83 protein-coding genes, 2 pseudogenes and 2 riboswitches are annotated in these 95132 nt (G+C 63.0%); of the genes and pseudogenes, 37 read left to right on the forward strand and 48 right to left on the reverse strand.

Annotated features, from left to right (window positions below; genetic code table 11):
• The first annotated feature begins 263 nt into the window (after positions 1–263).
• Positions 264–728, forward strand: a complete 465-nt coding sequence (gene bfr / locus Q8O69_RS12175; RefSeq protein ID WP_305592458.1) for a bacterioferritin — start codon at positions 264–266, stop codon at positions 726–728.
• 57 nt (positions 729–785) lie between these two features.
• Here bfr and uvrA read toward each other — a convergent pair whose 3' ends face one another.
• The gene (gene uvrA, locus Q8O69_RS12180) at positions 786–3620 is read right to left on the reverse strand and encodes an excinuclease ABC subunit UvrA (protein ID WP_305592460.1); all 2835 of its coding nucleotides are present in this window, start codon (positions 3618–3620) and stop codon (positions 786–788) included.
• A 135-nt stretch (positions 3621–3755) separates the two neighbouring features.
• On the opposite strand from uvrA, the gene Q8O69_RS12185 reads away from it, so the two are divergent.
• The 4 genes from Q8O69_RS12185 to Q8O69_RS12200 are packed head-to-tail and all read left to right on the forward strand — an operon-like array spanning position 3756 to position 7491.
• Positions 3756–5144, forward strand: a complete 1389-nt coding sequence (locus tag Q8O69_RS12185) for an MFS transporter (RefSeq protein ID WP_305592462.1) — start codon at positions 3756–3758, stop codon at positions 5142–5144.
• Positions 5145–5161: 17 nt separating this feature from the next.
• Positions 5162–5656, forward strand: coding sequence for a single-stranded DNA-binding protein (locus Q8O69_RS12190; RefSeq protein WP_275962031.1), 495 nt, complete (start codon positions 5162–5164; stop codon positions 5654–5656).
• 22 nt (positions 5657–5678) lie between these two features.
• The gene (locus Q8O69_RS12195; protein WP_305592464.1) at positions 5679–6563 is read left to right on the forward strand and encodes a sugar nucleotide-binding protein; all 885 of its coding nucleotides are present in this window, start codon (positions 5679–5681) and stop codon (positions 6561–6563) included.
• The gene (locus Q8O69_RS12200) at positions 6556–7491 is read left to right on the forward strand and encodes an NAD-dependent epimerase/dehydratase family protein (protein WP_305592466.1); all 936 of its coding nucleotides are present in this window, start codon (positions 6556–6558) and stop codon (positions 7489–7491) included. Before Q8O69_RS12195 ends, Q8O69_RS12200 begins: the two co-directional genes overlap by 8 nt.
• Before the next feature lie 58 nt (positions 7492–7549).
• Here Q8O69_RS12200 and Q8O69_RS12205 read toward each other — a convergent pair whose 3' ends face one another.
• Entirely contained in the window at positions 7550–8236 is a 687-nt protein-coding gene (locus Q8O69_RS12205) for an OmpW family protein (RefSeq protein WP_305592468.1), read from the reverse strand.
• A 266-nt stretch (positions 8237–8502) separates the two neighbouring features.
• Between Q8O69_RS12205 and Q8O69_RS12210 the strand changes: the two genes are divergently transcribed.
• Genes Q8O69_RS12210 through Q8O69_RS12235 form a run of 6 tightly spaced genes read left to right on the forward strand, consistent with a single transcriptional unit; the run spans position 8503 to position 13360 of the window.
• Positions 8503–9273, forward strand: a complete 771-nt coding sequence (locus Q8O69_RS12210) for a DUF3450 domain-containing protein (RefSeq protein WP_305592470.1) — start codon at positions 8503–8505, stop codon at positions 9271–9273.
• Positions 9270–10616: a MotA/TolQ/ExbB proton channel family protein gene (locus tag Q8O69_RS12215; protein ID WP_305592472.1), complete on the forward strand. Its 1347-nt coding sequence runs from the start codon at positions 9270–9272 to the stop codon at positions 10614–10616. The genes Q8O69_RS12210 and Q8O69_RS12215 overlap by 4 nt, the downstream gene beginning before the upstream one ends.
• Positions 10609–11157, forward strand: a complete 549-nt coding sequence (locus Q8O69_RS12220) for a MotA/TolQ/ExbB proton channel family protein (RefSeq protein WP_257777825.1) — start codon at positions 10609–10611, stop codon at positions 11155–11157. Before Q8O69_RS12215 ends, Q8O69_RS12220 begins: the two co-directional genes overlap by 8 nt.
• A gap of 10 nt (positions 11158–11167) precedes the next feature.
• A complete protein-coding gene (locus Q8O69_RS12225) occupies positions 11168–11578 on the forward strand; it encodes a biopolymer transporter ExbD (RefSeq protein ID WP_275962026.1) in 411 nt (136 codons plus the stop codon).
• Positions 11578–12261: an energy transducer TonB gene (locus Q8O69_RS12230; protein ID WP_305592474.1), complete on the forward strand. Its 684-nt coding sequence runs from the start codon at positions 11578–11580 to the stop codon at positions 12259–12261. The genes Q8O69_RS12225 and Q8O69_RS12230 overlap by 1 nt, the downstream gene beginning before the upstream one ends.
• 1 nt (position 12262) lies before the next feature.
• Complete coding sequence (locus Q8O69_RS12235; protein ID WP_305592476.1) at positions 12263–13360, forward strand: tetratricopeptide repeat protein; 1098 nt, start codon at positions 12263–12265, stop codon at positions 13358–13360.
• An 80-nt stretch (positions 13361–13440) separates the two neighbouring features.
• Here the strand turns inward: Q8O69_RS12235 and Q8O69_RS12240 are convergent, their stop codons facing one another.
• The 4 genes from Q8O69_RS12240 to Q8O69_RS12255 form a co-directional block, all read right to left on the reverse strand.
• The gene (locus Q8O69_RS12240) at positions 13441–13962 is read right to left on the reverse strand and encodes a DUF3299 domain-containing protein (RefSeq protein ID WP_275962023.1); all 522 of its coding nucleotides are present in this window, start codon (positions 13960–13962) and stop codon (positions 13441–13443) included.
• Positions 13963–13971: 9 nt separating this feature from the next.
• Entirely contained in the window at positions 13972–15237 is a 1266-nt protein-coding gene (locus Q8O69_RS12245) for an ABC transporter permease (protein WP_305592478.1), read from the reverse strand.
• 2 nt (positions 15238–15239) lie between these two features.
• Complete coding sequence (locus tag Q8O69_RS12250) at positions 15240–15950, reverse strand: ABC transporter ATP-binding protein (RefSeq protein WP_305592480.1); 711 nt, start codon at positions 15948–15950, stop codon at positions 15240–15242.
• Between the two features lie 120 nt (positions 15951–16070).
• The gene (locus tag Q8O69_RS12255; RefSeq protein ID WP_305592482.1) at positions 16071–16646 is read right to left on the reverse strand and encodes a DUF2796 domain-containing protein; all 576 of its coding nucleotides are present in this window, start codon (positions 16644–16646) and stop codon (positions 16071–16073) included.
• 126 nt (positions 16647–16772) lie between these two features.
• Between Q8O69_RS12255 and Q8O69_RS12260 the strand changes: the two genes are divergently transcribed.
• Positions 16773–17111: a hypothetical protein gene (locus Q8O69_RS12260; RefSeq protein WP_305592483.1), complete on the forward strand. Its 339-nt coding sequence runs from the start codon at positions 16773–16775 to the stop codon at positions 17109–17111.
• Between the two features lie 128 nt (positions 17112–17239).
• On the opposite strand, the gene trxA is transcribed toward Q8O69_RS12260, so the two are convergent.
• The 3 genes from trxA to Q8O69_RS12275 form a co-directional block, all read right to left on the reverse strand.
• Positions 17240–18112 carry a thioredoxin gene (gene trxA / locus Q8O69_RS12265; protein ID WP_305592485.1) on the reverse strand — a complete coding sequence of 291 codons (873 nt, stop codon included), beginning with the start codon at positions 18110–18112 and terminating at the stop codon, positions 17240–17242.
• Between the two features lie 71 nt (positions 18113–18183).
• Entirely contained in the window at positions 18184–18840 is a 657-nt protein-coding gene (locus Q8O69_RS12270; RefSeq protein ID WP_305592487.1) for a methyltransferase, read from the reverse strand.
• Positions 18837–19292, reverse strand: coding sequence for a YbaY family lipoprotein (locus Q8O69_RS12275; RefSeq protein WP_305592489.1), 456 nt, complete (start codon positions 19290–19292; stop codon positions 18837–18839). The genes Q8O69_RS12270 and Q8O69_RS12275 overlap by 4 nt, the downstream gene beginning before the upstream one ends.
• A 116-nt stretch (positions 19293–19408) precedes the next feature.
• On the opposite strand from Q8O69_RS12275, the gene nrdR reads away from it, so the two are divergent.
• The 13 genes from nrdR to Q8O69_RS12340 all read left to right on the forward strand — a co-directional run bounded on the left by nrdR (position 19409) and on the right by Q8O69_RS12340 (position 29057).
• The gene (gene nrdR / locus Q8O69_RS12280; protein WP_275962057.1) at positions 19409–19873 is read left to right on the forward strand and encodes a transcriptional regulator NrdR; all 465 of its coding nucleotides are present in this window, start codon (positions 19409–19411) and stop codon (positions 19871–19873) included.
• 2 nt (positions 19874–19875) lie between these two features.
• On the forward strand, positions 19876–20991 hold the full coding sequence (gene ribD, locus Q8O69_RS12285) for a bifunctional diaminohydroxyphosphoribosylaminopyrimidine deaminase/5-amino-6-(5-phosphoribosylamino)uracil reductase RibD (RefSeq protein ID WP_305592490.1): 1116 nt from the start codon (positions 19876–19878) through the stop codon (positions 20989–20991).
• 82 nt (positions 20992–21073) lie between these two features.
• A riboswitch (FMN riboswitch) is annotated at positions 21074–21232 on the forward strand.
• Between the two features lie 176 nt (positions 21233–21408).
• Positions 21409–22071: a riboflavin synthase gene (locus Q8O69_RS12290; RefSeq protein ID WP_305592492.1), complete on the forward strand. Its 663-nt coding sequence runs from the start codon at positions 21409–21411 to the stop codon at positions 22069–22071.
• Positions 22072–22083: 12 nt separating this feature from the next.
• A complete protein-coding gene (gene ribBA / locus Q8O69_RS12295; protein WP_305592494.1) occupies positions 22084–23178 on the forward strand; it encodes a bifunctional 3,4-dihydroxy-2-butanone-4-phosphate synthase/GTP cyclohydrolase II in 1095 nt (364 codons plus the stop codon).
• A 51-nt stretch (positions 23179–23229) separates the two neighbouring features.
• Complete coding sequence (gene ribE, locus Q8O69_RS12300) at positions 23230–23706, forward strand: 6,7-dimethyl-8-ribityllumazine synthase (RefSeq protein WP_069519205.1); 477 nt, start codon at positions 23230–23232, stop codon at positions 23704–23706.
• Positions 23703–24194, forward strand: coding sequence for a transcription antitermination factor NusB (gene nusB / locus Q8O69_RS12305; protein WP_305592497.1), 492 nt, complete (start codon positions 23703–23705; stop codon positions 24192–24194). The genes ribE and nusB overlap by 4 nt, the downstream gene beginning before the upstream one ends.
• Positions 24195–24201: 7 nt before the next feature.
• Positions 24202–25170: a thiamine-phosphate kinase gene (thiL, locus tag Q8O69_RS12310; protein ID WP_305592499.1), complete on the forward strand. Its 969-nt coding sequence runs from the start codon at positions 24202–24204 to the stop codon at positions 25168–25170.
• The gene (locus tag Q8O69_RS12315; RefSeq protein WP_305592501.1) at positions 25163–25693 is read left to right on the forward strand and encodes a phosphatidylglycerophosphatase A; all 531 of its coding nucleotides are present in this window, start codon (positions 25163–25165) and stop codon (positions 25691–25693) included. Before thiL ends, Q8O69_RS12315 begins: the two co-directional genes overlap by 8 nt.
• 17 nt (positions 25694–25710) lie before the next feature.
• Entirely contained in the window at positions 25711–26439 is a 729-nt protein-coding gene (locus Q8O69_RS12320) for an ABC transporter substrate-binding protein (RefSeq protein ID WP_305592502.1), read from the forward strand.
• Positions 26440–26456: 17 nt separating this feature from the next.
• Positions 26457–27104: a TIGR02281 family clan AA aspartic protease gene (locus Q8O69_RS12325; protein WP_275962009.1), complete on the forward strand. Its 648-nt coding sequence runs from the start codon at positions 26457–26459 to the stop codon at positions 27102–27104.
• Between the two features lie 122 nt (positions 27105–27226).
• The gene (ribA, locus tag Q8O69_RS12330; RefSeq protein WP_305592504.1) at positions 27227–27847 is read left to right on the forward strand and encodes a GTP cyclohydrolase II; all 621 of its coding nucleotides are present in this window, start codon (positions 27227–27229) and stop codon (positions 27845–27847) included.
• Positions 27844–28260 carry an MFS transporter gene (locus tag Q8O69_RS12335; RefSeq protein ID WP_305592508.1) on the forward strand — a complete coding sequence of 139 codons (417 nt, stop codon included), beginning with the start codon at positions 27844–27846 and terminating at the stop codon, positions 28258–28260. The genes ribA and Q8O69_RS12335 overlap by 4 nt, the downstream gene beginning before the upstream one ends.
• Positions 28260–29057, forward strand: a complete 798-nt coding sequence (locus tag Q8O69_RS12340) for a cobalamin-binding protein (RefSeq protein WP_305592510.1) — start codon at positions 28260–28262, stop codon at positions 29055–29057. Before Q8O69_RS12335 ends, Q8O69_RS12340 begins: the two co-directional genes overlap by 1 nt.
• 64 nt (positions 29058–29121) lie before the next feature.
• Here the strand turns inward: Q8O69_RS12340 and Q8O69_RS12345 are convergent, their stop codons facing one another.
• From Q8O69_RS12345 to Q8O69_RS12380, 8 genes are all read right to left on the reverse strand, one after another.
• Entirely contained in the window at positions 29122–30993 is a 1872-nt protein-coding gene (locus tag Q8O69_RS12345; RefSeq protein WP_305592511.1) for a TonB-dependent receptor domain-containing protein, read from the reverse strand.
• A gap of 99 nt (positions 30994–31092) precedes the next feature.
• Positions 31093–31307: riboswitch (cobalamin riboswitch) on the reverse strand.
• Positions 31308–31373: 66 nt separating this feature from the next.
• A complete protein-coding gene (gene dxs, locus Q8O69_RS12350) occupies positions 31374–33269 on the reverse strand; it encodes a 1-deoxy-D-xylulose-5-phosphate synthase (protein WP_305592513.1) in 1896 nt (631 codons plus the stop codon).
• 94 nt (positions 33270–33363) lie between these two features.
• On the reverse strand, positions 33364–36651 hold the full coding sequence (locus Q8O69_RS12355; RefSeq protein ID WP_305592515.1) for a carboxyl transferase domain-containing protein: 3288 nt from the start codon (positions 36649–36651) through the stop codon (positions 33364–33366).
• Between the two features lie 293 nt (positions 36652–36944).
• On the reverse strand, positions 36945–37832 hold the full coding sequence (ispA, locus tag Q8O69_RS12360) for a (2E,6E)-farnesyl diphosphate synthase (RefSeq protein WP_305592517.1): 888 nt from the start codon (positions 37830–37832) through the stop codon (positions 36945–36947).
• Positions 37829–38074, reverse strand: a complete 246-nt coding sequence (locus tag Q8O69_RS12365) for an exodeoxyribonuclease VII small subunit (RefSeq protein WP_160016186.1) — start codon at positions 38072–38074, stop codon at positions 37829–37831. The genes ispA and Q8O69_RS12365 overlap by 4 nt, the downstream gene beginning before the upstream one ends.
• A gap of 168 nt (positions 38075–38242) precedes the next feature.
• Positions 38243–38698, reverse strand: a complete 456-nt coding sequence (locus tag Q8O69_RS12370; protein ID WP_305592519.1) for a DUF2214 family protein — start codon at positions 38696–38698, stop codon at positions 38243–38245.
• 166 nt (positions 38699–38864) lie between these two features.
• Positions 38865–39896: a sensor domain-containing diguanylate cyclase gene (locus tag Q8O69_RS12375; RefSeq protein ID WP_305592521.1), complete on the reverse strand. Its 1032-nt coding sequence runs from the start codon at positions 39894–39896 to the stop codon at positions 38865–38867.
• A complete protein-coding gene (locus tag Q8O69_RS12380) occupies positions 39883–41253 on the reverse strand; it encodes an MATE family efflux transporter (protein ID WP_305592599.1) in 1371 nt (456 codons plus the stop codon). Before Q8O69_RS12380 ends, Q8O69_RS12375 begins: the two co-directional genes overlap by 14 nt.
• A gap of 330 nt (positions 41254–41583) precedes the next feature.
• On the opposite strand from Q8O69_RS12380, the gene Q8O69_RS12385 reads away from it, so the two are divergent.
• Positions 41584–46506 (forward strand): alpha-2-macroglobulin, encoded by a 4923-nt coding sequence (locus tag Q8O69_RS12385; protein WP_305592523.1) that lies wholly within the window; start codon positions 41584–41586, stop codon positions 46504–46506.
• 51 nt (positions 46507–46557) lie between these two features.
• Here Q8O69_RS12385 and Q8O69_RS12390 read toward each other — a convergent pair whose 3' ends face one another.
• Together Q8O69_RS12390 and Q8O69_RS12395 are read right to left on the reverse strand one after the other, a co-directional pair.
• On the reverse strand, positions 46558–46851 hold the full coding sequence (locus Q8O69_RS12390; RefSeq protein ID WP_305592525.1) for a hypothetical protein: 294 nt from the start codon (positions 46849–46851) through the stop codon (positions 46558–46560).
• Between the two features lie 154 nt (positions 46852–47005).
• Positions 47006–48493 (reverse strand): M4 family metallopeptidase, encoded by a 1488-nt coding sequence (locus tag Q8O69_RS12395; RefSeq protein ID WP_305592526.1) that lies wholly within the window; start codon positions 48491–48493, stop codon positions 47006–47008.
• A gap of 395 nt (positions 48494–48888) precedes the next feature.
• On the opposite strand from Q8O69_RS12395, the gene pbpC reads away from it, so the two are divergent.
• Positions 48889–51216 (forward strand): peptidoglycan glycosyltransferase PbpC, encoded by a 2328-nt coding sequence (gene pbpC / locus Q8O69_RS12400; protein WP_371136125.1) that lies wholly within the window; start codon positions 48889–48891, stop codon positions 51214–51216.
• 31 nt (positions 51217–51247) lie between these two features.
• Here the strand turns inward: pbpC and Q8O69_RS22205 are convergent, their stop codons facing one another.
• Together Q8O69_RS22205 and Q8O69_RS22210 are read right to left on the reverse strand one after the other, a co-directional pair.
• Positions 51248–52132 (reverse strand): methyl-accepting chemotaxis protein, encoded by an 885-nt coding sequence (locus Q8O69_RS22205; protein WP_371136126.1) that lies wholly within the window; start codon positions 52130–52132, stop codon positions 51248–51250.
• A pseudogene (locus Q8O69_RS22210) lies at positions 52106–53212 on the reverse strand (methyl-accepting chemotaxis protein); the annotation flags it as partial. The pseudogene Q8O69_RS22210 and the gene Q8O69_RS22205, both read right to left, overlap by 27 nt.
• Positions 53213–53613: 401 nt before the next feature.
• Here Q8O69_RS22210 and Q8O69_RS12410 point away from each other — a divergent pair.
• From Q8O69_RS12410 to Q8O69_RS22220, 3 genes and pseudogenes are all read left to right on the forward strand, one after another.
• Complete coding sequence (locus tag Q8O69_RS12410) at positions 53614–54528, forward strand: substrate-binding domain-containing protein (RefSeq protein ID WP_305592601.1); 915 nt, start codon at positions 53614–53616, stop codon at positions 54526–54528.
• 177 nt (positions 54529–54705) lie between these two features.
• A pseudogene (locus Q8O69_RS22215) lies at positions 54706–55722 on the forward strand (cache domain-containing protein); the annotation flags it as partial.
• 141 nt (positions 55723–55863) lie between these two features.
• Positions 55864–56592 carry a methyl-accepting chemotaxis protein gene (locus Q8O69_RS22220; RefSeq protein WP_371136128.1) on the forward strand — a complete coding sequence of 243 codons (729 nt, stop codon included), beginning with the start codon at positions 55864–55866 and terminating at the stop codon, positions 56590–56592.
• A gap of 154 nt (positions 56593–56746) precedes the next feature.
• Here Q8O69_RS22220 and Q8O69_RS12420 read toward each other — a convergent pair whose 3' ends face one another.
• Positions 56747–57868 carry a GGDEF domain-containing protein gene (locus tag Q8O69_RS12420; RefSeq protein ID WP_305592534.1) on the reverse strand — a complete coding sequence of 374 codons (1122 nt, stop codon included), beginning with the start codon at positions 57866–57868 and terminating at the stop codon, positions 56747–56749.
• Between the two features lie 161 nt (positions 57869–58029).
• On the opposite strand from Q8O69_RS12420, the gene Q8O69_RS12425 reads away from it, so the two are divergent.
• From Q8O69_RS12425 to Q8O69_RS12435, 3 genes are all read left to right on the forward strand, one after another.
• Entirely contained in the window at positions 58030–58968 is a 939-nt protein-coding gene (locus tag Q8O69_RS12425) for a tripartite tricarboxylate transporter substrate binding protein (protein ID WP_305592536.1), read from the forward strand.
• A gap of 164 nt (positions 58969–59132) precedes the next feature.
• On the forward strand, positions 59133–60077 hold the full coding sequence (locus Q8O69_RS12430; protein ID WP_305592538.1) for a tripartite tricarboxylate transporter substrate binding protein: 945 nt from the start codon (positions 59133–59135) through the stop codon (positions 60075–60077).
• Positions 60078–60128: 51 nt separating this feature from the next.
• On the forward strand, positions 60129–62861 hold the full coding sequence (locus Q8O69_RS12435; protein ID WP_305592539.1) for an EAL domain-containing protein: 2733 nt from the start codon (positions 60129–60131) through the stop codon (positions 62859–62861).
• Between the two features lie 32 nt (positions 62862–62893).
• Here the strand turns inward: Q8O69_RS12435 and Q8O69_RS12440 are convergent, their stop codons facing one another.
• From Q8O69_RS12440 to Q8O69_RS12455, 4 genes are all read right to left on the reverse strand, one after another.
• The gene (locus tag Q8O69_RS12440; RefSeq protein ID WP_305592541.1) at positions 62894–63745 is read right to left on the reverse strand and encodes a universal stress protein; all 852 of its coding nucleotides are present in this window, start codon (positions 63743–63745) and stop codon (positions 62894–62896) included.
• A gap of 14 nt (positions 63746–63759) precedes the next feature.
• Entirely contained in the window at positions 63760–65247 is a 1488-nt protein-coding gene (locus Q8O69_RS12445; protein WP_305592543.1) for a SulP family inorganic anion transporter, read from the reverse strand.
• A gap of 301 nt (positions 65248–65548) precedes the next feature.
• Positions 65549–65998, reverse strand: a complete 450-nt coding sequence (locus Q8O69_RS12450; RefSeq protein ID WP_305592545.1) for a DMT family transporter — start codon at positions 65996–65998, stop codon at positions 65549–65551.
• 161 nt (positions 65999–66159) lie between these two features.
• Positions 66160–67032 (reverse strand): MBL fold metallo-hydrolase, encoded by an 873-nt coding sequence (locus Q8O69_RS12455; RefSeq protein WP_305592547.1) that lies wholly within the window; start codon positions 67030–67032, stop codon positions 66160–66162.
• Between the two features lie 99 nt (positions 67033–67131).
• Here Q8O69_RS12455 and Q8O69_RS12460 point away from each other — a divergent pair, with 99 nt between their 5' ends.
• Positions 67132–68031: a LysR family transcriptional regulator gene (locus Q8O69_RS12460; protein ID WP_305592549.1), complete on the forward strand. Its 900-nt coding sequence runs from the start codon at positions 67132–67134 to the stop codon at positions 68029–68031.
• 7 nt (positions 68032–68038) lie between these two features.
• Here Q8O69_RS12460 and Q8O69_RS12465 read toward each other — a convergent pair whose 3' ends face one another.
• The 6 genes from Q8O69_RS12465 to Q8O69_RS12490 form a co-directional block, all read right to left on the reverse strand.
• On the reverse strand, positions 68039–68527 hold the full coding sequence (locus Q8O69_RS12465; protein ID WP_305592551.1) for a GNAT family N-acetyltransferase: 489 nt from the start codon (positions 68525–68527) through the stop codon (positions 68039–68041).
• 16 nt (positions 68528–68543) lie between these two features.
• Positions 68544–69107 carry a DUF4136 domain-containing protein gene (locus Q8O69_RS12470; RefSeq protein WP_305592553.1) on the reverse strand — a complete coding sequence of 188 codons (564 nt, stop codon included), beginning with the start codon at positions 69105–69107 and terminating at the stop codon, positions 68544–68546.
• Between the two features lie 24 nt (positions 69108–69131).
• Positions 69132–69725 carry a DUF4136 domain-containing protein gene (locus Q8O69_RS12475; protein WP_305592555.1) on the reverse strand — a complete coding sequence of 198 codons (594 nt, stop codon included), beginning with the start codon at positions 69723–69725 and terminating at the stop codon, positions 69132–69134.
• A 29-nt stretch (positions 69726–69754) separates the two neighbouring features.
• Complete coding sequence (locus Q8O69_RS12480) at positions 69755–70504, reverse strand: methyltransferase (RefSeq protein ID WP_305592557.1); 750 nt, start codon at positions 70502–70504, stop codon at positions 69755–69757.
• On the reverse strand, positions 70501–70815 hold the full coding sequence (locus tag Q8O69_RS12485) for a nucleotide pyrophosphohydrolase (protein WP_305592559.1): 315 nt from the start codon (positions 70813–70815) through the stop codon (positions 70501–70503). The genes Q8O69_RS12480 and Q8O69_RS12485 overlap by 4 nt, the downstream gene beginning before the upstream one ends.
• Positions 70816–70920: 105 nt before the next feature.
• On the reverse strand, positions 70921–71775 hold the full coding sequence (locus tag Q8O69_RS12490) for a MaoC/PaaZ C-terminal domain-containing protein (protein ID WP_305592561.1): 855 nt from the start codon (positions 71773–71775) through the stop codon (positions 70921–70923).
• 181 nt (positions 71776–71956) lie between these two features.
• On the opposite strand from Q8O69_RS12490, the gene Q8O69_RS12495 reads away from it, so the two are divergent.
• Positions 71957–72949, forward strand: coding sequence for an AraC family transcriptional regulator (locus Q8O69_RS12495; protein WP_305592562.1), 993 nt, complete (start codon positions 71957–71959; stop codon positions 72947–72949).
• Between the two features lie 6 nt (positions 72950–72955).
• Here the strand turns inward: Q8O69_RS12495 and Q8O69_RS12500 are convergent, their stop codons facing one another.
• From Q8O69_RS12500 to Q8O69_RS12545, 10 genes are all read right to left on the reverse strand, one after another.
• Positions 72956–73726 (reverse strand): sulfite exporter TauE/SafE family protein, encoded by a 771-nt coding sequence (locus Q8O69_RS12500; RefSeq protein ID WP_305592564.1) that lies wholly within the window; start codon positions 73724–73726, stop codon positions 72956–72958.
• Positions 73727–73839: 113 nt separating this feature from the next.
• On the reverse strand, positions 73840–74862 hold the full coding sequence (locus Q8O69_RS12505; protein ID WP_305592566.1) for a PleD family two-component system response regulator: 1023 nt from the start codon (positions 74860–74862) through the stop codon (positions 73840–73842).
• A gap of 57 nt (positions 74863–74919) precedes the next feature.
• On the reverse strand, positions 74920–75924 hold the full coding sequence (locus Q8O69_RS12510; RefSeq protein ID WP_305592567.1) for a chemotaxis response regulator protein-glutamate methylesterase: 1005 nt from the start codon (positions 75922–75924) through the stop codon (positions 74920–74922).
• Positions 75921–78173 carry a hybrid sensor histidine kinase/response regulator gene (locus Q8O69_RS12515; protein WP_305592569.1) on the reverse strand — a complete coding sequence of 751 codons (2253 nt, stop codon included), beginning with the start codon at positions 78171–78173 and terminating at the stop codon, positions 75921–75923. The genes Q8O69_RS12510 and Q8O69_RS12515 overlap by 4 nt, the downstream gene beginning before the upstream one ends.
• Positions 78170–78838, reverse strand: a complete 669-nt coding sequence (locus Q8O69_RS12520) for a chemotaxis protein CheW (protein ID WP_305592571.1) — start codon at positions 78836–78838, stop codon at positions 78170–78172. The genes Q8O69_RS12515 and Q8O69_RS12520 overlap by 4 nt, the downstream gene beginning before the upstream one ends.
• Positions 78838–80085, reverse strand: a complete 1248-nt coding sequence (locus Q8O69_RS12525) for a CheR family methyltransferase (RefSeq protein ID WP_305592573.1) — start codon at positions 80083–80085, stop codon at positions 78838–78840. Before Q8O69_RS12525 ends, Q8O69_RS12520 begins: the two co-directional genes overlap by 1 nt.
• Positions 80082–80597: a chemotaxis protein CheW gene (locus tag Q8O69_RS12530; RefSeq protein WP_305592575.1), complete on the reverse strand. Its 516-nt coding sequence runs from the start codon at positions 80595–80597 to the stop codon at positions 80082–80084. The genes Q8O69_RS12525 and Q8O69_RS12530 overlap by 4 nt, the downstream gene beginning before the upstream one ends.
• A gap of 3 nt (positions 80598–80600) precedes the next feature.
• Positions 80601–82229 carry a methyl-accepting chemotaxis protein gene (locus Q8O69_RS12535; protein ID WP_305592577.1) on the reverse strand — a complete coding sequence of 543 codons (1629 nt, stop codon included), beginning with the start codon at positions 82227–82229 and terminating at the stop codon, positions 80601–80603.
• A 290-nt stretch (positions 82230–82519) separates the two neighbouring features.
• A complete protein-coding gene (gene ppa / locus Q8O69_RS12540; RefSeq protein ID WP_305592579.1) occupies positions 82520–83047 on the reverse strand; it encodes an inorganic diphosphatase in 528 nt (175 codons plus the stop codon).
• 78 nt (positions 83048–83125) lie between these two features.
• On the reverse strand, positions 83126–83965 hold the full coding sequence (locus Q8O69_RS12545; RefSeq protein ID WP_305592581.1) for a zinc-dependent peptidase: 840 nt from the start codon (positions 83963–83965) through the stop codon (positions 83126–83128).
• A 111-nt stretch (positions 83966–84076) separates the two neighbouring features.
• On the opposite strand from Q8O69_RS12545, the gene Q8O69_RS12550 reads away from it, so the two are divergent.
• Positions 84077–85675, forward strand: coding sequence for a protein kinase (locus tag Q8O69_RS12550; RefSeq protein ID WP_305592583.1), 1599 nt, complete (start codon positions 84077–84079; stop codon positions 85673–85675).
• Positions 85676–85731: 56 nt separating this feature from the next.
• On the opposite strand, the gene Q8O69_RS12555 is transcribed toward Q8O69_RS12550, so the two are convergent.
• The 5 genes from Q8O69_RS12555 to Q8O69_RS12575 all read right to left on the reverse strand — a co-directional run bounded on the left by Q8O69_RS12555 (position 85732) and on the right by Q8O69_RS12575 (position 91771).
• Positions 85732–86199, reverse strand: a complete 468-nt coding sequence (locus Q8O69_RS12555; protein WP_305592585.1) for a GNAT family N-acetyltransferase — start codon at positions 86197–86199, stop codon at positions 85732–85734.
• A 138-nt stretch (positions 86200–86337) separates the two neighbouring features.
• Positions 86338–87150 (reverse strand): ethanolamine ammonia-lyase subunit EutC, encoded by an 813-nt coding sequence (gene eutC, locus Q8O69_RS12560; RefSeq protein WP_305592587.1) that lies wholly within the window; start codon positions 87148–87150, stop codon positions 86338–86340.
• A 14-nt stretch (positions 87151–87164) separates the two neighbouring features.
• Entirely contained in the window at positions 87165–88559 is a 1395-nt protein-coding gene (locus tag Q8O69_RS12565; protein ID WP_305592589.1) for an ethanolamine ammonia-lyase subunit EutB, read from the reverse strand.
• A gap of 61 nt (positions 88560–88620) precedes the next feature.
• Entirely contained in the window at positions 88621–90069 is a 1449-nt protein-coding gene (gene eat, locus Q8O69_RS12570) for an ethanolamine permease (RefSeq protein WP_305592591.1), read from the reverse strand.
• 181 nt (positions 90070–90250) lie between these two features.
• Complete coding sequence (locus Q8O69_RS12575; RefSeq protein WP_305592593.1) at positions 90251–91771, reverse strand: aldehyde dehydrogenase family protein; 1521 nt, start codon at positions 91769–91771, stop codon at positions 90251–90253.
• Between the two features lie 445 nt (positions 91772–92216).
• On the opposite strand from Q8O69_RS12575, the gene Q8O69_RS12580 reads away from it, so the two are divergent.
• The gene (locus Q8O69_RS12580; RefSeq protein ID WP_305592595.1) at positions 92217–94112 is read left to right on the forward strand and encodes a sigma-54-dependent Fis family transcriptional regulator; all 1896 of its coding nucleotides are present in this window, start codon (positions 92217–92219) and stop codon (positions 94110–94112) included.
• Between the two features lie 77 nt (positions 94113–94189).
• Here the strand turns inward: Q8O69_RS12580 and Q8O69_RS12585 are convergent.
• Positions 94190–95132 (reverse strand): aldehyde dehydrogenase family protein (locus Q8O69_RS12585; protein ID WP_305592597.1); only part of this gene is annotated, 943 nt, incomplete at its 5' end.

A 95132-nucleotide genomic window follows, 5' to 3' on the forward strand; every position in this document is an offset into this window, starting at 1 on the left:
GTGCAGATTTCTGTTTGCCGCTGAGTTGGCTCACTTGAGCCAGCCAGCGCTGAAAGGCTTGAGTATCCATGACGGACAGACCTCACGAGCGGATGCCTGCCTTAAAGCTTAGTCCTTGCAACACGCTATTGGGACATAGCCTTTTTTATGGCTACGATCTAGCGTGCTTTGCTCTCACACTATCGGCGTATGCATCGCGCTTGACCCATAGGCCGCTTGCGGCCAGCATTGATCCTTGTTTGTCGCATGTTAAGGAAATACCCATGAAAGGCCATATAGAAGTCATCGATTACCTGAAGGTGCTGCTCAAGGGCGAGCTGGTGGCCCGTGATCAGTACTTCGTGCATTCGCGACTGTATGAGGATTGGGGTTTCAGCAAGCTGTTCGAGCGAATCAACCATGAAATGGAAGAGGAGACTCAGCATGCTGATGCCATCCTCAAGCGCATTCTGTTTCTTGAGGGCTCGCCGGATATGGTTCCTGACAGCTTCCGCTTCGGCCAGAGCGTGCCAGAGATGCTCAAGCTTGACCTCGCATTGGAATATCAGGTGCGCGCGGCGCTGAGCAAAGGCATCGCCCTGTGCGAGCAACATCAGGATTACCAGACTCGCGATATCCTGCTGGTACAACTCAAGGACACCGAGGAAGATCACGCGTACTGGCTGGAAGTTCAGCTTGGTTTGATTGGCCGCATAGGCCTGGAAAATTACCTGCAGACGCAGATGTAAGTATTCCGCAGCCAAGAAAAAGCCCCGCATGTACGGGGCTTTTTCTTGTGCGCGGTCTTAGTCGCGATCACGTTCCAGCAGCGGTTTGAGGAAGTAGCCGGTGTGCGATTGCGGCATCTCGGCGACTTCTTCGGGCGTGCCGACGGCGATGATCTGGCCACCCTTGGAGCCACCTTCCGGGCCGAGATCCACCAGCCAGTCGGCGGTCTTGATCACGTCCAGGTTGTGCTCAATCACCACCACGGTGTTGCCGTGGTCGCGCAGGCGGTGCAGCACGTCGAGCAACTGCTGGATATCGGCGAAGTGCAGGCCGGTGGTCGGCTCATCGAGGATATACAGGGTCTTGCCGGTGTCGCGCTTGCTCAGCTCGCGGGAGAGCTTCACCCGTTGCGCCTCGCCGCCGGACAGCGTCGTCGCGCTCTGCCCCAGCTTGATATAGGATAGGCCGACATCCATCAGCGTCTGTAGCTTGCGCGCCAGGGCTGGTACGGCATCGAAGAACCCCCGCGCTTCCTCGATGGTCATGTCGAGCACTTCGGTGATGCTCTTGCCCTTGTATTTCACTTCCAGGGTTTCGCGGTTGTAGCGCTTGCTCTTGCACACGTCGCAAGGCACGTAGATGTCCGGCAGAAAGTGCATTTCCACCTTGATCAGGCCGTCGCCCTGGCAGGCTTCACAACGCCCACCCTTGACGTTGAAGCTGAAGCGCCCTGGCCCGTAACCGCGTGAGCGCGACTCCGGCACGCCGGCGAACAGCTCGCGGATCGGGGTAAACAGCCCGGTGTAGGTCGCGGGGTTGGAGCGTGGTGTACGGCCAATCGGGCTCTGGTCGATATCCACCACCTTGTCCAGGTGCTGCAGGCCATCGATGCTGTCGTGGGCGGCGGCCTCCAGGGTGGTGGCGCCATTCAGCGCGGTGGCGCTGAGCGGGAACAGGGTGTTGTTGATCAGCGTCGACTTGCCCGAGCCGGACACGCCGGTGACGCAGGTGAGCAGGCCAATCGGAATCTCCAGGTCGACATTGCGCAGGTTGTTGCCGCGCGCGCCCTTGATCTTCAGCGAGAGCTTCTTGTCGCGTGGCGTGCGCTTGGCCGGTACTTTGATCTTCACGCGCCCGGAGAGGTATTTGCCGGTCAGCGAGTCCGGGTGGGCCATAACTTCGGCAGCCGTGCCCTGAGCCACGATCTGCCCGCCGTGCACGCCGGCGCCTGGGCCGATATCGACCACGTAGTCGGCCATGCGGATGGCGTCTTCGTCGTGCTCGACCACGATCACCGTGTTACCGATATCACGCAGGTGGCGCAGGGTGCCGAGCAGGCGCTCGTTGTCGCGTTGATGCAGGCCGATGCTCGGTTCGTCGAGGATATACATGACGCCGACCAGGCCTGCGCCGATCTGGCTGGCCAGACGAATACGCTGCGCCTCACCGCCGGACAGAGTGTCGGCGCTGCGGTCGAGGGTCAGGTAGTCGAGGCCGACGTTGACCAGAAACTGCAGGCGCTCGCGGATTTCCTTGAGGATCTTCTCGGCGATTTCGCCACGGCGGCCGGGTAGCGCCAGGCTGCCGAAATACTCGGTGGCGTCACCAATCGGCATACCGCTGACTGCTGGCAGGGTTTTCTCGCCAACCCATACGTGCCGAGCCTCACGGCGCAGGCGGGTACCACGGCAATCCTGGCAGGCCTGGGTGCTGAGGAACTTGGCCAGCTCCTCGCGCACGCTGGTGGATTCGGTCTCGCGGTAGCGCCGCTCCAGGTTCGGCACGATGCCTTCGAAAGGGTGCGAGCGCTTGACGATGTCGCCACGGTCGTTGAGGTACTTGAAGTCGACGTTCTGCGTGCCGCTGCCGAACAGGATGCACTTATGGTGTTCGGCGCTGAGCTCATCGAATGGCACTTCCAGGCTGAAGCCGTAATGCGCGGCGAGTGAGCCGAGCATCTGGAAGTAATAGACGTTGCGCCGGTCCCAGCCGCGAATCGCGCCCTCGGCCAGGGTCAGCTCGCCATTGACCAGGCGCTTGGTGTCGAAGAACTGCTTCACACCGAGACCGTCGCAGGTCGGGCAGGCGCCGGCCGGGTTGTTGAAGGAGAACAACTTGGGCTCCAGCTCGCTGATCGAGTGGCCGCACACCGGACAGGCGAAGCGTGCGGAGAAGATGATCTCTTCACCTTCCTCTCCCTCCATTGGCGCGATCAGGGCCAGGCCGTCGGCCAGCTTCAGTGCGGTCTCGAACGACTCGGCCAGGCGCTGCTGCAGATCGCCGCGTGCCTTGAAACGATCCACCACGGCATCGATGCTGTGCTTCTTCTGCTTGTCGAGCTTGGGCAGTTCGTCCAGTTCGTAAATCTTGCCGTTGACCCGTACGCGGACAAAACCCTGGGCGCGCAGCTCGTCAAAGATCGCCAGATGCTCGCCCTTGCGTTCACGAATCACCGGGGCCAGCAGCATCAACTTGCTGCCTTCGGGCAGGGCCAGTACCTGGTCGACCATCTGGCTGACGGTCTGTGCTTCCAGTGGCAGGTCGTGGTCCGGGCAGCGTGGAATACCGGCGCGGGCGTAGAGCAGGCGCAGGTAGTCGTAGATCTCGGTGATGGTGCCGACGGTGGAGCGCGGGTTGTGCGAGGTCGATTTCTGCTCGATGGAGATCGCCGGCGACAGGCCTTCGATGGTGTCGACATCGGGCTTTTCCATCATCGACAGAAACTGCCGGGCATAGGCCGACAGCGACTCGACATAGCGGCGCTGGCCCTCGGCGTAAAGGGTGTCGAAGGCCAGTGACGACTTGCCGGAGCCGGACAGGCCGGTGATCACGATCAGCTTGTCGCGTGGCAGGGTCAGGTCGATGTTTTTCAGGTTATGGGTGCGAGCACCCCGAATCAGAATCTTGTCCACAAACAACGGCCTCGCATGGCGGGCGGAAAACCACCGAGTATACGGGCCCGAAGGCGGGCGCGGCAAAGCGTCACTGCTGTGCCGCGCTCATTCAGTGCTGCTAGAATCGCCGCCTATTTCGACAGGGCATTTTCCATGCATGATCCGCACAGCGAGCGCATGAGCGGCAGTGAAACCCGCGCGGCCGGTGGCCTGGCGTTGGTGTTCGCGTTCCGCATGCTCGGTATGTTTATGGTGCTGCCGGTACTGGCGACCTATGGCATGGAGTTGCAGGGCAGTACACCGGCGCTGATCGGCCTGGCCATTGGTGCCTACGGGCTGACTCAGGCGTTTCTGCAGATTCCTTTCGGCATGCTCAGTGATCGCATCGGTCGGCGGCCGGTGATCTATGTCGGTCTGCTGATCTTTGCTGCAGGCAGCCTGCTGGCGGCCAATGCCGACTCGATTTATGGGGTGATTGCCGGGCGCATTCTGCAGGGCGCCGGGGCGATTTCCGCCGCAGTGATGGCGCTGCTCTCCGACCTGACCCGCGAGCAGCATCGGACCAAGGCTATGGCGATGATCGGCATGAGCATCGGCCTGTCGTTTGCCGTGGCGATGGTGGTCGGTCCGTTGCTGACCCGTGCCTTTGGCCTGTCTGGTCTGTTTCTCGCCACGGCGGCTATGGCGCTGCTCGGTATCGTGATCGTCGCCGGGCTGGTGCCGGGTTCCGCCGGGCCGTTGCAGCACCGCGAGTCCGGGGTGAACAAGCAGGCGCTGCTGCCGACGCTCAAGCACGCGGATCTACTGCGTCTGGATTTCGGCATTCTGGTGTTGCACGCGATTCTGATGGCCAGCTTTATTGCCTTGCCGTTGGCGCTGGTGGAGCAGGGCGGTCTGGCCAAGGAAGAGCACTGGTGGGTCTACCTCACTGCGCTGCTGGTAGGCTTCTTCGGCATGGTGCCGTTTATCATCTACGGTGAGAAGAAACGCCGGATGAAGCATGTGCTGCTCGGCGCTGTGACGGTGCTGCTGCTGTGTGAGCTGTTTTTCTGGTGGTTCGGCACCAGCCTGCGCGCGTTGGTGCTGGGCACTGTAGTGTTCTTTACCGCATTCAACCTGCTGGAAGCCTCGCTGCCTTCGCTGATCAGCAAGGTCGCCCCGCCAGGCGGCAAAGGCACGGCGATGGGCGTGTATTCGACCAGCCAGTTCCTCGGCGCGGCCCTCGGTGGCATTCTTGGCGGCTGGCTGTATCAGCACTACAGCCTGTCGGGAGTGTTTGCCGGCTGCGCGGTGCTGGCTCTTTTTTGGCTGGCCTTTGCTGTTACTATGCGCGAACCGCCGTATGTCACCAGCCTGCGTCTGCCGCTTTCAGCTGCGGCTTTGCAAGAGGCGGGGCTGGCCGAGCGTTTACAGGCTGTGCCCGGAGTGGCGGATGCCGTAGTGGTGCGCGACGAAGCGGCCATCTATATCAAAGTGGATACCCAACAATTGGACCGCACGTCCCTTGAGCGCCTCATAGAGCCGGCGCCGGTGGCGTGCTGAAAGCCTAGGAGAACGTTATGGCCCGTGGGGTTAACAAAGTCATTCTGGTCGGTACCTGCGGACAGGACCCGGAAACCCGCTACCTGCCGAGCGGCAACGCGGTCACCAACCTGAGCCTGGCGACCAGCGAGCAGTGGACCGACAAACAGACCGGTCAGAAGGTCGAGAAAACCGAGTGGCACCGTGTGTCGCTGTTCGGCAAGGTCGCCGAGATCGCCGGCGAATACCTGCGCAAAGGTTCGCAGGTGTATATCGAGGGCAAGTTGCAGACCCGCGAGTGGGAAAAAGATGGCGTTAAGCGCTACACCACCGAGATCATCGTCGACATGCAGGGCACCATGCAGCTGCTTGGCGGCCGTCCGGACAATGCCGGTGGCGGTGATTCCGCGCCACGTCAGCAGCGCCCTGCGCCGCAGCGCGAGCCACAGCAGTCGGCACCACGCCCGGCGCCGCAACAAGCGCCTCAGCCAGCGGCGGATTTCGACAGTTTTGATGACGATATCCCGTTCTGATCAGCTGAGTTAGCGCTCGATCATGCGTATGCGGCTGATGCTGCTGGGTGGCGGTAATGCGCTGGGGCAGGCCTTGATCCGCCTTGGCGCCGAGGAAGACATTGGCTTTCTCGCACCGAAACCACCTGAGTCGGGCTGGGACCCTGCCAGTCTGACCCAATTGCTCGATGACACCCGTCCCGATGCCCTGATCAACCTTGCTTACTACTTCGACTGGTTCCAGGCCGAAGCGGTAAGCGAGGCGCATTTTGCTGCCCAGGAGCGTTCCGTCGAGCGTCTGGCAGAGCTCTGTCAGCATCATGAAATTCGTCTGCTGCAGCCCTCCAGCTACCGCGTCTTCGATGGCTCGCGGGCGACTGCCTACAGCGAGAAGGAAGAGCCGGTGCCGTTGGGTGTGCGCGGTCAGGCACTGTGGCGCTTCGAACAGCGCGTGCGTTCTATCTGTCCACGGCATGTACTGCTGCGCTTCGGCTGGCTGCTGGATGACAGCGCCAATGGCTTGCTCGGGCGTTTTCTCACCCGAGCCGCGCATGATGAGCCGCTGCTGCTGGCCGATGACCGGCGCGGCAATCCGACCCCGGTCGACGATGCCGCGCGGGTGATTCTCGCCGTGCTCAAGCAGCTGGATTGCCAGACACCGCTGTGGGGCACCTATCACTATGGTGGCCATGAGGCGACCACTTCGCTGGCGCTGGGGCAGGCGGTGCTGAGCGAAGCACGCAATTTCCGCAGCAACCTGGTCGATGAGGTGAGCCCGCAGGCGCACAGCGCGCGTCCGGATGCCGCTGAAGAACCGCAGCATGCGGTGCTGTCCTGCAAGAAAATCCTTCACACTTTTGGCATCAAGCCGCGTGCCTGGCGCTCGGGGTTGCCGAGCCTACTGGATAGTTATTACCGCCATGTCTGATTCGCGCCCTGTTCTGGTTACCGGCGGTGCCGGTTTTATCGGCTCGCACCTGGTCGATGCGCTGTTGGCGCAGGGCCATAGCGTACGGGTGCTGGACAACCTGTCGATGGGCAAGCTGACCAACTTGCCGCTGGATAATCCGCGGTTGCAGTTTATTCAGGGTGATGTGGCCGACTCCGCCGTGGTGATGCAGGCGGTGGCCGGTTGCGCGGCGGTGGCGCACCTGGCCGCAGTAGCCTCGGTGCAGGCTTCGGTGGATGATCCGGTGGCGACTCACCAAAGCAATTTCGTCGGCACCTTGAATGTCTGTGAGGCGATGCGTCTGCATGGCGTCAAGCGTGTGCTGTTCGCCTCCAGTGCGGCGGTGTATGGCAACAATGGCGAAGGCCAGGCGATTGATGAAGACACGACCAAAGCACCGCTGACGCCCTATGCGGCGGACAAGTTGGCCAGCGAGCATTACCTGGATTTCTATCGCCGTCAGCACGGCCTAGAACCGGCGATCTTCCGCTTCTTCAATATCTTCGGGCCGCGCCAGGACCCATCCTCGCCGTACTCCGGGGTGATCAGCATCTTTACCCAGCGCATCCAACAGGGTCTGCCGATCAGTGTGTTCGGCGATGGCGAGCAGACCCGCGATTTCTTCTATATCGAGGATCTAGTCGTGCTGCTGTCTCAGGCGCTGACTGCGCCGCAGGTAGTGGATGGCGCGGTGAATGTGGGGTGGAGCCAGGCGGTCAGCCTGAATCAATTGCTCGCGCAGATTGGTGAGCTGTGTGGCGGCCTGCCTGCGGTCAATTACCAGGCTGCGCGTGCCGGCGATATTCGTCATTCGCGGGCGGACAATCAGCGCTTGCAGGCGCATTATCAGCTGCCGGCGGCGACGCCGATGCGCGAAGGCTTGCGGCGCTTGCTGGCGCAGTCTTGAATTTTCTCTAGACGACAAAAAACCGGCCATTTAGGCCGGTTTTTTTATTGCTGCGTTCTTAGAACTTGTAACCCATGCCAACCATATAAACGAACGGGTCTACGTCCACATCGACTTTGACCTTGTCGCCGAGAATGTGGGTGGTGCCGGTGGTTTCGATGTCGATATAGCGCACCTGAGCGTTGAGCATGATGTTGTCAGTCAGCATGTAGTCCATGCCGACCTGCGCAGCCAGGCCCCAGGAATCTTTCATGTCCAGACCGCTGAAGCCTTTACCTTCGGCTTCGCTGCTCAGTTTGGTGTCGAAGAACCAGGTGTAGTTGATGCCGGCGCCAACATAGGGCTGGAAGGCCGAGCTGGCATCCAGCGGATAATACACCACGCTCAGGGTCGGCGGCAGGTGCTTGAGCTCACCCAGTTTGCCGTTCAGGCCAGCAAAGCCGCCAGGCATGCCTTTGACGCCGACGTTATGGCTGAACGGGGTGGCTGCCAGCAGTTCGATGCCGATGTTGTTGGTCAGCATATACGCGAAGTTCAAGCCCAACTGGGTGTCACTGTCCAGGGTTGCCTTGGTGCCGGCCACGTCGGTGCCGAGGGCGCCAACCCAGATGTCGCTGCTGCTTTCCTGCGGGTCAACGGTGATTGCGCCGGCGCGCACGATGATGTCGCCAGCCTGGTGCGCGTGCGCCAGGGGGGCGGCAATAGCCAGGGCCAGCAGTGAGGCGGTAAACAGTGAAGTACGCATGATGTGCTCCCATAAAGCATCGGTTCGTATTGGCTGGGTACGATGTTAGGGGCGCGGAAAAAGCGGCTGTTGATCCAGCTCAATAAAAGTAGCTGGCTATCTAATTTATGCATGGTTGTGTTTGCGAGTATGCTGCAAGCAATATGTTATATTATTTCCTTTTGTGCGTGTCTAAGTGAATAAGTGTCGCTGCTGGTTGCTCGAAAGGCTGGATGCAGTTGATAATATTTCTCTTTATTGCGCCCCCTCAGTTCAAGGAATATTCCATGATCCCTCTGCCGAAGCGCCTGCTGGCAGTCGCTCTGGTTCTGGCCAGTGCGCCGCTCGCGGCGACCCCTCTGGATGCCGCGCTGGATGAAAGTCAGCAACTGGCCGCCGATGCCAAGGCCTCGCAGGCGCGCATCGAGCAACTCGATGACGCCAGCCGGGAGATGCTCACCGAGTATCGCAATGCCTTGCAGCAGGCCGAGGCCTTGCAAGGTTATAACGCCCAACTGCGCGAGCTGGTGGCGGCGCAGCGCAAGGAGCTGACCGGCTATCAGCAGCAGCTCGATGGCATCGAACGCACCCAGGAGGCGGTAACGCCACAGATGCGCCGCATGGTCGAGGTGCTGGGTGAATTTATCGCTGCAGACTTGCCGTTCCTGCCGGATGAGCGCAGTGATCGCCTGGCTCAGCTGCAGGACTTGCTGCCGCGTGCAGATGTCAGCCTGGCTGAGAAATACCGGCGCATTCTTGAGGCCTACCAGGTAGAGAGCGACTACGGCCGCACCCTGGAAGCCTGGCGCGGTGAGCTGCCGAGTGAAGGTACTTCGCGCAGTGTTGAGTTCCTCCGGCTTGGCCGGGTGATGCTGTATTTCCAAACCCTCGATGGCCATGAAAGCGGCTGGTGGAATCCGCAAACCCGCAGCTGGCAGCTGCTCGACGGCAGCGCTCGCCGGCCGTTGCGCCAAGCCATTGCGATTGCCCGTCAGGAGCAGGCCCCGGCCGTGCTTGACCTGCCCGTGAAGACCCTGGCGCTGGAGGCCAAGCCATGAATCGTCGTGTTCTCGCTTTTACCCTGGCCCTGTTGCCTGCCCTGGCTGGTGCTGCCGAGCCCCTGAGCCCGGATCAACTGCTGCAGCGTATTCGCAGCGAACGCGCGGCTGAAGTCAGCGCCATGCAAAGCCGCGAACAGGCCTTTATTGCCGAACGTGGCGAGCGTGCTCAGCTGCTGGCTAGCGCGCGCAGCGCCCTGGCCACACAGAAGGCTGAAGCCGAACAACTGAAAGCCGAATTCGACCGTCAGGAAAGCCTGCTGGCCGAACAGGAAAAACTCCTTAGCCAGCGCGCCGGTCACCTCGGTGAGTTGTTTGGCGTGGTCCGCCAGAGTGCCGGTGATGTCGCCGGTCAGTGGCAGGACAGCCTGCTCAACGCCCAGTACCCCGAGCGCCTGGCGCGCCTCAAGGCCCTGGCCGAAAGCCGCACGCTGCCCTCGGCCGCCGACCTTGATGGCTACTGGATGCTGCTGCTCGAAGACCTGACCGCCAGCGGCCGGGTTGAGCAACTGCAAGTGCCGGTGGTGGCTGCCGACGGCACGCGTAATGCGCAGGATGTGCTGCGGGTCGGCGCGTTCTCCGCCTACGGCGCCGATGCCTTCCTGCGTTATGACGCCGATGCCGGCGAGCTGCTGGCGCCGCCGCGTCAGCCGTCCGGTTTGGGCAAGGTTGCGGATTATCTCGGCAGCAGCGACGTAGTCGCCAGTCTGCCGGTTGATCCAAGCCGCGGCACTTTGCTGGCGCAGTTGCAGCGCGAACCCAGCTTGTGGGATCGCGTACAGCAAGGCGGGCTGGTCGGCTGGGTGATCCTCCTGCTCGGTGCCTTCGGTCTGCTGCTGGCCGCCTGGCGCATGGTCTACCTGACCCGCGTAGGCCGTGGCGTCAGTGCGCAGATGCATAACCTCAGTGCCCCGCGTGCCGACAACCCGTTGGGGCGGATCATTGGTGTGCTCGGGCCGAAACCGCAGCTGGCGGATCTGGAAACCCTGGAGCTGAAGCTCGACGAGGCGATCCTGCAGGAAACCCCACCGCTGGAAAAAGGCCAGGGCCTGCTCAAGCTGCTCAGCGCTGTGGCACCGCTGCTCGGCCTGCTCGGCACCGTAACCGGCATGATCGTCACCTTCCAGGCGATTACCCAAGGCGGTGGCGGCGATTCGCGGCTGATGGCCGACGGTATCTCGCAAGCGCTGGTGACCACGGTGTTGGGCCTGGTGGTGGCGATTCCGCTGCTGTTCCTGCACACCTTGCTGGCCAGCCGCAGCAAGGGCCTGATTCAGCTGCTGGAGCAGCAGAGCGCCGGGCTGATTGCCCTGCACCTGTCCGGGGCGCCGCGCCGTGACTGATTGGCTGGCGCTATGGTTGCGCCTGGTTGATAGCGGCCATGCCTTGCTCGACTTCATGAGCGCCGGTGGCGTGGTGATGTGGGCGTTGGCCGGGCTGTGCGTGGTGTTCTGGACCCTGGTGTTCGAGCGCTTCTGGTACATGCGCCGGGTGTTCCCGGAGTGGGTGGCCGAGCGCCGTCAGGCCTGGCAGCAGGTGCTGAGCGACGACACCGGTAACTGGCAGCGTGCAGTGCGCAGTGCCTGGTTGGCCCAGGCGCAACAGCACCTGCTCGGCCCGCTGCGTCTGAGCAAGACCCTGGTGGCGATGTATCCGCTGCTGGGCTTGCTTGGCACGGTCAGCGGCATGGTCGCGGTGTTCGACGTCCTGGCTATCAACGGCACCGGTAACCCGCGCGGCATGGCGGCCGGGGTCTGGCAGGCAACTCTGCCGACCATGGCCGGCATGGTATTGGCAATTAGTGGATTGTTCAGCCTGGCGCGCCTCGAACGCGATGCACGCCGGGCCCTAGAGCGGCTGGCTGACCAGCTGCGTCACGACTGAGACTCGACACATGAGAATGCGCCGTCACCACCAGCAAGACGAAGACACCGGCATCGACCTGACGCCGATGCTCGACGTGGTCTTTATCATGCTGATCTTCTTTATCGTCACCAGCTCCTTTATCAAGGAAGCCGGCGTCGAAGTGCAGCGGCCCCAGGCGGAAACCGCCAGCCCGCAGGACAAAGGCAATATCCTTATCGCCATCACCGCCGACGGGCAGGTGTGGATGGATAAGAAAGTCGTCGATGTACGCAGCGTGCGCGCCCACGTCGAGCGCATGCGCGTCGACCAGCCGGACGGTGCCGTGGTGGTGCAGGCCGATCAGGACGCCCGCACCGGCCTGGTGGTACAGGTGATGGATCAGGCGCGCATGGCTGGTGTGCAGGACGTTGCCCTGGCCGCTACGGCGGGAGCGCGCTGATGCGTTTGCCACTGTCCTTTGTCGCGGCCTGCGCGATGGCGCTGGCGCTGTTCGGCCTGATGCTCTACATGGTCGCGCCGCCCAGCAGCAAGCCAAGTGAGGAGCCGCTGACGGTGGCCAATTTCGTCCGTCTCGACGGCGATTCCAACGACACCGCGACGCGCACCCGCCAGCAGGCACCGCAGCCGCCGCAAGCACAAACGCCGCAAACCCCGACACCGCCAACGCCGATGGCGGCTACGCCGAGCGCCAACCTGCCGGCCCTGGATCTGCCGGTGCCGAGCCTGAGCACGGGGATTGCCGTGAACAGCGCGCCGACACCAAGCCTGACGGGTCTGGCGGCGGGTGCCTCGGCGCCTAGCGCACCAGCCCCGAGCGATGCCGGTGGTCAGCCGGGCGGTCCGGAAAGTGAAGTGATGCCGCTCAACGATGTCAGCCCGGATTACCCGCGCTACGCCTTGCAGCGCGGCATCGAAGGCCACGTGAAACTGGCGTTCACTATCAACCGCGCAGGTGCCGTAGAAAACGTGCGGGTTATCGAAGCCAGCCCGCAGAACGTGTTTGAACGCGAAGCGCGCCGCGCCGCCGTGCGCTGGCGATTTGCGCCGCGCACCGAAGGCGGTCTGGCGGTGGCCCGTGAAGCGGTGAAAACCCTGTACTTCCGTCTGGAAGGAGCTCGCTGATATGTATCGTCTACTGTTGCTGATCGCGCTGTGTGGCGCTGGTGCCGCGCAGGCGGCTGGGCAGAGTGTTGATCCGGGCGTGTTTCGCGCGCTGGATACGGCGCAGACCGCACAGAAGAAGGGCGACTACGCGGCCGCGCGCCGCGCTCTGGATGCTGCCAAGGGCACGCCGGGTAGCCTGGAAGAGGCATTGCTGTGGCGCAGCCGCGGTTATCTGGCCTGGGCCGAAGGGCAGAATGCCCAGGCTATCGAGCTGCTGGAAAAGGTACTGAAAAGCGGCAAGCTGGACGCCGAGCTGCAGGCCGCTGAAGAGCTGAACCTGGCCCGCCTGAACCTGGTCGAGCGCCGCTACGCCCAGGTGGTGACTCTGCTGGCCTCGGGGCAAGCCAACGCCAATGAAGAGGTGCTGCAGATGCTGGTGCAGGCCTATCAGGGTCTTGGTCAACCGGCCAAGGCGCTGCCGTTGGCCGAGCGTTATGTGCAGGCTAATCCGCAGGCCGCCGATAGCTGGTTGCAGTTTCTCGTCGCAATGAATGCCGACCTGAAGAAATACGCTGCCGCCGAACGCTGGCAGCGCCAGTTGCTTGCGCGCCAGCCGAACAATGCCCAGGGTTGGCGTCAGCTGGCGGCATTGCAGCAGTTGAGCGGCAGCCATGACAAGTCGTTGGCGACCTTGCGCGCGGCGTATCAGAAGGGCCTGCGCTTCAGCGAAAGCGAGTTGGATAACCTGGTGCTATTGGCGGGTGCCGCCGATCAACCCTGGCAAGGGGCCAAGCTGCTTGCCGGGATGCTCGACCAGGGCCTGTTGCCACGCACCAGTGCCCGTGAAGAGCGGCTGGGGCTGCTCTGGTGGCAGGCGCGTGAGCGCAGCAAGTCGGCGCAGATTTTCCGCGAACTGGCGCAGCGCTCGGGCAGTGCCAAACACTGGCTGCACCTGGCCCAGCTGGAGCTGGAGCAGGCGCGTTGGCAAGCCGGGCTCGACGCCCTGGCCAAGGCCGAACGGGCTGGTGCCGAGCGCAGCAAAGTGCGCGCCTGGCGCCAGTGGGCGGAGAGTGAGCTGAGTTATCAGCGTGACAAGCGGATCGCCAGCGCCGGCTAATCGACTGTCGGCTGGTTACGTCCAATAAAAAAGCCAGACCTTAGGTCTGGCTTTTTTCTGCCTGGTTGCTGCGCTGTGTCTTAGCTATCCGGCAGCTCATAGGCGTAAATCTTTTCCGCCTCCATCTGATAACCGGCTTCGGCCAGTTCGCTGCTGGTCTGCTCGACTTTGAGCGGGCCCTCGATCCAGAACGGCTGATACAGCGCATCGAGCAGCACACCCAGCTCGCTGGTAACGTGGACGATCTGATTCGACGGCGGTGGCGGCACATGGATGCACGCGCCGAAGTACGGCACCAATAGAAACTCGGTCACCCGGCCTTCATCGGTAACATCCAGTGGCACGATATAGCCCGGCAGTTTTACCGATTGGCCATCCAGTGCCTGCACCACCGGCGCTGCGGGCGATTGCTGCATGGCCGCTGGCCCGGATTCGGCGAGGGCGTCGGCCAGTTGCGAGAGGTCGTGGATCGGCGCCGGTTCAACAACCTGTGGTGGTGCGTCGGCCGGGACCATTTCCGACCAGGTCAGCTCGCGCACCTCGGCAGCCGCCAGCGGCAGGGCCAGGGTGAACAGCAGGGTGGCGAGCAGAGAGCGGTGCATGCAAAAGCCTCATAAGCGAATCGATAAGCCATCGGCCAGGGATTGGCGGTACGCGCGCCAGGCCGGTACACAGCCCATCATCAGGGCGGCGCTCAGGATAGCGCCGAGCAGCGTCCACTCATAGCGGCTTGGCAGATTCAGTGGCAGGTACAGGCCGTAATTCGCCTGCACATAACCCTGCGCGCCGGCGATGCCCAGGTACAGCAACAGCAAACCGAGCAGCACACCGGCCAGGGCCAGGGCAAAGGCTTCGACGATCAGCAGGCTGGCGATATGCCAGGGCCGCGCGCCGACCGAGCGCAGAATCGCCATCTCGCGGCGGCGCTCGTTAAGGCTGGTGAGAATCGCCGTGAGCATGCCGATCAGTCCCGTCAGCACGACGAACAGCGAGACCACGAACAGCGCCTTCTCGGCGGTGCCCATCAGGCTCCACAGCTCCTGCAGCGCGACGCCAGGAAGGATTGCCAGCAACGGCTCACCGCGAAATTCGTTGATCTCCCGTTGCAGGCTAAAGGTGGCGATCTTGCTATTCAGGCCCAGCATAAAGGCGGTGATCTGCTTGGGTTGCAGGTCCATGGCCCGCGCCTGCTCGGCACTGACTTTGGCCGCGCCGCGTGCCGGCATGCCGTTCTGCCAGTCGACGTGCAGGGCTTCCATGCCGGCCAGGGAGATATGCAGGGTGCGGTCCACCGGTGTGCCGGTGCGTTTGAGTATGCCGACCACCTTGAAGGGCTTGTCGTCATGCTTGACCAGGCTGATGGTGGCCACGCCATGGGCCAGCACCAGTTCCTGATCGAGCTGGTAGTTGAGCGCCTGCGCCACTTCCGCGCCGAGTACCACTTCAAACGGATCATCGGCAAAGGCGCGGCCACTGCTTAGCTGCAGTTGTTGAGTGCGGGCATAACGATAGTGTTCGAAGTACGCCGGACTGGTGCCCATCACCCGATAGCCACGGTGCGAATCGCCCAACGAGATCGGGATGGCCCATTTGACCTGACGGTGGTTGGCAAACTGCTCGAAGCTTTCCCAGCGAATATTGTTGGTCGCATTACCGATGCGGAATACCGAGTACAGCAGCAGGTTCACGCTGCCCGAGCGCGCGCCGACAATCAGGTCGGTGCCGCTGATGGTGTTGGCAAAGCTGGCGCGGGCTTCGGTACGCACCCGCTCGACCGCGAGCAGCAGGCACACGGACAGCGCGATGGCGAATACCGTCAGCCAGGCGGTAAAGCGGCGATTGCCCAGGCTGGCCAGGGCGAGACGCAATAGGTACATCGTTAAATCTCCGCCAAGCGGGTGGCTTTGTTCAGCTCGGCCAGCGACAAGCTGCGGTCGAACAGTCGCGCCAGGCTCTGGTCGTGGCTGACAAACAGTAGGCTGGAGCCGGCCTCACGGCATTCGGCGAACAGCAGTTCGAGAAAGGCTTCGCGGGCGTCGGCATCCAGGGCCGAGGTGGGTTCGTCGGCGATCACCAGCTCCGGCTGGCCGATCAGCGCACGGGCAGCCGCCACGCGTTGTTGCTGGCCAATCGATAGATCTCCAGCGCGGCGTTGCAGCAGTTCCGGCTGGTGCAAACCCAGGTGGGCGAGCAGGGCGCTGGTGGCCTTGGCCACGCTGCCATGGCGTTGTACTGCGCGGCTGGCGCGCAGTTTAGAGAAATGGCAGGGCAGTTCGACGTTCTCGCGCACCGAGAGAAACGGCAGCAGGTTGAACTGCTGGAAGATATAGCCGGTGTGATCGACCCGGAAGCGGTCGCGGGCGCTGGCGGACAGCGTGCTCAGGTCCTGGTCGAGCAGCTGGATACTGCCGCGGTTGGGCTTCTGCACGCCGCCGAGCAGGCCCAGCAAGGTGGTCTTGCCGCTGCCGCTGGGGCCTTTGAGAAACAGGCTTTCGCCGCGTTGCAGGGTGAAGGCGTCGATATCCAGCAACTCGGGCTGGCCGGGCCAGGCAAAGCCGAGGTTGGACAGTTGGATCAGGGCTGAACTCATGGGGGAACTCGTTTGGCGCGTAGGGTGGATCGGGGCGCGTAGCTGACGCTCTTTTCATCCACCGTAAAATTGCAATGGTGGATGGGTGAAGCGTCATCCACCCTACGTTAAATCGGCAAATCAGAAGCTCAGGGTTGGCTGCGCGGGCGTCAGCTCCAGGCCCTGCTGGCCATTCGGGCCGATCAGTTGTACCTGAATTTTCTCGGTGGCGGGGAAGCGCTTGAACAGTTCGCCGAGGTTAAGTTGTTTCAATTCTTCAGGCTTTTGGCAGTCGAGGCTGTAGTGCGCGTGGATATCGCTGTGCTCGCTGTCATGGTCGTGGTGTTCTTCGTGCTTATGCTCAGCAAACAGCGGGCTTTCCAGCTCCTGTTTACTGATCGTGCAGTCGCCCGCGCTCAGGCCGAACAGCGCCTGCGGTTGTTCCAGCTGGCTGCGCGCAGCCGCAACCTTGGCTTTGTCGGCGTCGCTCTTAGCGGCATGCTCGAAGCCCACCAGGTTCATCGCTGGGCTTTCCAGCTGCAACTCCAGCGCTTTGCCCTCGAGCACCACATTGAGTTGCGCCGAGCCGTGCTCATGGGCATCCAGGCTGCCGTGCTCGGCGTGATCATGCGCGTGGTCGTGTTCATGGCTGTGTGCGGCAACGCCAGTGGCAAGGGGCAGCAGGGTAAACGGCAGGGCAAGTAGCAGGCGGCGCATGGCGATCTCCGGTCAGAAATAATCTAGCGTTACGTTATAACAACTTTCTGGTGGGCATGGCCAGCCTTGCTTGGCGACCCGCTGCGGACGTGGGAGCATGGCGGCTGATCAGTTGAGGGCAGAAAAATGGTGCGAATTCGTGGGCAGATCGGCGCCTGGCCGGTGGACCTGACGGTTGAGCTGGATGCGCAGGATTGGGCGCAGCTGGCCCAGCACGTGACCCTTGAAGTACCCGCTGCGCCGGCAGCAGCTGCCGCGCCTGTGGCCAACGATGCCCTGTGGCAGACCACCTTGGAGTTGCTGCGTCAGGCTGGGCAGATCGAGGGGCCGCAGTTGCTTGGGCAACTGGCCGGGCTGGCGGGCGGGGAGGCTGCGGGCAAGCGCCTGCTGGTGCGCCTGCGCCATTGCGCACAGGTGCGCATGGAAACGGGTGCGGATGCGCCTATCTATCACTGGATTGGTTAAGTAGGTGTCGACGCAGCACAGGGGCGGGTGATCGATCACCTGACCTGTCGCGGCTAAAGCCCCTCCCACAGGACTTGCTGTTCTCGTGGGAGGGGCTTTAGCCGCGAGGGCCGACAGGCCATTTCTGTCTAGTAAATCGCCTGGTACAGCTTGCGCCGGTAGGCGGTGACCAGTGGGTGGTCATTGCCCAGCAGGTCGAAAACTTGCAACAGGGTTTTGTGCGGCAGGCCGTCGGCGTAGCTGCGGTTGCGGATAAACAGCTTGAGCAGGGCGTCCAGCGCCGGCTCGTAGTGCTGGCGCGCCAGTTGTTGGATCGCTAGCTGGTAGCTCGCTTCATCGTCTTCGGCGTTCTGCGCCAGGCGGGTTTTTAGGCTGGCGGCATCTGGCAGTTCGGCTGCCTGGCGTAGAAAGGTCAGCTGCGCGCGGGCCCCGGCCAGGGCCTGTTTATGTTCATCGCCTTTTACCGCGCCCAGCACTGCCTCGGCTTCGCCCAGCTCGCCACGCTCAGCCAGGCAACGCGCGTAGAGAATCAGCGCGGCAGCATGTTCGTTGTTTTCCGTCAGCAGCACCTTGAGCACTGCTTCGGCCTCACTGAAGCGGCCTTCGCTGAATAGCGCCTGCGCCGCTTCCATCGGGTCGGCGGCGGCTGGTGCCGGTTCGGCTACATGCGGCTTGAGCATCTCGCGAATCGCCGACTCGGGCTGTGCGCCGGCAAAACCGTCCACTGGCTGGCCATCCTTGAACAACACCACGGTGGGCAGGCTGCGGATGCCGAAGCGCGCGACGATGTCCTGCTCGATATCGCAGTTGACCTTGGCCAGCAGCAGCTCGCCGTTGTATTCCTCGGTGATCTTCGCCAGCAGCGGCATCAGTGCCTTGCACGGCGCGCACCACTCGGCCCAGAAGTCCACCAGCACCGGCTTCTGGAAGGAATTCTCGATTACCAGCTGTTCGAAGCTGGCGCTGCCTGCGATATCAACGATGTAAGGGGAGTTGCTCATGGTCGCTCTCGGTGGTGCGAAAAATGGGATGGACTATAAATGCGGTCGCGGTACGGCGGATACAAGGGGCTTTAGCCGCGTTCGGCGTGGTACAGGCTGACATGACGGAACTCGGCCGGCTCGACCAGATCCGGCCAGGTGCAGGCTTCGAGGATGCCCAGGCGCTGATATAGCGGGTGTTGGAAATCGCGCACTCGCGAGTCGGCCACCAGCGCTTCACGACCACGGCTGAGGAACTGGTCGAGCAGCGGTAAGTTGGCGCGGTCGTAGAGCACGTCGGCGACGATGATCAGGTCGAAGCGGTCGGCCTCGGCGAAAAAGTCTGTTGAATAACTCAGCTGCACATCATTCAGTGCGGCATTGGCCTGACAGGAAGCAATCGCCAGCGGGTCGAGGTCGCAGGCCACCACTTCCAGCGCGCCGGCTTTGGCCGCAGCAATCGCCGCCACGCCTGAGCCCGCGCCGAAATCCAGCACGCGCTTGCCACGCACCCACTCGGGATGCTCGGCCAACCAGCGTGCCAGGACCAGGCCACTGGCCCAGCAGAAGCACCAATAGGGCGGTTCTTCGAGGATTAGGCGGGTTTCTTCCGGGCTGAAACAGCGATCCATATTGGCTGGGTCGATCAGCCACAGCTTGATCGCGGTGCCGGGCAGCGTCTGCGCGCTGAGCTGGGCATCGCCCAGTAGTTCACTGAGCGCAGCCTGCAGGGCGGCAGGCGCTGTCATGGCGCAGGCACCAGGCGCAATTCACCGAGGGCCTGAGTCTCGCCACGGGCGATAGGTTGCGCGGGCAAGCGCAGAATCAGCCGGCCAGCCTGGTTGGCGCGGCCATGCAGCTCGATGCGGCTGTGCTTGTTAAAGGTGTCCGGGTTGAACGGCAGGCGAAATGCCAGCGGGTTGCCGGTGCCGCGCAGCTGGATATTGCCCAGCAGCGCCTGTGGCCGGCCGCGTTGATCGACCGCCAGCAGGGCCAGCTCGACATCCGCTTCATTGGGCACATTCAACAAGCTGCCGCTCAGCTCGCGCTGATAGGCCGGCAAAGGCGCAGCTTCTGCCGGGGCCTGTGTCGGCGCAGGTGTTGTGGGTTTGGCGGGCGCTGGGTTGTCGCTGGCGCAGGCCGTCAGTAGGGCAATCAGGCTCACTAGAATCAGCGGTTGCAATGGCTTAGGGGCTTTCATCGTGGGCATCAACTCCGCTGGTTTGCATGGGCGCCTGTATACCGCAAACCCCTCGGCTTGTCTTGCCTGCGGGATGCGCTACCATGGCTACCTTCGTTCTAAAGCCGACCTTATTTATGCACTGTCCCTTCTGCGCTGCCAATGACACCAAAGTGATCGACTCGCGCCTGGTTGCCGAGGGTGAGCAGGTGCGTCGTCGGCGTGAATGCCTGGCCTGTGAGGAACGTTTCACTACCTTCGAGACCGCCGAGTTGGTGATGCCGCGCCTGATCAAGCAGGACGGCAGCCGCCAGCCCTTCGATGAAGACAAGCTGCGCGCCGGCATGCAGCGTGCGCTGGAGAAGCGCCCGGTAAGCATCGAGCGCCTGGAAGCGGCCATCGCCCATATCAAGCACAAGCTGCGCGCCACCGGCGAGCGCGAGATCAAGTCATTGGTGCTCGGTGAACTGGTAATGGGCGAGCTGCAGAAGCTCGATGAAGTGGCCTATATCCGCTTTGCCTCGGTGTACAAACGCTTTCAAGACCTCAACGAGTTCCGTGAGGAAATCGACCGCCTGTCCCGCGAACCTGCCAAAGGTTGACGATGAATTCAGATCACGCCTTTATGGCTCGCGCGCTGGAGCTGGCCCGTAAAGGCCTGTACTCCACCCACCCCAATCCGCGCGTTGGCTGCGTGATCGTCCGTGATGGACGCATCGTCGGCGAAGGCTGGCATGCCCGCGCAGGCGAGCCCCATGCCGAAGTGCACGCGCTGCGTCAGGCCGGCGAAAAGGCCCGCGGCGCGACGGCTTACGTCACCCTGGAGCCCTGCAGCCACCACGGGCGCACGCCGCCGTGCGCCGATGCGCTGATCAATGCCGGTATTAGCCGCGTCGTAGCCGCCATGCAGGACCCCAATCCGCAGGTCGGTGGTGATGGCCTGCTGCGTCTGATGCACGCGGGTATCGCGGTGCAGAGCGGCGTGCTTGAGGCCGAAGCGCGGGCGCTGAATGCCGGCTTTATCAAGCGAATGGAGCAAGGCCTGCCGTTTGTACGGGTCAAGCTGGCGATGAGCTTGGATGGCCGTACCGCCATGGCCAGTGGCGAAAGTCAGTGGATTACCGGGCCGGCGGCGCGCGCCGCGGTGCAGCGCCTGCGTGCGCGCTCCAGTGTGGTGTTGACCGGTGCCGACACAGTGCTGGCCGATGATGCACGGCTGACCGTACGCGCCGACGAACTCGGTCTGGGCGCGGAGTTGAGTGCCCTGGCGCAGACTCGGCCGCCGCTGCGGGTGCTGGTGGATGGGCGTCTGCGCGTGCCGCTCAGCGTACCGTTCTTCCAGGCCGGTGCCGCCATGGTCGCGACCTGCGCGGCGGCTTCGGCGCGTGATCGCTATCTGGACGATGGACATGAACTATTGGCCGTGCCCGGTAGCAACGGGCATGTTGACCTGCGTCGGCTGCTGGTCGAACTGGCCAGCCGTGGCGCCAATGAGGTGCTGGTGGAAGCTGGGCCGCGCCTGGCTGGAGCGTTTGCCCGTCTGGGCCTGGTGGATGAGTACCAGCTGTTTGTGGCGCCCAAGCTGCTGGGTTCCAGTGCACGGCCGCTGCTCGACCTGCCGTTGGCGCGGATGGCCGATGCGCCAGCGCTGAAAATTGTCGAGATGCGCGCAGTCGGCGATGACTGGCGGATTATCGCGGTGCCACAGCCCGCGGCTTGATGGGCGCTTATTCAGGCTGTCGCTTGGCCATGCAGGGCGGCAGCAATTGTGGTAAAACGCGTCTCGGCTGCGCAAGTGGCCGTAACGTTCTCAGGGCGGGGTGTAATTCCCCACCGGCGGTAATGGCTGCAAGGCCTAGCCCGCGAGCGCTTGCCAGGTGGTGTAAACCGCTGGGCAAGGTCAGCAGACCCGGTGTGATTCCGGGGCCGACGGTTAGAGTCCGGATAAAGAGAGAGCGGGATTGCCTCAACAAGGCGCGTTCAGGCGTGCCTCGAAATCCCTATCGATCCTATCAATCAAACATGCCCTGTTTTTTATAAAACAGGAGTTGGTCTAGATGTCTGATTTTTATTCCGTGTTCCAGGCTTCTGGCGTTGTTCGCCAGTGCTTTGCCGTGGGCGCGTCGCAGGGGGTGGCATGTTTACCGGAATAGTCGAAGCCATAGGCAGTATTCGTGCGCTGACGCCCAAGGGCGGTGACGTGCGGGTGTATGTGGAGACCGGCAAGCTGGACCTCGCCGACGTCAAACTCGGCGACAGCATTGCGGTCAACGGCGTATGCCTGACGGCCGTGGAGCTGCCGGGCGATGGTTTCTGGGCCGATGTCAGCCGCGAAACCCTGGCGCATACCGCCTTTATCAGCTTGAAAGCCGGCAGTAAGGTCAACCTGGAAAAGGCCCTGACGCCGACCAGCCGCCTCGGTGGCCACTTGGTCAGCGGTCATGTCGATGGCGTCGGTGAAGTCATCGCTCGCGCCGATAACGCCCGCGCCGTGCAGTTCACCATTCGCGCACCGCGCGAGCTGGCCAAGTACATCGCGCATAAAGGTTCGATCACCGTCGATGGCACCAGCCTGACCGTCAATGCGGTCAACGGCGCCGAATTCGAACTGACTATCGTGCCGCATACCCTGGCCGAGACCATCATGGTCGACTATCGCCCCGGCAGTCAGGTCAACCTCGAAGTGGACCTGCTGGCCCGTTACCTGGAGCGTCTGTTGCTCGGTGACAAGGCCGCCGAGCCGAAAGCCTCGGGCATGACCGCAAGTTTTCTCGCCGAACACGGCTACCTGAACAAATAAGGAATCGCCAGCATGGCTCTTAACAGTATCGAAGAACTGGTCGAAGACATCCGCGCCGGCAAGATGGTCATCCTGATGGATGACGAGGACCGCGAGAACGAAGGCGATCTGATCATCGCCTCCGAGTGTGTCACCGCCGAACATATCAATTTTATGGCGCGCTTCGCCCGTGGCCTGATCTGCATGCCGATGACCCGCGAGCGCTGCGAAACCCTCAAGCTGCCGCTGATGGCGCCGCGCAACGGTTCCGGTTTTGGCACCAAGTTCACCGTGTCCATCGAGGCCGCTGAAGGTGTTACCACCGGTATCTCTGCCGCCGACCGCGCGCGTACCGTGCAGGCGGCTGCTGCGAAAAACGCCAAAGCCGACGATATCGTCAGTCCTGGGCATATCTTCCCGCTGATGGCCCAGCCTGGCGGCGTGCTGGCGCGTGCCGGCCACACCGAAGCGGCCTGTGACTTGGCGCGCATGGGCGGTTTCGAGTCGAGTGGGGTGATCTGCGAAATCATGAACGACGACGGCACCATGTCGCGTCGTCCTGAGCTGGAAGTGTTCGCCGCCGAGCACGGCATCAAGATCGGCACCATCGCCGACCTGATCCACTACCGCTTGATCCACGAACGCACTGTTGAGCGCGTCAGCGAGCAGGTGCTCGACAGCGAGCTGGGCCAGTTCAATCTGGTGACCTACCGTGATTCGGTAGAAAACGACGTGCACATGGCCCTGACTCTGGGCGAAATCTGCGCGGAACAGCCGACCCTGGTTCGGGTGCACAACATGGACCCGCTGCGCGACCTGTTTATGGTTAACCAGCCGGGCCGCTGGAGCCTGCGCGCAGCGATGGCTGAAGTGGCCAAGGATGGCAGCGGCGTGGTGCTGCTGCTGGGTAACCCGCTGACCGGCCCGGACCTGCTGGCGCACCTGGAGCGTCAGTTGGGCGGTGAGGCGAAAGTCGCCAACCCGACCACCTACAGCACCGTCGGTGCCGGTTCGCAGATTCTCCGCGACCTCGGCGTGCGCAAGATGCGCCTGATGAGTTCGCCAATGAAGTTCAATGCAATATCCGGTTTCGACCTGGAAGTTGTAGAATACCTGCCCTCCAAATAATCCCAAGGGTCGCCACTGGCGGCCCGGCTCTTTAAATAGACGAGACGCGTTATGACCCTGAAGACCATCGAAGGTACTTTTATCGCCCCCAAGGGCCGCTTTGCACTGGTCGTCGGCCGCTTTAACAGCTTCGTTGTTGAAAGCCTGGTAAGCGGCGCAGTTGACGCCCTGGTTCGCCACGGCGTGAGCGAAAACGACATCACCATCATCCGCGCGCCGGGTGCCTTCGAAATCCCGCTGGTCGCGCAGAAAGTCGCCCAGCGTGGCGATTTCGACGCCATCATCGCCCTCGGTGCGGTGATCCGCGGCGGCACTCCGCACTTCGAATACGTGGCTGGCGAATGCACCAAGGGCTTGGCCCAGGTGTCCATGGAGTTCGGCGTACCGGTTGCGTTTGGCGTGCTGACTGTCGACTCCATCGAGCAAGCCATTGAGCGTTCCGGCACCAAGGCCGGCAACAAAGGCGCGGAAGCTGCACTGTCCGCCCTGGAAATGGTCAGCCTGCTGGCGCAGTTGGAGGCCAAGTGAGCCAGAGCGACGGTAACGGGCAGCAGCCACAAGCGCCGAAGAAAGGCCCTAGCAGCAAGACCCTCGCGCGCCGTCAGGCGCGCACCCTGGCCATGCAGGCGTTGTATTCCTGGCATATGGCAGGGCAGCAGCTGAACGAAATCGAAGCGCAGTTCCGCGTTGATAACGATTTCACTGCGGTAGACGGTGCCTACTTCCACGAAATTCTGCACGGTGTGCCGCGGCAGAAGACCGAGATCGATGGCGCGTTCGAGTCGCTGCTCGACCGTCCGCTGGAAGAGATCGACCCGGTTGAGCTGTCGATCCTGCGTCTGTCGACCTACGAGCTGAAAAACCGCATCGATATCCCCTATCGCGTGGTGATCAACGAAGGTATCGAGCTGGCCAAGGTGTTTGGCGCCACCGACGGACACAAGTTCGTCAACGGCGTGCTGGACAAGCTGGCGCCGCGTCTGCGTGCGGACGAAGTTCGCGCGAATAAGCGTTAAGCCTGTTTTGGGTGAGTTCGAGCTGATCCGTCACTACTTCGCCGCTGCGTCCTGTGCGCAGGCTGGCGAAGGCGTGGCATTGGGTATCGGCGACGACTGTGCCCTGCTGCAAATGCCGGCTGGTGAGCAGCTGGCAATCTCCACCGACACCCTGGTTGTCGGGGTGCACTTTCCTGAATCGCCCGATCCGTTTCTGCTGGCGCAACGTGCGCTGGGGGTCTCGGTCAGCGATTTGGCCGCCATGGGTGCGGCGCCTGTCGGCTTTACCCTGGCCTTGACCTTACCCAGTGCTGAGCCAGATTGGCTGCAGGCCTTCGCCCGTGGCCTGGATCTGATGGCGCAGCATTGCGCGATTCGCCTGATCGGCGGCGATACCACCCGTGGCCCTCTGAGTCTGACCCTGAGCGTTTTCGGTCGCGTGCCGGTTGGTATGGCGCTGACCCGCAAAGGTGCGCAGGTCGGTGATCTGCTCTGCGTCGGTGGTGAGTTGGGCGATGCCGCCGGCGCCTTGCCGCTGGTGCTCGGGCAGCGCCAAGCCGATCCGGCAGTGGCCGAGCCGTTGCTGGCGCGCTACTGGTCGCCCATCCCGCAGCTTGAGCTGGGCCTGGGGCTGCGCGGTAAGGCCACGGCCGCTCTGGATATCTCCGATGGCTTGCTGGCTGACTGCGGGCATATCGCCGCAGCGTCCGGCGTTGAGCTGGTGATTGAGCTGGCGCAGGTGCCGATGTCCGCTGCTTTGCTGGCGTTTGCCGGGGAGCCGGCGGCGCGTCAGTGCGCATTAAGTGGTGGTGATGATTACCGCCTGGCCTTTACCCTGCCGGCGGTTCACCTGGCGGATTTGCAGCAGGCGGGTTGGCCTGTGCGAGTTATTGGTCGTGTTATGGCCGGCCAGGGCGTTACTCTGCTGGACTCGCAAGGCCAGCCCGTGCAGCTGCCCCGCAGCGGCTATCAACATTTTGGAAGTGCCAGTGACTGATCATCCCAAGCAAGTCCCCGCCGAGTTCGTGCCGCCTTCGGTCTGGCGCAACCCCTGGCACTTCCTGGCCTTTGGCTTTGGTGCCGGCACCTTGCCGAAAGCCCCTGGCACCTGGGGTTCGCTGGTGGCGCTGCCGTTTATTCCGCTGTTCCAGTTGCTGCCGGACTGGGGCTACTGGCTGATGCTTGGCATCACCATGCTGTTTGGCTTCTGGCTGTGCGGCAAGGTGGCCGATGATCTGCGCGTGCACGACCACGAAGGCATCGTCTGGGATGAAATGGTCGGCATGTGGATTACCCTCTGGCTGGTGCCGGACGGCTGGGGCTGGCTGCTGCTAGGCTTTCTATTGTTCCGTGTGTTCGACATCCTCAAGCCTTGGCCGATTCGCTGGATTGATCGGCATGTGCATGGCGGGGTCGGCATCATGCTCGATGACGTACTCGCCGGCGTATTCGCCTGGATGGCCCTGCAACTGATTGTCTGGGGCTGGGCCAACGGGCTGGCTGCGGCGCTGGGCTGGTAATCAGAAAAGGATCGCGAATGGGCCGCTGCTGTCGGTGGTTGCTGTGGTTGGTCATCAGCGTTGCCAGCGGGCTGGTGTACGCCGCTGAGCCCGCGCAGATCCGTATTGCCAGCGAAACCTGGGAAGGCCACACCCATGCCGATGGCAGCGGTATGGCCTGGGAGATTTTCCGCGCTGTATTTGAGCCTGCCGGCGTGCAGCTGGATATCCAGAGCGTGCCTTACACCCGCTCCATCGGCCTGGTGCAGCGCGGCGCTGCCGATGCCTGGGCGGGCTCTTACCTGAATGAAGTCACCCAGGGCGTGTTCTATCCGCACTGGAACTACGACGCCGACCAGATTGCTGCCCTGGGCTTGCGGGACAAGCCCATCCTCACTCTGGAGTCCCTCGGCGAGTACCGTTTGGTCTGGATGCGCGGTTATGAATACCAACGTTATCTGCCAAATTTGCGCCAGTACCGCGAAGTGCTGCGCCGTAGCGGTATCCTCGGCATGCTGGACATGGGCCATGCGGATTTCTATCTCGACGCCCTGACCGAGGTCGAGGATGTGCTGAGCACGGCCAGTCAGCCCGAGCGCTACCGTGTTACCCCGCTGACCAAGCTGCCGATCTACCTGGGCTTTGCCGATACCCCGCGCGGCCGAACCCTGGCCGAGCTGTTCGACACGCGCATGGATAGCCTGGTGGCGGACGGCAGCCTACGACCGATTTTCCAGCGTTGGCAGCAACCTTACCCGTTTGACTAACCTGTGCGAGACGTTCCATGTACGCCTTGAAAGTACTGATATTGAGTCTGCCACTGCTAATTAGCAGTGGGGCAATGGCGGCCACCCAGGTGCGGGTTGTCGGCCTGTTTCCTGGCGCTGCGGTGTTGAATGTTGACGGTCAGCGCAAGCTGGTCAAAGTCGGCCAGGTTGGCCCAGGCGGCGTAGTGGTGGTCAGCGCCGACAGCCGTGGTGCGGTATTGCGTGTCGACGGTGTGGAGCGCAGCTACAGCCTGAGTCGCGAGTACAGCGAAGGCTTTGCCGAAGCGCAGAAGAAGCAACTCAGTGTGGCCAAGGGCATCGGTGGCCATTACTGGGTCGCAGGCTCGGTCAATGGTCAGTCCATCCAGTTTCTGGTGGATACCGGCGCCACCTCGGTGGCCTTGAATGACGAGCATGCGCGCCGCCTGGGCATCGATTACCGAGTGATCGGCGCACCCTTGCAGGTCAATACGGCCAGCGGTACTGCGCGCGGCTGGCGCGTAACGCTGGACCGGGTGAAGCTCGGCGAACTGGAAGTGCTGGGTGTCGAAGCCGTGGTGCTGGAAGGTGGCTCGCCTACCGAGGCGCTGCTCGGCATGAGCTTCCTTAGTCGCGTTGGCTGGAAGGTTGAACAGGATGTGCTGGTGCTGGAGTCCAAGTACTAGCGTCTGGGTAACCTTGCGTTGGCTCGATCCTTATCATCAGTAATTCAGGCTAAGCGGCTGCCAAGGCCTGCTGTTACAATGCCGGCCTGATTATTCCTGCCCATTTTCTTTAGGAGCATCCGGTGTCCGTCGTGTTTGTCGCCGCCTCCCAGCTGCCTACGCCCTTTGGCGTGTTCACCATGCATGGCTTTCTCGAAACGGCCACAGGCAAGGAACATGTAGCCCTGACCTTTGGTGATGTGGCCGATGGCGCACCCGTACTGGGCCGTTTGCATTCCGAGTGCCTGACCGGCGATGCGTTGTTCAGCCTGCGCTGCGATTGCGGTTTCCAGCTCGAAGCGGCGCTGCGTGCAATTGCCCACGAAGGCCGTGGCGTATTGCTCTACCTGCGTCAGGAAGGCCGTGGCATTGGCTTGCTGAACAAGATCCGCGCCTACGAGTTGCAGGATGGCGGTGCCGATACCGTGGAAGCCAATGAGCGCCTGGGCTTTGGCGCCGATCAGCGTGACTACGCGATCTGCCTGCCGATGCTTGACCACCTGGGTATCAGTCAGCTCAAACTGATGACCAACAACCCGCGCAAGGTCAAGGCGCTGGGCGATATGGGCATCAATGTGGCAACCCGCGTGCCGCTGCAGATCGACCACAACCCGCACAACAAAAAATACCTCGCGACCAAGGCCGGCAAGCTTGGGCATATGCTCGGCAGCCTGCACCAGGGCGAGGTTGAGGAAAGCCTGTGACGCGCGGCCAAGTGCGCCGGCGACTGGCGCTGGAGTGGTGGCGGCAACTGGCCGTGACCCTGGCCCCGTTGTTTGTGCTCAACCTGTTGTTTGGTGCCGAGCAGAAACCCGGCCTGTTGACCATGCCGCTGTTTATCGCCGGCCTGGCCTCGATGTTTGTCAGCCTGCCGTTGTTCAGCGCCTACAAGCGCGCGCTGGTGGCCACGGAAAAAGCCCTCGATACAGCAGATGAACACGATGCCTGGCTTGAGTTGGCACGTGTGCGTCGCCTGGCCTTTCTCGGCGCTGCGCTGCCGGCCTGGATCGCTGCCATTGCAGTATTTGCCGGGCTGGAGGCGATTCCGCTGATCCTCCTGGCGATTTCCAGCATCGTTCTGTTGTACCTCTACCGCATACCTCGCCAACTCGGCTGATGCGCGCCACCACTCTCTGTTTGCTGCTGTTGCTGGCATTACCCGCAGCGGCAGCCGAGCGGGTGATTACTCTGGCGCCATCGCTGACTGAAATCATGCTGGAGCTGGACGCGGGCGATCTGCTGGTCGGCCTGCTCGATGGCGGTGAGCGCCCGGCAGCGGTCGCGCAGCTACCTTCGGTTGGCCGTTACGGCCAGCTTGAATTGGAAAGCTTGCTCGAACTGCAACCCGATCTGGTGCTGCTCTGGCCCGATAGCATCAGCAGTGCGCAACGTCAGCAGTTGCAGCGTATGGGAATTCCCTTGCTGATTGTCGAGCCACGCAAGCTGGCTGATCTGGCAGAGAACTTCGTCGAAATTGGCACGCGTATTGGCCGTGCCGAGCAAGGCCAACAGCTGCATCGGCAATTCAATAGCGGCCTGGCGGCGTTGCGTCAGCGCTATCAGCGTAAACAGCCATTGCGCCTGTTCTATCAAGTCTGGGATGCGCCGCTGTACACCATCGGCGGTCAGCAGATTATCAGTGATGCTCTGCGTATCTGCGGCGCCGAGAATATCTTTGCCGAACTCACCTTGCCGGCGCCGCAGGTCAGCGTCGAGGCGGTGCTGCAGCGCAATCCCGAAGTGATTCTGGCAGGTGTGCAGGGGCAACTGGATGCCTGGCGCATCTGGCCGGGCGTGGCGGCGGTTGAGCGTAAGCAGCTGTGGCTGGTGCCCGATGCTGGTCTGGAGCGACCGAGCTTTCAGATGTTGGGGGCGGTTGAGCGGCTGTGTGAAGTGTTGAGCAAGGCGCACTAGAAAAAGCCCCGCGCAATGGCGGGGCTCTCTTTTTTGGTAGCGCTATTGAGCGCCTAGTGATGGCTTAAAGCTGAGGCGTCCAGGTCACGGCAAACAGAGCGGTGCGGCCCTCGGTGTTGTAGCCGAAGCGTCCGTTGGTTGTGCTGTAAGTCGCCTCGGCATAATCCTGGTCGAACAGGTTGTTCAGTTTCAGATCGAAGGCCACTTCCTCGGATGCTTGCCATTTGCCGCGCAGGCTAAGCAGGCCGTAGCCACTCAGCTCACGGGTGTTGGCGGCGTCGTCATAGCGGCCGCTGACCGCGCGCCAACTGGCGCCCACTGCAAACTCACCGAAGGGGCGATCCAGGTCCAGGCTCAGCGTGCGTTTGGCTCGGCGGGCGAGGGTGTGCCCAGTGCCGCGATCTCGTGGGTCGATTAGCGCGAGCGTCAGGTTGCCCTGCCAGCCATACAGCTCCTGTTTGACGGCAGCCTCGAAGCCATTGATGCGGGCGGTCTGCACGTTCTGCGGAATAAAGTTCTGGTCGAGAACAATCGCGTCTTGCAGATCGATACGGTACAGCGATAGCTCCAGTGCACCGCTTTCGCTGTAGCGGCTGCGCCACTGGGCTTCATAGCTCTTGGATGTTTCTGGCTTTAGGTCGGGGTTGGCGCTCGCGGAGCAAAAGCCGCCGAAACAGAAGTCTGGGTAATACAGGTCGTTGAAGGTCGGTGCGCGGAAGCCTTCGCTGTAGGACAGGATCAAGTCATTGTCGTTGTTGAATGGCACCGTCAATGCGGCGTTCCAGCTGTTTTTGCTGCCGAACTGCTGGTTCTTGTCATGGCGTAGGCCCAGTTCGGTTGAGAATTGTTCAGCGGTGTAGCGGTGCTGAATAAATGCCGCCTGATTCCAGCGCGAGTCCTCGACAAAGTCTGTGTCGCTACGCAGGCGGTCTTCGTACCAATCGGCACCTAACAGCACCTGGTGGCGCTCGTTGAGAGTCAGAGTGTTTACCCAGTTGATCGAGTCACGGTAGGTGTTGAAGCTGTAGAACGAGTCCGCACCAGCCTGTGGCTGGTCGTTGCCAGTGTCGCGTTTGTCCTCGCTGTGGCCGATTTCCAGGCGGCTATTCCAGGCTTCGCCGAAGTTGGCATCGATGTAGCTGGACAGGCTGCTGAGCTGGAAGTCCGTAGTGGGCAGTGACGTGCTGAAGATGTCCTCAAACTCGCTCTGGCCGCGCTGGTCGAGGGCGCTGAAACCGATCTTCAGATCGTCATTGAAGCGATGCGAGAGGTTCAGGCTCAGCGATTTATTGCGGTAGGCATCGTCATCGCCGTTGGCGCCGAAATTATCGCGTGTGGCGTCAATTCCTTGGGTCTCATCGAGTGCAGCCCCCAGGTTGAAGCGGGTTTGCGCGTCGCCGCCGGAAACGCCAAGGCTACGCTCGAAGGTCTGGTTGCTGCCGACGCCAAGGCGAACGTAGGGCTTGAGTCCGTCGCCATGGCCTTGGCGGGTGAAAATCTGTACGACACCACCAATGGCATCCGAGCCATAGAGCGCCGAACGTGCGCCGCGCACAACTTCAACGCGTTCGATCTGCTCCGGGCTGAGAAACTCCAGGCTGCTGGTGCCGCTGGACGCGGCGGAAATACGTTGTCCGTCTAGCAGAACCAGGGTTTGCGCGGTTGAGGTGCCGCGCACGAACAGACCCGTCTGGCTGCCTGCGCCGCCGGTGCGGCTGACGCTAACGCCGGGTACGCGCTCAAGCAGCTCTGCCACGCTGCGCACTTGCAGGCGTTCGATGTCCTTGCGGGTAAATACTGTGGTGGCAGCGGTCGCCTGCTGGATTGGTTCGGCGTGCCGCCCGGAGGTCACAACCAATGGCTGCAATTCAAGTGGGTCAGCATGAGCAGCCAGCGGCAGAAGCGCCACAGCCAGAGCAAGACGGGACAATTTCACGTAGAGAATCCTCAAAAGGTCGAACGACTTTTGAGAAGGGCAGGGGCAAGAACGGGCGCGCGTGCGCAGCCTGAGCTTGACGGTGATGCCCTCCGCAACACCAGTCACATCCAGCAAGGCCGGTCTCCGGGCTCTCGACGTGCGCCGCCTCGCCTTCCCGGGATAACCCAGTGGCGTTGAGGCGACGTGCAGAACGGCTCTGCGGTCGATTACCGTTGCGGGGGCAGCGCCGGGATGGTTCGTAAAGAACGCACCGGCTTCCCGTTTAACGCCGCTTCAACAGGAAGGGGCGCACCTTGGCGGAAGTAAAACGCCGCGCACCTTAATGCGCGGTTGGATGAATTACAAGCAAGCCTGGCTCAGCTCTGGATGAGCGGTATTCATGCAGAAAGGCTGGCGAGGCGCGCGCGGATGGCGGCTTCGATACCGGCGGCATCCAGCCCACATTCGGCAAGCATTTGCGCCGGTTTGGCGTGCTCGACGTAATAGTCCGGCAGTCCCAGATGCAGCACTGGTTTGAGGATGCTGGCGTGGGCGAGGAACTCGCTGACTGCACTGCCGGCACCGCCCATCACGCTGTTCTCTTCAACCGTGACCAGCATTTCGTGGCTGGCGGCCAACTGGCGCACCAGGGCTTCGTCCAGTGGTTTGACAAAGCGCATATCGACCACCGTGGCGTCGAGTGCTTCGCCAACTTTGAGCGCTTCACTGAGCTGCACACCGAATACCAGCAGAGCCGTTTTGCTGCCTTGGCGACGAACCACGCCCTTGCCGATTTCCAGTGGCTCCAGGCCCGCTTCGATGGCGGCATTCGGGCCGCTGCCGCGCGGGTAGCGTACCGCCGCCGGGCCGTTGAACAGGTGGCCGGTGGTGAGCATGCGGCGCAGCTCGTTTTCATCGCTCGGGGTCATCACCAGCATGCCGGGGATGCAGCGCAGGTAGGAAATATCGAAGCTGCCGGCGTGGGTCGGGCCGTCTTCGCCGACCAGGCCGGCGCGGTCGATGGCGAACAGCACATCGAGGTGCTGCACGGCCACGTCATGAATCAGCTGGTCATAGGCGCGTTGCAGAAAGGTCGAATAGATCGCCACCACCGGCTTGGCGCCGTCGCAGGCCATACCGGCCGCGAGTGTTACGGCGTGCTGTTCGGCGATAGCTACGTCGAAGTAGCGCTCTGGGTAGCGCTCACTGAACGCCACCAGATCCGAACCTTCCTTCATCGCCGGGGTAATACCGACCAGGCGCGGATCGGTCGCAGCCATATCGCATAGCCACTGGCCAAATACGCTGGAGTATTTCGGGCCGCTGGCTTGCTTGGGTGCGGCTGGCGCGTTGATCGGCTCCAGCTTGGTGATGGCGTGATAGCCAATCGGGTCGGCTTCGGCTGGGGCGAAGCCCTTGCCCTTCTTGGTCACCACATGCAGAAACTGCGGGCCGTCGAGGTCGCGCATATTGCGCAGGGTGGCAAGCAGGGTCGGCAGGTCGTGGCCGTCGATGGGGCCGATATAGTTCCAGCCCAGCTCCTCAAACAGGGTGCCGGGTACCAGCATGCCCTTGGCGTGTTCTTCGGTCTTGCGCGCGATTTCCCAGGCACCCGGCAGGCGCGAGAGGATCTTCTTGCTGCCTTCGCGCATGCTGGCGTAGGTGCGGCTGGAAAGGATCTTGGCCAGGTAGTTGGACAGGCCGCCGACATTCTTGGAGATCGACATATCGTTGTCGTTGAGGATCACCAGCATATTGGCGTTGACGTCGCTGGCGTGATTCAGCGCTTCAAAGGCCATGCCGGCGGTCAGTGCGCCGTCGCCAATCACCGCTACGGCCTTGCGCCACGAACCCTGAATGCGCGCCGCAATCGCCATGCCCAATGCCGCGCTGATGCTGGTGCTGGAGTGGCCGACGCCAAAGGTGTCGTACTCGCTTTCCGAACGGCGCGGGAAGGCGGCGATGCCGTCTTTCTGCCGCAGGCTGCCCATCTGCTCGCGGCGCCCGGTGAGGATCTTGTGCGGGTAGGCCTGATGGCCGACATCCCACACCAGGCGATCATCCGGGGTGTCGAAGACGTAATGCAGGGCCACGGTCAGCTCAATTACGCCGAGGCCCGCGCCGAAATGCCCGCCGGTCTGCCCGACCGTATACAACAGGTACTGGCGCAGCTCGTCGGCCAGGGTTTCCAGCTCGGCTTCGCCCAGGCGGCGTAGCTCGTCCGGCGTATTGGCGCGGTCTAGAAGGGGCGTCAGCGGGCGCTCACGGGGAATCTCGTGGAAGGTCGTCGGCATCAGGCAGATCGTTATAGGTGTAAAAGATGCGGCAGTTTACCCGAAGCGCCGGAAACTGCCCAAACATGGTTCGGCCAGTCCGGCATCCTGCGGATTACCAGGTATCGACGCTTCGCTTTTTGCCTTCACGGGTTGCCGGCTTTGGCGTGGCATTCAGTCCGCGTAGCAGCCAGGCGCGGGTTTCCACGGGGTCGATCACCGCATCGATCTCCAGGAAACTGGCCATGTTGATGCCCTTGCCGTTCTCGTAGGCCTTGGCCACCAGTTTGTCGAACAGCTGCTGGCGTGCTGCAGGTTCTTCGATGGTCGCCAGTTCCTTGGCGAACCCTAGGCGTACCGCACCTTCCAGGCCCATCGCGCCAAACTCTGCGCTGGGCCAGGCGATGGTAAACAGCGGCGAATGGAAGCTGCCGGCGGCCATGGCCTGGGCGCCGAGGCCGTAGCCCTTGCGCAGCACCACGGTGAAAAACGGCACCGTCAGGCTGGCGGCTGCGACGAACATGCGTGAAACATGGCGCACCGTGGCCTGCTTTTCTGCCTCCGGGCCGACCATAAAGCCGGGGGTGTCGCACAGCGACAGCAGTGGGATATCGAAGGCATCGCACAGCTGCATAAAGCGCGCAGCCTTGTCGCCGGCCACTGCGTCGATGGCCCCACCGAGGTGCGCCGGGTTATTGGCGAGCAGGCCGAACGGCTTACCTTCGATGCGGATAAACGCGGTGATCAGACCTGGGGCGAACTGGCGGCGTAGTTCCAGCACCGAGTCGCGGTCGGCCAGAGTGTCGATCACCTGGCGGATGTCATACACGCGCAGGCGGTTTTCCGGGATCAGCTGGCGCAGTTCGCGCTGGTCGGCGCAGTCCCACTCGCTGAGCGTGCCCTGGAAGTAGCTCAGGTACTGCTTGGCCACTCGCACCGCTTCGGCCTCATCGGCTACGCGCACATCAATGACGCCGTCGGGGCCTTGCACGCTGACCGGGCCGACTTCCTCTGGCTTGAAGCTACCGAGGCCGCCGCCTTCGATCATCGCCGGGCCGGCCATGCCGATGGTGGCGTTGTCAGTGGCGATAATTACATCGCAGCAGCCGAGCAGGGCGGCGTTACCGGCAAAGCAGCGGCCGGAGACTATCCCTACTGTAGGGACGAGACCAGACAACCGCGCCATGCCGACAAAGGTGTGGCAATCCAGTCCGGCCACGCCGACGAAATCGCTATCGCCCGGTCGGCCACCACCGCCCTCGGCAAACAGCACCAGCGGCAAGCGCCACTGCGCGGCGAGGCCCAGCATGCGGTCGGTCTTCTTATGGTTCATCACGCCCTGGGTGCCGGCGAATACCGTGTAGTCGTAGGCGATGGTCATGCAGCGCGCGGCCTCGCTACCGAACGTCTCGGCATTGACTGTGCCAATACCCGCCACCAGGCCGTCAGCCGGGCTTTGTTCGATCAGCTCTTCCAGTGAGCGCCGGCGACGTTGTGCGGCAATCGCCAGGGCGCCGTATTCGTTAAAGCTGCCATTATCGAGCAGGTCCGCCAGGTTCTCGCGTACGGTGCGTTGGCCAGTCTTGCGCCGTTTGGCAACGGCTTGCGGGCGGCGCTCGTCGCGGGTGACTGCGTGGCGTTCGAGCACTTCGGCCAGATCCGCGCGGATATGCGCCAGGTCCAGGCTCTGTTCGCTCTGGCTGGCGGCGGCGTAGACCTCGGCCGGCTCGATAAACAGCAGCGGCTGGCCTTCATTGAGCGCGCTGCCGACCTGCACGGCCAGTTGGCGGACGATGCCGCTGTGGCTGGCGGTGACCACAAACTCCATCTTCATCGCCTCCAGTACGGCGATGTTCTGGCCGACGGCCACGGCATCGCCTTCTGCCACCTCCAGGCTGACCACTACCCCGGTGCTGTGAGTTAGCAGCGGCAGGCAGCCGGGTGGTGCGTCCGCTATCTGCTCGGCGTCTTGGCTGGCCGCCTGCGCACCGGTAAAAAAATGATGCGGGTGAGCCTGGGGCTGTGCGGCCAGCAGCTCGCTTAGCTGGCTTTCGACAAAGCGTGTGGTCAGCTGATAGTTCGCCACCTGCGGCAGGCGCAGCAGGTTTTGCAGCAGATGCAGATTGCTGGCCACGCCTTCCAGGCGGAATTCGCACAGCCCACGATAGGCGCGGCGCAGGGCGCTGGGGTAATCCGGTGCGTGGGCGATCAGCTTGGCCAGCAGCGAGTCATAGCTGGGGCTGACCGGATAGCCGGCGTAGCCATAGCCATCCACGCGCAGGCCGGGGCCGCTGGGCGGTTGGTAGGCCGTCAAAGTGCCGGCGGCCGGGCGGGTGCTGCCATCGCTGCTCATGCTTTCCAGATTGATCCGCAGCTGCACCGCACAGCCATTAAGCGGCGGTGGTTCGAGCAAACCCAGCTCGCGCAGGGAGATGCCTGCGGCCAGTTTAAGCTGGGTGTGCAGCAGGTCGACGCCAGTGACCTGTTCGGTGACGGTGTGTTCGACCTGAATACGCGGGTTGGCTTCCATAAAGTAGAAACGCTCGGGCTGCTCGGCATCCAGCAGGAACTCGAAGGTGCCCAGGCCCTGATAGCGGGCGGCGCGCGCCAGTTGCAGCGCGGCGTCGATCATTTGTGCGCGGGTGGCGGCGGGCAGGTCCGGGCTGGGGGCGATTTCCACCAGCTTCTGCTGGCGGCGCTGCAGGCTGCAGTCGCGCTCCCATAAATGGCTGACCGCGCCCGTGCTGTCGCCCAGCACTTGAATCTCGATATGCCGGGCGCTGCGCACCAGTTGCTCGATATACAGCTCGTTATTGCCAAAGGCGCTTTGCGCCTCGGACTGGCAGCGGGCAAAGGCCTCGTCCAGCTCGGCTGCCCTGAACACCGGGCGCATGCCGCGGCCACCGCCGCCGGCCAGGGCCTTGAGCATGACTGCGCCATGCTCGGCGAGAAAGCCGTGGGCTTCATCCGGGCTGATCGCCCTATTTATACCCGCCACCAGCGGCACATCGCAGTACTCGGCCAGCTCTCGCGCGGCGGCCTTGTCGCCAAACAGCTGCAGCACCTCGGCGCTGGGGCCGACAAAGCACAGGCCAGCGGCCTGGCAGCGCCGCGCAAACTCGGCGTTTTCTGCGAGAAAGCCGTAGCCCGGATGCACGGCATCACAGCTCTGTGCCTGGGCAATCTCGATCAGCTGATCCATATCCAGATAGGCCGCCACGCCACGCCCCTTGAGCGCCACAGCGCTATCGGCTTGGCGCACATGCAGGGAGGCGGCATCGTCCTCGGCGTAGACGGCAACCGAGCGGATGCCCAGTTCATTGGCGGCGCGGGCGATGCGGATGGCGATTTCACCACGGTTGGCGATCAGCAGGGCGGCGAAGGGCGCGGTGGTAACGGGCATGGTGGCTCCAGATTTTTATTCTGCAGCCATCTTAGGCGCTCTGCGGCCCAGGTAAACCAAGGCCTAGTGGGCGTAAGTCGGGATATTTATCTGGGTGATGATCGCCGGGGCCGGGGTAGCCCTGATGCAATCCGGGAGCTGTTTCCAGGGCTGGATTTTCCCGGATTACATCCGGGCTACGGGCTGGCAGACGCATAAGTCGTGGGAGGGGCCGGGCGGCGATCCGCTTTAGCCGCGACAATAGCGGTAAAACTCGCCGCTAAAGCGCCTCCCACTCCGGTGCGTGGAACGGTTTAGCTGCGCCGTTCGACGATATACCGCGCCAGATCACGCAGCGGCTCGGCAGCCTGGTCGAATGGGCGCAGGGCATGCAGGGCCTGGTCGCGCAGTTCCAGGGCGTAGGCCTTGGCGGCGTCGAGGCCGAGCAGGGCCGGGTAGGTCGGTTTGTCGTGGGCCTGGTCCTTGCCCTGGGTTTTGCCCAGGGTGGCGGTGTCGCTTTCCACGTCGAGGATATCGTCCTGCACCTGGAACGCCAGGCCGATGGCGCGGGCGTAGGTGTGCAGGGCTTTGAGTGCGTGGTCGTCGGCCTGGCCGCTGGCCAAGGCGCCAAGCTGCACGCTGGCTTCGATCAGCGCGCCGGTCTTGTGCCGATGCATGATTTCCAGGGCGTTCTGGTCGAGGGTTTGGCCGACTGAGCCGAGGTCGATGGCCTGGCCGCCGACCATGCCGGCCGGGCCAGCCGCGCGGGCCAGGGCGCTGAGCATAGCCAGGCGCAGCTCGGCGTCATGCGGGTTGTGCGTGGCGTCGGCGAGTACTTCAAACGCGAGGCTCTGCAGGCCGTCGCCGGCGAGAATCGCACAGGCTTCATCGAAGGCTTTGTGGGTGGTCGGCTGGCCACGGCGCAAGTCGTCATCGTCCATCGCCGGCAGGTCATCGTGGACCAGCGAGTAGGCGTGAATCAGTTCCACCGCGCAGGCTGCCGCATTGGCGCGCTGCGGCTCGCCGCCGAGGGCTTCGCAGGCGGCGTAGGCGAGCAGCGGGCGAACGCGTTTGCCGCCATTGAACAGGCTGTAGCGCATGGCGGCGTAGAGGCGTTCCAGTTCCGGGCGAGGGCTGCTCAGGAGGGTTTCCAGGGCGGCATCGACGCGGCTTTGGCAGCTGCTCTGGTAGGCCGCAATCATGCCTGCTGGTCCGCGTCGAAGGGGGCTTCCTCCAGCTCGCCGTCGCGCTCCATCAGGATCTGCACTTTCTGTTCGGCCTGGGCCAGGGCGGTCTGGCAGTCGCGGGTCAGGCGTACGCCCTGTTCGAAGGCGGTCAGCGAGTCTTCCAGCGACAGCTCGCCGTTTTCCAGACGCTCGACCAGGTTCTGCAGATCGGTCAGGGATTGCTCGAAGTCGAGCGCGGCTTTTTTACGGGCGGCCATGGCGGATATCTCGGGGTAGATCGGGGAGTTGGAACCGGCGCGACACTAGCAGAGCCATGCCGTGCGGGCAAATCAGCGGGCGGTTTCTGAACTTGTGGGAGGGGCTTAAGCCGCGACAGTCGTTCGCCGCTAAAGCGCCTCCCACAGGATTGGTGGCCTGGTCGGTTGTCAGCCGATTACGCCGTGACCGCGTGCCATCAGCACCGCTAGTAATGGGATGGTCAGCAGCGCCAACAGTTCCAGGCGAATCACCGTGATCACCAGGCGTGCCTTGGCTGGGCTGACCTGCGGTACTTCGCTGGCCTTGAGGCTGTTGCGCCAGTTGAGGAAGACAAAGGTCGGCACCACGGAAATCAGCCCGACCAGAATAAACAGGCCGACCTTGGCGTGAAACAGGCTATTGCCCAGGTAGTAGTCCAGGCCCTTGCCGTACCAGAGCACCCGCGCCAGGCCGGTAAACAGCACCACGCCGGCGCAGATGCCGTAGGCGATGTCGGTGATGATCAGGCTGCGTGCGCGGCGCAGGTCCAGCGGCAGTTTGAATTGCACATGCTCGATGCTGAGCAGGGCGAACAGCAGAAAGATCGACAGGTAATGCAGGTAGGCGGCAATGGCTTGGCCCATGGTGGCGTCCCTTCTCTGGATTGGCTGATCAGCTGGCTAGCAGGCCGTTGAAAATGTAGGAGAGGCAGGCAAGACAAGGCAAAAACGGCCGAAAAAGCGGAGTTTACTGCTGTAAATGAGCATTTTGAGGCCGTTTTTAACGCAGTATTGCCAACGCAGGTAGTTTTCAACGGACTGCTAGTTCGACCCGGTTACGGCCATTGCCCTTGGCCTGATACAGCGCCTGGTCGGCGCGGTTCATGGTAGCGCTTGGTGGCTCCTGAGGGGCGCGCAGGGCTGCGCCGATGCTGATGGTCAGGTTGAGTTGCAGTTCGTCGATGCTCACCGGCTCCTTGTTCAGGGCCGTGCGAATGCGCTCGGCAATCTGCAGCAGTTCATGCTCATCATGCACCTGCAGCAGCACCACGAACTCCTCGCCGCCGCTGCGCGTTACTACATCCTGCGGGCGCACGGCGGCGCTGATGCGCCGGGCGGTTTCCCACAGCACCTGATCGCCCGCAGCGTGGCCGTGGTTGTCGTTGACCTTCTTGAAGTAATCCAAGTCGCAGAACAGCACGCCAAGCTGCAGGCCCAGATCGTCGGCCTGCTCCTGCTGCCGAGGCAGAAAGTGGTTAAGACCGGCGCGGTTCCACAGTTGGGTCAGTGGGTCGAGCATGGTCTTGCGCTGTTCACGGCTAAGCGCCGCGCGCAGCTGCGCGGTCTGCTCGCTGACGTGGCGCAGCTTCAGATAACCCTCGACCAGGGTCGCCATGTCGATAAATAGGCGCACCTGTTTGTCCGTCAGCTGCCGTGGTGTCGGGTCGATCAGGCACAGGGTGCCCAGCGGTTGGCCTTCCTGGGAAAACAGCGGTTGCCCGGCGTAGAAGCGAATTTGCGGGTTGTTGACCACCACTGGGTTGTCGTGAAAACGCAGGTCGTTATGGGTGTCTTCGACTATCAATGGCTGGGTGCCGAGTATCGCGTGGGCGCAGAAGGAGATGGTCCGTGGGGTTTCGGTGATCTCCAAACCGATGCGCGACTTGAACCACTGGCGGTCATGGTCGATCAGGCTGACCAGCACGGTTTTGACCGCGAATACTTCGCGCACCACCCGCACCAGGGTGTCTAGATAGGGGTCGGCGGGGGTATCGATCAGTTCGTTGTCATCGAGAATCTGCTGGCGCAGGACTTCATCGCAGGGCATTTCAGGGCTGAGCATAAGGGGCTCCTGATTGGCTGGGGGCGAACCATTGGTCGGCACGGGTCAGGCGGTAAGCATAGCCAGCCAGGCACAGGCTGCGCAGCCCCATAAAACTCAGAAAGGCCAGCCACAATCCCTGGTTGCCCAGCGGTTGCAGTGCCCAGGCCAGCGGCAGGCTGAGCAGCAGCGCCAGAAGCATGGCGTCGCGCATCTCCCGGGCGCGGGTGGCGCCGATAAACAGGCCGTCGAGCAGGTAGCTCCACACCGCGATCAGCGGCAGCAGGGCGAGGTACGGCAGGTAGGCGAACGCCGCCTCGCGCACCATCGCAATATTGGTCTGCAGGCTGATAAACCAGTGCCCGCCAAGCAGAAAGAACAGCGCAAAACCCAGGCTGGCGAGCAATGACCAGCCGCCGGCGACAACCAGCGTGCGCCGCAGCGCGCTGCGATCACGGGCGCCCAGGGCATGCCCGCACAGCGCCTCCAAAGCGTGGGCCAGGCCGTCGAGGGCGTGGGCGGCGAGCAGCAGGCCGTTGAGCAGCAGGGCGTTGGCTGCCACCGTTGCATCGCCGAGGCGGGTGCCCTGCACGGTGATCAGAAAGAACACCGCCTGCAGCGCCAGGGTGCGGATAAATATGTCGCGGTTTACTGCCAGCAGCGGTCGCCAGTTCAACCAGCGGCGCAGCGCGGCCCAGTCCAGCGTGCCGGCGTAGGCACGCAGGGCGCGGCGGGCCAGGTACAGGCCGAGCAGGGCGCCGCTCCACTCGGCAATTACAGAGGCCCAGGCCGCGCCGGCCACGCCCCAGTGCAGGCCGAGGACGAACAGCAGATCGAGGGCAACATTCAGCAGGTTGGTGGTCAGCAGAATGGCCAGCGGCCCGCGGGCGTTCTGCGTGCCCAGCAGCCAGCCAACCAGGGCATAGGTGGCCAGCGCCGCAGGCAGGCCGAGCAGGCGGATATACAGATAGCTGCGCGCCAACTCATCGAGCTGCGCCGAGGGCTGCATTAGCGCGAGTGCAGCGCTGCTCAGGGGAATGGCCAGGCTGATCAGTACGACCGCAAGCAGCACGCCAAGCAGCAAACCCTGCAGCAACACCTGGCGCAGCGCGCCGCCATCATTGCGCCCGGCGGCCTGGGCGCTGAAACCGGTGGTGCCCATGCGCAGAAACCCCACCGCCCAGGTCAGCAGGGTATACAGGCTGCCGCCCACGGCCACCGCAGCCAGTTGATGGGCATGCGGCAGATGGCCGATCACCGCGCTGTCGACCAGCGCCACCAGCGGCACCGAGAGGTTGCAGAGGATCATCGGCGCAGCCAGCGCCCACACTCGTTGATGGGTCGGCCTGTGCTGCCAGGCATCGCGTACGGCGTTTATCAAATGCGTTCTCAAACGTGCTTGGAGATGACTGCAACAAAATGCGCGGGCGCGTGTCACAGGCGGGTTATTAAACACTGATCGACTGGCGTGCGCTGCCAAGCAATTTTGCATGCGCACGCGTAGAACCTGTTTACGGTCTCGCGAGCTAGAGCCCTGCAAGGCAAAGGCAGGCGAGGACGCGGAGTGTACGAGTTGTACATGAGCATCCGAGCCTGGCTTTAACGCCGCAGGGCCGACGCGCAGCAGACCGTTAACAGGTTCTTAGTTGTTGGCAGGCGGCTCGACTATAGTGTCAGGCCTCTGCACCTACCCTTGTTGGAGCCCGCAATGCCGAAGAATGGACTGCTTCTGGCACTTGTCCTGAGCCTGCTCAGCGCCTGTGATTCATCCACCCCTGGGCCCGCCGAAGTGACGGCCACCCAATCCTCCCCCGTGAGCAGCGAGGCGGCCAAGCCGGCAGTCGACCGCAAGGCGCTGGCCGAGCGTTACGCCGGTCGCGAACTGACCGTGGTGGATGTCTCGGAAGTGCAGCTCGATGGCGCCAGCACGCTGTCGATCAGCTTCTCGGTGCCGCTTGACCCCGAGCAGAAACTCGCCGAACGCCTGCACTTGGTCGACAGTAAAAGCGGCAAGGTCGATGGCGCCTGGGAGCTGACCGACAACCTGATGGAAGTGCGCCTGCGCCATCTGGAGCCGCAGCGCAAACTGGTGCTGACCGTGGATGCCGGCCTGCTCGGGCTGAATGGCAAGAGCCTCGCCGCCGAGCAGGTGACCCGCCTGGAAACCCGCGACCTGCAAGCCAGTGTCGGCTTTGCCAGCCGTGGCTCCTTGCTGCCCACGCGCCTCGCCGAAGGCCTGCCGGTGATTGCGCTGAACGTCGACAAGGTGAATGTCGAGTTCTTCCGCATAAAATCCGAGTCGCTACCGGCCTTCCTTAACCGCTGGGGCCGCGCGAGCAATCTGGATAACTGGGAGGCCCGTAGCCTGCTGCCGATGGCCGATCTGGTCTATGGCGGCCGTTTCGATCTGAACCCTGCGCGCAATACCCGCGAAACCCTGCTGCTGCCGATTGCCGGCCTGGAGCCGTTCAAACAGCCCGGCGTATACCTGGCGGTGATGCGTGAAGCCGGCAGCTACAACTACTCACAGCCGGCCACGCTGTTCACCCTGAGCGATATCGGCCTGTCCGCGCGGCGCTACCAGAACCGTATCGATGTGTTCACCCAGGCCCTGGCCGGCGGTGATGCCCTGGGCGGTGTACGCCTGGAAATCCTCGATGCCGAAGGCAAGGTACTGGCCGAAGGCAAGACCGATGGCGCTGGCCATGGCGAACTGCCGCTGCCAGCCAAGGCCGAAGTGCTGCTGGCCCATCAGGGCGAACAGACCAGCCTGCTGCGCCTGAATACTGCGGCGCTGGATCTGGCCGAGTTTGATATCGCCGGCCCCGTCGCTCACCCGTTGCAGTTCTTTGTGTTCGGCCCGCGTGACCTTTATCGTCCCGGCGAAACCGTGCTGCTTAACGGCCTGCTGCGCGATGCCGATGGCCGCGCGGTAAAAGCCCAGCCAGTGAATGTGGAAGTGCGCCGCCCGGATGAGCAGGTCAGCCGCAAATTCGTCTGGCAGGCCGATGACGCCGGTTTGTATCAGTACCAGCTGCAACTGGCAGCTGAGGCGCCGACTGGGCGTTGGCAGCTGCTGTTCGACCTCGGCGATGGCCGCCAGCAGCTGTATGAGTTCTCCGTGGAAGACTTCCTGCCGGAGCGCATGGCCCTGGAACTCAAGGGCAGTGATAAGCCCTATACCCCAGCGGAAAACGCCCAGTTTGAGGTCACCGGTCGTTATCTGTATGGCGCGCCAGCCGCTGGCAATCGCCTCAGCGGCCAGCTCTATGTCCGCCCGCTGCGTGAGGCGGTGGCCAGCCTGCCGGGTTATCAGTTCGGTTCGGTTACTGAAGAAGAGTTGAGCGAGGACATCGATCTCGATGAAACCAGTCTGGACGAGCAGGGCAAGGCCAGTCTGGATATCGAAAGCCGCTGGGCCGATGCCAAGTCGCCGCTGCGCCTGATCCTGCAGGCCAGCCTGCAGGAGTCCGGTGGCCGGGCGATTACCCGGCGGATTGTCCAGCCGGTCTGGCCGGCCGAGCGCCTGCCCGGCGTGCGTGGGCTGTTCGATGGCGAAGAAGTGGACGCCGACAGTCTGGCCGAGTTCGACGTGCTGGTGGCCGACGCTGCCGGTAACAAGCTGGCGGCTGATCAACTTAGCGTGCGCCTGATTCGTGAGCGCCGTGACTACTTCTGGAACTTCTCCGAGAGCGATGGCTGGAGCCATAACTACACCGAGAAATTCCTTACCCTCAACGAGGAAACCCTCAAGGTCGCGGCCGGCGGTACCGCCAAGATCAGCTTCCCGGTGGAGTGGGGCCCCTACCGCGTCGAAGTGATTGATGCGCAGACCGGCATGCTCAGCAGCATGCGCTTCTGGGCCGGCTACCGCTGGCAGGACAACGCCGACGGCGGCGCAGTGCGCCCGGATCAGGTCAAGCTGGCGCTGGATAAACCGGCGTACGTCGATGGCGACACCGCCCAGGTCACCGTTACCCCGCCTTCCGCGGGCAAGGGCTACCTGATGGTGGAGTCCAGCGAAGGGCCGTTGTGGTGGCAAGAGATCGAGGTGCCGGCCGAGGGCAAGACCTTCGACATCCCGATTGCCAAGGACTGGGCGCGCCATGACCTGTATGTCAGCGCCCTGGTGATCCGTCCCGGCGAGCGCAAGAGCAATGCCACGCCTAAACGTGCGGTCGGCCTGCTGCATCTGCCGCTGGAACGTGCGCCGCGCAAGTTGGCACTGACCCTCACCGCTGCGGAAAAGATGCGTCCTAACCAACCGCTGAAGGTCAAGGTGCAGGCGCGCAACGCTGACGGCAGCATCCCGAAGCAAGCGCAGGTGCTGGTGGCGGCGGTGGATGTCGGCATCCTCAATATCACCGAGTACGCCACGCCTGATCCATTCGCCAACTTCTTCGGCCGTAAGGCCTATGGCGCGGACCAGCTGGATATCTACGGGCAACTGATCGAAGCCGGGCAAGGCCGGGTGGCCAAGCTGGCTTTCGGTGGTGACGCGGCGCTGGCCGGTGGCGGCAAACGCCCGGATACCAGCGTGCTGATCGTCGCACTGCAGAGCCAGCCGCTGGCGCTGAATGAACAGGGTGAAGGCGAAGTCAGCCTGAATATCCCCGACTTCAACGGCGAGCTGCGGTTGATGGCGCAAGCCTGGACCGATGAGCATTACGGCATGGGCGAAGGCAAGACGGTGGTCGCTGCGCCGCTGATTGCCGAGCTGTCCGCACCGCGCTTCCTCGCCGGTGGCGATGAAACCACCCTGGCCCTGGACCTGAGCAACCTGTCCGGGCGCGAGCAGAAACTCGATGTGCAACTGAGCGCTGAAGGCCAGCTGCGCCTGGCGCAGAATCCGGGTGCGGCGGTGGCGCCGATCACCCTGGCGGATGGTCAGCGGACCATTCTGCGTATCCCGGTCACCGCACTGGGTGGCTATGGGCAAGGGCGCTTCAAGGTCAGCGTCAATGGCCTGGCCCTGCCCGGTGAGGATCTGCCGCCGTTCAGCCGTGAGTGGACCCTGGGCATTCGCCCGGCCTACCCGGCGCAGCTGCAGCATTTCCGTGCGGTGCTGAAAGACGAACCCTGGTTGCTGCCGGCCAATGCCCTTAGCGCCTTTGAAACTGCAGGGCTGGAAGCGCGGCTGGCGATTTCCAGTCGGCCGCCGCTCAACCTGGGCGAGCAGATTCGTGCGCTTAAAGCCTATCCATACGGCTGCCTGGAGCAGACCACCAGTGGTCTGTACCCGTCGCTGTACGCCGATGCGGCAACGCTGAAACGTCTGGGCGTGGAAGCCGAGCCGGATGAGCAGCGCAAGCGCTCCATCGAACTGGGCATCGAGCGTCTGCTGAGCATGCAGCGTTACAACGGCAGCTTCGGTCTGTGGGGTGCGGACAGCGATGAGGAGTACTGGCTGACCGCCTATGTCAGCGACTTCCTCCTGCGCGCCCGCGAGCAGGGCTTTGGGGTACCGGAAGAGGCGCTGAAAAAGGCCAACGAACGCCTGCTGCGCTACCTGCAGGAACGCCACCTGATTGAGGTCAACTACAGCGACAACGCCGAACACAGCCGTTTTGCCGTGCAGGCCTACGCCGGTTACGTGCTGGCGCGCAGCCAACAGGCGCCGCTGGGTGCCTTGCGCAGCCTGTATGAGCGACGCAGCGATGCACGCTCCGGCTTGCCGCTGGTGCACCTGGCCGCGGCCCTGCAGAAAATGGGCGACCAGCCGCGTGCCGATGAGCTGCTGACCGCAGGCCTGGCCCGTGGTCGTGAGAGCAACAACTGGCTGGCCGACTACGGCAGCCCGCTGCGTGATCAGGCGCTGATTCTGGCGCTGCTGGAAGAGCACGACCTGGCCGGCAATCGCCGTGAAGAGCGGCTGTTCAACTTGGCCGATGAAGTGGCCGGGCAGCAGTGGCTGTCGACCCAGGAGCGCAACTCGCTGTACCTGGCCGGGCGCAACCTGCTGAGCAAGCCGGAACCTAACTGGAGCGCAGCTCTGCAAAGCGGCAGCCTGGCCTTCGAGCTGAGCAATGCCCAGCCGGGCCTCAAGCTCGATGGCAGTGATCTGGCTGCGCCGCTGACTATCCGCAACGCGACAAGTAAACCGGGCGATACGCCGCTGTATCAGCAGCTGACCCTCTCCGGCTACCCAAGCCAGGCCCCGGCGGCGGGAGGTGAAAACCTCAGCATCTACCGCGAATACTTAGGCATGGACGGTAAGGCGCTGGACCTGAGCAACTTGCAAAGCGGCGAGCTGGTGCTGGTGCACCTGGCCGTGGCGGCCAAGCAGCGGGTGGCGGATGCCCTGGTGGTCGACCTGCTGCCGGCGGGCCTGGAGCTGGAAAACCAGAACCTGGCACAAAGCTCGGCCAGCCTGGACGACGCCAGCAGTGCGGTAAAGGAATGGCGTAAGTCGATGCAGAACGCGGCGATCAAGCACCAGGAGTTCCGTGGTGATCGCTACGTCGCCGCGCTGGATGTCAGCGGCTACGACACCACCCACCTGCTGTACCTGGCCCGCGCCGTCACCCCCGGCAGCTACCGCGTGCCGCCACCACAAGTGGAGTCGATGTACCGGCCGAACTGGCAGGCGCTGGGCGAAAGCCCAGGACGCTTAATCGTTAAAGAGCGCTAGAACGCACAAGGCCCGCCAAATTGGCGGGCCTTGTTGTTTAGCCGGTGTGACTTAGCTGATCAGACCGCTCAGCAACCACAACCCCAGCACCAGCCAGATCACCCCGGCAATTATCGAGCGGCGGATAAAGGCGCGTACCGCCAGGTACAGCAGCCAGAGACCAGCCACTAAAACCACGATGCTAAGCAATGATGGTGTCACCCCCAAGGCCTTGGACATGCCCGTGATAAAGCTGCTGACCGCGCCGCCAAGCATGCCGAAAAAGCCGCTCAAGCCTTCGATGATAAAACGGATCACCGAGCCGACCGCTTCGCCCAGGGATTCAAAAATACCTTCTACACCCATAGTTCTCGTTCCACTCGACTCTGCGTTGGTTACTGCTGCGCGCCAGTGTGCCAGTCATTTGGCAGATTGGCAGCGTTACGGAGCATGACCCGCCAGCGCTGGACATAGAAAAGCCCCTGCCTCAGCGAGGCAGGGGCTTGTGGTGTAGCGTGTTTCAGTTAAGCAGGGTTGGACAGCTGACACCCACTGCGGCAAAGGCCGCAATGGCATCGGCAGAGCCATAGCTGCGGTTCTGCGCCGACTGGATTACGCCGCAGGCGCCGCGGTTGAAGTCGCTGGTTTCCGTCCAATAGAAACGATTGGCGTCGACAAACACTTCGAACGCTTTGCGGGTATTCCAGCCGATTTTCTGGCTGAGTAAGTAGAACGCACGGTTATACACCCCGCTTGAGTGGTGTACATCCATGCCATCACGGTACTGCTCGGCGTGATCAATCGAGCGACCGTCACGGCTGGGCTGGTTCATATAGCGCAAGGCGCCGTCACCTTTGAAGATGTCGTAGCCAACCTTCCAGTCGTTCTTGCCTTTCATAAAGTATTCGGCCGCTTCGCCAGCCATATCGGAGAACGCCTCATTGATGCCGCCGGACTGGTTGCTGTAGACCAGCCCCGAATGCAGCTCGGTAAAACCATGGCTGACTTCGTGGGCGGAAACGTCCAGCGATACCAGTGGGTAGAAGCGATTACGACCATCGCCGAAGGTCATCGCCTGACCGTCCCAGAAGGCATTTTCATAGCCGTTGCCGTAATGCACCTTCATATACAGCTTGCGGTTGAGCAGCGGGCGCAGACCGCCAAACCAGCTGCCGTACATCTGGAACACCACGTTGCCGAAATAGTGCGCGTCGTTCAGCGGCGAGAAAGCGCCGTTGATGCTCTTGAAGTCGTTGAACGAACAGGCGAACTGAAAGGGCGTGGTGCTGCTGTTGTTCAGGCTGTGGTTGAGGTTGACGGTGATGACATTGCCGCTGTCCATCTGGCACTTGTTGTTGACCGACAGATGTCCGTAGTCCGTTCCATACAGGTAACGGCCACTTTTCAGGTTGCCCCCCGGCCCCGTTGCCTGGGCGTGGTTGAGGCCTTCCCATTGATCAAGCAGCTCGCCGCTGTTGGCTTCGATCATAAAGAACGGGCGTGAAGGTTTTGCCCCGGGGACAAAGAACGACACCACGTACGCCAGCTGTGCGCGTTGCTGCGCATCGAGCCGCACAACCAGTTCGCTCTGTTCGTTTTCGCTCGGCAGGCCGCTGGCTTTCAGGCTTTTGGCCATTTCCAGGGCTTGTTTGGCGCTGAGCGTTGGCGTTGCATCGCGTACCAGGTCGCTGCTGATATCACTGACCAAGCGGCCGCTGCGCAGGGGCTGGCTACCGTCGGTAAACTCGGTGATGGCTTCGCCCCACACCCGGATGCCCTTATAGAACTGTTGATAGCGCACGACCTGGGCACCACCAGGCAATTGCGCGCTCAGGGTGGCGTTCAGCTCGTCCGGCTGCAGTCCAAGGTCATCATGGATGTCGCCAGCGCCGGCTATACCGGGGCGGGTTGGCAGGGTTGAGAGATCAATCAGTTCTGCGGCGAAGGTACAGGCGGGGGAAACAAGTGCGGCGAGTAGCAAGGTTTTCGGGAAGATCTTCCTGTGCATTGATGTAGCTCCATTGGGTAAGCGGAGGATGGCTCCGTGAATAGCCCGTTGCCTTATGGCGATAACGGTTTTTCACTGTTGTCGGCGCGGCGGGTAGCCAGGCGTTAACAGCGAACCCAAGGTATAGGCGTCAAAAATACGAATATCAAAAAAATGACGCAAAAAGATAACAATGGGCGCAAACAGCTCTAGCACGGTACTTTTGCTCGTGTGTTCTGGCGGATATGGCATGTTCTGCCATGGCGTAGAGCTTCTGCACGTCAGGTTTCGAGTTGTCAGCAGAGGCCAGAAATATTGGGCAGCGCCGCGTATAGTGCGGCGCTTCAGGGATGTGTGTTGAGAGAGGCGCTATGCGTTCTGGGGCGGGTCGGTTGGTGGCAGCGCATGCTGTTGTGCTGAGGTGTTTACGCCGTCCCTGGCTGGCTATTGCGCTGTGCCTGCTGCTGATTCTGGCGCTGGCCGACCGGCTATTCCCGTTGCCGTTACCAGGCGATGACCTGGCCCGTGTGGTGCTGGCCGAGGATGGTGCGCCGCTGTGGCGCTTTGCCGACCATGATGGCGTATGGCGCTATCCGGTCAGCCCCAGTGAGGTGTCGCCCTATTACCTGGACGCGCTGCTGACCTACGAGGATCGCTGGTTCTATCAGCACCCCGGGGTCAACCCGCTGGCGCTGGGCCGTGCGGCCTGGCAGAACCTCAGCGGCGGGCGCGTGCTGTCGGGCGGCAGCACGCTGTCGATGCAGGTGGCGCGGCTGCTTGATCCGCATGCACGCAGCTATAGCGGCAAGCTCAAGCAACTGTGGCGCACGCTGCAGCTGGAGTGGCACCTGTCCAAGGATGAAATCCTCACCCTCTACCTCAATCGCGCGCCTTTTGGCGGCACCCTGCAAGGCGTAGCGGCGGCCAGTTGGGCCTATCTGGGTAAGTCGCCGAGCCAGCTGACCCGCGCCGAGGCGGCATTGCTGGCGGTACTGCCACAAGCGCCCAGCCGTTTGCGCCCGGATCGTCACCCTGAGCGCGCCCAGGCGGCGCGCGACAAAGTGCTCAAACGCCTGGCCAGTTTCCAGATCTGGCCGCAGTCGGCGATCAACGATGCGCTGGAAGAACCGGTGCTGCTCGCTCCACGTCAGGAGCCACGCCTGGCGCCGCTGCTGGCGCGGCGCCTTAACACCCGCGGCAGTCCGCCGCTGATTCGTACGACTATCGATGCCGCCTTGCAGCGCCGCTTGGAAGATTTGCTGCTGGGTTGGCGTGCGCGGCTGCCGGAGCGTACCTCGGCGGCGATTCTGGTGGTCGAGCAGCCAAGCATGGCGGTACGCGCCTACCTGGGCTCGGTGGATATTGGCGATGCCAAGCGCTTTGGCCATGTCGACATGATCAACGCCGTGCGCTCGCCCGGCTCGACCCTGAAACCTTTTCTTTACGGCATGGCGCTGGATGAAGGACTGATCCATTCCGAGTCGCTGCTGCAGGACGTGCCGCGACGTTACGGCGATTACCGCCCGGGCAACTTTGCTGCCGGTTTTAGCGGCGCGGTGTCCGCTAGCGAGGCCTTGGCCACTTCACTCAATTTGCCTGCTGTGCAACTGCTCGAGGCCTACGGGCCGAAACGCTTTGCCGGCGAATTGCGCAGTGCTGGTGTGCCGTTGCTGCTGCCGCCGTTGGCCGAGCCCAATCTGGCGCTGATTCTCGGTGGGGCCGGCAGCCGCCTGGAGGAACTGGTCAGCGGTTACAGCGCCTTTGCCCGTGGCGGCATGGCAGCGCGTCTGCGCTTGCAGCCGCAGGATGGCTTGCATGAGCGGCGCTTGCTGTCGCCCGGCTCGGCGTGGATTGTGCGGCGTATTCTCAGCGGCCAGGCGCGCCCGGATCGCGACCCGCGTGCGCAGCTGGTGCAGCGCCCGAGCCTCGCCTGGAAGACTGGCACCAGCTATGGCTTTCGCGATGCCTGGGCGATTGGCGTGGCGCCGCGTTACTTGATCGGCATCTGGATCGGCCGGCCCGACGGCACCCCGGTGTCCGGCCAGTTCGGCCTGGCCTCGGCGGCGCCGCTGCTGCTGCAGGTGCATGATCTGCTGGTCAACCGCGACAGCCAGCGTGGCATCGCCCTGCCGATTGATCCGCAGCCTGCCTCGGTCGGTGTGGCGGCGATCTGCTGGCCGCTGGGCCAGCCGCTGGACAGTAGTGACCCCAACTGCCGGCGCCAACGTTTTGCCTGGACCCTGGATGGCACCACGCCGCCGACCTTGCCGGCGCAGGACCAGCCGCTGGGTTTGGGTCTGCTGGAAAGCCTTTGGGTGAATGCCGCCGGGCAGCGCGTGGATGCCAGTTGCCCGGGGGCGACGGCACAGAGCCTGGCGTTATGGCCGGCGCCGCTGGAACCCTGGCTGCCACGCCGCGAGCGGCGCAGTGCGCGCCTGCCAGCGGTTGATCCGCAATGCCCGCCGCGACATGTGCCGGTCGCGGCGCCGCTGTCGATAGTCGGGGTACGTGAAGGCGACCGCTTGCGCCGTCCGTCCGGCAGCGCCGAACCCCTGCGCTTGCGCCTGTCCGCGCTGGGCGGCAGTGGTCAGCGCTGGTGGTTTGTCGACGGTCAGCCAATTGCCGAAACCAGTGCCGATGCACTGTTCACTCACGCCTTTGCGCGCAACGGGCAGTATCAGCTCAGCGTGCTGGATGAAAGCGGGCAGACCGCACGGGTGTCTTTCTGGCTGATGCGCGACTGACTGCGGCAGTTGTGCTTCGTGCGCAACGTGCTTAGGCCAACTTGAAGCGGTTTACCAGGGTCTGCAGCTCGCCCCCCAGGCGTGCCAGGTCGGTGCTGGCGGCTGAGGTTTCTTCGGTAGCAGCGGCAGACTGCTCGGCCACATCGCGAATACTGGACACGCTGCGGCTGATCTCTTCAGCCACCGAGCTTTGCTGCTCAGCCGCCGTGGCGATCTGCTGATTCATCTCCTGGATGCTCGATACCGCGCTGTTGATGGCTTGCAGGGCAGTTCCGGCTTGCTTGGCCGCATCCACTGTGGAGCCCGCCTCGGTGCAGCTTTTACTCATCATCTCCACTGCGCTCTGGGCACCGCCCTGCAGGGTGGCGATCAGGCCTTCGATCTCACGGGTGGACTCCTGGGTACGCTTGGCCAGGGCGCGTACTTCATCGGCCACCACAGCGAAACCGCGGCCCATCTCCCCGGCCCGGGCTGCTTCGATTGCGGCGTTGAGCGCCAGTAGGTTGGTTTGTTCTGCAATGCCTTTGATCACGTCCAGCACCGCGCCGATATTGTTGCTGTCGTGCTTGAGGCGCTCGATGGACTGCGATGAATGTTCAATAGAGCGCGCCAGGTTTTCGATGCGCTCGATGGCCTGCTGAACCGTCTGATTCCCCTGCTGGGCCTGATCATCTGCATCGCGAGCGGATACGGCGGCGGATTCGGCGTTACGCGCCACATCCTGCACGGTGGTGGTCATCTCATGCATGGCGGTGGCCACTTGCTCGGTCTCCATTTTCTGCTGAGCCACCCCGGCGCTAGTTTGCTCGGTGATTGCCGACATCTCTTCGGCGGCGGTAGCCAGCTGTTCGATGCCGCTGGTCAGACGGGTCAGCAGTTCGCGCAGGCTCAGGGTCATGGCCTGCATGGCTTGCATCAACTGGCCCAGTTCATCCTGGCGTTTGCTTTCAATGTTTTCCGAGAGGTCGCCCTGCGCCACCTTGCGCGCCAACTGCACCACGCGCTGCAAGGGGGTGACGATCATCTGGGTGATCAGCAGGGCGCAGAGCAGCCCCAGAATAAAGGCGATAACGGCAGCGCCAACCAGTATGGCCTCAGCCTGGAGTGCTTCGGCCTGCAACACCTTGAGTTGCAGCTCAAGGGATTCGGCGGACGCGCTGGCCACCTGCCGCGCCCGTTCGTTCATGGCTGCTTCGCTGGTCGTACGGCTATCCACGGCCTGGCGCAGGCTATCGAAATTGCGTTGATAGATCGCCAGCTGAGCCAGAGCCGAATCGAGGTCGGCACGGGCTGCGGGATCGCTGATACGGTCGCGTAGATTTTGGCCGTTCTGGCTTAGGCTATCGAACTGCTGCAGCAGTATCTGAGCATCCTTAGCCTGGCTGCTGATAACAAAGTTCTTCTCAAAGCGTCTGGCATTGAGCAGCTCTTTGGCAAGCGCGCTGGCCTGGTTGGCGTAACTCAGGGTGCGGATGCTGTCTTCATCGCCGCTGGCGCGGATCTGCTGCTCGGCGGTCTGCCCCAGCCTGGCCTGCAGCTCGTCGAACTCCTTCAGCGCTTGTCGCGCCGCTTCCTCCATGGCCCGCTGGGCGCTCTGGTTGCTGGCGCTGGCCTGGCGAAGCGCCTGCAGCTGCTGGCGATAATCGGCCACATCCTGGCGAATACCTTGCATCAGGGCGACGGTTTCCGGGCGGGTCAACAACTGCAGGCTGTCGCTGGCCAGGGTTTCGATCTCTCCGGCCAGGCTTTGGGCCTGCTCGAGGTACTGGTTGTCGCCGCGGATAATAAAGTTCTTTTCTTCCTGGCGGGCCAGCGACAGCTTGCTGTCGATTTCGTTGACCTTGAGCAGGGTATCGAAGCGCCCTAGGGTGCTTTCCAGAGTGCCGTAACTGATCCAGGCGATAACCAGGGTGATGGCCAGCACCAGGCCAAAACCGCTGAGCAGCTTCTTTCGTACGCTCATATCGAGGATGAGGTCGTTGATTGATCCGGCCATAAGAGCTTCCTTTTTCGGTTATTTAGAGGCAGAAAATAACCTTAGTGCCTTGATGGCAGATGGCTATGGGGGATTCTTTACATAGCGTTTCAGGAAGAGCGGGCAGTCTGATAACGACGACCCGTGGCAGTGGGTAGATGCAGCCGTGACCAGATGCTGGAAATCGATATCGACAAGGGTGCTTGTCGGACCAAGGGGCGGCGTAAGGTTGTTCTGGCCATCAGTGGCTACGCTGTTAGGTGAAGGTCGGCGCAGTTGTCTGCCGGCCAGTCGCGCAGGGATAGGCGATGTCGAGAAATTGCTACGCAACGGTCTTCTGCTTGTGCGGGCTGCTGTTCAGCGCACTGCTTATTGCAAGTGAGTGGTCTGGGCCGAAGCAGGCGCCGCCCGCCCGCAGTGGCATGCAGGTGAGCTTTATCGCGGCCGATTTTCGTAACGGCGGGGTGGTGGGCGTGTACCGCAGCTTTGAGCGTGCGGCCAAGTTACTGGGCTGGCGGGTGCATGCCGTGGATGGCCGTGGCGATCCGGCGGAAATCAAACGTCTGGCCGCTGAGGTGCTTGAGCGTAACCCCGATGGCGTAGTGCTCGGCGGCTTTGAGGCGGATTACCTGGGTGAGCTGCACGAGGTTTATCAGGCCCGCGAGATTGCCTTGGTCGGTTGGCATGCCGGGGATCGGCCGGGGCCGACCGACAAACTGTTCAGCAATATCACCAGCGACCCCTTGCAGGTGGCTGATCTGGCTGCCGAGCACGCCATGCGTGATGGTCAGATCGGCGTGGTGCTGTTCACTGACAGCCAGTTTGCCATTGCTACCGCCAAGACCCAGCGCATGGTGCAGCGCTTGGAGGCGTGCGCGCAGTGCAAGGTGCTGAGCGTTGAAGACTTGCCGATTGCCAGCGCCGGCAAGGGGATGGATGAGCGCGTGCGTTCGTTGCAGCGCCGCTTTGGTGACGAGTGGAGCCATACCCTGGCGATCAATGATGTGTATTTCGACCATATCAACGTGCCGCTCAATGCCCTTGGGCGTAAGGACATTCGCAATATTTCCGCCGGCGATGGTTCGGCCAAGGCGCTGGGGCGTATCCATTCAGGCTTGTCCCAGCAGGTCGCCACAGTCGCCGAACCCCTGGGCATGCAGGGTTGGCAGCTGGTCGATGAGCTGAACCGAGCCTTTGCCGGTCAGCCGCCGAGCCAGTTTGTCACGCCGCCGCTGTTGATTACCCCGCAGGTGCTGCAGGAGTCGGACGATCTCAGCATCGAGCTGGACTTCAGCCATGAAGATGCCTATCTGCGGCTGTGGCGGCAGGTGGACTGAGACAGTGCTGGCGGCTGGCTAAAGTCATTAGTCAGTGCAGCCGATAGTGGTTATACGTCGCCGGGCAATTGAGTTTGTATACAAAATTGTATTCAATCTCTGTCTTCAAAAAATAACTAAAAGGTAACCTCCATGGGCTTGTGGAAACGCAGCATCCAGTGGCAGCTGATTCTCAGCATGGGCGCTGCCCTGCTTGCCAGCATTCTGATCGTGGTGGGCGTTTACTCGGCGGTGGTCAATCGTCTGACTGAACGCTTCCTGGTCGAAGAGGCCTTGCCGGCGCGGGTGCTGGCGATTCGCAACGATCTGGAGCGGGTGCTGACCGCGCCGATCACCGCCAACGCCGGGATTGCTGGTAACGCCTTTATTCAGGACTGGCTGGCGGCCGGCGAAGATGAAGGCCAGCGCGATGCCGTGGCGCGTTACCTGGAAGGCGTGCGTGCGCAGCAGAACGCCATGACCACCTCGATTGCCGTGCTGGACAGCGGCAACTACTTCACCGGTGAGGGGCTGGCGCGGGTGATCAGCCGTGATCAGCCGGAAAACCAGTGGTTCTACAAGCTGGTCGACAGCAGCCGCGATCAGGTGCTGGAAATCGATATCGACAAGGGCACGCGCCTGCCGACCCTGTTTATCAACCAGCGGATCAAGCAGGGCGGTAAAACCCTGGGCGTGTCTGGTCTGGGCTTTAGCCTCAAGGCCATGTCGGAAATGATCCGCGACTTCCGCTTTGGTGAGCGCGGCCAGGTGTTTCTGATCGATGCCCAGGGCGATATCAAGGTGCACCCGCAGGCCGAGCTGAGCGGCAGTGGCCGCCTCACTGAGCTGTTTGGCAAGGCGCCGGCCGATGAGCTGTTGGGCAGCGGCGGCAAGGCGGTGCGTTTCGAGCGGGACGGTGAAACCTATCTGGCGGTGGCGCAGAAGCTCTCCAGCCTGGACTGGCTGCTGGTCAGCGAAGTGCCGGAAGCGGAAATCTATGCCGAAGCGCGCCAGGCACTGCTGATGACCAGCGCCATAGGGGTTGGCGTGGCGCTGTTGTTCCTCGCTCTGGTGGTGTTGCTGGCGCGTGGCCTGGTGCGGCCGATCCGTCAGGTGACCGCCGCGCTGGTGGAAATCGGTGGTGGCGGTGGTGATCTGACCCGGCGTCTGGATGAGTCCCGCGAGGACGAACTGGGCGACTTGGCGCGCGGCTTCAACCGCTTTATCGGCGGCCAGCGCAGCCTGATCAGCGATGTGCTGGCGACCAGCGAGCGCCTGCGCGCTTCGGTCAGCCAGGTGGCGCAGGTGGTCGACAATACCGCTGGGCGCTCCAGCCAGCAGCAGGAAATGACCGATATGGTCGCCACGGCGGTGCATGAGATGGGCCTGACCGTGCAGGAAATTGCGCGTAACGCCAGCAGCGCCGCGCAGTCATCGCAAAGCGCGCGGGACGAGGCGCAGGGCGCGCGTAATGAGGTGCGCCAATCCATCGGGCATATCGAGAGCATGTCCACTGACATTGGTAACGCCGCCGCCGCAGTCAGTGAGCTGGCCGAGCAGGTGGCATCGATTGATCAGGTACTGGCGGTGATTCGCGGGATTTCCGAGCAGACCAACCTGCTGGCGCTTAACGCCGCCATCGAAGCGGCGCGGGCTGGGGAGATGGGCCGTGGCTTTGCTGTGGTGGCCGATGAGGTACGCACCCTGGCCAGCCGCACGCAGAGTTCGACCGATGAAATTCAGCAGATGATCCAGCGCCTCAAACAGGGCGCGGAAACGGCCGTGAGCTCCATGCATGCCGGCCAACGTGCGACCGGAACTGGCGTGGAAGCCAGCCAGCGTACCGGGCAGTCGCTTAGTGCGATCACCGAGCAGATTGAACGCATCAGCGATATGAACACCCAGGTCGCCACCGCCACCGAGGAGCAGTCATCGGTGACCGAGGAGATCAACCGCAACGTGCAGGGCATTGCCGACCTGGCGCATGCCACCGCCAGTGAGGTGCAGGTGTGTAAAGACGACTGCCAGACCCTGCGCGGCCTGGCCGATGATCTGGCCAAGCAGATGGGCAGTTTCCGTCTTTGAGTTGGGTTAGCCTGGGACGACCGTTGTCGACCTGCTTTGCTCTTGTAGTAGCGGGCTTGCCCGCGAATTGTGGTCGATAGAGAACCATCGCGGGCATGGCCCGCTCCTACGGGGTCACCCAACCCGCAGTACTGCTGGTAACGTTGAGTTGGGCTTAGGCCAGCTCCAGGCGGTTACGCCCGGCCGCCTTGGCCTGATACAGCGCATCGTCGACCCGCTTGAAGAAGCTTTCAGCGCTGCTGTCGCGGCGCATGTCGTAACAACCCACCCCCAGGCTCGCGGTCAGCGGCAGGATTGCTCCCGGCACATTGAAGCCTTCGCGCTCCAGCTCCAGACGAAACTGCTCGGCCAGCAGGCGCGCCTGCTCCAGCGGGGTATTGGGCATCAGAATGCCGAACTCCTCACCGCCCAGACGCAGCAGCGCGTCGCTGTCGCGGCGAAAGTTCTGCCGCATGCGTTCGGCAAAATCGCTCAGGCAGCTGTCGCCACAGGCATGCCCGTACTCGTCATTGATCCGCTTGAAGAAGTCGATATCCAGCAGCACCAGCGACAGCGGCTGGCTCTGCCGCTGGGCGTTGGCCACCATCACCGGGAACAGGCTGTTGAACTGATAGCGGTTACCCAGCTGGGTCAGGCTGTCGGTGCGGCTGAGGTGCTCCAGGCGCTCCTGCTGGTCGAGCAGCTGCAGTTCCAGGGCCAGGGTGTTGTGGTACTCGCGGTTGCTGCGGCTCAGCACCAGCAGCAGGTAGCTGAGGTAGAAGCTCAGGGTGATCAATATGGCGTACTGCTCGCGCCATGCCAGTGCCAGAGTCAGTAGCCCGGGCAGGTAAATCAGCAGCAATGCCAGGATTGCGCGCTTCTTGCGCATGGCGAAGTTGAAGGCCAGGGCGGTGCTGAAGGCGATGGTGCTGAGGGTGGCGATGATCACCGAACTGCTGAACAGCGGACTGCGCTGCGCCAGGGCGTGGGCCAGGCCCCAGCTCAGCGCGGTAATCAGAATCAGGCTCCAGTGCAGGTTCAGCCAGCGCTTCAGCGACTCGCTGGTCTGCTCCTGCGGCAGACGGTGCAGCACGCGCAGAGCCAGCAGCAGGGCAAACATGGCAATACCGAGTACGCCTGGTACTACCAGTGCGCCTGGGTCATTGCTGAAAATCCAGGTGAGTAGCCACGCCAGCAGGTAATAAATACCGCCCAGCGGTGAGCGGATGCGCGTGTCCTGCGCTTCACGCCAGAGGGCGAAGGCGTGTGGCTGGCGGGGTAGCTGGGCTTCAGTCATGGCCTGTGATCACAAAATATCGACTTGATCGCAGCATAACCCTTTGCTTTTGAAAAAGCTGTCAGATTGCTATCGCGCGCCCGTGGGCTAAAACCAAAGGACGGGCCTGCAGCTTTTGCGACCCTGGGCTGTGGTTTTGCCGTGCGGGCGAGGTGGCGATGATGAGTAGGCGCGGATGTTGGGCACTGTTGTGTGCATTACTGACCGTAAGCAGCCAGGCGGCGACTTTCCCGGAGCGGCCGCTGACCATGATCATCGGCTATGCCGCCGGCGGCAGCACCGATATTCAGGGGCGGGTGCTGGCCTCCGTGCTGGCGGAGCAACTGGGGCAGCCGGTCAGGGTGAACAATCTGCCCGGCGCGGGCGGGGCGGTAGCGGCCGCCATGTTGGCCAGCAGCGCTGAGCAGGGCTACGTCTTTCAGTACGGCATTTCCTCGACCATCAGCATTTCGCCCTTGCTGGCGCCGGCGTCCTACGACCTCGACAGTTTTACCTATGTGGCCGGCCTGTCGCTGGACCAATCGGCTTATGTCACCGGTGGGCAGAGCGGCTTCAAGGACTGGCCGAGCCTGCTCCAGCACCTGCGCGACAACCCGGGCCAGGTGTATGTCACGCAAACCGCCGAGGACCGTCTGCTGACCCGCGCCATTGCCAAGCGCGAGGGGTTGCAGCTGCGCATTGTGCCCACCTCCGGCGGTGCGGGCATGGCCCCGCTGGTGATTTCCGGCGAGGTGTTCTTTGCCTACAGCGGCGGCACCCATACTGGCTACACCGATTCGGGGCAGATGCGGGTGCTGGCCAGCCTGGCCGAGGAGCGCCTGCTGGGCTACCCCGAGGCGCCGACCCTGCTTGAGCTGGGCTATGGCCTGGCCTTGCATGCCGTGCGCATTGTCACTGTGCCGGCCGACACGCCGGCTGAGCAGGTGAGCATCCTCTTTGATGCCCTGGCGAACGCGGTGCGTGACCCGCGCTTTATCGAGGTCACCGAAACGCGCATCCGCCAGCCGATTCGCTTTATGCCGGGCAGCGAGGTCAAGGCCATGCTCAGTCAGCAGGTGTTGGACTATCGGCAGTTGATCGAGGAAGTCGGCGTGCAATAAGCGCTTGGCGGATGGGCGCGCAAGTTGCATCGCACCGTGCACGGGTCGTGCACAGGTAAGTCTGCGGGTTGCTGGCAGATGTAAGGGCAGCTGGATGCGCCAAAACGGTGCTCGGCGTGTTCCTGGCTGGGCTGGCGGTTGTTGATCCGTGCATGAGGTGGACCATGAAATTACTGCGTTTTCTGTTGTTGAGCGGCTGCCTGGGGTTGTTGCCGTGGCAGGTGCAGGCGGCAAGCTTCCCGGAGCGGCCGCTGACCATGATCATTGGCTATGCCGCCGGCGGTAGTACCGATTTGCAGGGGCGGGTGTTGGCCAGCGTGCTGGAAGAGCAGCTGGGGCAGAAGGTTACGGTCAGCAATATTCCCGGTGCCGGCGGCGCGGCTTCTGCGTCGATGCTGGCCAGCAGTATCGAGCAGGGCTATGTGTTCCAGTTTGGCGGCTCGTCGGTGGTCAGCATTGCGCCGCTGCTGTCGCCGGCATCCTATGGTCCGGACAGTTTTACCTATGTCGCGGGGCTGTCGCTGGAACAGCCGGCCTTTGTTACCGGCGCCCCACATGGCATTCAGGACTGGCCAGGGTTGCTGGCCTATTTGCGCGCCACGCCGGGGCAGATTTATGTCAGCCAGGCGGCCGAGGATCGTCTGATTATCCGCGCCCTGGCCAAGCGCGAAGGGCTGGAGCTGCGCACCGTGCCCACCTCGGGCGGCGCCGGCATGGCCCCGCTGGTGATTTCCGGCGATGCGGTGTTTGCCTACAGCGGCGGCACCCATACCGGCTACACCGAATCTGGCGAAATGCGCGTGCTGGCCAGTCTGGCCGATACCCGCCTGTTGGGTTACCCCGAGGCGCCGACCCTGCGCGAGCTGGGTTACGACCTGGGCCTGCATACCATGCGCATCGTCATGGTACCGGCCAATACCCCGACCGAGCAGGTCGAGATACTGGCCGACGCCCTGGCGGTCGCGGCCAAAGACCCGCGTTTTATCGAGGTGACCGAGCAGCGCATTCGCCAGCCGGTGCTGTTTATGCGCGGTGATGAGATCAAGCCTATGCTGCTTAGGCAGATGCACGAGTACCGAACACTGATAGATGACATCGGATTGCAGTAGGCACCGACAGGGATTAGCTGACTGTGTTGTGACCCTGAGGCGCGGATGCAGATGAGTAGTCGCAAGAATCACATGCCGAAAGCGGCACGTTGGGAGCTGAAGTTCTCGACGCGGATTGCTTTGCTGTTTGGCATGCTCGGCATGGTGGCGATCACGGTGGTGATGGTTTATGCGCTGCGCACGGCCGAGGCCAACCTGCAAAGTGAAATCCGCAATAGCCTGGCGCAATACCAGCGCACCACCGAAAGCCTGATCAATAACCGTCTGCAATTGCTTGAGGTGTATCTGCACAGCGCCTCGGCGCGGCGCACCGTCAGCGCCTTGTCCGAGCAGGTTATGCCGGTTGAGAAAATCGCCGCAGACGTGGCCTTTATGTTTCAGGACGCCAATATCGATGCGCGTCTGGAAGTGTTTTTCCTGCTTGATCCAACGGGCAAGCTGGTGATGGATGCCGGCCTGCCGCTGCATGACATCAAACCGCTGGTCGCCTCGCTGCGTTCGCCTATTCACTACGCCCATGGTTGGACGCTGGTGCAGGCGGGGGCGCAGAGTGCCTTGATCAAGGCCACGCCGATTTTTGACCCGGCCACCGTGCAGCTGCGCGGCTATCTGTTTGTCGGCCTGGCTCTGGGCCAGAATCGGGCGTTTATCGGCGAGCTGAGTGCCAGCACCAAGCTCGATCTGCTGGTGCTCGGGCACGCCGAGCAGCCCCTGGTCTGGCAGGGTGACAGCGAGCTTGGGCTCAAAGGCGATGCGGCGCTGGATTCTCTGGTGCGCGATGACCAGGGGCTTTACCTGCAGCGTTTCCCGATCAGCCTGGCGGGTGTCGAAGAGCCGTTTTGGCTGGTGCTGGGGGTTTCCGACAGCCGCTTCGCCTCGATCTACGACAGCTACCTGCAGTCGTTTCTAATCCTCAGTGGCGGTTTTCTACTGTTATTGCTGGTGGCGGCCTGGCTGCTGCGCATCAGCCATGACCGGGCGATCAACCAGCTGCTCGGCTTTATCGAAGCCACCCAGGCCGGCGGCCGGGGGCTGCGCTTTCAGCCGACCGGGATCTATGAGTACAACCGCGTGGGTGTGGCGATGCAGCACATGGTCGAAGACCTGCACGTCGCTGCCACGGTGTTCGAGTCTGCCGAAGGCATGGTGGTTACCGACGCCCAGCATGTGGTGCTGCGCGCCAACCCTGCGTTCACCCGTATGACCGGCTACAGCGAGAGCGAGGTGGTCGGCAGCACCCTGGATTACATGCTGGCGCAGGGCAGTTTCGATATCGTCCGCGATGCCATGCTTGCGGCCCTGGCCCATCAGGGCGCCTGGCAAGGGGAAATGCCCGGGCGGCGCAAGAATGGTCAGGAATACCCGCAGTGGGTGAGCATTGCCGCAGTGCGCGGTGGTGCCGATGGGCGGCTGATCAACTACGTGATCACCCTGACCGATACCACCCAGCGCAAGGCAGCCGAGCAGCGCATCGAGCAGCTGGCCTATTACGACCCGCTGACCCATCTGCCCAACCGCCGTTTGCAACGCGAGCGCCTGGAGTGCGCCTTGCTCGCCAGCCAGGACAGCGAGCAGCGCGGGGCGGTGCTGTTTATCGACCTGGATGACTTCAAGACGCTCAACGATGCCCGTGGCCATGATATTGGCGACCTGCTCTTGCAGCAGGTCGCCGAACGGCTGACCAGTTGCGTGCGACAAAGCGACAGCGTGGCGCGCATCGGTGGTGATGAGTTTGTCATCCTGCTGGAAAACCTCGGGCAGGAACCGGTCAATGCGGCGCAGCAGGCCGAGGCGATTGCCAGCAAGATTCTGCTGGCCTTGCGGCAGCCGTTTCGCATGGGCCAGATCGAGCACTTCAGCACCCTGAGCATCGGCATCGCCATGTTCAACGGCACCGGCGAGTCGCTGGATGACCTGCTGAAACAGGCTGACCTGGCCATGTACCAGGCCAAGGCGCTGGGACGGAATACCTGCTGTTTCTTCGAGCCGCAGATGCAGCAACGGGTGCTGCAGCGCGCGAGCCTGGAAAGCGACCTGCGCCAGGGTCTGCTGAAAAGCGAGTTCGTGCTCTATTACCAGGCGCAGATCGATCAGCGCGAGGGCTTGCAGGGCGCGGAAGTGCTGCTGCGTTGGCAGCACCCGGAGCGTGGCCTGTTGGCGCCAGGCGAGATTATTCCGGTGGCCGAGGGCAGCGGTCTGATTCTGCCGTTGGGTGAGTGGGTGCTGGAAACGGCCTGCGCCACCCTGGCGCAGTGGGGGCGGCGGGCGCAAACCCGGCACCTCAGCCTGTCGGTGAATGTCAGTGCAAAACAGCTACAGCAGGCCGATTTTGTCGAGCAGGTGCTGCATATCGTGCAGCGCAGCGGCTGCGACCCGAGCCGGCTGAAATTGGAGATTACCGAGAGCATGCTGCTCGATGGCCGTGCGGCGGTGATCGCCAAGATGGCGCGGCTCAAGGCCCACGGCGTGCGCTTTTCCCTGGACGACTTCGGCACTGGCTATTCGTCGCTGTCCTACCTCAAGACCCTGCCGCTGGATCAGCTGAAGATCGACCGCTCCTTTGTCTGCGACCTGTTGAACGACCCGCTGGATGCGGATATTGCCCGCACCATCGTCTCGCTGGCCCATGCGCTGAAACTGGATGTGATTGCCGAAGGCGTGGAAACCCTGGAGCAGTCCGAGCGCTTGAGCAGCTTTGGCTGCACGCGCTTTCAGGGCTACTACTTTGGCCGGCCGGTGCCGCTGGAGCAGTTGTTTGCAGGGCCGCCGGTCAAGGCCAGCTAGGCGGCCGTGGTGCGACCGCCATGGCGTAACCCTTAGCGCAGAATCAGCAGCGCGCTGTTGCTGGTACGCAGCAGGCTGCTGGTGGTGCTGCCGACCAGGAACTGGCGAATCCGCGAGTGGCCATAGGCACCCATGGCCAGCAGGTCGATGCCCTGTTCGAGCTGGTAGGCGTGCAGGGTGGGTTCCACCTCACCGGCGCGAATCGCCAGGTGCACTGCGCTGGCCGAACCTTGCACCACCCGCTCAGCGGCCTTGAGCTGCTCCCAGGCATCGCTGCTTTCGGCGCCGATCATCACCAGGTGGCACGGCAGGCCTTTGAGCAGCGGGCTGGCCGCGATCATCTCCAGGCTCTTGCGCGCCGTGGCGCTACCGTCATAGGCGAGCATGTAGCTTTGTGGCGCCTTGAACTCGCCGCAGCTGACCAGAATCGGCCGGTGCAGGGTGCGGATCACGTTTTCCAGGTGGCTGCCGACCAGTTGGCTAAGGCTGTCGCTGGTCTTGCCCTGACGGCCGATCACCAGCAGGCGGATATCGGCTTCCAGCTCATGCAGGCAGTCGACCAGATCGCCATGGCGCTGACGCAGCTGCGCCGGCTCCACGCCATCGGCCTGCACCCGCTCGCGGGCCGCTTCGAGCATCAATCGGCCTTGTTCCATGGCCAGCTTGTGGCGCTGCTGATCAAGGTTGGCCAGCTCTTCGAGCAGGTGCTCGCGGCTGCCCAGGCCGATGTTGCCGGACAGGTCCGGGCTGGTTGGGTACTGCACCTCATCCAGTACGTGCAGCAGGGTCAGCGGCGCGCTCAGGCGCTGGCTGGCCCAGGCGGCGTAGTCGCACACCGCGCGGGTGGATTGCGAACCATCAATGCATGCCATTACTTGGGTCATTGTTGTTCTCCGTATCAGTGGCCAGACAGCAGGTCGGTGGCGTTCTCTTTGTCATGCACACCGAAGCGGTCGACGATGGTGGCGCTGGCTTCATTCAGGCCCAGCACTTCGACTTCGGTGCCTTCACGGCGCAGTTTGATCACCACCTTGTCCAGGGCAGCGACGGCGGTGATGTCCCAGAAGTGCGCGCGGGACAGGTCGATGGTGACCTTGCTCACGGCTTCCTTGAAATCAAAGGCAGCGACGAACTTGTCGGCGGAGCTGAAGAACACCTGGCCGATCACCTTGTAGGTGCGCTGGTTGCCCTCGCTGTCGGCTTCCGAGTTGATATAGAGGAAGTGGCCGATCTTGTTGGCGAAGAACATCGCCGCCAGCAACACGCCGGCAAACACGCCGTACGCCAGGTTGTGGGTATAGACGGTGACCGCCACGGTGGCGAGCATGACGATATTGGTCGAGAGCGGGAATTTCTTCAGGTTGCGCAGCGAATCCCAGCTGAAGGTGCCGATCGACACCATGATCATCACTGCCACCAGCGCGGCCATGGGGATCTGGCGGACCCAGTCGCTGAGGAACACCACCATCAGCAACAGCACCACGCCGGCCACCAGGCACGACAAACGGCCACGGCCACCGGATTTCACGTTGATCACCGACTGGCCGATCATCGCGCAACCGGCCATGCCGCCCAGCAGGCCGGAGGCGATATTGGCCACGCCCTGGCCTTTGCATTCGCGGTTCTTGTCGCTGTTGGTGTCGGTCAGGTCATCGATGATGGTCGCGGTCATCATCGACTCCAGCAGGCCGACCACGGCCAGGGCTGCGGCGTAGGGGAAAATGATCGCCAGGGTTTCAAACGTCAGCGGTACATCTGGCCAGAGGAAAATCGGCAGGGTGTCCGGCAGCTCGCCCATATCACCGACGGTGCGGATATCCAGGCCGAAATACATGGCCACGGCAGTCATCGACAGGATGCACACCAGCGGCGAAGGGATCAGTTGGCCAATCTTCGGCACATAGGGGAACAGGTAGATGATGCCCAGGCCCGCGGCGCACATGGCGTAGACCTGCCAGGTGACGTTGGTCAGCTCCGGCAGCTGGGCCATAAAGATCAGAATCGCCAAGGCGTTGACGAAGCCGGTAACCACCGAGCGCGAAACAAAGCGCATCAGCGAACCGAGCTTGAGGTAACCGGCGCCGATCTGCAGCACGCCGGTCAGCAGGGTCGCTGCCAGCAGGTACTCCAGGCCGTGGTTTTTCACCAGGGTCACCATCAACAGGGCCATGGCCCCGGTGGCGGCGCTGATCATGCCTGGACGGCCGCCGACAAAGGCGATCACCACGGCGATACAGAAGGAGGCATACAGGCCGACCTTGGGGTCGACGCCGGCGATGATCGAGAAGGCGATGGCTTCCGGGATCAGCGCCAGCGCCACCACTAGGCCGGCGAGCACATCGCCGCGGATATTAAACAACCAGGTGTTTTTCAGGCTTTGCAGCATGGTCAATTCCAAAGGCTGGGGTCCGCAGATGCACGCAAGGGCAGGGCGGAGGGACTAATAAAAAACTGGGTATAACGATAGCAACGCAGCCTTGCGGGCGGCGCGCAGGGGCAGAGCTACGGCAACGGGAATACCGGCCGGGCTTTGCAGGGAGGGGGCGAAACGCTAAGGCGGCGTAGGCAGCCAGCGTGATGGTTGGGCCAGTGTCATTGCGACCTGTCTCTATCCATTCGGGCAAAAAGGGCGGCCACCTTAACATACCGGGCCGCGCCCGGCATCCTGAGCAGCTGCAGGCAGTAGCTTAACCGCGCCTGATCAGCCAGATGCCGGCGACGATCAGCAGCAGGCCGCCGACTTTGCCCGCCGTAATCGGCGCTTCGCGAAAGCCGGCCCAGCCGAAGTGGTCCAGGGTCAGGGCCATGCTCAGTTGCCCGGCGATCACCAGTGCCATAAACAGCACTGCGCCGACCTTGGGCCCGGCAAAGGCGGCGGTGGCGATAAACATCACCCCCAACAGGCCGCCACTCCAGTGCCACCAGGTCAGGCCTTTCAGCGCGGCGAAGCTGGGGAATTCGCGCTGCACCAGCACCAGAATCAGCAGCGCCAGGGTGCCGACAGCGAAGGACACCAGCGCGGCGGCCAGCACGCTCGACACCTGTTTGGCCAATTGACCGTTGATCCCCGCTTGCAGCGGCAGGCAGGCACCGGCAACGAAGGGCAGGGCCATCAACCACCAGATCGGGGCAGGCATGGGGCATCTCCAGAGCGGCAAGGGCGGATGAGTATGCCGTAAAAGCTGTCCGCCTCGTCAGCCTCAACCAGGCCAGATTGCCGCTTAGCGCATGCAAAAAGGCCTGGGTGTATGACCCAGGCCTTTTGCGTGTGGTGCGTTGCTAAATCAGCGGCTGTGGCTTAGGGCCACTGCATTTCACCCTTGAGCACCTTGGCGCTCAGTTCCAGGCTGCTGGCATCGAGCAGCTCCGGGTACTTGGCCTTCATCGCTTCGATCAGCGCCTGGCTGTTCTTGGCTTTGGGCAGTGCGGCTTCCAGGTCATTGAGGTAGTTGCGGGTAAAGCGCAGGTCATCCAGGTTCAGCTTGGGCTGGCCCATAAAGTGACCCGGCACCAGGGTTTTCGGCTGCAGCGCTTGCAGTTCATCCAGGGATTTCAACCAGCTCTGACGCGCTTGCGGCGTTTGTGCATCGGCAATCCAGGGGTGGATGTTGGCGTAGGTCAGCACGCCGCCGACCACCGCCTGGATGCTCGGAATCCACAGGCTGGTGTGCTTGGGGTCATGGCCGATCAGTTGCAGGGTCTGGCCTTCCAGTGTCAGCTGGTCGCCTTGCAGCGCTTGCGGCACCAGGGTGCGGGCTGGCGCGCTGTCCTTGAGGATCGGGCCCCAATAAGCCAGCTTCGGTGCGCGGCTTTTTTCGATATAGGCGATGGTTTGCGGTGTGGCCAGGACCTTGGCCTTGGGGAAGGCGCGGGTCAGGGTGTCCAGGCCGAAGTAGAAATCCGGGTCGCCGTGGCTGATAAAGATGGTGGTGAGGTTTTTGCCGCTGGCCTGGATACGCTCGACCAGCTCAAAGGCTTCGCGGGTGGAGAACTGCGCATCGACCAGAATGGCATCGCGCTCGCCGCTGATCAGCGTCGAGGTCACCGGGAAGATCGCCTTGTCGCCTGGGTTGTAGACATCCAGGGTGAGTGGCTGGGCAATCGCGGTGGTGGCAAGGGTAAGCAGGCTGGCGCTGGTGAGCAGGCTGCGCAAGTGGTTGAGGATCGACATGCTGATCTCCTGTTGAGTAAGTGAGGTGATATTAGTTGCTTTAAATCGATCAAAAAGCCCCTTAATCTGCGCATATTTGTTGCGCTAAATGGGCTAATCATGGATCGGCTAATGGCAACCCGGGTATTTGTCGAAGTGGTGGAGCGCGGCAGCCAGACTGCTGCGGCCGAAGCGCTGGAGATGTCGCGGGCGATGGTGTCGCGCTACCTCGGCGAGCTGGAGGCCTGGGTCGGCGCGCGCCTGTTGCACCGCACCACGCGCAAGCTGAGCTTGACCGGTGCCGGTGAGCAGTTGCTCGGCCAATGCCGCGAGATGCTGGCCATGGCCGAGGCCATGCAGAGCGTTAGCCGCACCGATGAGGCCGCGCCGCGCGGCACCTTACGCATCGCCTGCAGCCAATCGCTGGCCCAGGCTTGGCTGGTGCGTGCGCTGGATGATTTTATCCGCCGGTATCCGCAGGTCAGTGTCGATCTGCTGGTGGGCAGCCAGGCGGTCAATCTGGTGGAGGCGCGCATCGACCTGGCCCTGCGCATCACCAATCAGCTCGACCCCAACCTGATCGCCCGTCAGCTTGCGGTGTGCCGCTCGGTGGTGTGCGCCACGCCGGCGTATCTGGCCAAGCACGGCACGCCCCTGCGGCCCGAGGAGCTGGCGCAGCACAATTGCCTGAGTTACGCCTATTTTGGCCGCAGCATCTGGGAGTTCACTCGCGCCGGTGAGCCACATGCCGTGGCGGTCAGTGGCAACCTCAGCGCCAATGAATCGATGGTGCTGCTGGAGGCTGTTCTGGCCGATATCGGCATCAGCCTGCAGCCGCGCTATTCGGTCAGCGCGCATCTGCGTTCCGGGGCGCTGGTGCAGTTGCTGCCCGACTACCAGCCGCAGGAGCTGGGCATCCACGCCCTCTATGGCACGCGCCGGCAGATGCCGCCAGCGCTACGCGCGTTGCTGGATTTTCTGATCGAGCGGCTGGCGGATGCGCCGGATTGGGATATGTAGCTGGGGTTCAGAGCGTTTTGCTGAACTGGATCAACGCCACGCGCTGGCCCTTGGGATCACGGCGTTCGACCACATCACTCAAGGCATAGCCGAGCTTGGGGTAGAGCAGCAGGCCGGCGCTGTTGGCGTTGAAGCACGACACCTGCATGCGCTTGGCGTGGTAATGCTCGCGCGCCAGCTGCTCCATCACCGCCACCAGATAATGCGCCACGCCATGGCCGCGGGCCCAGGGGGCGACCATCAGGTTGCCGAGGGCGCAGTGGTCGTCGTAGTGCCATTGGTAGAAGTTGGCAAAGCCGGCCACTCGGCCATCGAGCAGCACCACCGTGCTGTCGCGGCGTTCGGCCATGGCGGCGGCAAGCTGACCGATGCTCAGTGGCCAATCGGCCTTGGGGTAGCAGAAGAACAGCTCATCGGCGTTTTGTGGGAAGCCGACTATCTCGGCCAGATCAGCCGCCGCAGCGGGGCGATGGCTGAGGTGTGGGGTTGGGCTCATGCAACATCCTTGTTGGTTAGCGTGGTGGGTATTGGCTTAGCACTTCGGCGACCGTACTGCGTATCGCTGCCTCGCGCTCGCTGGGGTTGGGTTGGCGGCTGCGCAGTACCTGTTCGGCGCTGCCGCGCCAGACCAGCTTGCCGTCCTTGCTGTCGAGCAGGTCGATCTGCAGGGTGCCGACCTGATAATCCAGGGTGCGGGTTTCCACATAACTCGGGCCACCCCAGAAGCCGCCGCGCCACGGGTCGCCCCAGGCTCCGCCAAAGTGGGTGCTGACCTGCTGCTGGCGGTTGTCGACGATCATCCACACCTGCACCTTGAGATCGCCCGGGGTATTTGCCGCTGCTGCGCGCAGGCCACGCTGGTCGAGCTGCTCGCTGACGGCGCTGCGGATGCGCTGGCCGGTGAGGTCGCTGTTGATGCGCGGGTCATCGGGTTTGTATTGCACGGCGGGCTCCTGCCAGCTCCAGCTGCGGTAGGCGGCAAAATCGCGGTTGGGATCGAAGTCGCGTTCCAGTTGCGGCGTCTGGCAGGCGCTGAGGATCAGCAGCAGGGGCAGTAACAGCAGTGATGCACGCATGGGTGCTCTCCTCGGGTTCAGCAATCAGTTTGGCGGGTACGCCGCCAGGGCCTGTTGTACCGCATTGCGCAGCGCGGCGGCGCGTTCACTCTGGCTACCGCTGCTAAGGGCCTCGGCGTGGCCGCTCCAGATCGGTTGGCCATCCTGGCCGTCGAACAGTTCGATGCGCACCACCATGACTTCTTCGGTATAGCTGCGCACCAGCGGCGCGCTGCCCCACATCCCGTAGTTATCGCCATAACGACTATGACCGTAATGGCTGCCGTAGCGTTCGGTAACCTGGCGCAGGCGTTGCTCCAGGCGCAGCTCGGCGCTGACCTTGAGGTCGCTGGTTTTGCCGGCGCGATGTGGGCGCAGGCCGCGTTGGTCGAGGGCGTTGCTCAGGGCTTCCTGCACCTGCTCGGAGCTGGCCCAGGCGCTGCCAGCCGGTAGCTGCTGCCAGCTCCAGGTACGGTAGCGGGCGAAGTCGCGCGGCGCCGCCGGGTAGGCACTGCGGTCCAGTTGTTGCGGCGAATGAGCGGGGGCCGGCGGCAGTGGTTTGCTGTCGGCGATATAGGGATTCTGGCTCTGGCAGGCGGTGAGGCTGGTCAGGAGCAGTAGTGCGCCAAGTCGTTTCATCGCGTTGCATGCCTCCAGTGCCATGGCTGTCAGCGTGGCCGGCAGATCCAGTGCAGATAACGGCCCAGCCCGGCAAAACTGGGGTGGCGGCGGTAGGCCAGCTCCAATTCCAGCAGGTCGAGCAGCTCGGCCTTGGCCTGGAAGGGTTGCGGCATATAGTCGTGAAACACCCGTACGCCACTCTGGCTTTCGACCTGCCAATTAGCCTCAAGTTGCGCCGCCAGCTCGCGCGGATCAAGTGGCATCTGCGGGGTCAGACTCTGTTTTTCCCCGGCGAACTCGGCCTTGCGAAGTTTGCGGAAGTGGCCCTTGAGCAGGTTGCGGTAGATCAGCGCGTCCTTGTTGTAGAACGCCAGCGACAACCAGCCGCCGGGTGCGCACAGCTGGTGCAGCACCGGCAGGATGCTGTGCGGTTCTGCCAGCCATTCCAGTACCGCGTGGCAGATCACCAGGTCATAGGGTTGATCAAGTTGGCCGAGTAGATCCTGCCAGGGCGCCTGGATAAAGGTGGCGTCTTGGCCGGCGGCAGCAAAGCGCTCGCGGGCGCCATTGAGCATCGGTTCGGCGGGTTCCGTCAGCGTCACCTGGTGGCCGCGTTCGGCCAGCCAGAGCGACATATGACCAAGGCCTGCGCCAATATCAAGTACCCGCAGCGGGCGCTCGGGCAGGGTTTCGGCCAGGTCAGCCTGGAGTACGGCCAGGCGAATCGCGCCCTTGGCGCCGCCATAGATCTTCTCGGCGAAGCGCGTGGCTAACTCGTCGAAGTGCCGGTCAGTCATGGCGCCTCTCCGAGAAAGCGCCGTTCATTGTCTGCCAGCTTGGCGCGCACCACCTGCTCCATATCCAGGCCCAGCTCGCCGCACAGCAACACCAGATAAAGCACGATATCGCCGATTTCCTGACCGGCATGGGTGAGTTGCTCGGCGGGTAGCTGGCGTGACTGCGCCTCGGTCAGCCACTGGAATATTTCCACCAGCTCGGCCATTTCCACGCTGGCGGCCATGGCCAGGTTCTTCGGGCTGTGGAATGGCCGCCAGTCGTTGCGATCACGAATGGCGTGCATGCGGGTGGTCAGTTCGGCGAGGTTCATCGGGTGCTCCAGCAAAGAGGAGCATAGCTTCGAGGGTTCATCTGCACTGTGCAAGCAGCTGCCGGGTAGTTACCGGCAGCCGTCTGCTTTATTTCAGGCGAGATTTCATTCGAGTGGCCGCCAGCTGCCGCTCATATGCACCAGCTCATCCTGGCCGAGCAGGCTGAACTGACCATTGCTGGCCGGCTCGCTGGCCAGTAAGCGCACCTCGGCCGGCAGCAGCACGGGTTTCTGGAAGCGCACACTCACTTCATAACCGGCAGCTGGCAGGCGCGCGCCCAGTTCGGCCAGGGCGCGGCCCTTGTTCCACAGGCCGTGAGCAATGGCGCGGGGGAAGCCGAACAGCTTGGCGGTGGCGGCAAACAGATGGATCGGGTTGTAGTCGCCAGCGATGCGCGCGTAGCGCCGGCCGATATCTGCGGGGGCGCGCCAGTGCGCCAGGGTGGTCTGGGTAAGCGTGGTTTCGGCTGCGCGTTCGGCCGGCTTGCCGTCCAGACGCAGGGCGCGGCAGAGGATGCGGCTATCGCCTTCCCAGAGCAGGCCGAGCTGGTCATGCAGTTGGGTGATCAGGCTGAAGGTCGCGCCCTTGTCGTGGGGCTGCAGGTTCTGCACCTGCACGCTGACGGTGAACGGCCCGAGGCCGCCGAGCGGGCGCAGCACGCGGATATGGTTTTCCAGATGCACCAGACCGAGCAGTGGGAAGGGGAAGCGCTTGTCGGTGAGCAGCTGCATTTGCAGGGCAAACGCCAGAATATGCGGGTAGGGTGCGGGCAGCAGATGATCATCGCTAAATCCGCAGATCTGCCGATAGCGCGCCAGGTGCTTGGGGTCGACCGTGACCTGGCAGCGCACGCCCAGCTCGGGCAGGCTGCGGCCGGTCACGCGCCGGCGCATGGCTGCGCGCAGAAATAGAGCGGGTAAGGCAGGTGGTGCGGGCAGTTCGAGCCAGTCGATGGCCATGGGCTAACTCCTCAGATCGGTGGCAGCAGCTTAGTCGGCTACCCACGCCATGCATTGGCCGTATCGCCTCGCTGTGCGGCGGGCCAGTCAATCGCTCAACCGCGCGCGATTCACGCCTTGAGCGCGGGGCCTAAAGCTGCCTAAGATGGCCGCGCCTCGCAAACAATAAGAACTCTTCAATATGCGTGACCTGACTGACGACGTGGCGCTGATGCGCCCGGTGATCGACGCCTTGCGTGCCAGCGGTACCGACCCCGATCGAGTGCTGGCGCGCGTTGGCCTGCCGCCTGGTGGCTTACCTGCCGGGCGCTTTCCTCATGCGGCCCAGGCACTGTTCTGGAAAGCCGCCATCGATGAATGCGGCGAAGAGCATGTCGGCCTTTACCTGGCCCAGCACCTGCCGGCATTCCACGGCCTGCTGCTGGAATACCTGTTCCTTTCCAGTGAAACCTTCGGCGAAGGCCTGCGTCATGTCCTGCGCTATGTGCGCCTGCTCTCCGACACCCTGAATGCCAAGCTGGACGTGCAGGGCGAGCGCGCGGTGCTGGTGCTCGGGCTGATTCCCGGTACGCCGCGACATTTCCCGGAAATGCTCGCCGGTGCGGTAATTCGCCTGTTTGATGCGCTGACCGAAGGCGATTTCACCCCCCACGAAGTGCAGTTTATGCATGCAGAAGGTGCTCCAGCCGAGCGTTATCAGCAGGTCTACGGCTGCCCGGCGCAACTGGGCGGCGAGCGTTACGCGCTGGTGTTCAATGCCTCGGTGCTGGACAAGACCTCACGGCACGCCGCGCCGGAACTGCTGCGCATGCACGAGTCGCTGGCGCGCCGTCAGTTGGCCGAAGTCGAGCGGCTGGATCTGGTGCGCAAGGTGCGTGAATTGATCGGCGAGTTGCTGGTCGACAGCGGCGCCACCCTGGAGCAGGTCGCGGCGCGGCTGAATATGCCGGCGCGGCGGCTGCGCGAGCGTCTGGCCATGGCGGGGGTGCGCTTCAACGACCTGGTCACCGACTACCGTTGCCGCTTGGCCAAGGATCTGTTGCTCAATACAGACGAGCGCATCGAAGTGATAGTCGAGCGCACCGGCTTCTCCGAGCCGAGTACCTTTTACCGCGCCTTCAAACGCTGGGTCGGCGAAACTCCAGTTGAGTTTCGCAAGCGCGGGAAAAGTTAAGGGTTGCTACTGGGCGAAATAGGTCGCCCAGAAGTAATAGAGCGTCATCCCGCTGCCCACGCTGATCACCAGCAGGCGCAGTAACTTGGCCGGCAAACGCTGGCCCAGCGCGCCGCCGACATAGCCGCCCACGGTGGCGCCCACCAGCAGAATCACCAGCTCATACCAACTGACTCGGCCGGCGATGATAAAGGTCGCCGTGGCGACGCTGTAGATCACCGCGGAAATCAGGTTCTTCAGGGCGTTGGCGCGGGCCAGCGGGTGCCCTTCGATGGAAAACGCCGCCAGTTGCAGAATGCCCATGCCGGCGCCGAAGTAGCCGCCATAGATCGATACGCCAATATGCGCGCCTAGCGACAGCGGGCCGTGCGGTGGTTGTGCAGTCTCGGCACGGCGGGCGGCCAACCAGCGACTCAGCCAGGGGCTGGCGGCAAACAGCACGGTGGCGGCCAGCAGCAGCCAGGGAATCAGCTTGGCAAACACCGCATCGCCGCCAACCAGCAGCAACAGCCCGCCCAGCAGCCCACCCGCCAGCCCGGCCGCCAGCAACGGCAGCAAATAGCGCCCCAATGGCCGCAACGAATCCCGCGCAGCCCAGGCCCCAGCCAGGCTAGCCGGCCACAGTGCCACGGCATTGGTGGCGTTGGCCGTTACCGGCGGCAGCCCCGCGGCGAGCAGTGCTGGAAAGGAGAAGAAGGTGCCGCCACCGGCCAGGGCATTCATCCCGCCGGCAGCAAAACCGGCAAGGACCAGCAGCAGTAGATCAGGCACTGACATGGGCTTCGTTCGTCGAGATAAAGGCGTGAGGATAATGCCGGGTTCGTGGGCTGGCCAAGTTCGACCAAGGTCCCGTTCCGCCGAGGCGATGTATCTGTCGGCGGTACGCAGGCTCAGTCGTGGTTCGGCGCTATTGCGACCTGGTTGCGGCCGCTGTGTTTGGCCAGATAAAGGCCTTCATCCGCTTTGACGACCAATTTTGTCGCGTCTTCTTCTTCGCTGGGTTTGAGGGTGGCGATGCCAATGCTTACGCTGATGCACGAGCCGGGTTGCGGTAGCTCGTGGGGGATGCCCAGTGCTTCAATGGCGCGGCGTACCTTTTCCGCTTGCAGGCGGGCGCCACCGGAAGCGGTGCCAGGCATGACCACGGCGAATTCTTCACCCCCATAGCGGGCGGCGAGGTCGGCGGCACGGGTGCAGCTGGTACGCAACGCCTCGCCAACCTGGCGCAGCACATCGTCGCCGGCAACATGCCCATGCTGGTCGTTGTAGGCCTTGAAGTAATCGACGTCGATCATCAGCAGTGACAGCTCGCTGTTATCACGCTGGGCACGGTGCCACTCGACTTCGATGTACTCGTCCAGGTAGCGGCGGTTGGCCAGGCCGGTGAGGCCGTCGGACTTGATCAGGCGCTGCAGTACCAGGTTGGTATCGAGCAGCTGTTGCTGGCTTTCGCGCAGGGCGCGGTAGGCTTCGTCGCGCTGCAGCAGGGTCAGGTAGGAGCGCGAGTGGTAGCGAATGCGCGCCAGTAGTTCGATGACATCCGGCAACTTCACCAGGTAGTCGTTGGCCCCGGCGGTGAAGGCGGCGCTCTTGACCTTGGGGTCTTCCTTGGTCGACAGCACGATGATCGGTACATCACGCAACCCAGGTGCGCTGCGGTACTGGCTGAGCAGGTCTAGGCCGTCGATGCCAGGCATGATCAGATCCTGCAGGATCACCGTGGGTTTGATTTGTTGCGCCAGGTGCAGGGCTTGGTGCGGGTCCGAGCAGAAGTGGAAGTCGATATCACTTTCTTCACCCAGTGCACGCCGTACGGCCTCACCGATCATGGCCTGGTCATCAACCAGCAGCACCATCATCGAATAGTCGGGTAGCCCTTGAGGAAGATAGGGATGCTCTTTAGGCCGTTGCATGACAAGACTCCGTCAGGTACTTCATAGAATGCCGGCAGAATGCTAGCGGTGGATGCATCAACTCAAGCGCTTAATCAGGCGCGGTGCAATTTTCTCCAGCGGCAGAATCTCTACGGCGGCGTCCAATGCGGCGGCGGCCTTGGGCATTCCGTAGACCGCGCAGCTGGCCTGATCCTGAGCGATGGTATGGAAGCCCCGCTCACGCATCTGTTTGAGCCCGCGCGCGCCATCGCGGCCCATGCCGGTCAGTAAAACGCCGACGGCTTCACCCTGGCAGTGCGTGGCCACGCTGTTGAAGAATACATCTATGGAGGGGCGGTAGACCTGATCGGTTGGCTCCAGGCGGTATACCAGCCGGCTATCGGAGGTGAGGCACAGGTGGTTATTGGTGCCGGCCAGCAACACCTCGCCGGGCTTTATTGTTTCGCCTTCCTGGGCCAGGCGCACGGGCATGTGCGACTCGCTGGCCAACCACTGCGCCATACCGGCGGCAAATATTTCGTCGACGTGCTGCACCAGGACGATGGCTGCAGGGAAATCGGCGGGGATATTTTTCAGCAGCTCGACCAGCGCTGCCGGCCCGCCGGCCGAGGCGCCGATGGCCACCAGGCGTTGGCCACGGCTGCCGGTTGATTTGGCGGGCGGGGTGGGGGCGCTGCGTGAGGTCTTATGGCCAATCATCCAGGCAATGTTGTGAATCTTGCGGCGAATAAGGATGCCATCCAGCTGATGCTGCGGGCCTAGTGACGGCACGGCGACTACGTCCAGTGCGCCCGCGCCCATGGCATCAAATACCCGGGTCATGTTGCGTTCGACATCAGCGGTGACGACCAGGATGGCGCAGGGCGTATCGCGCATAATCCGCCGGGTGGCTTCTACGCCGTCCATGCCGGGCATCAGCATGTCCATCAGCAGCAGGTCCGGGTGATCTTCCCGGCACAGGCGCACGGCCTCCTCGCCATTCTCGGCCACCCAGATCAACTGGTACTGCGGCTCGACAGCCAAGGCCCGGCGCAATGCTTCAACGGCCAGGGGCGTGTCGTTGGCAATGGCAATCCTCATTCGCGGGCCTCTCCGATCAAGGTCTGTACGGCATCGAGCAGCGCTTCGTCATGGAAACTGGCCTTGGCCAGGTAGTAGTCCGCCCCGGCCTCCAGGCCTTTGCGACGGTCTTCTTCGCGGTCCTTGTAGGACACCACCATCACTGGCAGCGCGCGCAGGCGAGGGTCCTGGCGCACCAGGCTGACCAGCTCGATACCGTCCATGCGTGGCATGTCGATATCGGTGATCAGCAGATCGAAGTGGCCCGCGCGCAGTGCGTTCCAGCCGTCCATGCCGTCGACGGCCACCTCGACCTGATAGCCGCGGCTGAGCAGCAGTTTGCGCTCCAGCTCGCGCACGGTAAGCGAGTCATCCACCACCAGTACGCGTTTGCTGCTGACCTGACGGGTACTGCCGCTGTGGTCGACGCGTTCCAGGTGGCCGCCACCAAGCAGCTTGCCTACTGAGTTGAGCACATCGTCGACATCCAGAATCAGCACGGGGGTGCCGTCGTGGAGCAGGGCCCCGGCGGCCACATCGCGGATTTTGCCCAGGCGTGGGTCCAGTGGCATCAACACCAGGGTGAATTCGCCGATAAAACGCTCGACGGCCAGGCCGTGGCAACGCTCGCGGTCACGGATCATCACAATGGGAATGTCGGCCTCGTCGCTTTTCTGCTCCGGTCGTTGCAGCAGTTGGGCGGCTGAGAGCAGGCCGATATGTTCATCTTCGAGCCAGAAGTGCTGACGCCCTTCGAGGTGGACAATGGCGTCGCGCTGCAGGCGCAGCATGCGTTCGATCTGCGCCAGGGGGAAGGCATAGGCCTCGCCACCAATACTCACCACCAGTGCGCGGACTACCGACAGGGTCAGCGGCAACTCGATATGGAACAGGCTGCCTTCGCCATGGCGCTGTTGCAGGCGCACATTGCCGCGCATACGGCGGATTTCGTGCTGCACCACATCCAGACCGACGCCGCGTCCGGACACTTCAGTGACCTGCTGACTCATGCTGAAGCCGGGCAGAAAGAGGAAGGTCAGCAGCTCTTCTTCGCTCATCTGCTCCACTTGCTCGGCGGAGGTAAAACGCCGCTCGATCACCGCTTGGCGAACGCGCTCAAGGTCGACGCCGCCGCCGTCATCGCTGACTTCAAGTACCAGCATATTGGCGTGATGACGGGCCTTCAGGCGGATGGTGCCTTCTTCGGGTTTGCCCTTGCGTACGCGCAGTGCCGGCGGCTCGATGCCATGGTCGACCGCATTGCGCAGCAGGTGGGTTAGTGGTGCTTCCAGGCGTTCGAGAATATCGCGATCGACCTGGGTGTGTTCGCCTTCAACCTCCAGCAGCACCTGTTTGCCCAGCGAACGACCCAAGTCGCGCAACATGCGGGCCTGGCCGACCAGCACGTCGGCGAACGGGCGCATGCGTGAGGCCAGGGCCAGGTCATAGAGTTGTTGGGTACGCTGGCCGCCATGCCAGGCGAAGTCGTCGAACAGTGCCTGATGGCTCTGCAGTTGCTGCTGACACTCCATCAGCAAATGGCGGCCTTCGTTAAGCAGGGTTTCTATTGCCGCGGAGGTCGGGATGCCGAGCAGCTGTTCGCGCAGGCTTTCGTAGGTACGCCGTGCCGCTGCCTGTTGGCGCTTGAGGCGGTGCAGCGAGTCGCTCAGTGGCTTGATGCGCTGGAATTCCACCAGCGATTTGCCTGATAAATCGATCAGGTGATCAAAGCGTTCCGCCGAGACGCGCAATACCCGGCTGCGTTCTTCGCTCGCCGGCTCAGGCGCTGGCGTCGTGGTGTCAGGCTGCGGCGCGGCAGGTGGCTCGGCAGGTTGAGCCTCTGCGGGTGTTGCCGGCTGCTCGCGCAGGGCCGGAACGGCGGCCCCGAGTAGCGCCTGCATGCGTGAGGTGACCTGTTTGACGCGGGGTTCGAGCTCGGCTTCGGGCAGTGCCTGGCCAATCCGTAGCAGCAGGTCGGAGCCCTGCAGCAAAGCGTCGATATGGTCGGGCAGCAGGCGCAGCAGGCCTTCCTGGGCGGCCACCAGCAGGTCTTCCATGGCATGGGCCACTTGCACGCCGCTGTCCAGGCCGACAATCCGCGAGGCGCCCTTGAGCGAGTGGGCGGCGCGCATGCAGGCTTCCAGTTGGCCGGTGTTGACCGGGTCGCGCTCAAGGATCAGCAGGCCGGTATCCAGCACCTGCTTCTGTGCTTCCGCCTCCATGCGGAACAGCTCAAGCAATGACGCATCACGCATCTGATCCGGGGTCATGCCAGGCTCCTGGTCATGGCTGCGAGCAGCTGTTCATCATCCAGCAGGGTGATGCTCTTGCCGCCCCATTGCAGCACGCCTGCGCTGAAACGGCTGATCGCGCGCTTGTCTTCCTGTACCGAGGCACCGATCAGCGCCAAGGGGATCAGCTGAATACCGCTGACCTCGTCAACCGGACTGACCAGCGGGCCGGCGTTGGTTTCGAGGATCAGCATGCGCGGTATGGTGCGTTTTTCCTGCTTGCCTTCGCTGTGTTCGAGGCCCAGTACCTCGCCGAGGTTGAGGCAGGCAACCAAGGTGCCGCGTACATTGGTCACGCCGAGCAGGCTGCCGACCTTCTGGTGCGGCAGGCTATGAATTGGCGACAGGGGCATCACTTCGGCCATGCGCCGCGTTGCCAGTGCTAGCCATTCCTCGCCCAGGCGGAAAATCAGCAGCGAGCGCTGTTCGCCCAGGTCGTCACTGGCTTCAGCTTGGCCGTAGCCGCTGGCGTCGTGCTCCAGCAGGGTGCTGTAGCGGTCGAGCAGGGCGATGGCCGCCGCGCTGTAAACCTCGCAGTTGCGACAGTGGATGTGAGCGTCCAGGCGCGCGCAGCTCTTGTCACCGAATACGCCGATACGGTTCCAGCAGTCGTCGATTGGGGCCTGGTTCAGATCAGCATCCATCACGATGATTTACCTCCCACCTGCGCACGCCGGTAAAGGCGCTGGGCCCCGCTCTGGTCGCCTTGGGTTTCCAGGTGGGCGGCCAAGTGGGTCAGTGCTTCGCTGTGTTGCGGGTCAAGATAAATGGCCTTGCGGTAGTAACCGCAGGCCTGTTCGCTGCGCTGTTCCACATCACTGAGCAGGCCCAGCCAATAGAACGCCTGAGCGCTGGGGCCTGCGGTTTGCAGATGGCGTTCGCAGAGGCTGCGCGCCTGCTCGCAGTGACCGGCGTTGGCCAGCTCGGCGACTTTATCCCAGGGCGTGCTGATTGGCGCTGGGGTTGGCGTTGCCCGCGCCGGGGGCGTCACGGGCGTAATGTTGCGCGGTGCCATGGCCGGCGGTGGGGTGGGCTGGCGCGGCAGGGCCGGTCGCAGGCGGCTGCTCGGCGGCGTCAGGCTGATCGGTTTAGCGGTTTCGGCGGGTGCGCAGCGAAAGGCAAAAGTCTGTTGCCGGCCCAGGGCCTGCATACCATTTTGCGTGGCCAGGCTGGCCTCGGCCGGGCCGATAAACAGCACCCCTTGTGGTTGTAGCTGGCGCTTGAGCAGCTCAAGGACACGCACCTGGGTCGCTCGGTCGAAGTAGATCAGCAGGTTGCGGCAGAAGATAAAGTCGTAGGCCGGCGTAGTGCTGAACAGGTTGCTGTCGAGCAGGTTGCCGCAGCGCAGTTGCACGCGGCTTTTTACTCGCTCGTCGAGTACAAAGCTGTCGTCTTGGGCGCGAAAGAAGCGCTCGCGAAACGCCAGGGCGTCGCCGCGAAACGAGTTGCGTCCGTAGATCCCGCGGCTGGCCAGGGCCAGCACCTTGTCACTGACATCCAGGGCTTCAATCTGGAACTGCTCGGGGGCGAAACCGGCATCGAGCAGGGCCATGGCGATTGAGTAGGGTTCTTCGCCGCTGGAACAGGGCACGCTGATGATCCGCAGAGGCCGTGCGGCGTTCAGCTGGCTGTGGCACTCAAAAGCCAGGGCGGCGAGGGCCTTGAATGATTCGGGGTAACGGAAGAACCAGGTTTCCGGCACCACCACGGCTTCGACCAGTGCCTGCTGCTCCTTGGGCGAGCCGTTGAGGGTGATCCAGTAATCTTCCAGGGCGCTCTTGTGCTGGGCATGCATGCGCTGACGCACGGCGCGCTCGATCACGCTACGGCCGACCGATTCGGCGTCAAGGCCAATGCGTGATTTCAACAGCCGTTCGATCTGGGCGATCATGCTGCACCGTCCTCGGCCTGTTGCGCAGCCTTGAACAGCATGGCGCGCAGGGCGTCATCCAGCAGACCCTGGACCTCGATACGCTGGATCAGGCCGTGCTCGTCCGCCTGCGTTGGTCCGAGGTAATCCGGCTGTCCGGCCTCCAGGCCGCTGCTGGCAAAGGCGCTGGCGGGCAGGCGCAGGGTGTCGGTGGCTTGTTCGAGAAGCAGTCCGAGCACGCAGGCCTGCTCCCCGCGTTGCGCATCGAAATACACCAGCACCAGGCGGGTGCTGTTGCGTGCCAGCGCTGGTCGTTTGAGTACGCGCTGGTTGAGGTCCAGCACGGGTACCATCCGCCCGCGATGCTGGAAGACCCCGGCCACCCAGTCCGGGGTTTCCGGCACCTGCTTGAGCTGGCGCAGCGGCAACACTTCGGCCACCTCGCGGGCGCTGATGGCGTAGCGATCCTCGCCCAGGTGGAATAGCAGGTGCAGTTCGCCCTTGGCTGATCCGGCGGTGGCGGCTTTGTGCATGGCTCAGACCTTGAAGCTGCTGACGCCAACCCGCAGGTTGCTGGCCACCTGATTCAGCTCGTCAATCGCCGCGCCGGCCTGGCGCAGGGTATCCACGGTCTGGCTACTGGCTTCGCTCAACTGCACCAAGGCCTGATTGATCTGCTCGGCACCGGTGGATTGCGCCTGCATGCCCTCATTGACCATCTGGATACGTGGCGCCAGGGCCTGCACTTGCTGAATGATCTGCGCCAGTTGGTCGCCCATCTGCGCCATTTCACCGATGCCGCGACGCACTTCTTCGGAAAACTTGTCCATGCCCATCACCCCAGCCGATACTGCGGACTGGATCTCGCGCACCATTTGCTCGATATCGTAGGTGGCTACGGCAGTCTGATCGGCCAGGCGACGCACTTCGACAGCCACCACGGCAAAGCCTTTGCCGTACTCGCCGGCCTTTTCCGCCTCGATGGCTGCGTTGAGGGAGAGCAAGTTGGTCTGGTCCGCCACTTTGACGATGGTGGTCACCACATGATTGATGTTGCCGGCCTTCTCATTGAGGATCGATAGCTTGCCGTTGACCACATCGGCGGCGCCCATGACCTGGCGCATGATTTCTTCCATGCGCGTCAGCCCCAGCTGACCGGTGCCGGCGAGCATCGAAGTCTGTTCGGCGTTGTCGGACACCTCACCCATGGTGCGCACCAGGTCGCGCGAGGTGGCGGCGATCTCACGTGACGTGGCGCCTATTTCGGTGGTGGTGGCGGCCGTTTCGGTGGCGGTGGCCTGTTGCTGGCGCGAGGTGGCGGCAATTTCGGTGACCGAGGTGGTCATCTGCACAGCCGAGCGTTGAGCATGGCCGACCAGGGTCTTGAGCTCTCCGACCATGCTGTTGAAGCCGATTTCGATGGCATCGAATTCATCGCTGCGCTGCATATTCAGGCGCACAGACAGATCGCCGCTCTCAAGGACCTTCAGGGTGCTGACGATGTGGTCGATCGGCCGGGTGATGGCTTGCAGTAGTAGCCAGCCGCACACGGCGGCTACCGCGATGGTCAGCAGAATGGCCAGCAGGGTCGCAATCTCCAGCGCTTGTACGGCGTCACGGATTTCACTCGCGCCGTCGTCTGCCAGGGTTCTGTTCAGCTCGACCAGCTCACTCAGGATCTGCAGGCCCTTGTCCCACTCCGGTAAAACCCGTTCCGTGCTGAACCTGCGGCCTTGGGCAAGCGTGTCCTCATGCAGGATGCTGAGTAGCTGGCTGTGCAATGCCAGGTACTGCCGATACTGTTGACTGAACTGCTTAGCCAGTTGCGCTTCAAGCTCATTGACATCGGTCTGCAGGTAACGGGCAAGCAGGCCTTCAAGCGCCTCTTCAGTGGCGGCGAACTGAGTCTGGGCACTGGCGAGTTCGGCAGCGTTGCTGTCGCCATCAAGGTGCAGCATCAGCCGGCGGGTTTCCAGCATATGGCTGGCCCAGTTGTTCTGGATTTTGCTGACGTAATAGACCCCGGGCAAGGAGTTGCTTTGCATCTGCTCGGCTTCGTGTTCGATCGAAACCATACGCATATAGGCGGTTGTGGCGAGCAGAAGCAAAATGGCGATAAGGGCGGCAAAGCTGGCAATGATGCGGTTGCGTACGGTTAACTTCATCCCGTTATCCTTCAGCTGCTGATGGAGCCGATAGTCGTGCGTAGTGATGGGCCGGTTGCCGTGCAAACCCTGATTGGCTGCAGGGATAACGGCTGAGTGTGGTCGCGCTGTCGAGGTCATGCTACTGATCGGTGCGCAGCCCGCCAACCAGTTATAGCGCGGAAGTGGCCACTCTACCGAGGCTTAGCAGGCTCTATATTCCGGCGTTGCGCTTGGCTATGCGTGCCGGTGGACAAATCGCAGGCATAAAAAAGCCGGCTTGTGGCCGGCTTTTAGGGGGTGGGCACTACTTATTTTTGGTAAGCAGCGACCGCCTTGATAATCAGATTGCGGGCCTCGTCGGCGCCAGCCCAACCTTCAACCTTGACCCATTTGCCTTTCTCGAGATCTTTGTAGTTCTCGAAGAAGTGCTTGATCTGCTCGATCAGCAGCGGGGGGAGGTCGGTGTATTCCTGTACGTCTTTGTACAGCACGCTCAATTTGTCGTGCGGTACGGCAACCAGCTTGGCGTCGCCGCCGGCTTCGTCGCTCATCAGCAGTACGCCAACTGGACGGGCGCGGATAACTGAGCCAGGAGCCACTGGGTACGGGGTCACGACCAGTACGTCGAGGGGATCACCGTCGTCAGCCAGGGTGTGCGGGATAAAACCGTAGTTGGCCGGGTAGAACATCGGGGTGGCCATGAAGCGGTCGACCATCAGGCAATCTGTGTCGTGGTCGATTTCGTATTTGATCGGCGCGTGGTTGGCCGGGATCTCGATGGCGACGTAGATGTCGTTTGGCAGGTCTTTACCAGCTGGGATCTTGCTGTAGCTCATGGGGCGACTCCCGAGGGGTGGGCCAAAAAAGTGGCGCGATTATAGGCATATTCCCCCGGTGTTGCTACGCCACGATGCCTAGCCATTGGTCGCGAACTCACTGTCTTCGGTTCTGACCTGATAGTCCGGATTGCTGGCCTGCAGCCGTTGCAAGCGGGCCAGTGGGTCTTGCCGGTAGAACAGTGCCAGCTGTGCGTACACCGCCGGGAAGGCTTCGGCGAGCAGGTCCGGGGCGCTGAAGAAGTATTCGCTGGTGACGGCGAAGAACTCTGCCGGGTTTTCCGCTGCATAGGGGTCGATGGCGGTTTCGGCCTCGGGGTCGGCATCCAGTTCGGCGTTGAGCTGATCGAAGGCGCTCTGCATGGCCTTGGCCCACTCCTGCACGGCCATAGTGCTGTGCAGCGGCGGCAGGCCGTTGGCGTCGCCGTTAAGCATGTCCAGCTTGTGCGCCAACTCGTGAATCACCAGGTTGTAGCCATGCCATTGGCCGCTGGCCTGCACGCCGGGCCAGGCGAGGATCACCGGGCCTTGCTGCCAGGCCTCGCCACTGTGCTCGGCGTCCCATTCGTGGACCACGCCGCTGGCATCGCGGTGGCGCTGCGGGCTGACGAAGTCATCCGGGTAGAGGACGATTTCATGAAAGCCCTGATACCAGTTGAGGTCCGCCAGGTGCAGCAGCGGCAGTTCGGCCTGTACCGCCAGGAGCAGACGCGCCTGGACGTCGAGGTTCACGCCGGGCAGGGCACTGAGGTGCTTGTGATGGAGAAACAGCACGGCGCGTTCGCGCAGACGCTGCTGTTCGGCGTCATTCAGGCCGTCAAGGATCGGCAGTTGTTGCAGCACGGCCTGCCACTGCGCGCTGCTGATGGGGTGACGGGCAAGGATGCGCTGGCGACGCCAGGCGCGGAGCGACCACATGGACTCTGCTCGGACGGTGGAAAGCGCCCACCATAAGCCGCAGGCCAGTGCTGGGCAAGTCGGCACAAAGGCTGCAACAGCATGCTTATCCGCGACCTGGGAGGGCTGCCAATGTCGATCGAGCGTCTGCATCATCCCACCGTGCAATTGCTTTGCGGCCATGGTGTCGACTTGCCAAGCCAGGCTGCACGGGCTCGCGCGACCTGGCTGCCGGGGCGCGAGGGGCGACCGCCGGTGTTATTGGTGGCGCTGCTCTGGGCGCGCGAATGCACTGATGTGGTGCGCACTTTGGAGGCGTACCTGGACGGTCTGCTGGCTGATTGCTGTTGCACCCCCAGCGGCTGGAGCGAAGCCCAGGCGGCGCGGCAGGTGCTCGCGGCGTTCAACCAGCAGCTGTTTCGCCAGCGCCATGCCGGGCGCAACCTTGCTCAGCTGAATGCCGGGCTGCTGTTGCTGCAGAACGGCGAGGCGCAGTTTCTCCAGGCTGGGGCCATCGGTTTACGGCGCTATCAGGGCGGCGCGGCACAGAGCCTGATCGGTCGCGATGGCCTGCAGCTGGGCGCGCAGGCCGAGCTGGCGCTGGTGCAGCACCGTCTGACCCTGGGCCCGGGCGAGCTATTGCTGCTGGCGCCGCAGCCACTGCTGGATGTGGCGGACCTGCGAGGCTTTCGTGGCGCAGGCGAGGCATTGCAGGGGGACCCCTTGCCGGAGTTGCTTGCACCATTGTTGCAGGCCCCTGGCGCAGCGGTGTTATTGCTGCCGGGTGAAGCCGACAGCGCGCCGGCGCTGGCCCCGCGTGAGCCCTGGCGGGCGGTGGCCAATGCGCAACCTGGTCTGCAGCTGGATGGTTGGGAACTGCTCTCGACCTGTCCCTATGGCCCGCCTGGGCGGGTGTTCCGCGCCACTGACCGGCGTGGGCGTGAGGCCATGCTGTGGCTGGCCGAACAGGATGCGGATGAAGCCTTCTGGCAACGCGAGTGGGCGCTGCGGCGCAGCTCGGTGGCCAGCCTGGCTCAGGTGGTGTCCTCGCATCAGCCGCGTAAGCATGCCTTCTGGTTGTTCGAGCCTGCAGGCAAGGGCATGCGCAGCCTGATCGACTGGGTGGCGGCCCATGGCCCGGTCGATGGTTTGACGGTGCTGGCCGTGCTCGAGCAATTGATTGCCGCTGTGCGCGGCCTGCAGCGACGTGGCATGCAGGGGCTGTGGCTGGACCCGCGCAATATCCTGCTGGATGACGGCGGCCGCCTGCTGTTGCTGCCCGAGCACGCCGCGCTATTACCTGGGGTGCCGCAGCAGGCATTGCCCGAACAGGCGGTGCCGCTGGCCCCCGAGGCGCGCGCTGGGAAGGCAGTGGATGGCCGCGCTGATCAGTTCGCCCTGGCGGCGCTGGCCTACTGGTTGTTCTGTGGGCGCTGGCCGGAAGTGGCGCGGGCGGATGCCGACGGCAACAGCCGCTATGTACCGCTGGCGCAATTTAGTGTGCAGGTGCCTATGGGCTGGGATGGTGTGCTGGCGCGGGCTCTGGCGCCCAGGCCGGAGGCGCGCTTCGAGGCGCTGTCGGAGTTTGAACAGGCGTTGCGTCAGCCGTTACTGCATCAACCGGCAGCCACGCGACGCACACGGCTCTATCGGCAGAGCTGGCAACTGGCCGCCTTGGGTTTGCTGGTGTTACAGCTTGGGATTGGTTTGTGGCTTAGCCTGGAAGGCTGATGGCTGATGGCTGATGGCTGAGCCAGCGGCGCATTGTGCGTCGCTGGCTGGGCAGATTACGGCGCGGTGAAATCTTCGGTGATCGGCAGGACAAAGCTCTTGAACTCGGTGTCTTCCTTGAAGCCGATGGATTCGTAGAGCTTGTGCGCCACTTCGTTGTTGATGCTGGAGGCCACACGCAGGCGTACGGCGTTGGTGTCCTTGGCCATCTGCTTGGCGGTCTGGATCAGGCGGTCGGCCACCAGTTGGCGGCGCGCGTCCTGGCAGACGTAGATGTCGTTGAGAATCCACACGCGCTTGAGCGACAGCGAGGAGAAGCTCGAATAGAGCTGGCAGAAGCCGAGAATCTTCTCTTCGTCATCGGCCATGGCCAGGTAGATCACCGATTCCTTGCGGCTGATGCGCTTTTCCAGAAATGTGCGTGAGGAGTCGGGGTAGGGCAGCTGGCCGAAGTGTTCGCGGTAATTAACGAACAGTGGCGTGAGTTGATCCAAATGCTCCAGGGTCGCTTGGACGATGCGCATGGTGAGCCTCTACTTAAAGTCATGTGGATGGCTTCGGCAACACGGCAGCGCTGCCTGCGAACGACCCCGATGCTGCCTAAAGCTTTTGGAAAGTGCAATCCAAACAAGCGTTTGGTTGTAGTTTGCGGAAATTTCTCTTCATCCAAGAAGAAAATTCTCACGCTGCACCCCGCCGGCTAACAGCGGCACTTCGGCTTCATCCTTGAGGTTGACCCCCGACAGTTGACGGCGGCAGGCCTCGCGCATCAGGTACAGCAGGCGATGGCTGGCCATGGCGTAGCTCAGGCCCTCCTGGCGCACATTCGAGATGCAGTTGCGGTAGGCGTCGGTCAGGCCGACTTTGGGCGCGTAGGTGAAGTACAGCCCCAGGCTGTCCGGTGAACTCAGGCCTGGGCGCTCGCCGATCAGAATCACCACCATGCGCGCGCCGAGCAGTTCGGCTACTTCATCGGCCACCGCTACGCGGCCCTGACTGACCAGGGCGACGGGCGCCACGCTCCAGCCTTCGGCAGCGGCCTGTTCCTCGATATGCGCCACCATGGGCAGGGCATTACGGTGTACGGCCAAGGCAGACAGACCGTCGGCGATGACAATGGCCAGGTCGTAGCCATCCGGATTGTTTTCGCGGTGCTGACCCAGCAGCTCGGCGGATTCGTGACTTAAGCGCCGACCCAGGTCCGGGCGTTGCAGGTAGGTGTCGCGGTCCTTGGCGGCGCTGTGCAGCAGCAGGCTCTGCCGATGCTGGTGGGCCAGGCCAGCGGCCAAGGCGGCGTGATCAAACGGCAGGTGCACGGCATCACGGGCCTGGGCGTGGGCGAACTGGAAGTCCAGCTGGGCGCGGGTCGGCATGCTGGTACCGGCACGACCGAGGGCGATGCGCGCCGGAGTGAGGTTGCGCAGTTGCTGCCAGGGGTTTTCGCTGGCGCCGCTGAGTGGGCTGTCATCGTACATAAGCGGCTCCTTAGTTAACCAAGCTGCGCCAGGGCCTGACGAAACGCCGGCGGCAGGCTGTTGCCCATGCGCGGGCGGCCATCGGCCTGGGTGAAGATGCCCATGCGCTGCAGCCAGGCTTCGAACTCAGGGGCCGGTTTCAGCCCCAGGCTCTGCCGGGCGTATAGCGCATCGTGAAAGGAGGTGGTCTGGTAGTTGAGCATCACATCGTCTGAGCCAGGGATGCCCATGATGAAGTTGATCCCGGCCACACCCAGCAGGGTCAGCAGCACGTCCATGTCGTCCTGATCGGCTTCGGCGTGGTTGGTGTAGCAGATGTCACAGCCCATCGGCAGGCCCAGCAGTTTGCCGCAGAAGTGGTCTTCCAGGCCGGCGCGGATGATCTGCTTGCCGTTATACAGATACTCCGGGCCGATAAAGCCGACCACAGTATTCACCAGAAACGGCTTGAAATGCCGCGCCACTGCGTAGGCGCGGGTCTCGCAGGTCTGTTGGTCGAGGCCATGGTGAGCACCGGCGGACAGCGCGCTGCCCTGGCCGGTTTCGAAATACATCAGGTTGTCGCCGAGGGTGCCGCGTTTGAGGCTCAGGCCGGCGTCGTAGCCTTCCTGGAGGATTTTCAGGCTGACGCCGAAGCTGGCGTTGGCTGCTTCAGTGCCAGCAATCGACTGGAACACCAGGTCCAGCGGCACGCCACGGTTGATCGCCTCGATCGAGGTGGTGACGTGGGTCAGCACGCAGGCCTGGGTGGGGATTCCATAGCGCTGAATAATGCCGTCGAGCATCTTCAGCATGTCGCAGATGGAGCTGATGCTGTCGGTGGCCGGGTTGATGCCGATCATGGCGTCGCCGTTGCCGTACAGCAGGCCGTCGAGAATGCTCGCGGCGATGCCGGCCGGTTCATCGGTCGGGTGATTGGGCTGCAGGCGGGTGGACATGCGCCCGCGCAGGCCGACGGTGTTGCGAAAACGGCTGACCACGCGGATTTTCTGCGCCACCAGCACCAAGTCCTGCACGCGCATGATCTTCGATACCGCAGCGGCCATTTCCGGCGTCAGGCCGGGGGCGAGGGCGCGCAGGCTGGCTTCATCGGCGCTGTCGCCGAGCAGCCAGTCGCGAAAGCCGCCGACGGTCAGGTGGCTGACCGGGGCAAAGGCCGCCAGGTCATGGCTGTCGATAATCAGCCGGGTGACTTCATCCGCTTCGTAGGGAATCAGCGCTTCGGTAAGGAAGTGTTTAAGCGGAATATCGGCCAGGGCCATCTGCGCCGCGACCCGTTCGCCGGCATTGCTCGCCGCCACACCGGCGAGAAAGTCGCCGGAGCGCGCCGGGCTGGCCTTGGCCATAACCTCGGCGAGGCTGTCGAAACGGTAGGTTTCACCACCTACCGTATGCTGAAAACTGGACATCGCGTGTCTCCCAAACGCCGCGTTGGCGCAGCCTGATCATGCTGCGCCAGCGCGGCGGGTGTTACTTGAGCGCGGCCTCGGCTTTACCGATGGCGACGAATTCTTCTTCCGGCGTACCGGCCACCAGGTGATGGCGGCTGTACAGGGCGAAGTAGGCTATCAGCACGGCGTAGATAACCGCAGCGCCAATCACCACCCGCGGATCGACCAGGAAACCGGCAACCACGGCCACGCAGGCCAGCACCAGGGCGATACCCGAGGTAAGGATGCCGCCTGGGGTGCGATACGGGCGATGCATCTCCGGACGACGTACACGCAGGGTGATGTGCGCGGCCATCATCAGCACGTAGGAGATGGTGGCGCCGAACACCGCCACCAGAATCAGCAGGTCACCCTGGCCAGTCAGCGACAGGGCAAAGCCGATCAGGCCAGGCACGATCAGCGCCAGAACCGGGGCCTTGTTCTTGTTGGTCAGCGACAGCGAACGCGGCAGGTAGCCGGCGCGCGACAGGGCGAAGATCTGCCGGGAGTAGGCGTAGATGATCGAGAAGAAGCTGGCAATCAAACCGGCCAGGCCGATCAGGTTGACGAAGCTGCTCATCCAGGTCGATTCGCCATAGGCAATGGTCAGGGCTTCCACCAGCGGGTTGCCGGAGGCCATCAGCGCGTTGGCGCCGGCGCCGCCGGGGCCAACCACCAGAATCAGCAGAGCAAAGGCCAGCAGCACCAGCATGGCGCCGATCAGCCCGCGCGGCATGTCGCGCTGCGGGTTGCGGGTTTCTTCAGCGGCCAGCGGCACGCCTTCAACCGCGAGGAAGAACCAGATCGCATAGGGGATTGCCGCCCACACGCCGACATAGCCGAACGGCAGGAAGCTGCTGGCGCCGGTTGCTTCGGTCACCGGAATATCGAGCAGGTTGGCCACGGAGAAGTGCGGCACCATCGCGACGATAAACACGCCAAGGGCAATCGCCGCCACGGCGGTGATGATAAACATCAGCTTCAGTGCCTCACCGACGCCGAAGATATGGATGCCGATAAACAGCACATAGAAGGCCAGGTAGATCGCCCAGCCGCCAATGCCGAACAGCGACTCGCAGTAGGCGCCGATAAACACCGCAATCGCTGCTGGGGCAATGGCGTACTCGATGAGGATCGCTGTGCCGGTGAGGAAGCCACCCAAGGGGCCGAAGGCGCTGCGGGCAAAGCCATAACCGCCACCGGCGGTGGGGATCATCGAGGACAGTTCCGCCAGGGAGAAGCACATGCACAGGTACATCAGCGCCATCAGCAGGGTGGCGAGAAACATGCCGCCCCAGCCGCCTTGGGCTAGACCGAAGTTCCAGCCGGCGTAGTCGCCGGAAATCACGTAGGCCACGCCCAGGCCGACCAGCAATACCCAGCCTGCTGCGCCCTTCTTCAATTGCCTGCTTTGGAAGTAATCGGCATCGACCTGCTCTAAATCGGTGCCTTGCGGTAGACCTACCGCACTGATTTGTTCTGCTGCCATGGGAATTCCTTATCAACAAGCTGGCCGCAGCGCAGGCCCGGCCAGGCTTGTAGGTATTTGAGGGAAGAGTGTTACCCAGTGGATCAGCAACCGTTGTGCCAACTGCGCCTCTGGTCTAGACCTGGGGCGCGGGCTGGCAGGCCGATGTCGTTTCCGGCATCGGCTGCGGTTGCGCAGGGGCTTAGAAAAAGCCGAGTGGGTTGATGTCGTAGCTGACCAGCAGGTTCTTGGTCTGCTGGTAGTGGTCGAGCATCATCTTGTGGGTTTCACGACCGACGCCGGACTTCTTGTAGCCACCGAAGGCGGCATGCGCCGGGTACAGGTGGTAGCAGTTGGTCCATACGCGACCGGCCTTGATCGCCCGGCCCATGCGGTAGGCACGGTTGATGTCGCGGGTCCACAGGCCTGCACCGAGGCCGAACTCGGTGTCGTTGGCAATCGCCAGGGCTTCAGCTTCGTCCTTGAAGGTGGTGACGCTGACCACCGGGCCGAAGATCTCCTCCTGGAACACGCGCATCTTGTTGTGGCCCTTGAGCAGGGTCGGCTGGATGTAATAGCCGCCGTCCAGGGTGCCGCTGAGTTTTTCCACCGCGCCGCCGGTCAGCAGTTCGGCGCCTTCCTGCTTGGCGATTTCCAGGTAACTCAAGATCTTGTCGAACTGCTGCTCGGAGGCCTGGGCGCCGACCATGGTGTCGGTGTCCAGCGGGTCGCCGCGTTTGATCTGCTCGACCTTCTTCATCACCTCTTTCATAAAGGCCGGGTAGATCGATTCCTGCACCAGGGCGCGGGATGGGCAGGTGCACACCTCGCCCTGGTTGAAGAAGGCCAACACCAAACCTTCAGCGGCTTTTTCGATGAAGCTTTGCTCGGCCTGCATGATGTCTTCGAAGAAGATGTTCGGCGATTTGCCGCCCAGCTCCACGGTGCTCGGGATGATGTTCTCGGCGGCGCATTTCATGATGTGCGCGCCTACCGGCGTCGATCCGGTAAAGGCGATCTTGGCGATGCGTTTGCTGGTGGCCAGGGCTTCGCCGGCTTCCTTGCCGAAACCGTGCACCACGTTAAGCACGCCCGGCGGCAGCAGGTCGCCGATCAACTCCATCAGCACGCTGATGCCCAGCGGGGTTTGCTCGGCCGGTTTCAACACCACGCAGTTGCCGGCGGCCAGGGCCGGGGCAAGTTTCCAGGCGGCCATCAGCAACGGGAAGTTCCACGGGATGATCTGCCCGACCACGCCCAGCGGTTCATGAATGTGATAGGCCACGGTGTTGCCGTCGATCTCGGCGGCGCTGCCTTCCTGGGCGCGCAGGCAGCCGGCGAAGTAGCGGAAGTGGTCGGCGGCCAGGGGAATATCGGCGTTGAGGGTTTCGCGTACGGCCTTGCCGTTGTCCCAGGTTTCGGTGATGGCCAACACTTCCAGGTTGGCCTCGATGCGGTCGGCGATCTTCAGCAGGGTCAGCGAGCGCTCCTGCACTGAAGTACGGCCCCAGGCATCGGCGGCGGCGTGGGCAGCGTCGAGGGCCTTGTCGATATCCTCGGCGCTGGAGCGCGGGAACTCGGCAATCGGCAGGCCGTTCACCGGCGAGGTATTGGTGAAGTACTGGCCTTTGACCGGTGCGACAAACTCGCCGCCGATGTAGTTGCCGTAACGGGATTTGAAGGAAACGAGGGCACCTTCGGTACCGGGATGGGCGTAACGCATGCTGAATATCTCCTGGTTCTTATGCTTGTTCTGGTGATGCAGCGAGAGGCGCGCTGTGGCGCTTGTGCAGAGACAGAGCAAGGGCTGGGCCAGGCGTGCGCGATTCCCGTTCTAGAGCGGTTGCGTGACATTCGCTGTGAGGTTGCGCTGCGCGAGTTGTATCAGCCCTGATACAGCCCGCGTGACACTTTGTACCAGGGGCGATACAGCGTGGTGACTCGTCGGTCAGCGCGTCTTGCAATGGCCGGAAAGCTGGTAGATGCTCGGCCATCACGTGCAACTCCTAGCAGGCCGTTGAAAACGTAGGCGAGGCCGGCAAGACAAGGCAAAAACAGGCGAGGAAGCGGAGTTTACTGGTGTAAATGAGCATTCCGAGCCTGTTTTTAACGAAGTATTGCCAACGCAGGTAGTTTTCAACGGCCTGCTACTGCGGAGAACAATAACAATGCATAACCCTGCAAGCCGCCACGCCCAGCAGGTGCTGACCGTGGCCCAAGGGCGCGGGCAACTCGCCGGCCCGGCTGCCGATTCCTCGGTGGCGCGCTCCTGGCTGCGCTGCCTGCAGCAGCATCACCTCGACCCAGCGCAGAGCATGCCGCCGGCGGTGATTGAGCACGCGCACATGCTTGAGCGGCGAGAGCAGCTGCAGCAGGTGCTGGAGATTTCCAGTAACGAGATGAACAGCCTGCACCGCCAGCTGGCCGGCAGCGGCCACGCGGTGCTCCTGACCGATGCGCGCGGGGTGATCCTCAACTGCGTCACCGAACAGGCAGAAAAACGCACCTTCGAGCAGGCCGGCTTGTGGCTGGGTGCCGACTGGAGCGAAGCCTGCGAAGGCACCAACGGCATCGGCACCTGCCTGGTCGAGCGCCAACCGCTGACCATCCACCAGAATGAACATTTCCGCAGCCGGCATACCGGCCTGACCTGCTCGGCCAGCCCGGTGTTCGACCCGCATGGCGAACTGCTGGCGGTGCTGGATGTGTCCTCGGCGCGGCATGACGTATCGCGGCAGAGCCAGTTCCACACCATGGCGCTGGTCAACCTGTCGGCCAAGGCCATTGAGGGCTGCCATTTCCTGCGCAGCTATGAAGGCGAGTGGCTGCTGCGCTTCCATGCTCAAGCCGAATATATCGGCCAGTTCAGCGAAGGGCTGTTGGCCTTCGATGGTGACGGCCGGGTCAGCGCGGTGAACCAGAGCGCGATCAACCTGCTTGGCTTGTCGCGTCGGCAACTGCTCGGGCGCACCTTGCTCGAGGTGTTTGACTGCCGCCTGGATGACCTGCTCGGTCGCGCTTCGGCGCAGCCCAGTGCCAGTTGGCCGTTGTATACCCAGCGCGGCCAGCTGCTGTTTGCCATGTTGCGCGGCCAGCCTCGGCGCAGTACTCAGGCACTGGCGGCGGCCTTGGCAACGCCTGGGTTGTGTCTGGCCGACCCCGGTTTGCAGAGTGATTTTCGCCGTGCGCTGCGGGTGTATGAGCGCGATGTGCCGCTGCTGATTGGCGGCGAAACCGGCACCGGCAAGGAGGCCTTTGCCAAGGCCCTGCATCAGGTCAGCTCGCGTGGCGGTAAGCCCTTTGTTGCGCTGAACTGCGCGGCGATTCCTGAGAGCCTGATCGAGAGCGAACTGTTCGGTTATCGCGGCGGCAGCTTTACCGGCGCGCGCAAGGAAGGCATGCGCGGCAAGCTGCAACAGGCCGATGGCGGTACCCTGTTTCTCGATGAAATCGGCGATATGCCGCTGGCGCTGCAGACCCGTTTGCTGCGGGTGCTGGAGGAGCGCCGGGTCGAGCCGATTGGCGGTGAAGCGCAGGCCATCGATGTACGGGTGATCAGCGCCAGTCACCGCGACCTGAACGAGCGGGTGGCCAGCGGCGAGTTTCGCCAGGACCTGTTCTATCGCTTGAATGGCTTGGTGATCGAGCTGCCGCCGCTGCGTGCGCGTAGCGACAAACTGGCGTTGCTGGATTTCCTGCTGGCCGAAGAGGCGCGCGGGCAATCTGCGCGGCTTGATGATGCAGCCCGCGAGTCGCTGCTCGCCTACCCCTGGCCGGGCAATGTGCGCCAACTGCGTAATGTGCTGCGCACCCTCTGCGCGCTGTGCGAAAACGGCGTGATCAGCTACGCCGAACTGCCCGCCGAGATTCGCCATGCCCGTCCTGCGCAGGCCCTGCTGCCGGCGGCCAAACCCGACCAGTTGGGCGACGCCGAACGCCAGGCGCTGCTCGCGGTCCTGGAGGCGCAACACTGGCAGATGAGCCGCAGCGCCGAGCAGCTGGGCATCAGCCGCAACACCCTGTATCGCAAGCTGCGCAAACACGGGGTTGTCAGGCCCGGCTAGAGCTTTTTTCCAGGCCCGTGCAGTCCTGCAAGCCGCTCGCAGGACTGCACGGGTACATGCCGAGCTGGCGAACACGTCTAGAAAAAGCCCAGTGGGTTGATGTCGTAACTGATCAGCAGGTTTTTCGTCTGCTGGTAGTGGTCGAGCATCATCTTGTGGGTCTCGCGGCCTACGCCTGACTTCTTGTAACCGCCGAAGGCAGCGTGCGCTGGGTACAGGTGGTAGCAGTTGGTCCATACGCGGCCGGCCTTGATCGCCCGGCCCATGCGGTAGGCGCGATTGATGTCGCGGGTCCATAGGCCGGCACCCAGGCCGAACTCGGTGTCGTTGGCGATCGCCAGGGCTTCGGCCTCGTCCTTGAATGTGGTCACGCCGACTACCGGGCCGAAGATCTCTTCCTGGAACACGCGCATCTTGTTGTGGCCCTTGAGCAGGGTCGGCTGGATGTAATAGCCGTCGGCCAGGTTGCCAGACAGATTCTCCGCCGCGCCGCCGGTGAGCAACTCGGCACCTTCCTGTTGGGCGATTTCCAGGTAACTGAGAATCTTGTCGTACTGCTGCTCGGAGGCCTGGGCACCGACCATGGTCTCGGTATCCAGCGGGTCGCCGCGCTTGATCGCCTTGATCTTCTTCATCACCTCGACCATGAACGGCTCGAAGATCGACTCCTGCACCAGCGCCCGCGATGGGCAGGTGCACACCTCGCCCTGGTTGAAGAAGGCCAGTACCAGGCCCTCGGCGGCCTTTTCGATAAAGGCTGGCTCGGCACTCATGATGTCTTCGAAGAAGATGTTTGGCGATTTACCGCCCAGCTCCACGGTGCTCGGGATGATGTTTTCGGCGGCGCATTTGAGGATATGCGAGCCCACCGGGGTGGAGCCGGTAAAGGCGATCTTGGCGATACGCTTGCTGGTGGCCAGGGCCTCACCCGCCTCCTTGCCAAACCCTTGCACCACGTTGAGTACGCCTGGCGGTAGCAGGTCACCGATCAGCTCCATCAACAGGCTGATCGATAGCGGC

Origin of the sequence: Pseudomonas sp., assembly GCF_030690725.1 — a bacterium.
Taxonomy (GTDB): domain Bacteria; phylum Pseudomonadota; class Gammaproteobacteria; order Pseudomonadales; family Pseudomonadaceae; genus Aquipseudomonas.

What these genes read in the sequence shown, in the direction of transcription:
- bfr (WP_305592458.1), top strand. Translation starts at nt 264, where the DNA reads ATGAAAGGCCATATAGAAGTCATCGATTACCTGAAGGTGCTGCTCAAG.
- Q8O69_RS12185 (WP_305592462.1), top strand. Translation starts at nt 3,756, where the DNA reads ATGCATGATCCGCACAGCGAGCGCATGAGCGGCAGTGAAACCCGCGCG.
- Q8O69_RS12190 (WP_275962031.1), top strand. Translation starts at nt 5,162, where the DNA reads ATGGCCCGTGGGGTTAACAAAGTCATTCTGGTCGGTACCTGCGGACAG.
- Q8O69_RS12195 (WP_305592464.1), top strand. Translation starts at nt 5,679, where the DNA reads ATGCGTATGCGGCTGATGCTGCTGGGTGGCGGTAATGCGCTGGGGCAG.
- Q8O69_RS12200 (WP_305592466.1), top strand. Translation starts at nt 6,556, where the DNA reads ATGTCTGATTCGCGCCCTGTTCTGGTTACCGGCGGTGCCGGTTTTATC.
- Q8O69_RS12205 (WP_305592468.1), bottom strand. Translation starts at nt 8,236, where the DNA reads ATGCGTACTTCACTGTTTACCGCCTCACTGCTGGCCCTGGCTATTGCC.
- Q8O69_RS12210 (WP_305592470.1), top strand. Translation starts at nt 8,503, where the DNA reads ATGATCCCTCTGCCGAAGCGCCTGCTGGCAGTCGCTCTGGTTCTGGCC.
- Q8O69_RS12215 (WP_305592472.1), top strand. Translation starts at nt 9,270, where the DNA reads ATGAATCGTCGTGTTCTCGCTTTTACCCTGGCCCTGTTGCCTGCCCTG.
- Q8O69_RS12225 (WP_275962026.1), top strand. Translation starts at nt 11,168, where the DNA reads ATGAGAATGCGCCGTCACCACCAGCAAGACGAAGACACCGGCATCGAC.
- Q8O69_RS12230 (WP_305592474.1), top strand. Translation starts at nt 11,578, where the DNA reads ATGCGTTTGCCACTGTCCTTTGTCGCGGCCTGCGCGATGGCGCTGGCG.
- Q8O69_RS12235 (WP_305592476.1), top strand. Translation starts at nt 12,263, where the DNA reads ATGTATCGTCTACTGTTGCTGATCGCGCTGTGTGGCGCTGGTGCCGCG.
- Q8O69_RS12240 (WP_275962023.1), bottom strand. Translation starts at nt 13,962, where the DNA reads ATGCACCGCTCTCTGCTCGCCACCCTGCTGTTCACCCTGGCCCTGCCG.
- Q8O69_RS12245 (WP_305592478.1), bottom strand. Translation starts at nt 15,237, where the DNA reads ATGTACCTATTGCGTCTCGCCCTGGCCAGCCTGGGCAATCGCCGCTTT.
- Q8O69_RS12250 (WP_305592480.1), bottom strand. Translation starts at nt 15,950, where the DNA reads ATGAGTTCAGCCCTGATCCAACTGTCCAACCTCGGCTTTGCCTGGCCC.
- Q8O69_RS12255 (WP_305592482.1), bottom strand. Translation starts at nt 16,646, where the DNA reads ATGCGCCGCCTGCTACTTGCCCTGCCGTTTACCCTGCTGCCCCTTGCC.
- Q8O69_RS12260 (WP_305592483.1), top strand. Translation starts at nt 16,773, where the DNA reads ATGGTGCGAATTCGTGGGCAGATCGGCGCCTGGCCGGTGGACCTGACG.
- trxA (WP_305592485.1), bottom strand. Translation starts at nt 18,112, where the DNA reads ATGAGCAACTCCCCTTACATCGTTGATATCGCAGGCAGCGCCAGCTTC.
- Q8O69_RS12270 (WP_305592487.1), bottom strand. Translation starts at nt 18,840, where the DNA reads ATGACAGCGCCTGCCGCCCTGCAGGCTGCGCTCAGTGAACTACTGGGC.
- Q8O69_RS12275 (WP_305592489.1), bottom strand. Translation starts at nt 19,292, where the DNA reads ATGAAAGCCCCTAAGCCATTGCAACCGCTGATTCTAGTGAGCCTGATT.
- nrdR (WP_275962057.1), top strand. Translation starts at nt 19,409, where the DNA reads ATGCACTGTCCCTTCTGCGCTGCCAATGACACCAAAGTGATCGACTCG.
- ribD (WP_305592490.1), top strand. Translation starts at nt 19,876, where the DNA reads ATGAATTCAGATCACGCCTTTATGGCTCGCGCGCTGGAGCTGGCCCGT.
- Q8O69_RS12290 (WP_305592492.1), top strand. Translation starts at nt 21,409, where the DNA reads ATGTTTACCGGAATAGTCGAAGCCATAGGCAGTATTCGTGCGCTGACG.
- ribBA (WP_305592494.1), top strand. Translation starts at nt 22,084, where the DNA reads ATGGCTCTTAACAGTATCGAAGAACTGGTCGAAGACATCCGCGCCGGC.
- ribE (WP_069519205.1), top strand. Translation starts at nt 23,230, where the DNA reads ATGACCCTGAAGACCATCGAAGGTACTTTTATCGCCCCCAAGGGCCGC.
- Q8O69_RS12320 (WP_305592502.1), top strand. Translation starts at nt 25,711, where the DNA reads ATGGGCCGCTGCTGTCGGTGGTTGCTGTGGTTGGTCATCAGCGTTGCC.
- Q8O69_RS12325 (WP_275962009.1), top strand. Translation starts at nt 26,457, where the DNA reads ATGTACGCCTTGAAAGTACTGATATTGAGTCTGCCACTGCTAATTAGC.
- Q8O69_RS12340 (WP_305592510.1), top strand. Translation starts at nt 28,260, where the DNA reads ATGCGCGCCACCACTCTCTGTTTGCTGCTGTTGCTGGCATTACCCGCA.
- dxs (WP_305592513.1), bottom strand. Translation starts at nt 33,269, where the DNA reads ATGCCGACGACCTTCCACGAGATTCCCCGTGAGCGCCCGCTGACGCCC.
- Q8O69_RS12355 (WP_305592515.1), bottom strand. Translation starts at nt 36,651, where the DNA reads ATGCCCGTTACCACCGCGCCCTTCGCCGCCCTGCTGATCGCCAACCGT.
- ispA (WP_305592517.1), bottom strand. Translation starts at nt 37,832, where the DNA reads ATGATTGCGGCCTACCAGAGCAGCTGCCAAAGCCGCGTCGATGCCGCC.
- Q8O69_RS12365 (WP_160016186.1), bottom strand. Translation starts at nt 38,074, where the DNA reads ATGGCCGCCCGTAAAAAAGCCGCGCTCGACTTCGAGCAATCCCTGACC.
- Q8O69_RS12370 (WP_305592519.1), bottom strand. Translation starts at nt 38,698, where the DNA reads ATGGGCCAAGCCATTGCCGCCTACCTGCATTACCTGTCGATCTTTCTG.
- Q8O69_RS12375 (WP_305592521.1), bottom strand. Translation starts at nt 39,896, where the DNA reads ATGCTCAGCCCTGAAATGCCCTGCGATGAAGTCCTGCGCCAGCAGATT.
- Q8O69_RS12385 (WP_305592523.1), top strand. Translation starts at nt 41,584, where the DNA reads ATGCCGAAGAATGGACTGCTTCTGGCACTTGTCCTGAGCCTGCTCAGC.
- Q8O69_RS12390 (WP_305592525.1), bottom strand. Translation starts at nt 46,851, where the DNA reads ATGGGTGTAGAAGGTATTTTTGAATCCCTGGGCGAAGCGGTCGGCTCG.
- Q8O69_RS12395 (WP_305592526.1), bottom strand. Translation starts at nt 48,493, where the DNA reads ATGCACAGGAAGATCTTCCCGAAAACCTTGCTACTCGCCGCACTTGTT.
- Q8O69_RS22205 (WP_371136126.1), bottom strand. Translation starts at nt 52,132, where the DNA reads ATGCAAGCCATGCAGGCCATGACCCTGAGCCTGCGCGAACTGCTGACC.
- Q8O69_RS12410 (WP_305592601.1), top strand. Translation starts at nt 53,614, where the DNA reads ATGCAGGTGAGCTTTATCGCGGCCGATTTTCGTAACGGCGGGGTGGTG.
- Q8O69_RS22220 (WP_371136128.1), top strand. Translation starts at nt 55,864, where the DNA reads ATGGTCGCCACGGCGGTGCATGAGATGGGCCTGACCGTGCAGGAAATT.
- Q8O69_RS12420 (WP_305592534.1), bottom strand. Translation starts at nt 57,868, where the DNA reads ATGACTGAAGCCCAGCTACCCCGCCAGCCACACGCCTTCGCCCTCTGG.
- Q8O69_RS12425 (WP_305592536.1), top strand. Translation starts at nt 58,030, where the DNA reads ATGAGTAGGCGCGGATGTTGGGCACTGTTGTGTGCATTACTGACCGTA.
- Q8O69_RS12430 (WP_305592538.1), top strand. Translation starts at nt 59,133, where the DNA reads ATGAAATTACTGCGTTTTCTGTTGTTGAGCGGCTGCCTGGGGTTGTTG.
- Q8O69_RS12435 (WP_305592539.1), top strand. Translation starts at nt 60,129, where the DNA reads ATGAGTAGTCGCAAGAATCACATGCCGAAAGCGGCACGTTGGGAGCTG.
- Q8O69_RS12440 (WP_305592541.1), bottom strand. Translation starts at nt 63,745, where the DNA reads ATGACCCAAGTAATGGCATGCATTGATGGTTCGCAATCCACCCGCGCG.
- Q8O69_RS12445 (WP_305592543.1), bottom strand. Translation starts at nt 65,247, where the DNA reads ATGCTGCAAAGCCTGAAAAACACCTGGTTGTTTAATATCCGCGGCGAT.
- Q8O69_RS12450 (WP_305592545.1), bottom strand. Translation starts at nt 65,998, where the DNA reads ATGCCTGCCCCGATCTGGTGGTTGATGGCCCTGCCCTTCGTTGCCGGT.
- Q8O69_RS12455 (WP_305592547.1), bottom strand. Translation starts at nt 67,032, where the DNA reads ATGTCGATCCTCAACCACTTGCGCAGCCTGCTCACCAGCGCCAGCCTG.
- Q8O69_RS12460 (WP_305592549.1), top strand. Translation starts at nt 67,132, where the DNA reads ATGGATCGGCTAATGGCAACCCGGGTATTTGTCGAAGTGGTGGAGCGC.
- Q8O69_RS12465 (WP_305592551.1), bottom strand. Translation starts at nt 68,527, where the DNA reads ATGAGCCCAACCCCACACCTCAGCCATCGCCCCGCTGCGGCGGCTGAT.
- Q8O69_RS12470 (WP_305592553.1), bottom strand. Translation starts at nt 69,107, where the DNA reads ATGCGTGCATCACTGCTGTTACTGCCCCTGCTGCTGATCCTCAGCGCC.
- Q8O69_RS12475 (WP_305592555.1), bottom strand. Translation starts at nt 69,725, where the DNA reads ATGAAACGACTTGGCGCACTACTGCTCCTGACCAGCCTCACCGCCTGC.
- Q8O69_RS12480 (WP_305592557.1), bottom strand. Translation starts at nt 70,504, where the DNA reads ATGACTGACCGGCACTTCGACGAGTTAGCCACGCGCTTCGCCGAGAAG.
- Q8O69_RS12485 (WP_305592559.1), bottom strand. Translation starts at nt 70,815, where the DNA reads ATGAACCTCGCCGAACTGACCACCCGCATGCACGCCATTCGTGATCGC.
- Q8O69_RS12490 (WP_305592561.1), bottom strand. Translation starts at nt 71,775, where the DNA reads ATGGCCATCGACTGGCTCGAACTGCCCGCACCACCTGCCTTACCCGCT.
- Q8O69_RS12495 (WP_305592562.1), top strand. Translation starts at nt 71,957, where the DNA reads ATGCGTGACCTGACTGACGACGTGGCGCTGATGCGCCCGGTGATCGAC.
- Q8O69_RS12500 (WP_305592564.1), bottom strand. Translation starts at nt 73,726, where the DNA reads ATGTCAGTGCCTGATCTACTGCTGCTGGTCCTTGCCGGTTTTGCTGCC.
- Q8O69_RS12505 (WP_305592566.1), bottom strand. Translation starts at nt 74,862, where the DNA reads ATGCAACGGCCTAAAGAGCATCCCTATCTTCCTCAAGGGCTACCCGAC.
- Q8O69_RS12510 (WP_305592567.1), bottom strand. Translation starts at nt 75,924, where the DNA reads ATGAGGATTGCCATTGCCAACGACACGCCCCTGGCCGTTGAAGCATTG.
- Q8O69_RS12515 (WP_305592569.1), bottom strand. Translation starts at nt 78,173, where the DNA reads ATGACCCCGGATCAGATGCGTGATGCGTCATTGCTTGAGCTGTTCCGC.
- Q8O69_RS12520 (WP_305592571.1), bottom strand. Translation starts at nt 78,838, where the DNA reads ATGGATGCTGATCTGAACCAGGCCCCAATCGACGACTGCTGGAACCGT.
- Q8O69_RS12525 (WP_305592573.1), bottom strand. Translation starts at nt 80,085, where the DNA reads ATGATCGCCCAGATCGAACGGCTGTTGAAATCACGCATTGGCCTTGAC.
- Q8O69_RS12530 (WP_305592575.1), bottom strand. Translation starts at nt 80,597, where the DNA reads ATGCACAAAGCCGCCACCGCCGGATCAGCCAAGGGCGAACTGCACCTG.
- Q8O69_RS12535 (WP_305592577.1), bottom strand. Translation starts at nt 82,229, where the DNA reads ATGAAGTTAACCGTACGCAACCGCATCATTGCCAGCTTTGCCGCCCTT.
- ppa (WP_305592579.1), bottom strand. Translation starts at nt 83,047, where the DNA reads ATGAGCTACAGCAAGATCCCAGCTGGTAAAGACCTGCCAAACGACATC.
- Q8O69_RS12545 (WP_305592581.1), bottom strand. Translation starts at nt 83,965, where the DNA reads ATGTGGTCGCTCCGCGCCTGGCGTCGCCAGCGCATCCTTGCCCGTCAC.
- Q8O69_RS12550 (WP_305592583.1), top strand. Translation starts at nt 84,077, where the DNA reads ATGTCGATCGAGCGTCTGCATCATCCCACCGTGCAATTGCTTTGCGGC.
- Q8O69_RS12555 (WP_305592585.1), bottom strand. Translation starts at nt 86,199, where the DNA reads ATGCGCATCGTCCAAGCGACCCTGGAGCATTTGGATCAACTCACGCCA.
- eutC (WP_305592587.1), bottom strand. Translation starts at nt 87,150, where the DNA reads ATGTACGATGACAGCCCACTCAGCGGCGCCAGCGAAAACCCCTGGCAG.
- Q8O69_RS12565 (WP_305592589.1), bottom strand. Translation starts at nt 88,559, where the DNA reads ATGTCCAGTTTTCAGCATACGGTAGGTGGTGAAACCTACCGTTTCGAC.
- eat (WP_305592591.1), bottom strand. Translation starts at nt 90,069, where the DNA reads ATGGCAGCAGAACAAATCAGTGCGGTAGGTCTACCGCAAGGCACCGAT.
- Q8O69_RS12575 (WP_305592593.1), bottom strand. Translation starts at nt 91,771, where the DNA reads ATGCGTTACGCCCATCCCGGTACCGAAGGTGCCCTCGTTTCCTTCAAA.
- Q8O69_RS12580 (WP_305592595.1), top strand. Translation starts at nt 92,217, where the DNA reads ATGCATAACCCTGCAAGCCGCCACGCCCAGCAGGTGCTGACCGTGGCC.